Below are 113105 nucleotides of genomic sequence, written 5' to 3' on the forward strand. Positions count from 1 at the left end.
CCCACCGCGCCCTCGCCGACATCCAGGAATCCATCCGAGAACTCCAGTACTACCGCCGCACCGCCTTCGTGGCCCCGCCCGGCCCCTCCACCGCCGAGATCGCCGCCGTGGCAGCCGAACTCGCCACCACCCGCCCAGCAACCGAAAATGACGCCGTAAACCCCGCCTCACCAGCCGATTAGGAACTGACGGCGGTGTCACGCTAACATTTACCGCGCCGGAAGTTACCGGCAAATGGTGGCTGTAGTTCAGCTGGTAGAGCACCAGGTTGTGATCCTGGGTGTCGCGGGTTCGAGTCCCGTCAGCCACCCTCATCGGCCCGGGCCGGAGAATCTTCTCCCGCCCGGGCCGAACTGCGTTTCGGACAGCAGCCACAGACGAGGTAGAGGCCGGTGATGCGGTCGCCGTCGAGGGCCATCGCCAGGACGCTGTGGGGTGCGCCGTCGGCACGGACGGTCAAGGCCGGGGCGCCGTCGACGGGTTCGCAGGTGAGTGATGCCGCGCCGACGCCCAACCCGGCGGCGACGAATCGGGCCACCTTGGCTGCGCCGGTGATCGGGCGCACCGGGGATCCGGCGCCGCCCGCGTCACTGACGAGGACCGCGTCGGGAGCCAGGAGGTCGTGCAGGGCCTGGGTGTCGCCGGAATCCAGTGCGCGCCTCAAGGATTCGGCTGCCGCCCGGGCCCGGTCCGGGGAGACCGGACGGTGCGGGCGGCGGACGGTGATGTGACGGCGGGCGCGGTAGGCGAGGTCGCGGACGACGGGGGTGGTCAGTCCTACCGCTTCGGCGATTTCGTCGTAGCCGAGGTCGAACGAGTCGCGCAGGATGTAGACGGCGCGTTCGGTCGGGGAGAGCGTGTCGAGGGCCAGTTGCAGGGCCATCGACATGGTCTCGGCGAGTTCGGCATGGCTGTCCGGAGCGGTCTGCAGCGACTCGGGCAACCACGGACCGTATTCGCCGGGGTGGTTGGCCGAGCGCAGCCGATGCATGGACTGGCGGGTGAGGATTCGGATGAGGTGGGTGCGCGGGTCGCCGATGTGCTCGGAGTCGATGGTCCGCCAGTGCAGCCAGGTTTCCTGCAGTACCTCCTCGGCGGCGGCCGCGGATCCGAGCATCCCGCGGGCGACGGTGAACAGCAGATTGCGGTGTGCCAGAAAGGTTTCGGTCGACTCGCGCACCATGACGGGGCCTATGCGACCGGCACGGTCGTATTGTCGCGCTGGGCCTGCAGCAGGGTCGGGCGGTACTTGCCGTCCTTGAACCAGTGGTGAGCGCCGGGCTTCTTCGCCTCCTTGGCCATGTGGTCGATGCCGGCATTGCAGGCGAACTCCTTGAGCTTCTTGCCGAGGGCCCCACCGAAATACACGCGCATGGCCGTCTCGTTCTTGTGGCCGAGCTGGTAGATGCCCGCGTCCCGGCCGAAGCTGAGGCACATGGCGGGGAACGCCAGGTCGACGGGCTCGGGCTGCTCGCCCGCGACGCGGTGCAGCAGGGTGTCGGCGGCGTGTGCGCCCAGGCAGTAGGCGACGTAGGCGCTCATCCGGAACGGCAGATCCGACGGAGCGGCGGAGTCACCGGCCGCGACAATGCGGTCGTCGTCGATGCTGGTCAGCGTCTCGTCGGTGAGCAGTCGGCCGGATTTGTCGGTGCTCAGCCCGCTGCGGGCGGCCAGATCGGGGACACCGAAGCCCGCCGTCCAGATGGTGAGGTCGCTCGTCAGCGTCCGGCCGTCGGCGAGCCGCACGGCATCGCGCATCACCTCGGTGACGGCCGCGTCGGAGCCTTCGATGACGGTCACGCCCAGTTTGGCGAGGTACTTGTGGGCCGTGCGGCGCGCCTTCGGGTGCAGGTACGGGACGAGGGAGCTGCCGCAGACCAGAGTGACCTTGCGGCCCTGCTCGGCGAGCTCGGCGGCGGTCTCGACGCCGGTCGGACCGCCACCGATCACGGTGACCGCGGCCGCCATGGGCGTATCGAGCAGCACCGAACGCAGACGCTGCGCGGCCTCCAAAGTCGCTACGGGGTAGGCGAATTCGGCCGCACCCAGCACCTTCGGCGCGGGGACGCCGCTGCCCACCGCATAGAGCAGGTAGTCGTAGCCGATGCTGCCGCCGTCGGCCAGTTCGACGGTGCGGGTGGTCGCGTCGATCCGGGTCACGCTGTCGACCACGAGCTCGATGCCCTCGGCCAGGATGTCGGTGTAATTCACGACCGCCTCGTGGGTTTCGCCGACCAGCTGGTGCAGCCGCAGGCGCGGGACGAAGACCTGGCGGGGGTTGATCACGGTCACCTTGACGTCGTCGCGCTGCGTCAGGCGGTTGGCCGCCATGACACCGGCGTATCCGCCGCCGACGACAACGATTTCGTGCTTGCTCATGGTGACTTCCTTCGTTCGATGAGGGGTTCGGGCACAAGACACCGCATCCCTCGAATCTGTGACAGCCGATTCGGAACTGTGGGGTCCGGCTCTCGAATCAGCGTGTCCACCAGGGCATCTGCCGTGGTGACTCCTCTACCTTCGCGGCAGGCCGACAGTTGATCAACGTAAGCTTCGTGGACTGATCGATAACCCTGGAGTTATTTGTGGAGCTACGCGATATCGAGATCTTCCTGACGCTGGCCGAGGAATTGCACTTCGGCCGCACCGCGGAACGCCTGCACGTGTCCCAGGCGCGGGTCAGCCAGGCCATTCGCACACAGGAACGACGCATCGGCACGGCACTGTTCGAAAGGACCAGCCGCCGTGTGCAACTGACTCCGGTCGGCCGGCGGCTGCGCACCGACCTGCAACAGGTGCACGATCTTCTCCAGGCCGCCCTCGCCCGCGCCGAAGCCGCAGGCTTGAGCGCCGGCCAGACTCTGAAGGTCGGTGTGTTCGGATACGCCGGACACGAACTGCGGCCCCTGGTCGACGAGTTCCGCACCCGCTACCCGGGGAGCGACATCAGCTTCGGCGAGGTCAATGGCGTCGACCCGTTCAACGCACTGCGCAGCGGGGCACACGATGTGAACGTGCTGTGGCTACCGGTCCTCGAACCGGATCTCACCGTCGGTCCCACCGTGCTGGTCGGCCGCCGCGTGCTGGCCGTCGCCAGCGACCATCCACTGGCCGAACGCGGTCACGCCTGCCTGGAAGACCTGGGCGACAACCATGTCGCCGACTTCGGCCCCGACGCCCCCACCTACTGGGTCGAGTCCATGGTTCCCACCCGCACTCCGCAGGGCCGCCGCATCCGGCGCGGGCCGATCGCACGGAACATTCACGAGATCCTGTCGCTGGTCGCTTCCGGCCAATGCGTCCATCCGCTGGGTGAGATCGCCGCCCGCTACAACAAACCCCCGGGCATCGTCTTCCTGCCCATGCCCGATGCACCGATCCTGCAGTGGGCGCTGACCTGGCGCTCCACCGCCGACAGCCCCGCCATCCGCGCCCTGGCCGGAACCGCGGCCGAGTTCGGGCCGATTCAACTGTGACGCAACGGTTTCCGAGACTCCTCAAGGAGTGAGGTGGGCGAGGGCGGCAGCCAGGATGGCGTCGGCGTACTCCTCGGTGAGACCGTCCAGCCCCAGGGACCAGCGGGACTGGATGGGGCCCAGCAGCAGGTCGAGGGCGATCTCGGTGTCGAGGTCGGGGCGCAATTGGCCGGCTTCGACGGCGGCGGCGAGACGGGCGGCCACGGCGGCGCGCTGCGGGAGCAGCAGGCGTTCGCGGTAGTAACGGCCGATATCGGGGTCCTGCTGGATCTCGATGTACATGGCGCGCAGGAAGCCTTCGACGGCCGGGTCGGTGAGTTCGGCGACCGCGCCGCGCAGCAGCAGGGTCAGGTCGGCGCGGATGTCTCCGGAGTCCGGGAGGACCAAACCTTCGGGGCTGGAGTCTCTTTCGAGCATGGCGTCGAGGACGACGGCGCCCTTGGAGGGCCACCAGCGGTAGATGGTCTGCTTGCCGACGCCCGCGCGGGCGGCGATGGCCTCGATGCCCAGTTTGGCGTAGGGCATTTCGCGGATGAGTTCGGTGGTGGCGGCGAGGATCGCCGATCGTGCACGTTCGCTGCGCCGAGCGGCGCTCGGAGTCTCGGACATGCGGCCAGGGTAACAGTTCACGAGACGAAACGTCTCGTCTTGACGGCGGCGAAATTCCTGGGCATACTTCTCCAACGAGACGGAGCGTCTCGCGACGAAGGGAGTCAGCACATGACCCGCACATGGTTCATCACCGGCGCGAATCGGGGCCTGGGCCGGGCGTTCACCCTCGCCGCGCTCGAGCAGGGTGACCGCGTGGTCGCGACCGCTCGCGAGCCGGAGAGCATGAGCGGCATCGCGCAGGAGCGGCTCACCGTGCTGCCGCTGGACGTTCGCGATCGAGAGCGCGCAATCGCCACTGTCGACCGGGCATTCGAGATCAGCGGCTCGATCGATGTAATCGTGAACAATGCCGGATACGGTCTGGTCGGCGCGGTCGAGGAGCTGAGCGAGCAGCAGATCCGCGCCCAGATGGACACCAATTTCTATGGCGCGCTGTGGGTTTCGCAGGCGGCGATTCCGCACCTGCGCAAGCAGGGGTCCGGGCACATCGTGCAGATCTCCACCGTCGGCGCGGTCGGGTCACTGCCGCTGTTCAGCCTCTACAACGCCAGCAAGTGGGCGCTGGAAGGGTTCAGCGCATCCATGGCGGATGAGTTGCGGCCCTTCGGAATCGCCGTCACCCTCGCGCAGATGGGCGGCTTCGACACCGACTGGGCCAAGTCCAGCATGAAGTTCGCCGAAGCCCTGCCCGCCTACGCCGACACCCGCGCGGGCATCCTCGGCATGCCGGACTACCCGGACCCGCTCGCCCCGCCGCCCGCCGCCGATCATCAGCCGGAATGGGTCGAGCCCGGACCGGAAGTGGCTGCCGCCGAACTGATGTCGCTGGTGAACATGCCGAATCCGCCGGTGCGCAGGATCATCGGCCCGGGTGCGCGGGAGATGGTGGCCATGGCCCTGGACCAGCGCCGGCTCGACTACGCGACAGATCCGGAGTTCACCTGGCCCGCGTGCTGACCTTCGTGCGATCCGTCCCCGGTCGATGGTCCGGCACCACGCGCTAGGGCTGGTAGGCCGCCACGAACGGCGTATCCACACCCAGCGCACCCATTCGCGCTCCCCCGCCACCGGGCGACCCGAACGGTGCGTCCCGGCCGGGCAGCGTCTCGGCGAAGAACCGCGCGTTCTCCTTCACGAAAACCTCCTGCCCGTCCGGCATGTCGTCCTCGTAATAGATGGCCTCCACCGGGCAGGCGGGTTCACACGCGCCGCAGTCGGTGCATTCGTCGGGCTGGATATAGGCCATCCGCTCCCCGATGTAGATGCAGTCGACCGGGCATTCCTCGATGCACGCCCGGTCGAGAACATCGACGCAACTCGCTGCGACAACGAAAGTCATGGTGTCTCCTCGGTTTTCACCACCCGCGACGGCGGTCGGCGACTCGAGCCCCGGGCGTGGGTCAACGATCGCCGCCGGCGGGCCGTACCGGTAGCCGGCTGAAATTGCGGTTACTCGACCGCGGACCAACAGGTTCGGTGCTCACCGCCGCGGGCAAGGCGGTGGTCGAGCACGCCGGCCCGATGCTCACCGCCGCACAGACCTTCTCCGACGGCGTCACCGCACTCCGCGCCGAGGATCACCCGCGCCTGCGCCTGGCCGCCTCCAAAACCATTGCCGACCACCGGATGTCGCAATGGCTGGCAGCCCTGCGGGAAGCGCGCCCGGAGGTGACGGTCACCCTGGAGGTCGGCAACTCCCGCCAGGTCGAATCCTGGGTCCGCTCCGCCGCCGCCGACCTCGGCTTCGTCGAAGGCCCCCATCCCCCGGCCGATCTGGCCAGCCGCGTCCTCGGCTCCGACGACCTGGTGATCGTCGTCGGCCCCGATCACCGATGGGCCCGCCGCCGCACCCGGCTCACCGTCCGCGAACTCGCGACCACCGCCCTGCTCTGGCGCGAGTCCGGCTCCGGCACCCGCGACACCGTCGAAGAAATCCTCGGCACGCAGCCCGCCCCACCCGCGGCCGAATTGGGTTCGGCGGCAGCAATTCTGGCCACCGCTCGCACCGGCGTCGCGCCCGCGGTCCTGAGCAGGCTCATCGCCTGCGAAGACCTGCGTACCGGCACACTGATCGAAGTCCCGCTCGCGGACGCCACCTTGACCCGCATGTTCCGCGCCGTCTGGCGCAGGCAGTCGCCGCCCGCCGAGCCCGGCGAGCTCCTCGTCCGCATCGCCGAACGCGGCCAGACCTGATCCTCGCGCACGATCCGGCCGACGATCCCTATCCGGTTGTGCTCGCCGGGATTCCGAATCCCGCCCGCACGCGCCCGGGTTCGGGTAGCGCGGCGTGCCAGAATGCGTCATGCCCATCAAGATCGACGCATTGGATTCGCGGCTGCTGGCGGAGCTGGCGCGGGATCCGCGGACACCGATTCTGGAGTTGGCGCAGCGGCTGGGGATCGCGCGCAACACGGTGCAGGCGCGGATGCGGCGGCTGGAGGAGTCGGGGGCGGTGCGGGGGTACCCGCCGAATGTGGATTTGCAGGCGATCGGATTCGCGGTGAACGCGCTGCTGGGCATCGAGCTGGATCAGAACAAGATGGATGCGATCGTGGAGGCGTTGCGGGAGTTTCCGCATGTGCTGGAAGTTCACGCGACCACCGGGCGGTCGGATCTGCTGGTGCGGATCGCGGCGCAGACGCAGCAGGATCTACTGGGGATCATCCAACGGGTGCATTCCATTCCGGGGGTGAAGCACACCGAGACGATGCTGGCGCTCGCCACGCCCATCGAGTACCGATGCCTGCCACTGGTCGAGCATCTGACCGCGAACCCCGACAACGCATGATGTGACGCCGGTCTCGTCTCGCTCGAGCAGAATGACGCACACACCACAGTGCGCTAGATCACTTTTGATCAAATTGATCAACGTGTCGCCCGTCTGTTGACACAGATCACCCATTTCGGCAGATTTCGCTGCACCGATTGCAAGTTCCATCGTTTGCAGCTCACGATCTGGGTTGTGGAAAGTGTGGTGACTGTTCATGACCAGCGTCGCCTGGCCGCCGGCCCTACAGCAGGCCGAGAACGCCCCGTACGACCTCGCCGACCGGTATCGCTCCGGGGCGGGACCGGTGCTCCTCACCGGGGTGCAGGCCATTGCCAGACTTCTGGTCGAGCAGCATGTGCGCGATATTCGCGCCGGTCGCCGCGTCGCGACATTCGTGTCCGGGTATCAGGGCAGCCCGCTGGGCGGGGTCGACAAGATGCTGCTGGGCATGCCGAATGTGCTGACCGAGCACGACATCACGTTCGTGCCGGGATTCAACGAGGAACTGGCCGCCACCTCGGTGTGGGGCAGCCAGGCCGATCTGCCCGCCGGGCGCGCGACACACGATGGCGTCGTGGGGGTGTGGTACGGCAAGGGTCCGGGCGTGGACCGCGCGACCGATGCGCTGCGGCACGCCAATATGTACGGGGTGAACCCGCGCGGCGGTGTGCTGCTGCTGGTCGGGGATGATCCGGCGTCGAAATCCTCCACCGTGCCGGCGGTGAGCGAGCGGTCGCTGGCGGCCATGGGAATTCCGGTGCTGTTCCCGCGCAATGCCGAAGAGATCATCACCATGGGCATGCAGGGGGTGGCGCTGTCGCGGGCCTCCGGGTGCGTGGTGGCCATGAAGATCGTGGCCGATGTCGCCGACGGGGCCTGGACGGTCGACGCCTCGGTCGCCGATCTCGCGCTGACGGTTCCCGAAGTGCAGTGGGACGGAAAGCCTTTCGTCTACAAGCAGCGTCCGATGGCGGCCCCGACGGACAGTGTGATCGCCGAGGCGGACCTGTACGGGCCGCGCTGGGAGATCGTGCGGTCTTTCGGTGCGATGAACGAACTCGATGTGATCGAGGTGAATCCGGCCGACGCGAAGCTCGGACTCGCCGCCACCGGAACGACTTTCGACTCCATGCGGCAGGCGCTGCTGGATCTCGGCGTGGACGATGCCGCACTGCATCGCGCGGGCATTCGACTACTCCGCATCGGTATGCCCTATCCCCTTGGCGCACAGCAGGTCACCGAGTTCGCGCGCGGGCTCGAGCAGCTGATCGTGGTGGAGGACAAGACCGCGTTCATCGAGACCCAGATTCGCGAGATCCTGTACGGCACAGCGGATGCGCCCCGCATTCTCGGCAAGCAGGACGGTCAGGGCGCGCGGCTCATGCCCTTCGACGGCGAGCTGACCCCCGGCCGACTACTCGGGCCGCTGCGCCGGGTGCTGCGTGATCATGTCGAGCTGAAAAAGGCCGCGCCGCCGCCGCTTTCGCTGGAGGTGCTCTCGGCCAAGCGGACCCCCTACTTCTGTAGCGGCTGCCCGCACAATCGCTCCACCGCCCTGCCCGAGGGCTCCATCGGCGGCGGCGGCATCGGCTGCCACACCCTGGTCACCATGTCCGGCCGCAGCGACAGCGCGGTCACCGGGCTCACCCAGATGGGCGGCGAGGGCAGCCAGTGGATCGGACAGGCCCCGTTCACCGATGTGCCGCACCTGTTCCAGAACATCGGCGACGGCACGTTCTTCCACTCCGGCCAGCTGGCCGTGCAGGCGTGTGTGGCGGCCGGGGTGAACATCACCTACAAGCTGCTGTGGAACGAAGTCGTCGCCATGACCGGCGCGCAGGATGTGGAGGGCGGCCTCAGCGTCGCAGGGCTCACGCACAAGCTGACCACCGAGGGCGTCAAGCAGATCATCATCTGCGCCGATGATCCCAAGCGGCACAAGAAGAGCGCGCTCGCCAAGGGCACCCTGCTGTGGCATCGCGATCGGCTCGACGAAGCACAGCGGCTGCTGCGCGACATCCCCGGCGTGACCGTGCTGATCTACGACCAGCACTGCGCCGCCGACGCCCGCCGTCAGCGCAAGCGCGGCGCGCTGCCGGTGCGCAATACCCGCGTGGTGATCAACGAGGCGGTGTGCGAGGGCTGCGGCGACTGCGGCACCAAGTCGAATTGCCTTTCGGTGCAACCGGTCGAGACCGAATTCGGCCGCAAGACGCGCATCGACCAGACCTCCTGCAATACCGACTACAGCTGCCTCGACGGCGACTGCCCGTCCTTCGTGACGGTGGAGCTGGTGCCGGACAAGAAGGGGCGCAAGCCTGCCCGCCGCAAGACCGCCGAACCGCCGGTGGTGGCCGACCCGAATCTCGGTGCGCCGCTGGGCACGCAGAACGTCTTCCTCGCGGGCATCGGCGGCACCGGCATCGTGACGGTGAACCAGGTGCTGGCCACCGCCGCGCTGCGCGCCGGCTACGAGGTGGAGAGCCTCGATCAGATCGGGTTGAGCCAGAAGGCCGGACCGGTGGTCTCGCACCTGCGGTTCTCGGCGACCGCGCTGGAACCCTCCAACCGGCTCACCCCGGGCAGCGCCGACTGCATCATGGCGATCGACCTGCTCACCGCGACCGATCCCAAGAACCTCCAGTACGGCAATGCCGCGAGCACCATCGCGGTGGCCTCGACCAGCCAGACCCCGACCGGCGACATGGTGTACGACAAGTCCGTCGCCTACCCGCCGACCGCGTCGCTGCTGGATCGTCTTGCCGCCGTGTCGAATTCGCTGACGCACTTCGACATGCTGGCCGCCGCCGAGAAGCTGTTCGGCAATACCGCCGCCGCCAACTTCCTGATGGTCGGCGCGGCCTTCCAAACCGGCGGGCTGCGGCTGCCCGCGGCGGCGATCGAGGAGGCGATCGGCATCAACGGCGTCGCCGTCTCCGCGAATATCGCCGCATTCCGCTGGGGGCGTGTGGCCATCGCCGATCCGGCCGCCTTCGCCGCGGCTGTCGATGAGGGGCAGCCGCGGCGAACCACCCCCGCAGTGCCCGCGGAACTGCTGGCGCGCACCAGCTTCGACGGTGAGGTGCGGCGGGTGGCCGAACTGCGCGCCGCCGAACTGATCGGCTACCAGAACGCGAAGGTCGCCGCCCGCTACCTCGATACCGTCGAATTCGTCTGGGCCGCGGAGCGTACCGTCACCGAGCGCACCGACTTCAGCGAAGCCGTGGCGCGCGGGCTGTACAAGTTCACCGCCTACAAGGACGAGTACGAGGTGGCCCGTCTGCTCACCGACCCGGCCTTCCTCGCCGAGGTGCAGGCGCAGGTGCCCGGCGGCGAAAACCTCACCTACAAGCTGCATCCGCCGATCCTGCGGGCCATGGGCCGGGACAAGAAGGTCGGCTTCGGCCCGAAATCCCATGTGGCGCTGAAGGTTCTCGCCAAGGCCAAGGCGCTGCGCGGCACCAAGCTCGACCCCTTCGGCTACGCCCACGTGCGAAAGGTGGAGCGGGAGCTGCTGTCCCACTACACCGATATGGTCCGCCGCCTGGCCGTCGGCCTCAGCACCGACAGCTACGACACCGCCGTCAAGGCCGCCGCACTGCCGGATGTGGTGCGCGGCTACGAGGACGTGAAGCTCGGCAATGTCGAGCTGTACTGGACCGGCCTGCGCGAACTCGGCATCGAGCACTGACACACCCGTTCACCGGAAACCCGCCGCCACCCGCGGCACCGCCCGGCCGTCACCATGCGGCCAACTCCCTGCCGCCCACCGAGCGGCGAACTCGAAAGGATCGACACAGTGTCCGTAATGCACTCCGAGGCTGGGGTTTTCGCCCGCTCGCACGACCTGAGCGCGCGCAGCCACGAGCAGGTGATGTTCTGCGAGGACGACAAGACCGGGCTCAAGGCCATTATCTCGATTCATTCGACCACGCTCGGTCCCGCGCTCGGCGGCACGCGGTTCTACCCGTACGCGGACGAGTCGGCGGCGCTGCAGGATGTGCTGCGGCTGTCGTGGGGCATGACCTACAAGGCGGCGGCCTCCGGGGTCGATCTGGGCGGCGGCAAGGCTGTCATCATCGGCGATCCGGCGATCCACAAGACCGAGGAGCTGCTCGCCGCGTACGCGCGATTCGTGGAAACCCTTGGCGGCCGGTACATCACGGCCGGAGATGTCGGCACCAACACCGACGATCTGGATGTCATCGGTCGCCACACCCGCTGGGTGATGGGCCGCAGCAAGCAGGCCGGCGGCTCCGGTGACAGCGCCCGCCTGACCGCGCTCGGCGTCTTCCACTCCATGCGCGCCGGTGCCGAATCCGTCTGGGGCGCACCGACTCTGGCGGGTCGCACGGTCGGCATCGAGGGCGTCGGCAAGGTGGGCCGCGAGCTCACCGCGCTGCTGCTCGAGGACGGCGCGGAGGTCTGCGTCACCGATGTGAATCAGGCTGCGCTGCAGAGCATCTCGCAGGAACACCCGTCAGTGCGCCTGCTCAGCTCGGTCGCCACCGCCCCGGTCGACGTGTACGCCCCCTGCGCCCTCGGCGGCACCCTCACCGCGTCCAGCGCCGAGGCCATCGAGGCCAAGCTGATCTGCGGTGCGGCCAACAACCAGCTCGCCACCCCCGGCATCGAGCGGGCGCTGAACGAACGCGGCATCACCTGGGTGCCCGATTTCGTGGCGAATGCGGGCGGGCTCATCCAGGTGGCGGGCGAATTGCGCGCCGCCGCACCAGCGGATGTCGAAGCCGATGTCGCGGGCATCTACGCCCGCTGTCGCGACATCATCACGGCCGCGAAGGCCGAAGGAATCGGAACCGGTGAGGCGGCCAATCGGTTCGCCGAACGGCGTCTGGACGCCATTCCGCGGGCTCTCTGACGCGGCACCGGAGTAAGGAAGGAAAACAGCAGTGGCGATCGCGAGCGGATTATTCCGCACCAAATCGGTTGAACAGTCCATCAGGGATACCGATGAACCGGATTCCAAGCTACGCAAGGATCTGACGGCCAGGGACCTCACCATTTTCGGTGTGGCCGTGGTGATCGGCGCGGGCATCTTCACCCTCACCGCGCGCACGGCGGGCACGGTGGCCGGGCCCTCGGTCTCGCTCGCGTTCGTCTTCGCGGCGATCGCGTGCGGATTGACGGCGCTGTGCTACGCCGAATTCGCTTCGACCGTCCCGGTGGCGGGCAGCGCGTACACCTACGCGTACGCCACCTTCGGCGAGGTCATCGCGTGGATCATCGGCTGGGATCTGATATTGGAATTCGCGCTCGCGGTCTCCGTGGTCGCCAAGGGCTGGTCGCAGTATCTGGGCGAGGTGATGGGTTCGGGCGCACCGGTGCTCAGCCTCGGCTCGATCCAATTCGATTGGGGCGCGGTGCTTATCATCGCCGTGGTCGGCACCCTGCTGGCCACCGGCACCAAGCTGTCGTCGAAGGTGTCGGCCGTCGCGGTCGCCATCAAACTGGGTGTGATCCTGCTGGTGCTGGTGGTCGGCGCGACCTACTTCAAGCCGTCCAACCTGACCCCCTACATCCCGCCGTCCGAGCCGTCCGAGCACGCCGACGGCCTGCGTCAGTCGCTGTTCGCCTGGCTGACCGGTTCCGGCGGCACCAGTTTCGGCTGGTACGGCCTGCTGGCCGCGGCCAGCCTGGTGTTCTTCGCCTTCGTCGGTTTCGACGTGGTGGCCACCACCGCCGAGGAGACCCGCAACCCGCAGCGCGATGTCCCGCGCGGCCTGTTCGGTTCGCTGGCCATCGTGACGGTCCTGTATGTCGCGGTGTCGCTGGTGCTCACCGGCATGGTCTCCTACAAGGAGCTGCAGGGCGGAGACGCCACGCTGGCAACGGCTTTCGCCATCCACGGCGCGACCTGGACCAAGAACATCATCTCCATCGGCGCGCTGGCCGGCCTGTCGACGGTCGTCATGGTCATGTACCTGGGCCAGACCCGTGTGCTGTTCGCCATGGCCCGCGACGGCCTGCTCCCCCGCAGCCTGGCGCACACCGGCGCGAAGGGCACGCCCGTCCGGCTGACCGTCATCGTCGGCGTGATCTGCGCGCTGCTGGCCGGTTTCGTGGACTTCGGCACCCTCGAAGAGATGGTGAACATCGGCACCCTGGTCGCCTTCGTCATGGTGTCGATCGGCGTCCCGATTCTGCGCCGCACCCGACCGGATCTGCCGCGCGGCTTCCGCGTCCCGTTCGTCCCGGTGATTCCCATTCTGGGCGCGCTGGCCTGCCTGTGGCTGATGCTCAACCTGTCCATCGAGACGTGGCTGCGCTTCGTCATCTGGATGGCGCTGGGCGCGATCGTCTACTTCGCGTACGGCCGTAGGCATTCGGTGCTGCGCAAGCAGCAGGAGGCCGAAGCCCCGGAGCCCGCGCGACTCTGACGTCACCGACGAAAAAGTCCCGATCCGTGATGGATCGGGACTTCTTCGCGTTCGGGCCTCAGTTGTGCAAGGCGGCTTCGAGGATCGGCCAGGATTTGTGCAGGTCCTCCTGCCAGTAACCCCAGGAATGTGTTCCGGCGGGCCGGAATTCGACGGTGGCGGGAATGCCCAGCTCGCCCAGCCGGGTGGCCAGGCGCTGCGTGCACAGATTGGTGGCGGCCTCGATCACACCGCCGAGCATGATCTGATTGGCCAGCGTGTAGGTGTTGCCCTTGAGGGCGGGATTGGCCAGAGTGTCGTACTGCCCGGGCAATCCGGTCGCGCTGGAGATGTAGAGGGTTTTGCCGCGCAGGCCCTCGGCGTTCAGCACGACGTCGTGGCGCAGCCATTCGGGGTCGTCGTCCTCGCCCCACATATTGCGCACGTCGGCATCGGCGCGATCCATGACGAGGCGAATGAAGGTGCGGCTCAACTCGTCCGCGGTGGACGCGCAGCCACTGTAGGAGCCGACGGCCCGATAGAGATCGGGTGCGGCGATGGCCAGATCCAATGCCGCGCTGGCTGCCATGGACACACCCGCGATGGCATTCACCCCGGAGGTTTTCAGTTCGGCGTCGATCACCGGCGGCAGCTCTTCGGTCAGGAAGGTGGCCCACTGGTTCCGCCCGAGCTTCGGATCGTCGCGCTGCCAGTCGGTGTAGTACGAGAACTTGCCGCCCACCGGCACCACCACGTTCACGTTCTTCTCGGCGAAGAACTGCACGATGTCGGTCTGCCGGAACCAGGTGGCCGCGTCCTCGCCGCCGCCCGCGCCATTGAGCAGGTACAGCGTCGGCCGCGGTTCGCTGGTGTCGAACGGCGTGAGCACCTGCAGCGTGATGGTGCGCTGCATCGACGGCGAGTAGACGTGGAATATCTGCTGCCGCTGCCCGGCCCGGTCAACGAGAACAAGTTCACCGGGCGGAGCCGCCGCGGCGCCGCCCGGGTCCACGGCAAGGGCCGGCGACATTATGAGACAAGAAATAATCGCCAATTGCGACAGTTTTCTTTTGAACAGCAATTCTTTCCTCATCATTGTCGCCGGCCGCGCAGTGGTCAGCTGCCGATGTACTTCCGGATGGCGTCGGCGATGATGTCGCTGAACGATCCGGTGGAGCTGAGCTGTCCGTCATTGGAGCCGAGGCCATTGTCGCCGAGGCTGCCGATCACGGTCTCGCCCGCATTGGTGCCGCGCGAGGTGAAGCAGGCAGTCAGGTTCGGCATTTCATTGCTCACGCCGACCGTGCCCGCGACGCCGACGCCGCCGCTGGTGATCTGCTTGCCGGTGCCCAGGTTGTCCGGCACCGGGTAGGTGATGGTCATGGTCACCGGGTTACCGGAATTCACGAACCAGCCGGTGCTGGTGACCTTCCAGCCGCCCGCGTTCGGGCTGGCGGTCACATCCTCGGTGCGCTGGCCGCCACCCAGGTGGTAGGCGGTAATGGTGGTCTTGGTGGGCGCGCCGAAACCGGCCGGCGGGAAGTCGGTGATGGTGTTGACGTACGGGTTGCCGATGCCGGTGGTGCCGACCACGATCTTGTAGGTCACCGAGGTGCCGACGCCGACGGAATCGCTCGTGACGATCTTTTCGTAGGTATGCGTGATACCGACCGTGCTGACGTCCTTCTTGGTTTCGAAGCTGCGAACCTCGCAGGTCGAATCAGCGGAAGCCACACCCGCATTCAGACCGACGCTCAAACCGGCGAGAACCAGCGAAGCCGACGCCGCCAGCGCAGTCGTCCGAGGATTCCGGAACATACATTCTCCTTTTGCGTCCCGAGCCATTCCGGGACAGACAATGATTTACCGAGCTCTGCGGATGACTCGGGGGGTGCAGGTGCCACCCGGGCTCCAAGTAAACATCTATAACTGGTCTTCTGTCCAGAAGTTCGGAAAAGTTCGCGGGATGGTCTCGCGGGTGCGATTCGCCTGCTAATGTAGCACGACTGACTAGAACGTGTTTCAGAACGAAAGGGGCAGGTGACAGTGGCTGTTCAGGGCCGATCCGCCTTCACCAGCAGCACATACTGAGCCGCCGCCTTCTCTTGCGCGTCCTGCAGATCCCGGCTGTTGACCACGCCCACATAGCGGTGCACCAGCACCTTGCACGAGTACTTCAGATCCGCGGTGACACCCGGATCGGCGCTCTCGGTGCAGCGCACATCCGGCACCCCAGGCGGCGGAGTCGTGACCCGATAGTCGGATTCCTTCGGAATGGGCGCGAAGTACTTTCGCGCGGCCACCGGATCGGTGAAACGCAGCACCCCCGCCCAGGCCACCTTCGCGAAGGCATCGGCCACCAGCGTGCCCGCATCCGGACGCGCATATTTGAGGAAAACGACGCGCGGGCCGAACACCACCCCGGAGTCCACGATCGGATCATCCCAATTGGCAATGGTGCTCACCGGCACCGAACTCTGCACCGGATACGGCCACTGCCCGCGCTTGGCCGGCAGCGTCCGCCGCAGCATGCCGTCGCGATCCAGGGCCAGCGCGGAAATCCGGTCCACCGGTGTGGCCGCGAAGCGGTCCAGCGCCGGCAGTTGCGCGTCGAACGCCTTCCGCACCACGCCCGTGAGCGCCGCCAGATCCGTGCTCGGCCACTGGGCGTACACGTTCACCACGAAGGAACCGTGCGCGATGGTCGCGGCCAGCGTCGGCACACTCGGCCGCCAATGCCCGCGCGCCGCCCCGTATCCGGGGATACTCACCGCGACATTGTCCTTGCTGACCGCGAAGTCGGCGGCGTCGATGCCGGTGGCGGCGGCCTGCGCGGTCGCGTCGTCGGGAAAGCGCAACAGCACCACCGACACTCGATGCATGCCCACCTGAGCGCTGTCGTCGTCGGTATCGGTGCCGCCGACCCAGAAGCCGGTCAGCATGCGCTGCTGATCCAGCACCGGTTTGACCGCGTCGCCCAGCCGCCGGGTGGCCAGATCCGAGCTGGGCAGCGCGGCAATCCCCACGCCCAGACTGTATTTCGCGTCCGGGTCGGCCTCGGCGGGATCGATGATGGCCTCGCCCATCCGCACCGCCTCGACGATCTTGCCGTATCTCCCGTCCCCCGGGGGCGGCTCATCGAGCAGGTCGGTGCCGTAATCGCCCACCGAGAGCGTGTTCAGGTCCACCGTGGTCTCCTGCGGCGTGCCCGGCACCGTGCAGCCGGTGGCGAGAACGACCAGGGCACACAGCATTCCGAGCCAGGCGAGTCTCCCGATGCGTTCCGTGGACTGGGACATCATGCGACTTCCTCGGGGCGGCAGGGGATCTCGGTCAGAGTGGCGCGGACGGCCACCAACGCTGCAGGAGTTCGTTACCGGTGGATCCGCCGGTGACCATGACCATGCAGAAGTAGCGGGACGGGCTCTCGAAATACACCTGCAGCACCCCGCGCACCCGGCCCGGCGTGATTTCGGCGTGGCCCCAATACAATCGGCCCGAACCCGAGGCGCGAGTCCAGTCCTGATTGCCCTCGCCGGTGTAGCCGGCCTGCTCGGTGAAGGGCATGGGGGTGCGATCGGCCATGCAGGTGAAGGCGGTCGTATCGGCGGGCGGGGCCGCGCCGGTGCAGAAGATCTGAGCCACCGGTTTGGCCTCCTTGTCGACCGGGACGCTGGTGCCGCCGGTATCGGTCGGAAAGCAATTGCCGCTGCCGATTTCGATGGTGTCCGGGCGTTCCGGCAGCAGGCTGGGGAAGGCGGCGACGATATAGGCGTAGGACTTCCACTCCGGGAAGTCGTCGGCGGAGACGGTGGTGGTCGGCGCGCCGATGGTGAGCGCGGCGACCGGCTTGCCGGTGACGACCCGCGCATCCGGACGCACCAGCAGGGCCAGAGCGACGGCCAGCGCGATCACGAGAGTTGTGGCGCCGAGACGTATTCCGAGCCATCTGCCGGATGCGGCACCGGGCGGATCGCCGCGCAGGACCCCGGCGGCCTCCTCCGCCAGCGCGCCGCAGCTGGGATGCCGCCGCCGCGGGTCCTTCGCCATGGCCCGCGCGATCACGGCGTCGAATCCGGCGGGCAATCCCGCGCGGGACGGTTGCGGCGGCGGATCCAGCAGATGGGCGCGCACCACCGAGCGGGGATCGCCGCGTTCGAACGGCAGTGCGCCGGTGAGCATTTGATACAGCGTGCAGCCTAGGGCGTAGACATCGGCGCGGTGATCCACCGGCCCGTTCTCCAACTGCTCCGGGGCGATGTAGCCGAGTGTGCCCACCACCGCGCCGGATCCGGTGATCCGGTCGCCGTCCTCGGTGGTGCGGGCGATGCCGAAGTCGGTGACCAGCACCCGATCCCGGCCGTCGCGGCCCCGGGTGACCATGATGTTGGCGGGCTTCACATCCCGGTGCACCAGGCCCGCCCGGTGGATCTCGTCCAGCCCGCGCGCGGCCTCCCCGAGAATATGGACGGCCCGCTCCGGCGGCAGCGCGCGCGGCCCGTGCCGGATGAGCGTGGCCACATCCGTGCCGTCGATGAACTGCATGGCGATCCACGGCCGGCCCTGGTGAATGCCGCGATCATGCACCGACACCAGATTCGGATGGTCCAGGCGCGCAGCCACTTCCGCCTCACGCAGGAAGCGGAACTGGAAGTCCGGATCCTCGGAATGGTTGGCCAGCAGGATCTTCAGCGCCTCCTTGCGCGGCAGCCGGGGATGCTGGGCGCGATAGACCACGGCCATGCCGCCGGAGCCGAGCCGATGCTCGATGCGATAGCCGGCGAAAACGCGTCCCTCCACCCTGGCTCCCTTTTTCCCAGGGGCTCCGCCCCCGGACCCCTGAGAATCGGGGGTGTTGACCCCGGTTCCAGTCCCTCGATCCGACGGTAGCAAGGACTTTCGGTGCACTGTGCTCGTTCCGGTACGGAATCCGGGCACGGCCGAATGCCTCAGGACGACTCGGCCACCGAGGTCTGGGGCTGTCTTGGCGAAACGGGCCATGGCAGGCGCGTCGGCCGCGGCGGGCCGATCGACTGTCATGAGCCCGCACAGTTTCGCGAAGAAGCTGCGCGGATCCATGGATTCGACCTGCTTGGCCGGTCCAGGCGTCCATGACCTGCATGAGCCAGTAGCGATCCGCCATGGCCGGGATCTGCATGATGCCCGCGGAGTGTAGCCAGACGATTGCCCGCACTCGGATATTTCCGGCATGGTCCTTGCGGTCCCCCGCCGTGACGGCCAGGCTGATGCCGTGCGTCTCATCGACCTGTCCGTACCGCTCCGGACCGGCATGCCCGTATACCCCGGCGACCCGGAGGTGACGTTGAATCCGGCGCTCACCGTCGCCCGCGACGGCGTGAACGTGCTGCACCTGGACCTGGGCTCACAGACCGGGACCCATGTCGACGCGCCCGTGCACATCGACGACCGGCTGCCCGCCCTGGACGAACTGCCGCTCGACCGATTCCTCGGCCCGGCCGTCGTCATCGACGCCCGCGGTCTCGCGCCGCGCACTCCCCTCGGACTCGAATACTTCGAGGGCCGCGTCGCATCCGGCCAGATCGTGCTGATCGCCACCGGCTGGGCTCGGCACTGGGGTACTCCGGACTATCTCGCGCACCCGTATCCGACCCCCGAAGTCGCCGCCTACCTGGTCGAATCCGGTGTGCGCACAATCGGCGTCGATGCCCTCAGCGTGGATCCGACACCGGCGGAGGACATTCCCGTGCATCGCATTCTCTGCGGTGCGCACGCGGTGATCGCGGAGAACCTCACCGACCTGAGCGAGGTGCTGGCGGCACAGGATTCGGGGCATCGCATCGAAGTGTCTCTGCTACCGCTCAGCATCCCCCGCGCCGACGGCTCACCCGTGCGTGCCATCGCCAGAATATGGCAGGACGAGCCACCACTCTGAGAGTTCGCTGTGACCGGTACATCACTGTATTGGAAATTGTGGCGCGGCCCACTCGATCTTCGTAGACTTCATCCGATAACGGGGGGAGTCGGGGCCCCCGACGCCTGCTCGATCAGAAAGACCCTTACGTGAAGCGTTCCGCCGTAACAACTTTGCTAGCCACCGCCGCCATTTTGTCCGCCGCTCCCGCGGTCGCCTCCGCGGACATCGTCCTCACGGATGCGGCCACCACCAACGCCGACGATCCGCTCCAGTCGGAAGTCACGGGTTCGGCGTCCGGCTCGGCGAACACCGGCACCTCGGGCGGCCTGGCCACCACCGGCTCCACCGGCACCGGCTCCTTCGGGCTGCCGAACCTGGACAAGCTGCTGTTCGGCCCCTTCGACACACTGTGCGCGGTGACCGGCAGCGCGTCGACCATCCTGGGCAAGACGTCGTTCGGCTGCGACAACCTCAATGGCAAGGGCAACCTCGGACTGCCCACCACGTAGCGAACCGTCCGGACCGCGGTCGAGCAACAAGGAAGGGGCACCGGCTTCACGGCCGGTGCCCCTTCTGCTGCGTTACTCGCGCGGTCAGCGGTTGTCGTCGGCGTTGCCGGCCTTCCACTGCGCCCACGGCATGTTCCAGTCGCCCAGGCCGTCCACGGCCGAGAGCGTGCCGCCGACCGTGTTCTTCACGATGGCGACGTCACCGCGCTTGGCGTTCTCGAACACCCAGCGGGCATCCGAGGGGCTCAGGTTGAGGCAGCCGTGGCTGGTGTTGTACGAACCCTGCGCGCCCAGCGACCACGGGGCCGAGTGGAAGAAGATGCCGGAGTAGGACATTCGCGTCGCGTAGTCGACCGGCGTCTTGTAACCGTCGGGCGAGTTCACGGCCACGCCGTAGGTGGACGAGTCCATGATGATCTTCTCGTGCCGGTCGGCGATGATGTAGATGCCATTGTCGGTGGGAGTGCTGTTCTTGCCCATCGAGGTCGGCATGGTTCTGATCACCTCACCGTTCTTCTCCACCGTCACCATGTGGGTGTTGTCGTCGGCGGTGAAGACCATGGCGTCGCCGACGGTGAAGGTGGAGGTGAGGTCGGCGTCACCGACCAGGCCGTTGCCCAGGTCCTTGCCGTACACGTTCACCGCGATGTCGACCTTGGTGCCCGGAGCCCAGAAATGCTCGGGCCGCCAGCGCACCTCACGATTGTTGACCCAGTAGAACGCGCCCTCGACCGCGGGCGTGGTCGTGATCTTGATCGCATTCTGCGCGGCCTTGCGGTCGGGAATGTTCTCGTCGAACTGGATGGCCACCGGCTGCGCGATGCCCACGACCTCGTTCTCACCCGGCAGCAGATACGGATGCGTGCGGTTGTTGGGCGAGATGGTGGTGAAGCTCATAGCGGTGCTGGACTTGCCGCCCAGCCCGATGGCCTCCACCGCCAGCGCATAGGTGCGCCCGAATCCCAACTGCTCGACCGGCTTCCACGACAGCCCGTCGGCGGCCAGTTCACCCGGCACCGCACGACCCTCGGGATTGGTGAGCGTCACATTCGTGAGCTTGCCGTCTTCCACCTTGAGCACCAACGGATCTCCGGGCGAGACGCCCTTCTCCCCGTCCTTCACCGGTGAAATCAGTTTGGGCTTCATGAGTTCGGTGATCGGATTGGAATCGATTGCGACCGAAGAGGAGTCGCTCGATCCCCCGCTCGAACAGCCGGTCAGCGCCAACGCCAGCGCCGCCGATACCGCTACGAAACCAAGCCATCTCCGCGACCGGCGCCGGCCCTGACTCTTACTCATTGCAACCCCGCTTCACGTCTCCGGTGCGTGGGCGGCCCCGAGTTCCTCCGACCCCGACCACGCCTGCTCGACCACCACGCCTACGGGTTCGGCCGAGACCACGCCCTGCCCATTCTGCCAGGACCAAGCCCCAACCAACGACAAGACGTCAGCCCCCGCAGGGCTCGAAAGAAACATCGCACCCGCCCCAACTTCGTTAACACCACCGAGCAAGTCCGGCACTCCTGACAAAACCCCAGTTCAAGGGGGCGATTTCACTTTCCACACCAAAGCCTGTTAATGTTCTTTCCGCACCGCAGAGGGGCCGGAACGGAAGCCGAGAGGTTCTCCGGAAAGCCACAACGCAGTACGCGCCATTAGCTCAATTGGCAGAGCAGCTGACTCTTAATCAGCGGGTTCGGGGTTCGAGTCCCTGATGGCGCACCAGAAGACCGTTACTAGAAACACGGCCCGAATGAACGGCGCAAGCCAGGGCTGTGAGCAGATTCACATACTCGCCACCCGACCGGGTGGCGAGTTGCTTTTCTGGCAGATGTCGCCTCAACACGCTCTCGGCCACGCAGGTAGCCGTCGCTTCATCATGACCGTGCTGCAGTGTCGAGTAGCCCGCTTCTACGGCATGCAGCTCCGCAATCATCGGCTGCAGCTCGTGACCGGTGATCTTCTCTTCGAACACGTACAGCCGCTTGAAGATTGCCTGATTGAGTCTGCGCCGGGTCTTGTCGCTCGCCGCCTTATACAACCGGTGCGGATCGCGCAGCAGCTCCAGGCACGTCGTTAGGTACTTCGCGCTTGCGGACAGATCTAGCCGAACGTCGACCAAGTCCGCCTCAAGCTTCTCCCGCTCCCGTTTGATCTCGGTCAGCCGCGACCGGATCTTGGCCTGCGGTAGTTCGCCGTCAGCAGCCAGTTCGATCAGGTTCGTCTCTTTGGTCTCAAGGTCCTTTAGTTGATCCTGTAGCTGCTTTCGGTACAGACGCTGAGCCATCTCGTTCTCGGCCAGCATCTGATCGAGGGCCAACTGCATGGCGCTGATGAACTCCGGGGAGAAGGCGATCGTCTTGTAGTGCTCGACCACCGCCTCTTCCACCCGGTCGGCGTTCAGATGCGGGGAGTGGCATCCTGCGTTCTTCTGGTTGCCAATGCAGAAGAAGTACCAGTAGTCCCCGCCGTGCCGACCCGGCGTGCGCTGGATAATCATGCGGCGCAGAATCGCGTCCGTCCGACACCGACCACAGAACAGGCTGCCCTTGAGATAGTGGTGGTGGACTCGGCGGCGTTCGCCGGCCACCCCATGCTCATCGAGCACCCGCTGCACCCGGTTGAACGTCTCCTCGTCGATGAGTGGTTGGTGGCGGCCGGGGATCTCCTCCCCCTTGTAGGTAACGATGCCGATGTAGTAGTTGCTGCGGAAGAACCGCGCCCACTCCTTTGCCGTTACCGGCTTCGGGACCCGCTTCGGCGTGCGACGGGTACGAAGCCCGCGGTCGCACATGATGCGCTCTATATCGGTCAGGCTGTAATCGCCAGTGGCATAGAGCTTCCAGGCTTGCTCGACCAGTGGACCACGCTGGGCATCGATCTCGACCGTGCGAATCTTTCGGCCGTCGTCGGTCTGCAGTAGCACGTTCAGATACCCGATCTTTGCCTGCCCGAGAGTGCCGCCCTTGCGGGCCTTCTCCCCCATCTTGAACGAGACGTCGGCTCCATCTTTACGCGAGCGGTACTCGTTGAACGCCGCTAGGATGCCGTGCATCAGCTGCCCCACCGGAGTATCGTCGATCGACTCCGTTGCGCTGATCAAGGTGACGCCGCGCTTCCTGAGATCGGCCATGACGATCGCGTCATCGAGCCGGTTACGTGCGAAGCGAGCCAGCTCGTACACGATGATGTAATCTACGTCGCGCTCGCGCCTGATGCGGTCGAGCATACGCTGGAATTCCACCCGTTTGGTTATCTCGGTCGCCGAGCGCCCAGGCTCTATATACTCACCAATAACGTTGAGCCCCAACTGGTCCGCCTTGCGTTGACCGGCCACGCGCTGCGCAGGAATCGAGATGCCTTCCGGATCGAAGTCCGTGTTCAGCTGCCCGGGGGTCGAGACCCGAAGATAGAGAAGCGCTCGGGTGCCGGGCGGCGCCTCGCCGTCGTCGACGAACGCCGTTCCGCTGTCTGTGTCCACCGCATCCGTTGTGACAGCCGGGTAGTGCCAGCCCTCCGCTGCGGGAAGATAGGCGCTGCGGCCGACCTCGCCGCTGGACGGGGAGCCGTTCATGATTCATCTCCTTGCGCGTTGCGACTCTCCGCCGACGTACCCTTCCCATCTGCCTCGAGCAGCGCTCGCCCGACCTTTTCCGCTTCCGCGAACAACTCACTCAACGGCCGGGTTCGCAGGCGTGTTGTTTTTCGAGAGCGAGCTTGAGGAACGGGAGCCACCCAATATTTCACTCCCATCTGCCTGATTTGATATCTGACGTCATTCATCGCGGTGCGCGAGCTATTGTTTGCTGCGGGAATTATGATATCTCGAACCTCGGAATGCGCTTCCAGGTATTGCTTCACCGCCGGGAAGGCCAGCCGATCACAGAACTGTGTGTCCCCTGTACCCAATTCCACTATCTCATGTACAATCCGAATCCCTTTCCAGGACGCCCAGCTTTGCGCGGCTGCACGGTAGTGCTCGACGGTCGCACGTCTGGCCATCGTGGTGAAGGTGAGGAACAGGACAGCAGGCGTCATCGACTCTAACTTGGAGTCGCAATTCTCAGCCATCACTCAACCTCCCCACAGATGATCGCGAGCCCCGACTTACGTTCGAATTGCTTTTCACTAGTGTCGTCAACTTCGTTTTCCCTGCTTCCGATATTCCCACGTTTTATTGGTACAATTCCAGTGGCCGCCTCAAGCCTAGCGCGCTTTGTCGGGTTTTTGACTAGCCCCCTTGTCACCGAATTTAGTCGGCGCGAGAAGTGGCCGGAAATGAGTGGCACTCCACGGCTTCCCGACCGTTCAGTAATGCGATGACATTGCGCCATCGCCTCCTCGGCAAACCGATCAGCCGCGCGTGCCGCATCCGACTGCTCACTGTAGAGCCGGGCACGATATGGCAAGTCGACGATTGTCTTGTACTGGCGCAACAAGGACCGATACATCCGGCCAGATTCGGCCAGCACCGGAATTGTCACGATCTCCGAGCGACATTCCTGGTCACCGACACGCGCTGCGGGCACGAACTTCATCACAACGCCCCCATACCGGCATAGGTATTCAACCAGCGGCAACTTATTGAAATAGGCCAATTCAGCTATCAACTGCCCCTGAGTCAACGCTAGTTCAGTAGCGGTGCGCCGATTCGTTTTCTTCGTCGCCGCAGGCACAAGCGCTCGAAGCCCTGCCAGCGCATCACCACAATTCGTAACGCCATTCATAGTTGCCCCCGCAGGACTACGCCATCTGCATACTCACGCCTCGCCACCAACCGCTCAACCACGCCCCCACACTTGGTTGCATTCGAGTCCGCTTTCGTCGCCCAGCCGCGCCAGACGCCGCGGTGGACTGCAATCCAGGCGGCTCTGATCAGCTCTATTTCGTGGCGATATCCCTCCGACAGCTCCTTCACATTCACATGGACCATGAGACCCTCCTTTCATTTCATGCTGGGGAATTTTTCGTTCCCACCCAAACTGTAACTCTCTTTGCGACATAAATGGATAGGATTTCTGACGCGGAATTTACATCTCCAACACGTCGGCGATTGAATCATTGGGATCCGATTCCAACCGCCTTTCGGTAGATTCGAGGATTCCCGGCAATGGCATCGATTCACCCCCGTTCGTCGCTGTGACGACGAAGCCAATAAACCGGTCATACGTGCATATTTCAAATAGTCTGGGTGATCCCAACTCGATCGTTGCGATAAGTGCACTCAGTACTGCAGCCCGCTTATCGTCGGGCACAACCCACAGCACTGATGGAAATAGACCATGCTCAGCCTGGTAACGACCACTCTTGAAAAAGCGACTATAGGCACCCAACTTTCTCGCCAGATGCGGATCATGCTCAGTACCCCGGTCCGCCTCGATGAACCAGTGGTGCTCGAACTCCCTGCCAGCCGTCACCGCATACAGGTCCGGTTTGAGGACCTCTCTGGCCCCGTGCCGACCGACGAACATCCGTCGGGCCTGGCCCTCGACGCCGATCTCGGACAATTCGATCCGACCCGCTTGTTCGGCTTCTCGCAGCAGCACCCCGAGGTTGGCGACGGTCAGAGTGTGCTTGGTGAATTCGGGCGACGGTTCGCGGTACCGCCGCCGATACGCGCGCCCATGAAGGTGGCGGAGCAAGCGGTCGCCCGTCGCCGTCAGTTGCCAGGTCAGGCTGTCCGAGCCCTGGCGAACACCACCGACACGACGGGTCAGGGTGGAGATGACGCCATGGCCACGCAATCGCTGTAGCACGCGCGTGGTGGCCCGTGTCGCGGCTGCCACGCTCTGATGGCCGGTGGTGAAGTGCAGGCGCTGAATCTGCCGCGTAGTGAGTAGTCGGAAGCGCTCGACATCCTCCACGATGGCAATGTCGCGCTCGCTGAGCTGCTCGCGCAGGAGGTCCACTTGTCTCATGTCCGCGCCTCGCTGCACCCACCACCCGCAGCACCGTCGCCGGGCCTTCTGAGACCGCTGAACCAGCGGTCAGTCCCGTCCCGGAAGGAGCGGACGAGGCGGATCGACCGGGCCGAACGGAAGCTTGTATGCGACGTGGCCGGACGGTCGGAACGACACATCCGCTTGGCTTCCTTCGTCCGCACGCCAGTCATGGCAGTTCTCCCCCGGTCGGTTTCATCCGCCGTTTCCGTCCCACTGGCGCGTCAGCCTGGTCAAGCGGCGCCATTGACGCTGAGGTTGTCGGCTTGGCAGCCGCGCGGCCCTTGCCGCCGTACAGCTCGCGGCTGCGTTGCCGAATCTGGTCGGCCAGCCCAGTCTTCGGTGGCGGCGGCAGTGTGGTGATCGCGGTCCAGCCGCTCGACTCGCCTCCCGTAACCACGCGCACATAGGCGTGATGTTTGGGCAGCATCTGGATGTCGGTGGCATCGAGTTCTGGTGCCAGCCTGGCGATGTCAGCGGCGTCCTTGGCGCTCTCCAACCGGAAGATCACCTTGGTACGCGCGTTCGAGTCGATCGACTCAAGTAGCTCGGCCGGCATCTGCTTCCGAGATTGATGGGCAAGCACCCAGGCCACGCCGTATGAACGGCTCTGGCTAAGCGCATCACCGAATGAGGTAGGTAGGTGAACGAAGTTCTGGCATTCGTCGACCACCACGAAGCCGGGCCGGTCCATAGGCAGGTCCTCGGCGGCGCGTTCCAGGGTAGCCATCCAGGTTTCGGAGACAAACAGGCTGCCGATCAGCTGCGCGGTGATTGGACCGATCAGTCCCTCATTGAGGGCAATCAGCACAACCTTGTTGTCACGGAAGATATCTCGGAACCGATACTGCGGCCGAGCTTGGCCAAGCAGCCGGGCTACTGAGGGCCGCAGCAAGTATCGGCGCAGCTTATTCATGGGTGCGGCGATCATCGCCGCCTGGGCAGCAGGCGAGAGCTCGTTGTAGGCCGCCCAAAACCCTTCCAGTACTTCGTCATCGGATACCTTGCCGATGACCAAGCGGCGGAAGCGTTCGTCGGTCAGCAGTTTCGGGAGATCCAGCAGCGTGAAGGGCTCCTTGCGCCGTTGGCCCACGCGCCCCAGCGTCAGTAACGACGCAAGAAAGACGTCCTCCGTCCGCGGTCCCCACCCATCTGCAAAGACAGCCCTAAAGACCGCGAGCAGCCCATCAACCACGACATCAGGGTCACGGTCGCCGACATCGAGCGGGTTGAAGCCGGGAACCTGCGGATCTTCGGGGTCGACAATTACAACCCGGCCCAGCTCCCCCACCGGAATACAGCGCTCGACAACGTCATTGACGAGCTGCTTCTTCGGATCAATCAGCAGCAAACTGCGGCCCGCCTCAATATCGGCCTTGATCTGGGCCAGTAGTACGGTGCTCTTCCCGGAACCCGTAGGGCCGAGCAGTACTTGATGCATCAAGGAGTCCTGCGCACTGACGCCGATCGGAATATTGGTGCCGGGCAGCGCTGTGTAGCCGATGATTCGCTTTTCCTCAGTCGGCATGCGCCTGGGCAACAGCAGCTTTGGATGCACCGGCGCAACACCGGGCAGGTCCCTCGTTCCGATCGGCCATCCCAGCACACAGGGCAACTCGGCCGCGGTCAGTCGGAGGGGCCACCGCATCGGCGGCCGCCCCTCGTTGATGACCGCAGGACGAATCCGCTTGGCGAGTAACGACGCATCCGGTGGCTTGGCGCTCGCCAGCGCGCCCATCAGGCCGCTTCCCAATCGCTTGGCGCGCTCCGGAGTCGTGGCGGTGATCCCGATGCGAAGGATGGCCCGAAAACCGTTGAGGGATAGCCTCCCTTCGATCTGCTTGGCGATGGCGGGTGGCGCCAGCTGGCGCCCCTGTGACAGGGCACGCCAGAGACTTGAGCCGGGGTCGCTCACCCGGCTACGGAGCGACCGACCCGCCAACGTGGGGCCGAGGAGTACTTGGACTGCCAGCTCCTCGTTGGCCAGTAGTCGAGCGTTGAGAGCCGACAGTAGGGCTGCGGAGGTATCCTCGGCAGCCACTCCGAGTAGGCCGAGCAGCGCCGGCCTGACTGCTATCTCCGCTGCTGTTGTTACGTCGGCCCGCGGTCGCTCAACACCGACGGGCAGAATGGTCAGGCCGGGCAGCAGATCACAAAGGGTCCGGTGGATCCACCGAATGTGTTCTGGTAACACGCCGAGTAGGTGCCGCGTGCCACGTTGGTCAGCCCGGCATTCCAGCACGACGAGAGGTGTGTTCGGATCGGCGGCTAGCCGCCCGAAGGGGCGCACGATGTCCTCGACACAGAGCGGCCGTGGCACGTGCAAGTGCGAGAATATCAACCGCGCGGTCATGGCCGGATTCCCTTTTGTGACTTGCCTTTCGAAGTTTCCTCGACCGGCACAGCCTGTGATTTAGAGGGTTTCGCCGCAGCATCAGCCATCTCCGCGGCCAAGTCGAGCAGGGCGCGAGCGAGGAGGAAGGTGTCCGGCGGGTCATGGCGCTCACTCCGGATGTAGATCCGGCGTTCGCTTGACTTGCGGTACCTGCGCTTGGAACTGCTCATCAACGCCTCCTTCCATGACGCATCGCGGGGGATCGCCTCCATCCCGCCATAGTCATAAAGTCGGCAATGAGTCCCCATCCATCTATGACGAACCGCGAAGCGCGTTGCAATGAAATTTGTATATTCCACAACAGAAAACCAGCCGCATTTAAGAAATAGTTAACGTTTACCACGGCCGCCTCCTTGACTTCCAAATGGCGATGCCGAGCACGACGGCGCCGATGACCAAGCCAGCGACCACCAGCCACACCCAGATCCGGCTCAGCAGGTCGATGGCCACGATTAATGCGACGGCGGCAAAGAGCACGAGCAGGCTGGCGTTGAAAAACCATTGAATGGGATCCTTGCGTGGGTCACGGTCGCTCATTCCCACCCCCTTGGTCTCCGCTTCTCCGATGGCACCGGATAACCAGTGATGGCGATATCGGAACGGACCTCCAGCCCCCAGGCGTCCCACCCAGGTTGGCGTCGCCGTGCAAACAGCTCCAGATACGGGCCCCTGCTGACCCGCTCGATGATGGCGTACTGTTCTTCCGGCTTGTGGCTGTGATCTTGCACCGGCGCGAACGTCCAGGTTGGCTGACCTCGGAAGTTCACTGGCGCGTCGCCACGCGTGCCGAGGATCAGATGCTCGGTCATATTGCGTAGGTAGACACCCAGCCCGAGTCGTGTCTTCACCCAGGTGAGTGGTGAGCGCGGCGTGAAGCCCCACGCCTCCAGGACGTCGTAGCCATACCGAAGGGTGGCGTTAGTGACCCAAACCCAACAATGGCTATCATCTTCGGCCAGTTCGGATACAGGCAGCGCCTTGATTTTGTCCAGCGTCATCAACGGGTAGTGATGAATTGCCCCGCGCCCTCCCTGCTGGTAGATATCCCAAGGTGGGTCCGCCAATATGCAGTGGTAACGCTGCGCTGGCGATGTCTGACTATTTATTTCGGTCACGGGTAGTACTCCTTCTCCCCCGAAATTGACGCGCGAATCCTTCGTAGAAACTCATGTGTTTGCACCGAAGAGGTTGACTGCGCGGCTGTCTCCAGTAAAAGACGGCCAGGTTGTGAGGCTCAATCGTCCGATCGGCCGACGAGTCGCCCCGTGAGACGCTAGCGTCCTGACCATTCCCCCGGTCCACTCCCGCACTATTCCCAGGGTCGGGAGCGTCTTTCATGTTGTGTAATGCTCAACGCCGTCGGGCCAAGCGCAGCGGCGCACTGTCCGGCTGCGGCCAGCAGCGCAGCCACGTCACGGTGGAGGTGGCCACGATGGTGGCGAGATCGGTGACGCGCCGGGCGGATTCGGGTGCCCGCGCCCCATAGGTGTCGAGCAGCTCGGTGATCTCCGTCAGCGCGCGGGTGAGTAGCGCAACTGCGGTCTGCACCAGGTGCTCGCTGGTGCGCGCATCGTCACCCGCCGGCACTTCGAGATGGAACTCGCTCGGCGCCTCGGAATCGTTGTGGTCGTGGGAATTTCGCATCTTAGATAGCTTCCTGTGGATGGGTGGGTGCAGGTGGTTCGCCAACTCGGCTCCAATAGAGGAATGCCGGACAGCTGGGCAGGATCTGCCGGGGTGGTGCACCCGCGCCTGCCCCGGCAGGGCTGACGGCTACTTTGGCCAGTTCCGGACCCAGTTCAGGACTTCCTGGGCAATGACGGCGTCAAAGTCCATGGCGTGCTCGGCACTCGTCGGGGCCGCGTCGTAGCGTTCGTTCAGGAAAGCGTGCAGTCGGTCGCTGAAGCGCAGCATGTTCGTCACCACGTAGTTGGCGATCTCGCTGGCCACATCGACGTAGTCGGTCTCGGGCACCGTGGGCTGTAACTCGTCTGCCAGCTGAATCTTGGTAGTGGACATAGCGTCTCCTAAAGTTGGTGTGGGATAGAGGATTTGGTGGTCCAGGCGGCTTCCGGCCGCCCGGACCGGTGGTGTGGCGAAGAAGATCAGCCGGTGGCCACGCCGACACGGTGTTCGGTCAAACTGGCGAGCAGCGCCCGCGCCACTTCACCCGCCTCGCTTGAGCCGCCAACATTCGTCACAGTGACGCCCGGATCTGAGGTCAGGACGAGCGGCGGATTGGCGGTAAGCACCACCGCATGCACCGCCCCGGGGAACTCCGCGAGCTCGCTCAATACGGCGTCCGGCTGCCTATCGGTCAACAGGAAGTCGCTGAATACCACCAGCTGCACCTGCCCGCCGTCGAACTCCTCGGCCATTGCCTCTGCGGCGGTGAGTGCAGGTGCGAGGTCGCTGGTACCGAAAGCACCGATCGGCTCCGCCAGTCCCCGTACAAGGCGTCGGAGGCCCCGGCCACGAAGTCGCGTAACCGGAACATCCTGCGGTGTGGGGCAGTCGAAGTGCAGGACGGCACCGAACTCCTTGCCGCATGTACAGGCCACCGCCAGATGCCGCAGGGCGAGCTGCGCCTCCCGATAACGCTGGGAGACCGGATCATTGCCGCCGAGGCCGGCGACGCTGCCCGAGTCATCAAAAATCGCGATGGTGAGCGTCTTCTCACCTGAACAGCGCCCCGGATGCGGCAGGCTGAATCCCATTGCTTCCGAGCGCTTTCCGGGGACGAAGGTGACACCGTTGTCACCTTCACCGATGAGCCGCGCGCGCCGAAGCCGAGCGTGAGGCAGCATTAGACCACCGCCCCGTTCGACTCGGGCACTGCCACCTGCCGCGGCTTGCGGCCGATCTCGCCCACACCCGGCCCGTGGCCGACAATGTCCGGGTTCTGCTGCAGCGCCTCGAACTTCAGCGCCGAAATCCGGGCGGCGGCCGCCTCACCATGCAGGCGATGTTCGTCCCGGATAAGAGCGCTCCGGGCCGCGGCTCGCTCAGCACGCCGAACCGTCCACGACCACGTCATCCGGGTGTGGGCCCGAAGCTCACGGCGATATGCCTGCCGAGCCGCATCGATCTTGTCGGCCACCGCGTCGGCGTGTCGGTAACTGTTCCACCAGCTACCGACCGCAACCGCGCACGCGAAGGTGCCGTACACCATGCCCGCGGTCTCCCCCTCAACGCTCGCGCGCAGCGAGTAGATGCCGATCGCAACGGACACCGCGATGAACATCGACACCACGGTGACTATGAGGACCAACCGCCGGGCGGATATCGGGCCGAAGAGCACGGTCCGATAGGGCGCCAGCTCGGGAACCAGCGCCCCGTCTTCGGACTGCCGTTCCTGGGCCGCCTTGAGGTACTTGAATTCCGCACCAGCCAACCCCGCGAGCACCGTAGTCACGCTGACCGAAAGGGCTTGCAGGCCAGCGAGCATCGGTACCTCGCCGTAGGCAACCGCCGCCCCGGTGATCCCCGCGATGTCGCCGCCGAGCAGCAGGATCCAGATCAGGAAGTAGACCCAGCGCGATCCCGCCTTCCGCTTAACGAACGGACTCAGCAGGGTGAGGGCCTTCAGAAAGTTGTCCCGCGCGGCGACGACGAGCGGTGCGTTGATGCCGACCAATTCGTGTCCGACCGCGCGGCCGAGCTCCAACCCGGCGGCCGTCGTCACACTTTGGTGCGCCGCGGCTTCGCCAGCCGCCGCATGCTCCCGCAGCTGCTCGATCGCCAGTTCGTCGAACTCTTGCTCCAGGTAGGTTTGCGGCACCGTATTCGGCCGGGCTACAGCCGAGGCTTCTCGAACCGGAACCATCCGGGTGCGCTGCACCTTTGTGCTCATTGCCGCGCCCAGGTGGTCGGCACTGCGAATGCGCTTCGGGCGGAACGAAATACGCATTGTCATCACCGTCCCGCCGCATCAGTCACCACGGTGCAGCGCGCCGCGCCGGTCGCCATGCACACCTCGGTGAAGAACACCTTCAGGCCGTCCACATAGGCGGTCGGCGGCGCCGGATTGGCCGTCTTGCCGATGCTGGTGAACTGCACCACCGCGCCCGGCAACTCCGGCACGGTGACCTGCCCGGCCAACACCTTCGCCCGTTCCGGCGTCAGCGCCGGGTCGGTGAGATCGAAGCCCTCGGACTGCACACCATCCGTCACAACCAGCATGTCGAGCATGAAGCGCGAGCCGTACGGAGAAAGCTGAGCGAGGTATTCGGCGCTCATCCCGAACTGCGCCGTGATGTCGCTGCCGGTGAGCGGCAACGTGGCCGCCGCGTCCGGGAGGTTCCTGCGGATCTCCGCCATGATGTCCTCGGTCATGGCCGGCTCGCGGCGAAGCCGCGCATTCTCGGTGGCGCCGGGCAGCTTCAGCTCACCGTCGTATACCGCCGCCGTCGACGCAGAAGAGCCGGAGAAGACCTCGACGCGCAGGTGGCCGCCGCAGATCAGGGTGCGGCGCACCTGCTGCCGAACCGGGTCAAGACGGCCGGCATCGGCCGCAATCGGGCGCATATGGGTCGACACGTCGATCGCCGCGCGGCCGGCGACCGAACGGCCGGAGGGACAGGCGTCGGCGATCTGCTTGCCGTCGGACAGGCTGACCGGGCCGGTGCTGGCGCCGCAGCCGACGACCAGCATCACCGCGAGGAAGATGCTGGCCATCACTACGGTTCGCACCAAGCGCGAGCGGGAAAGCGTCCTCGCGGCGAACCGTGCCGCCAGTAGGGTGAGGGGGGCCATCATGCTGAACTCCTTTGCTTCTAATTTCGGAAGGTTGGAAGAGGGGGAGGAAATTGCTGGTGGTGCTTGCCGCCTGGTGCCGGACGGCCATCCGGCACCAGGCGCGTCGTTACTCCGGCCAGCTGAGTGCCCAAACACCCAGCAGCCGCAGATAACTCGTGCTCAGATTCCAGGCATGATCGGCACTGGCCGGTGCGGCGGCGTACTGGCTGTTGGCGAAGATGGTGATCTCTGCACGCAGCTCGCGGACCATCCGGAAGACGAAGGCCGTGATTTCGTACACGGTTTCGGGGTCGTCGCTCTCCGGGATCGCCAGGCCACTGCCCGTGGGCTTGGTGGCGGCCCGCGCCGAGGTGTCGATGGCGTCCTGCTGGGTGGCGTTGAAGTCCGGGTCGATCTCGGCGGCCTCAGTTGGCCACTGCCGAATCCAATCCAGGACACCGGTGTTCATAGCGCCGGACAGCTCCCAGGCGTACGCGGCGATGGTCGGAGCCGCCTCGCAGTGACCGCTGAGGAACCGGCGCAGCTTGGTGTCGAAGACGGTCTGCTGCGCGAGGGCGAAGTTGGCGATCGCCGAGGCGGCAGCCGGATCGTCGCCGGGCGGCACCATCGGCTTCAGGTCGTCGGCCAGGCCGATCTGGACGTACGAGATGGAATCGGAAGACATGCGTGTGCTCCTAGAAGTGGTGGCCGAGTGGCCGAAAAGTCGCAACGAGGTGTTGCCGATCGGGAGCTGTGACGCTCCCTGCTGGACAAGGTCAAGGTTTACCAACCGCAAACTTGCGCGCCAAGAGAGATCGAATTTGCGCACCAAAGTCGTAAAGTCTTGCAGCTCAGAGCGTTTAAGTGTGAGTTGTCCGCACGCTTGCGGACAGCGCGCAAACTGTCCACGGGCTCTCGGATCGACTTTGCGTAGCGCTTTGCGGTGACTTTGCGGCCAAAGGAGAAGCCCGCTCCCCGATATCGGGGTGCGGGCATGCGTGGGCGCGCGGGGTGGATGTGGTGATGGTTAGACCGGATACACCCCCTAACCGGAGGCCGGTCCCCACTTGTCGATGTTGCTGCGGTCCGGAGGCTGGCGGTAGTTGACCACCGGCCAGCTGCCGCCGCATCCGGCGACGAGCCAGACGATTCTGCCGAACTCCTTCTCTTTGGGTGTGGCCTCCGGTGTCTCGTTGTTGTGTTGCCAGAAGCGCGGTAAGACATCGGTGATACGGCGGGGTATGCGCTCAATCTCCTTGCCGGTCTTGGGGTCCCGCTCGACATGGTCGAGTTTGGCCGGGTCCTTCAACAGCGCGTCGATGATGGCCACGTAGATGGTCGGCACCAGTTGGACAAACTCGTGCCAGATGTCCTCGGCGCGTTCCGGGTTGAGCCACGGGAACGGTGTGCCGGAGAACAGATTCGTTCGAAGCGATGCAAGCCAAGAATCGAAATAACTCCACAGATCGGTCGGCGTGTTCTCCGGTCCGTCTTCGGTCCAATCCGAATAGTGCTGCCAATGTTCGAAGAATTGGTCACGTACTGCAGTGATCTGAATGGCAACATTGGTCACGACTCGTGGCTCGTTATTGCCGTACAGGCGGCGAAATAATTGCACCGCCCGCTCCTCGGTGGTAATCCCCGAAAGGGGCAATTGCGGCATCCCTTCTTGCGTCATCGCGAAATTCCTCTCTCGATGCGCGCCCAATTGCTTTAATAACATAGTTGTTAGATTAAGTAAATAGCTAGTTGTTTGTTCAAGGGTGACGTAACGTGACCCAGTAGCGCTCGATACACTTAAAGCCCGGCCAGCGCGATTGTGTAGATAAGGGAACGTATGACTGAGTCGCAGCCCTTCCGGCCGCCCGAACCTGACGCAAGGCTGAAGACCGCTGCCGCTCAAGAGCTGAAGCGTTGCTGGTTGACCAAGATCGGCAGCAGGAGCGACGTCCGAGGGATTGTTGTCGATGATTCAGGTGCGCTAAACAATGAGCTATTGAAGTCGTTGATCAATCTACAAGCACTCATATCGCACTGTCTGCAAGATCCGTCACTGAACCTTCATGAGCCAGCGATCCTCTATATACCGCTTCTGGAGATCCATCCGCAGGCATTGAAGCTGGAGCATGCAGGATGCGAAAATAGGCGAGCGCTGGATTCACTAAGCAGGGAGGAGAAGGTCTGGGCGATCGGCGTACTTATTCGTATTCTGAAAGACTACCCCAAAGGAAGCTACGGAAACCGCACTGAGACTGGCTGGAAAGTCGGCCGGGCGCGTTATGTAGGCTACATGTTGGATATAAATCCGGATCAACTCTACGATTCGGAGCATCCGAAGGATTCCAGCCGAAACCTAAATGGTTTTCTAACTACTTACGTCGGCTATCTGACCGAACAACTTACCGACCCAGATACCCGCGACCGCGTGATCGATGCCGCACAGGCGAAGATGCAGGAATTGGCCGCGCGCAAGCCCACTGATAGGGCGTTGGTGACTCCTCTGCGGCCTGGGGTAGGCGCCGCGGACGAGCTAATCGATCGAGACGCAGAATCGGACGACGGGCCCACGGAGAGCCAGCGAGACCGACCTACTTCGAGTGCCGGCGCTCCAGCATCCGTGCCGTTACCGCCGAGCGGCGGGAAGGGTGTCGGGCAATGGGCGAAGGGATACTGGAAGCCGCTTACAGGCGCGGCAGCGGCTGCCGCACTGGTCATCGGTGTCACCACCATTATGGTGTTCGATGACGGTAACGCCGATGACCACGGGACCTTTGCCGGGGCTACCTCGTCAGTCAGCTCAACCTCCATAAATTCGCTGTTTCCACTATCGCCAAACACGCCGTGCCATTCTCCGGAAGCCACCACTGTCCAGCTGCCCGACGTGGAGATCTGCGTGGCGTATTGGTGTGTGGGACGATTCCATGCACCGGACGGCGTCAACTGGATCGAAGGGCGCGGCCAGATAAAGTTGCGGCCGCGCATCATCAATAACTCCGCACACGCGATCGACATCTCGATCACGGCCATGTCTGCCCTTCGACTGCTGGTAGCGACACCGCTTGATCCAGCTACCTGGTGGATGCCGCCACCGATCACCGCGTCGGCGGGAGACCGGCCGATCAAGCTGTCGTTTGAAGGGCAGACCTACTGGGCTGTACCGCCAAACGCGCCCCGCGATGCCGTCCAGATCGACCTGCCCAACAATATGTACACCTACGACGGCTTTGCTACGAGCTGGTACGACACCGAGCTCGGTCCGGGCCAGACCGCGTTTAAGCCGCTGCGTAAGGACGCAGATGGCAGGCCGATCCAAGAGGGCAACCTCGTCTTTAACGTCCCCGTCGCCACTCAGGACGTTGGATTGAAAGGGCTTGTCCTGGTTGACCGTAACGATCCTACGACCGTCCTGGCATTCATCGACAAGGAAAAGTGGCCGGCGCCGGCTGATTTGAACTCGTTCTGATCCGGGCTCATCAGGATGCCGTGATTCGATTTACTCCTTGACCGTCAACTTGGCGTAGTCATATCGCGAATCGAGGACAAGTACTGCCAATCCCAAAGTTCAGAGCAGGGTAGCGGCGGCAGATCCTTGGTCACATTGTCGTCGACAGTGCCCATCAGTCCGCTCCGGGTAGCTTTCGGCCAGCTCGTCGGTCGCATTCCTGTCCTGCTCCATCTGTACCTGGTAGTCCAGCACTGGTACGCCCGACTCAATGCGGATATGCCGCAGCAGCTACCCCTTACGATTCGGCCAGTACGCAGTTGCTGGTGTCCGCCCGTAGTCGGGCGGTCGAGGGGCTATATCAGTTTGGCTCAGGTTGGCTATACCTCCGACGCATACCGCGGCCCCCTCCGCCGTACTAGGCTCGCCTCGTTTCACCCAGCGTCAAAAGACCAGGTAGAGCGTATAATTGAGGGAGGAATCAACTGCATGAGCGCACCAATCGCCGGCACCACTCCATCACCAAAACCACAGCGCCACAAAGTGACTGGCGATGTCCACCTGCTGCTTCGCCGCGGCAATCAGGTGCTGTTCGGCCAACGCCAGAACACCGGCTTCGAAGACGGCGCCTGGCACCTGCCCAGCGGCCATCTGGAGGCTGATGAATCGGTCATCGACGCCGTGATCCGCGAGGCCGAGGAAGAGATCGGAGTGGCGATCAAGCAGGAATCGGTGCAATTCAGCCACGTCATGCACAACTCGTCCTCGAGCGGCCGCATGGCCTTCTTCTTCACGGTGCGCAGCTGGGAGGGCGAGCCGACGAACAGGGAACCGGACAAGTGCAGCGCGCTGGCGTGGTTCGCGCCGGATGCCCTGCCCGACCACATGATCGACTACTGCCGGGCGGCCATGGGGCACATTGCCAACGGAACACCGTTCTCGGTCTACGGCTGGTAGCTCATGGTCAATCCGTCCGGCCCGGTGGTGTGCGTCAGCTACCTGGCCTACGCGGAACTCTGGACGGTGCCCCAGTTCCCGCGTCCTAACCATGGCGAACGTATAACCAGCATCGAACCGTCCCTTGCCGCCGACGGACCCATGACGGCGGCGGTGCTCGCATCCCTTGGAGTGCCGTCGCTCTTGCTGTCCAACGACATTGGCAACGACGACTGCGGCAGGTTCGTGCAGCAGTGGCTTACCGAGCGCCACGTTGAGGCACGATTCAACGCGCGGCCCGAGACAAATACGCCGCGGATCGTGGTCGCTGCTGACGAGGATCACACCCGCACCTGGTTCGCGCATTTGCCCGGCGTCGTGGATAGCCTCGAGCAGGTCGATCTGGCCCCCATCGTCGAGGCCTCGTTTCTTTACCTCGATTGCTACGAGCTCATCGAGCGGGCAGCCCTGCGCGTGATCGACGTCGGCTGCGCGGCGCAGGTGCCCATGCTCCTCAACCTGGGTGGCTCGGCCCTGTCGGAGCGAATGGCGCCGGTTTTGGCTGGCAACCCGAATCTCCTGCTCCAAACCAACGTGGACGACATCAACCACCGGGAAGCCCCAGGCATCGCACGTACCTTGTTGGAGCAGACAGGCGCACGATGGGTGATCGTGACGGCCGGATCATTCGGTGCTGTAGCGGTCAGCGATGCGGAAGAAGTTGCCGTGCTTGCCTTTCGGGTAGACGTGCGGCATACCCATTGCGCCGGAGCGGCCTTTTCCGGCGGCTTGCTGTACGGACTCCGCGCGGGATGGCCGATGGAGCGCAGTATGGTGCTGGGCTCGGCGAGCGCGGCACTGCGGTGCGTACGACCACACAATGCGCCGCTGCCGACTCGCGTTGAGCTGGAACGTCTCCTCACGCATCACTCATCCGGCGAAGAGGTGGCAACTCTCGGTTAGCCCAGCGAAGATCGTCTTATGAAACAGCGCCCTCCTTCGGCCCGGCGCGGGCGCCAGGGAGTCAATATCGTTGAACAGGCTGTCCTGGACGAACTGAACTGGATCTTTCGCGAGCAGCCTGCCGATGAGGACTATGGCATCGACGCTCAGATCGAGGTTGTTGACGACCAAGCAGCTACGGGAATGCTGCTTGGTGTCCAGATCAAATGCGGTGGCAGCTACTTCACCGAGCCGTCAGACGCCGGGTGGTGGTTCCGCCCGAGCAGCGATGACGTCAGCTACTGGCTCAACCACTCACTTCCGGTTCTGATCGTCCTGGTCGATCCCGAAACGCGTGACTGCTTTTGGCAACTCGTTCGCCAGGACGTCCTCGACCGTTCGTCTCGAGGCGGCTGGAAACTGCAGGTACCCAAGGCGAATCGCCTCGATGCTTCCGCAGACGGAGTGCTCCGTGAAGCCGCCCAGGGTGATCCGTACCTGTTGCGGCTCCGCGAGTTGCAACTGGCGCGACCGTGGATGGACATCCTCAACAGGGGCCAGCGCCTCGTCATTGATATTGAGGAATGGATCAACAAGTCTTCCGGGAGAGGGGAAATCACGCTCGGCATCGATAACGAAGACGGCCGACCCCCACAGGAAATCGCTACATGGGGTGTGATGCTCGGCGGACTGAGCTATACCGAGGTAGTCCCCAAGCTCTTCGCATGGGCGGATGTCACGCTGCACGAGGAGACCTACGACGAGGCCGAGTACGAGGAGTACGAGATCGAATGCGTGCGCTACGACGAAGGCGATCGAATTGTCCTTGAGAGGTACGAGGATTGGCGTGGCCGCTACCAGTGGGATCCACTGAGGCCCTACACGAACGTCATGAACGAGGTGGACAAGTATCGCTGGGAGCTGACCCTCAATGATCTTGGCCGCGGGTTTCTCGCGTTCGATCGTTTCGCGGCCCAGGATGTCCCCCTTCTGACCGCAGACCCACCCGACGAGTGATGGCCTACGGCCACTTCCGCACCGGGTGGATCGAGCCGACCAATCTCTAATACAGCTTCCATTCAGCGAGCTGTCCCATCACCTCCCTCAGCCGTTCCAACCGCATCCGCTTTTGCTCGGCCTCCTCGGCGGACTCCTGTATAGCGCCGTACTGCCACCACGCCTCGCCGGTACGCCGGTCCATTACGAGGAACCGGTCCTTCACCGCCGGGCCGCGGATGACCAGGCTCGCAGTGAACGGCTCGGCCACCACGGCATGAATCATGCTGTGGTGCAGGGCATAGCTACTGCCGACGCCTTCTTCACGGACTTGCAGCACCGGCAGCTTGTTCGGGTCCACCTGCTCGTCCAGCTCGGCATTGCCGTACAGGAAGTGCCGGTACTGCCCGCGCAGGATCTTGCTGGCGTAGCTCCAGCGGTGATTGTGCGGCCGGTCGAAGTACCCCGGCAGGAAGATGTGCAGGCGGATCCGGAAGCCAGTCTCGTCGTCGTGCAGCACGATCTTGTCGAGAATGTCGTAGTGCTCGCAGAGCTTCATCAGCTCCGGCCGGTACGGCAGCTCATCGAGCCGTTCCCGCACGATAGCCGGCGCCGCGGCGAGGTCATCGAGCACCATCTGACAGGCGTATTCGACCTCGTCGATGTCATTCCAGTCGAGCAGTCGCAGATCCTCGACCAGTTCAGTGATTGCGTCCATCAGCTTTCACTCCTCGGGCTTCGCGCTGGATTTCCACAAACGGCAGACAGGCACGATGTCCTCGTAGGCACTGCATGACGACTTGCCCATCACCAACTCCTCGGCCGGGCAACCACCCATGCAGGCGGTGGCTTTGCAACCGCCGCAAGAGCTTTCGGCCAGGACGCTGGTGAACAAGTCGAACTCGTTGGTGCCGTGGTTCAGCTCCACCTGGCCGTCGACCATCTGAGCGAAGTTCAGCTCGGTGTCGAATAGATACGAGCAGACATAGCAGCGCCCATCAGGGAAGATCGAGATTCGATCCAGCGTCCGGCCGATGCACCCCTGGTAGCCCTCGGCGGCGTAGCGGTCCATTTGGTCGCGTCGGGCGTACGTTGGCTGGTACCAGACGCGCGTCTTGTACTCCGTCGCAACCTTGTTCAGCTGATCGCAGAAGTTCACCCATTCAGGCGGCGTCATCGCCATCTCGGGGTTACCGTGCCCGGTGCCGATGGTCGAAAAGACGTGGAACTTCACCAGGCTGACATTCAGCTGGTCGGCCAGGTCCAGCAGGTTGAGCACGTCACCTTCGTTGGCCTTGTTGACCGTGCAGATGATGCGGGTATCGAATCCGCGAGCCGTCAGCTCGGCTGTCGTTTCAAGCGCGGCGTCGAAGGTGTTCGGACCTCGGATAGCGTCGTGGCTCGCAGCGGTGCCGCCGTCCAAACTGACCTGGACATAGGCAAAGTCGTCCGGCTCCAGTTGCCGGAATCGCCGAAGTGCGGGTTTCTGGGCGTTCGTCGTGGTGATGACGTGCTCGTACCCCAGCTTCCGGCTCAGGCGGATGGCATCGCAGTAGTTTGGATGCAGTGTCGGCTCGCCGCCGAGGATGGTGAGCTTGCTGCCGCCCAGCCTGCGCCAGGTGGTGAGCGTGTCCACGATCTTGGGAAGGGGCATCTTCAGCGCCCGGTCCAGTCGTTCGCCCATGTAGCAGTGTTCACAACGCAGCTGGCAGGCTTCGGTGATGTACAGGTAGACATTCCGGAAGCGACCGTAGGCCACCCGGTCAATCCGTTCAGGCTCTGGGACGTGCGCGCCTCGCGGCATCCGGGCGTGGCCGTAGCCGTCGCTGATCGGTCTGAGGGTAGGAATCGGAAGATCGGTACTCGTCATGAGATAGGGCTCCGTGAAATAAGCAGTGGGGCAAGCAGTTCCGCTGCGCCCTCGATGGTGTTGGTGGTGTCGAGCTGTGTCACGGTGATGCCGCAGCGAGTAAAGCCGGCCCGAATGCCCTCGGCGGCTTGGTGATAGCGCTGCAGCCGCGCACGAAATAGCCGAGGCGAATCTCCCCGCCGCGGATGCAGCAGTCCGCCGCACCGCGCGCACTGCCAGGGATCACCCGCGCTCGGCATAGCCGGAAGGCGCGGATCGTGGATGGGGTCGCGCTCGCACTGATGGCAAACCTTGCGGGTCCGCGCCCGCTGTTTGAGCGTCTTTGCGTCGGTCACGACCTCGACGGCCTCAATATGCGGTGTGGGAGTTAGAGCCCACAGGATGGCCAGCAGCTGGTCCACCTGGATACCCGAGCCGGGGAAGTTGTCCAGCATTACCGTGTGCACGGCCGGATCGCTATGCACTGTAGTGAAGTACGCACGAAGCGCATCGGCGACTGTGAAGTCGTCGATCCAGCCCAGCTGCTCACTGCTGGCGGCAGTGGCGGCCAGCGCTTGTTTTGAGACATGCTCGCGTAGCCGGAAAGTCGTTCGGCCATGCGCTTCGCCGAGACGCACTGTGAGCGTGGTTTTTCCGGCCGCAGGCGGGCCGAAAATAGGAATAACAAGGGACAATGCCACGACCAACCCCTTTCTAGGCGGTTTTCTTGGTGACCAGCCAAGGGTTGGCCAAAGGGGCGAAAACGACCACGACCGGGGCGAATACGCGGTATGTATGAAACGCATAACCGTTTGCAGCGTAGGGCTGGTACGGTCCCACGACCAGGGCAAATGGCGGAGAACACCCCCGAAACGCATCCCGGAGCGGAATTATGACGAGGGCGTCCCACACCCAGCGGTACTGCACGCGTTGTGGGAGTCGGCTCAGCAGCTACAACCCCGAATCCCTTTGTTCCCCATGCGAAGTCGCCTCGCGTGACGAACGCCTACAGCCACCCGTCGTGCCGCGCAACTTCTGGTTGACCGACCAAATGCGTGACGCCTTGGCCACCTGGCACATGGGCCGCGTGATCTTCGCCTACCGGCAGCACCCCCATCACGGCCGTCCGCTGCCGCAAGAGCTGGTCGCCAACTGGTTGGACGTTACCCAGGCGCAGCTGTCTCGGATTGAGAAGGGGCCCGCGCCCGAACAGCTGTCCAAGCTGGTTCGGTGGGCCGAAATCCTTTGCATTCCAAGCGAATTACTCTGGTTCAAACTGCCGGACGCTGAGAAAGCGGCAACAGACGGCGATACTGTTTCTCCCGATACGCTCACGCTTGCCCGCTGGCTGGGCTCTGACGGTGCCGCAACCCCGCCACGCCATAGCGCGGAAATCGAGCGCGTTGGCCAAGCCTTGGCGGAGGCGCGACGGTATTTCGACGGTACCGCCGTTGAGTTCTTTCAGGCGCAGCTCGCCCGCTGCAAGCGTGACGACGGCTCGCGCGGCCCGCTAGAGGCACTACCCCTCACCCTCGCCGTGCTCGGGACCATTCGTCGGCACTGCAGGGATGTTCCGCCCACTATTCGTCGCCAGCTGCTGGCTGTTGGTGCAGACGGAGCCGAGTTCGCCGGGTGGCTGTACCGCGATCTGCACGACCCGCTCACCGCGACGTTCCTGTACGACCGGGCTATGGAGTGGGCGCAAGCTGCCGGCCACCTGCCGATGCAGGGATACATCCTGCTCAAGAAGTCGCAGATGGCCTACGAAACCCGTGATGTCCCAACCATTCTGACGCTAGCCCAAGCCGCCAAGGACGGCCCCTGGCAGCTGCCGCCGCGCGTCAAGGCCGAGGTCATCCAGCAGGAAGCCTTGGGGCTCGCAATGAGCGGCGAACCCGTCGCCGTTGTCACCCAGCAGTTGGACGCAGCAGGCCAGTTGCTCGACTCTGCGGCCACCGCCACCGACGAACCGCTGGTCAGCTACTTCAACCAGGGCACACTGTTGGTGCGGTCGGCCTGCTGCCTGGTCGAGGCGGGCAAGCCGCAACGGGCCAGTCAGCTCTTCGGGCAGGTCATCGCCAGCGGCTCGCTGTCGCGTCGCGACGCCGGCTTCTTCCAGGCTCGGCAAGCTAAGGCATTGGCGCTGAGCGGTGAACCGGACGAGGCCGCCCGCGTGGCCCGTGAATCAGTAGTGGTGGCACGCGAAACTTGTTCCGAACGGACCATGAACGTCATTGTCGACGTCGTCCGCGCTCTGGACCCATGGCGGCACCGCGCACAGGTGCGGGAGCTGCGTGACGTGCTACTGCCGTGACGATCCGGCTGTCAGCCACCGGGCGACCGTCTCGATCACAAACGTCTGGTACTCCTGGCTTTTCGGGTTCAAGTACTGGGGATCGTCGTGGACCGCGAAGCCGTGTTGGGAGCCCTCCACCTCGACCAACTCGACCGGAGCCGTGAACTGAGCCAGAGCGGCCCGCGTTCCGTCGATGGGGACCAAGGTGTCCGCATTCCCATGCACGATGAGCGTCGGCGCCTTGATCTCACCAAGGACCTCGTTCGGCTTCACCCAGAACACCTCGTTCAGGAGCGGGCGGCCATGCTTCAGCGTCGGCGTGAACTGAACGGCGCCAGTGTCATTCAGTTCTTTGGCGTGCTCATCATCGATCATCTCGTTTGTCCAGTAGTCCCGGCTGTCGATGGTGCGCTTCTTGTAGTCGAACTGGGGATTGAGCAGCACCAAGCGGCTCAGCTCGCCCGGCCGCTTCGCCGCGTAGTAAGCCGTGATCCCGCCGCCGAAACTTGCCCCTAGAAGCGCCAGTTCACGAGCGCCTGTAGCCTCCTTCAGCGCGGCGAGGCTGACACGAATGTCATTGAGGATGGTCGCGATGGTCAGGTCCTCTTGGCGACCTTCGCTATCACCATGGCCGCGGAGGTCGAACCGGAGCGAAGCGACGCCAGCATCCGCCAGGCTGGCGGCCAGACGAGTGAAGAAGCCGCCCTCCTCTCGAGTGACGCCGCCACCGTGGACCAGGACAACAGCACTGTCTGTCGGTTGGTCTGGGGTAGCAAGGGTGGCAGCCAATTGGAGGCCATCGAGGGTGCGGAGGCTGCTGGCGGTGGTGCTGATGGAGGGCACGAGGGCTAGTCAAGCAGATCACGCCGCCGGAGAAGAAGCGTCAGGTGGTACTCAGTTCATCCTTACCGCTGATAGCTACTCCGGCATCGGAGAGCTGGTTGGAGTCTGTGAACCAGGGTCCCCGCCCTTACCCGAGTCACCTCCAGGAGTTTGGTTCTGGCCCTCTTCTTTGGCGGGTTGATCATCTTTTGCTTCCTTGATTATTCGATCCAGAGCTCTACTTGCCCTCGTTAAGAATCTGCGACGTGAGTCCTCGGTCATCGCTACTCCCATAGTGATGGACGCTTCGCTGCGTCCGCAAAAATCCGCGCTTTCACCGAGCGCTACCGAACCGAGTTGTTGGATCTCCTGATAAATAAGATCTGCATCAAACTCGGCGGGTGTAATTTCTAATTTTCCAGGACCTTTTCGCTCAACCATCTTACCCCCCGTTGGAACACCCGCCAGCGCGGACATAATCAACATTAAACCATTTCGTATCAATATTCACACTCCCTAACTCAATTGTCAATTCTATTTTCTAATCGCCCCGCTGACTCGGCGTTGGTATCGCCTTGCCCGGAGAACAACGAGCATTACAGCCATCGATGCACACGCCGTAACGCTCACTATTAATGCCTCCCACCAGCTCGAAGTTGTAATTATCTTCGCCAGTCCTAAAGCAGCAATAGTCATGGCCACGACTGCATTCACAATGAACCACGAACTAACCGCTAAGGTTGAGATTGACAAACGGCTGACAGCATCAGTGGTAAAGCGCGAAACGAGCCAACCGGAGACGATTGCGGGAACACCGAATAGTATTGTCGGCCAGAACTGAGACGCATTCGGACTAAATATGTCATCGTACCAGTTCCCAACCCCCAGCGTGAGAACCATAAGATATACAGACAGAAGCGCCACGACGAACATCAAACCAGGAGGCTTTTCTCGCAGCTCTATGATTAGATACGGTATTCGAGATGCCGTATTTGCAATATCGAGGTCACGACCGTACGCGTGAACATAGGTTAGCCCACGCGTATCAGCGGCGTCCCATCTAGGATCCATAGGCCGTTTGGATATGGCTATGGCTGCCCGTTCGGTTTGATTGGCTTCCTGAAGGGTAGCGAGGCCAATTTCAATGTAGTATACATACATACCCTCCGGCGCGTCAGTTCGAAAGTGATAGCTCCTTGCCTTCGTCGCTCGCGTGAGCGGAATGATGTGAGATCTCCGAGCTAATCCGAATGCGGCACGAATATGAGAGTAGGTGAGCTCGGATAGTTTCCTGACCCCGCCAATTTTTTTCTCCTCCAGGCGCTCACGTGTCTCAGTGTATTCGATTTCGAGTTTAATGGCGCTACCGGAGGGTGCCAGCGCGATAATGGGGAAGGTGCTCTGAATGCCATATACGAAGTTGTGCAACACATCGCGCCAAACGACATCGTCACCCGTCAGATTTGCAGCTTCGATCTTCTCCTTCAGAAGATCGGCGATAGCTACGCGCTCGCCGGGGTCGGTCGGTTGTTCATTGATAATCTGAAGTCGAAGCTTACCCCACAGGTCATCCGGCACATTTCCGAATACCGTCTCCAGCAACGCTTCTCCAATTACAAGAAGCGCACCATGCGTCTCTTGATAGGAGAGTGTGCGCACCAACTCCTTTTTACAGGTAACCTTAAGCTTGTCGATAAGCTCATTCTTCCGGGGCGAGAGGATGGGTATCAGCTGCCGAGTGACGTTATTGTTTTCAGCTCCAAGAACAGTGCGAGTCACCTTTACTCGGTAGGTTTCGTCCCCGAGCTCAACCCGCTCTGCTATACGACTGACATACGTTGCCGGATTGTTGAAAACCTCAAAGAACCTCAACACGTCGACGGTGGATAGGACATCTGCAAATGCGCTCGTTGCCGCCTTAATCCGAGCTTCTTCACTCGATCTTGCCGGCATGTCCTCCTTTCTGCAATTGACTCGGGTTATGTCCTTCTCGGTAGCACGATCGCGATGGCTGATATACCAGCGGACTGCGACCGCAGCGCCCAGAAGTACGCCTATGGCGAAGCGAGATAATGCCGATACGTCGTTATGAATATCGCCAAACGGAATAACTAGGACAGAGAGTAGCGCGATGCAGATCGCGATTATCAGGGTTAACGAGCGCTTAAAGAGTCGCTTCCACAGCACTCTAAGGCTTTGAGAGGCTAGCCTATCCTCGGCAGCTCCACCGACCTTGGCCAATTCTCACACCAAGCCTTTTGTCAACAATACGGAGTCAACCGGTTGGTTTCTATTCGATCCACCCACCAGCTGCGTGGCTCCCATGATGTCAAGCTGTCCCTTCACCAGATCTGGCCGGCCTTGAGCACCTAACTCTCCGAGAATCTACGATCAATTATCGCGACTCACTGCCCAGCCATTTCAAATGCGGAAAATTTAGCGCGGCCTAACGATGAGAGCAACAAGGATACGGGACACTGGGCGCTATGCGATCATTCGCTGAAGAAAAATCGGTTAGTGTAACTAACATCAAACCGTATCGTTTCGATCAAATAGAAGACGAGATGCTTCCCATTGACCAATCTATTACTTACCCAGAAATAAAGATTGGCTCAGGAGGCAGTGCTCAGAGTGCATTGCCAGACAAGGTGGGGTGCGCAGCAGTCGAGGCCCCCTCGACTGCTCATCCAATCCGTGCCACCACCTCCCCTAACGTCACCCCCAGCGCCTCCGCCACATACCGCAGCTCGATCACATCCAACCGCCGCTCGCCGCTCTCGTACTTACTGACGAAGGACTGCGGCACATCGAGTCGCGCCGCCACCTCCACTTGGGTGAGGCCGGCGTCCTGGCGCAGCTGCCGGAGCACCGCGCAAAGGCGCTGGTACTCGGCCGAATAGATCGACTTTTCCACAAGGCAAACCGCACCTTGCGCCGGGCAATATCCCAATTTAGGATATTGCGCACCGTGCCCATTCCAGCGGCATGGCAACCGAGCCAAGGAGGTGAACCATGGGCGGCGGTGACGGCTTCATCGGCGGTGGCGACGGCTAATTTGCCTCGAACCCACATGAAAGGGCCGTAGCGGTTTTCCCTGAAACCCGTTGTGGCCCTTTCCTTTTCGCTATGAATCATTAGTTAGACTTGCTACAATAATGGCAGTCTATGCAAGACCCGCTACAGCGCATCACCAAACTGCAGACCATCATCGCCGCGATTCTCGTGGCCGGTCTAGGCATCGCGCTCATGGTGCTCGGCGCCCAAACACCGACCAATCCAAATCTCGCGTGGCTCAGGTTCTTCCCGTGGAGCGAGGTCGGCGGCACCCTGCTGGTCGCAGGGTTGCTTGGTCTCGGCATCGATTACTTCACCGGAAGAGACCGCGAAGCCCGTGACACTGCCCGGCTCCAACACGTACTGGCCGAATCTGCCCCAGCCATGCGAGACGCCGTCATACAAGGCTTCGCCTTCGGAAATGACGATCTCGCCCGGGTCGCCAGTCCTGACACCCTCGACGACATCATCCAGAACAGTTTGGCGCTCCGCCTCGGTGATAAGGCCTTTGCCGAGGAGGTCTATCAGGACATCCGCGACCAGGCCATCCAGGCGTCTGAACGCTGGCATGATGCCAAGGTCGAGATCCGCCTCTCGCCGGCCGCTGGCGGCTCGGCGGAGGCTCCCGCTGCCCCGGCACTATTCACCGTCACCGTGCGCTGGGAGTACAGCGTCGTGCCCAGACATCGCTCGCGCCGCTTCGCTGCCGTCTCCGACAAAGCCGAATACGCTGAACTGGCCCGGGAAGACGGCACATTCGCCTGGTATGTCACGCCGAAGGCTGGACTCAACGCCACCGACCGTGAGGCATTCGAACTGGTTCAATTCAGCGTAGACGGGCAAGAGCGGGCGATCCGCCAGGCGTCCCGGAAGACAGGGCAGATCTACACCGTCGACCTCAGCCTCGATGCGAGGCAGGCCGAGGAGCCGGTGACCATCGCTTATACCTACCGCACCGTGACAGAACGCCGCGGCCACCTGCTTTACATCGACATCGAACAGCCCACCCGCGGGATCGAAGTCGAACTCGATTACAGCGACTGCGCTATTGAGCGGGTGAGCGTGCTCGATTTCATCGCCAGCAGCAAGGCCACCCGTATCGAACGCTCACCGGATACCGTTCCCGGCAAGTCCGTTCGGGTTGGATTCGACGGATGGGTATTTCCAAGAAGCGGCGTCGGATTCGTCTGGGTGACCGCCGAAAGCGCAGCTTCCGCCCCCACGACCAACGGCAAGCCGCGGTAGCGGCAGTCGGGCTCGGGGCCACAGTTATGTACCGGACAACCTCACCGTTATATCTCCACCAGATCGCCCCACAATCTGAGCTCCACCGACCTTGGCAAGGAAATCACGGAAGTTGCCGTAGCCGTAGGTGTTTTCGTCGAAGGTCGGGTCGAGGGCGAGCATCTTGCTCTTGATGGCACTCGCCGTCGGTGTATCCGTCGTGATCTGGTTGACGGCCTCAAGGAGCAGCTGCTTGGCCTGCATTGCATCACCATGCGCAGCAGGGGGCTGGCCCAGGCCGGCGACGCTCTTGGTCGGTTCAGCATGACGCAGCACTGTTTCCCAGAACTTGTACTCGCTGCACACCGACACCAACCGCGCGCTGGTCGTGCCCTCGCTCGCGCCAATACCGATGACGTGCTTGCCGAACTCCCGCAGCTTCTGCACGAGCGGTGTGAAATCGCTGTCGCCCGTGACCAGTACGAACACGCCGATCTCGGCGTGGGTGATGAGGGTCTCCATGGCGTCGACCGCCAGGCGAATGTCTGCCGCGTTCTTGTGGGTGCCCGGGGTGAAGCGGCCGAGCTGAACGAGATCAATGCCGTTCTCCGCCAGCAGTTTTTCGTACTGGCCAAACCGCTCGTCGCGCCAGTCCGCGTAGGCACGCCGAACTGATGCATTGCCGAACCCGCGGCACAGCCAGCGCATCGCCGCGACGGGGATGGCCTGTGCGCCAGGCGATCCCCCGCCCACACCGAGGACGAGGTTCTCGAAGTCCAGGAAGACAGCAACAGCATCACTGCTCGCAGGACGCGATTCCCGTCGCATATCCATCACCCCGCTCGTGACTCTCGGAGCGAAGCGTAGGCCCCGTCACTCCTGACGCGGCGGCATTTCGGCTGATCCAGTACGGCCGCGCGCCATCAACTTGAAGTGACATCAGCGGCAACCATTCGAGACCGCAGGGCCGGGCGAGCGCGGCAGCTCTCCGGCGAACGCCTCGTAGATCCTCTCGTGGCGTTCGCAGTCCGGAAGTCGCAGTCGCCTAGCTATTGGCCTTGTTGTACGCCTCCATGATCTCGGCCGACACTCGGCCGCGGCTGGAGACCTCAAATCCGTTCTTGCGGGCCCACTCCCGGATAGCTTGCGTCTGCTCCCGATCGACGGCCGCACGCGCCCGGCCGGATGCCTTGCCCCTCGGCGCGCGCCCCACCTTGCGAGCATGCTGTGTCCACTGCTCGAACTCCCCGCGCATCTTGGCCGCGTTCAGCTTCGACAGGTCGATCTCGTAGGCCACACCATCGATAGCGAACTGCACCGTCTCCTCGGCGGTGGACTTACCGTCGTAATCGTCCACCATTTCGACGATGACCTTGCGTGCCATGAAGTAGCCCTTCCCAGTTGATATCCGTCTGAGCAGAATCGTAATCCTCGGTAAGGAAACCGGCTTACACCGGACGACGCCAATGTCGGAGAAGGCCCGCCAGCAGACCCGGATGCCGGTTGAACCGCGGACACGTTGCGGACACCGCTGTCGCCGCATGGAACCGCCGCGCCGTGCTGCACATCGGATCCTGTATGGATTGCCATCGGCGGCAGGAGCTGCGCGAGATGGGTTACGACCCGGATGATCTGAGTGTTCAACTTGATCTGGCATGGATCAGGTACTTGCTCTGGCAGGCAGTACAGGAGGGTGCCGATCCCCGGATGTTGCCCCGCCGCCGGAGGCGCCCCTAGGTTCCATAGATATAGACGGCCGACGATCGCCGAGCGAGCCCAAATCATCGGCAGAAGGTGTACTCCCTGCTTTGTCCTTTCGAGTGGTCCAACCTTTGAAGGTCTTCCGCTTTAGTTCTTCTCTAGGGCTCCTCGTTAGCCGAAGGCTCGCTCTAATGCAGAGCTGGGTTCAAGACTCTTAGTGTCGAGAGACGATCGCTAACCGAGCGGTCCTAAACGGCCAGGATGGCCCGATATCTATTCCTACCTGTGTGTTTGGATAAGAGAAGCCATAGTGCTCATCCCTCGGTAAGAAGGATGGGTATCGCGCACATATGGCCTAGAGGAGGTAGAGTCTCCTTAGCCCATAGGGGCGCTAGCGCCCCTATGGGCACTGGCTTCACCGTTAACAGAAGAAGTCGGGCCACTCTGCTAGAGCGACCCGACTCCTCATATGGAACTGCCGCTCGCGGTCTAGCCTCCCAAGCTTCGGATCACGTGCAGCAGCTTCTCCGCCAGCTCGGCAAGAGTCGATCTCGCCGAGCTGGCGGGGTCTTCCCCTAGCTTCGGCAAGGCCCTTACCACTAGATCAGCAATGATCACTGCGGTTCGCACCCACTGGATCGATTCCAGCCAACCTCTGGCGCCTCCCCGAACGCGCCGGGGAGGGTCCGACTTGTCTGACATTGCCATCCTTTCCGACTCGGACTGTAAGCCGCCGCCCGAAAGGCGGCGGATGCCGCCTCGCGTTGCGAAGCGACGCATGCGGGCGCTCCATCGAGTGGGCGCGCACAGCGCGAGTCAGAGGATTGGCGCAGCCAACCTAGTCAGACGGCAAGAGTCTACGCAGGTTTCGCTATCCCCCATGCCCGAACCGCACTCGCGCGGCACGAAATCCGCAATCTTGGTGGGCAATTGATCGAACCACTCTCCCTGCGACAAGCAGCCTGGAAGCGCCTCCCCGGTAGAGGGGTGTCCAAATCAGAAGAGCTCATACGAATCTCGTTCTATCCGGAATCCTCGCCCGGTGGCAATGTCACGACATGTGATGCCCGCGTATGTATCGCTCTCGCACGCGAAGGGGCCGATCGTCATTGAAGTGCCGTACTCGAATGCCGCGATCGTCGGATCGACGATGGAGTCGGACGGACAAATGAAAACCGCCTCCTGGCCCGCAGTAAGCAGGATCGACCGACCGAAGGCAATTGGGTCACACCCCGGCGGGGGTGGAGGCGGCTGGTACTGAACGTTGTTGGCATCACAGCGGATTGATGCGGGTACTCCAAGCGTCGCGATGCAGGACAGGTTCGAACTCGGTGACCGGAACCGTACGGTTTCGGGCGACGGCGGCGGCTGGTTTGACTTGCGTTGCCCCCAGGACGTCAGCAGGACGAGCAGTATCAGTACGGCAATTAGCGCCAGAATGGCAATTATCGAGCCGCACCCTCGTCGGCGACCCTGCGGCTGTGCGGGTCGCGCAGGATAGTGTGCCGTAGTGGGTGGGTTGTATGGCGTCACAGGTGGTGGGTACGGCGATCTTGTCGATTGCTGCCAGGTGGGCTGCGCCGTTTCCCGTTGTGTGGCAGCCGGTCTCGGCCTCAGCGTCGGTGAACTTGGCGACTGCGGCGATGGCTCGTTCCGCTTCGGGAGTGAGGGTGCCTTGGCGGATGCCGGAAAGCGGCTCTGCATCATATTTAGTAGATCGCCGGCAGCCGCGGGGCTGCCGGGCGCAGAGGCGTGTTGCGTCGAGCGGGGTGCTCCAGAGGTGGTAGCGGTTGCCGTTGCTGTGCTCGACGGGCGCGGTGGCGGAGTCGTAGGTTGGGTTCCGGTCCGTGGCGACGCCGTCCGGCCGGCTACCGCGATCAAAGCGGCGTAGGCGTCGGAATCAAGAATGCGCAGTTGGTTAGCACGTGACAGGACCATCTGCGGCGTGAGATTGCTTGTCCGGTAGTTGTTTTCGTACAACGTGACAAGCTCGGTCAGAGCGACGCGTGCGCCCTGCAGGGCACCTAGATCTCGGCCACCGAATCGCCGCTGCAACTCTGAGGCGACTGGACCGAACGCCACAATCGTGAAGTCGCCCTTGGTGAAATCACCGAAGTTGAGGAAGGCCATCGGATTGCCGCGCCAGTCTTTACGGATGCGCGCGGCTGTGATTGTGCCGACGACGGTGATCTGGTCACCCTGACGCTTTCGGATAGCGGCTGCATGAGACGCCAGTAACACATCGAAGGCCGAACGAGCTGTGACCGTGGCGATTCGCGGTGGCGTCGGTTTGCCACGCAGCGCCTGTGGGACATGTTCGTACCCGGTCAGACTGGCGTTCTTCAGCGACTGAGCCTGCGCCGCGAGTGGGCCCTTAAGCAGCTCGTTAAAGACCTCGGATTTGTCCGGATCCGCGAAGTCCTTAGCAGTGAAGATAAGGTTCTGGCCGGTGCCGCCGAAGCGGTCCCACAAGTCATCGTTGTGGGCAATCGCCTGCAGCGACAAGTCGATCACGGCGGCGGAGAACGCATCAAGTTCAGCGTCGAACGTGTTGTCGTCCCGAGCCGGATGCTGGTAGTTCGGATGACCACGCTCGGCGGCGCCGAACGGTGCGAGATCAGCAAGATACATGCCGTCGTAATCGATCAGCGTGATCCTATGGTCGGCACTGACCATGATGTTGCCGTGCTGCAGGTCTCCGTGCGCTGCACCAGCAGCACGAAGCCGTCTAACGGCGCTCTGGATATTGCGGCGGACTTCATCGATGGCGTCGGGCTCATCGAAGTGGTCGTCGACCCAGTCTCCAAGCGGATCTCCAACAACCCATGGCATGCGGACGGTCGGATAGGTGCCCCCTCCGACCACAATGCCGGTCGGGTCGTAGCGCACGTCGATGAGGAATTCAAGCTCTCGATGTCCGGCTACAAACCGCGCGATGTGCTCGTACCGCACGGCAAGGTTGTCGTCGGCTCCGAGCTTATGGAAGCACCTGACTGCGTAGCTCCGACCCCCTGCGGCACTGTCGATTTGGAACGTCGCAGCAAAACCGCCGGAGGCAACCGCGGCGATCTTCAGCGGGGTGAGGACGGCTGTTCCCACGCGAAGATCGGGGTCCCTGGGGAAGGCGTAGTTCGGATGAAGGACTGCTTGCTGGTAGTCGAGAAGACTGGGGAGACTCATAAGCGCACCACGCAGATAGTCGTGTCGTCTGAGGACATACCATCAGCTCGGGCATACGCCACCCAGTCGGCGAACTCATCCGCGTCGTCGAGGACACGGGTCTGGATGAGTTCCTGGTGCATGTCGGCGCTGGCACCGAGCAGAAAGGCTGCCGCAGCGTCGGTGGCCAGAATGAGCGCGTCCCCTCGCTCAAAAGCCTGCTCGCGCTCCCAAATTTGCTCAAGATAATCGTTTGCCGCCGGCAGAGTCGAGATCAGGTGCGGGCGCTGACCGAAGGAGTCGGGTTGCTCAATAGGTCCTGCCACCACTATCTCCCCGTCTCGCACGTGCAGCAGGCAGGTGTCACCAACAGCCCGAGCGCGATACCGCGCGACCCGTGTGTCTACTTCCACTCCCAAAAACGTGGCTGCGCCGCCCTCTGCAATCTTGGATACCGCGTGCCAAGGGAGATTGGCGGTGGATACCAATTGCTGCCATCGATCCCGGAGCCGAACGATCTGGTCAAGCGCCAACGGGTCGTCACCCGCTCGCGCGAACGAGTCCACCAGAAGTTCTGCCCAGACTTCCGGGCGCGCCGATCGAGATGCTCCATCCGACAAGGCAATCCGGCATCCTGCGAACGCGATGCGATCCGCGTTGTCGTCGGCATCTTCATCAGACTTCGGCACGCTCGCCGCGCTGATGCGCAAGCGACGCTCGCTCACTGGTACCTAGCTTTCGATGGCCAAGGCCCCGCTCGTCAGTTCCTTCAACCCTGTCGGCGTGACGGCGCGCGTACCGAGGTTGAGGAACTCGAAGACGCTCCGCGAATCAGCGTTGTAGAGGAAGCCGCGGGCGCCGGGCGCCAGGGGCTTACCTTGCTGCCTGGCTGCCTCATACATCGTCGGTGGGAGCTGGCTGGACATTCCAAATAGCATGTCGGCGTTGTGGTCAGGAAGGCCAACACGCGAGCTGGGGTAGGTGAAGGGCTGCTCTGCACGGCCAGAAAGATGGACGTTGAAGATCAGTGACGCGCCGTCGTCAGTCCCCACTGCCCCAACCGCTTGAGCGGCAATTGTTGGATCGCCATCGGTGCTTTCACCATCGGTGATGTTGACGACGAGCGGCGGGAAGCTGGAGGGGTGCTCCGCGCACCAGCGCCGCACGATCGGCTCAGCGGTCCGGAATGCCATGGTCATGGGTGTCATCCCGCCCGCAGCTGGATCGACCCACACCGGAAACGGCTTCTCCAGGTCGACCCTTTGGCCGCTGTGGTTCACTGCCGGCACGACCCGTGTTTCAATCCGCTTCGGTGCGCGTTCGAGATCCCCGATGGTGATCGCAGGCCGACTGGAATCGCTACCTGGAAGCTGGAAACTGACGTCGGCGCCGTACCCCAACACGCAGAGTTCGAAGTAGTTTCTGATCTTGGGTGATCCCGTACTGCACAGACCGATGGCGTTGTTGAGTGTCATGTTCACCGCCTCCGCCAATGCTTGAGCTTTGGAAGCGCCGGTACCCGCCCACGGTTCTTCCATCGAGTTCGACTGGTCGATCAGGAGCACGAGCAGAGCCGGTTGTTTCCGACTGATTTCGGCTGAGTACGCCATGACACCCTCCCTTGTTCACATGCGCCTTGCTTGGCGATGCTGTCACGTATCCCCCAGCCATATCACCTGGACCGGGGACTCGTACACGATACAGCGCACTACTGACAGCGATCCCTCAGCACAGCCGAACTGCGTTGCAGCACTGCATATTTCGTCAACCGTCGAAGCGATCGACGCCCACTCGGCAGTTCAGGGACATGCGTGATGGGTCACGTTGGCCGGCGGGTCGGAGTGTACGACTGGCCCGGTCGCGGTGGGGCGGCGTCCGGAGGATTTGGCACAACATGGCATAAGCGGGCGGTTTGCGCGGCGCTATCCTGTTGGGAGGTCAGCGGTTCGGTGAGTTCTGATGAAGGCAGGAGTCTGGCAGGGTGGGCCGTACGGAGCGCGAAATCGTGGGGTCGGCTGCCCGAGGGAGGGAATAGCGTGCAGCTGTCGTCGCACCATAAGCGGATCTCGGCACAGGCGTATCAGGCGCTTCGCAACGCTCTCCCGGTCGTCTTCTGGTACAAGGAACGCACGCTGCAGCCGTTTTTGAAGGCTGCGTTCCGCGAAGATCCGAGCGTCCTTCGCGGTCTCGATTTCAAGGGCGAGACCAAGTGGGTCATCGTCGGCAAGCTGGTCGATCGACTACTGGAGCAGGAGGCGTCCTACCAGAAGGCGACGATCCACCTGATGCTTGAGGTCGCCAACATGACGCGCTTCGTTGACCTGGAGCAGCTTGAAGACGCCGACGTGAAGATCGCCAAGGCGCGTGCGGCGGTCGCCGAGCTGAAGCGGCATACCGAGGTCTTCGAACTGCTACTGACCGAGAAACAGCGGGTCGCTGCCCAGCAGGCAGTACTCAAACAGCAGATCGAGTCGCAGCAAAAGTTCGAGCAGACGCTCCGTACGATGCATAGCCACTTCATCCACATGCACGGCGACCCGAACCCCCAGGCGCGTGGTAAGGCGTTCGAGGGCTTCCTGAACCACCTCTTCGGGCTGTTTGACCTCAACCCGCGGACCGAGTACATACTCGACCGCGAGCAGATCGACGGCGCCTTCACGTTGGAGGGCAACGACTACATCGTTGAGGCGAAGTGGCGGAAGGACAAGCTCACTCGGGAGCAGGCGGACGCGTTCGCGGCCAAGGTCCACCGCAAAGCGACGAGTTCATTCGGCTTGATTATTAGTGTCATGGGATTCACCAAGGACGCAGTTGACGAGTATCGCTCACGAACGCCGTTCATCACGATGGACGGCGCGGACCTCACCTGCGTTCTGGAGGGTCGCATCCGCCTCGACGAGCTGCTGATTCGCAAGAAGCGTCACGCGAATGACACTGGCCAGTGCTATTTTCCGGTTAGCGAGATGTTTTGATCAGTCCGATTAAGCGCGCCAATCGGTTTGATGCTCGACCTACAGTGATTGAACATCCGATCCGGCGCCCTACTTCCTACTTGGGAACACCAATGTGGACTCGGCTTGCTTCCAGTGGCGTGATCGTCGGCTCAAAGCGATGGTTGGCAGTTGGCAGTTCCGATGCATACTCCCGTGACGCAGTGTTGTAGAAGCTGCGCAGAATAAATTCCACGAATGCTCCTGGAGTTATTGCCGAGGTTGCAGCGATTCGGCAGTTCGAATATTGCCCTAGCGTCAGATGAGATTTCGGATGATGTAGGTCCTGAACCACCGCATCGTCGGAGTCAAAATCGAACCGCATTGGTACCGTAACCACTCGGCGGTCAACAACCTCTGCGAACATGAGATCGAGACTATACAGCTCCGGGTCATTCTGATACTCGGACAGGTCTGGCGATGGAAGGAATGCCAAGCGGCTGGATAGCAGTCGCCTAGACCTGAACTGGTAGACCATCTGAACGATAGCGCCATCAAGCATCAAGAAGTTGTATGACCTTGCCGCCAACTGCGTAGTGTACATATCCCGGTAGGGAACATCTCTTAGTAGAGATGCGCCAGGCAATATCGTTGGATAGTCAACTTTTTCCACCTGATCTGGGAGTGAGCAGATTCTGGGGAAGTTTTGGTCATTCACCAGGCCTTTTGTAGTGAGATGACGGGTTATAGACATGATCTCCTTGTGGATATCATGAATTTTAGGATTCGCCACTACTGATCGCGCTCTCCAATGAATTTGCGCAGCCGCTCGAGTAGTTCCGGGCTGAGGTCATCAGGAAATAGCGTCTGGTCCTCGAAGTCGCGGAGTAGCCCCTCAATGGACTGCTCGCGCATACCGCGATTAAACTCAGCTTGCGCTGTCATATCGCGGTGCACAATTTGCATTTTCTGCAGGTCAGCCTGCGAGGGATATCTGAAGTTCAACTCAAATCCGGCGCTCTTGATTGCCTCAAACTCCTCGATAAGCGCATCCATCTGCGGCCCGACTCCCAGCACCCGAACCCACGCCTTACTCCTGGTCATAGCCGTGAATAGCCTGTTACGAACGCGAGCGAGATTATAGTGGCTTGCTTGACACTCCTCAGCGTTGACAATGTAGACCATGCCAGCCTCGTTGCCTTTTGCTCGATAGATGCCAGTAAACGTTACTGATTCTGAACCAGGATTAAAAAATACGTCCGCGCTTACGTCTACCCCAGCCAGATGGCTCATAATCTTCCGGTCGAGGAGGCTAGTGCGAATCGGACCGAGATTTCCCCGCGTAGTCAGAGGGTTTGTGTTGATTACGATAATATCGCTATGACGGAGCTCTTCTTCCTGGATGTTGCGTTCGATCTCATCCGCAACCCATTCGTCTTGCTCGTTCTTACTGGCAAACCTCTTAAACTCGACTAGATCTTCAAGCGTAGAGTGCTCTTCCAGGAAACGAGGGCTCGACTCCTCGGTGCGGACGAGAGAGACTTCACGTCCCGGCTCAAGAGCTCCGCGTTTGACTGAGTAGCCGATTTCTGTCCACAGGCTCGGTTGATCGAACATCTGCACAAGGCCGGTCCGGGCTTGGTTTGCAGGCTTGCGATAGATGCCAAATCCGAGACCATGGGCACTTACCAACACCGGCCGGGAATTGCGGTAGCACTTCTCCAGCACTATATCGCGTCGAGCGCCATTCTCGCGGGGCGTCGACTCGAAAGACACGTTCGGTCGACCCTGGTTGTCCGAGCCGAAAATCGATTCAGCCGGAGGCAGCCCATCTCCATTAAGCGTTTGAAGCTCATCATAGGCGTACACGAGCCGATGACGGTCATCCAACATCGAATAACAAAGGCGCAGGAACTCGGGAGGCAGATCTTGCGCTTCGTCGATTAGGATAGCGTCGTAAATAATCTCTGGCGACTTCACTTCCGCTAGCGCGCTTGCACAAGCTCCATTAAACGCACTTTCGCGACCAAACTTGCTCTGTGCATTTCTGAAATCATAGTACTCGACCTGATTCTTCATGCAATATTCAAAGTAGAGACCGTCCCGATCCGCACCTCCAGGCGCCCCCCAAGAATTGACGATACGGACATTGTCCCAGTCGGGCTCTTCGCCCAGCGTCTCGATAGAGAAGCTGGTAATTAGTCGTTTGTACTGTTCCTTCAGGGACCTGGTATTGAAAGTAACCGCGATCCGCCATTCCGGATGCTGAGCATGAAGGTAAGCTGCTTTAAGCGCAAGTACAATTGTTTTACCCGAACCGGCAAGGCCGCGAATTCTCTGGACGCCATCTACGGTTTCGATAACTGCCTTGCTCTGTAGCATATCCAGAGTCGCGATTGACCTCTCAAGCTTCTGCAGGCGCGCTCCACGTGAATCTGGACTATTAATCTTTCTCGGACTCCGCGATCTGCGGATCGTTGATATGCTCTGGATTGCCGAGATTGTTCTCTCGAAGAGGTCGCGCTCGGAGTCAGCCCACTGGAACATGTCCAGCTCGGCACCGATATTCTGCATATTTGCAATCGAGTACTCGTCATCTTCCGGGAGCTTCATGACGGCTGGCGCAAAAGTGATGCTGGATATTTCAACCTTGAGCTTCCGCTTCCTCACAAGGTCTCGATATCCGAGCAGGCGTTGCTGAAGCGCTGTTGCAGATTCGTCCTGGCGAGCCCCGTAATCTCCAAGCTCCGCCCCGTCCACCAAGTCGAATACTATGACACCCTTACTTGGGGATACCAGCACCGCGTCGATCGGATGGCTGCCTTCCGCGGTATTGATGATCGGGTACCCGATGAAGAGCTGTCCATCGAGTGCTGATACTTTGGTAAGCGCGTTAACGAGGGCGTCGCTAGCTGCCGGCTTATCGTTCGTGCCACGAACTACCGTTATCGTATTCATCGGCGGGTCCCCTGTATCCGGTGCTGTTTGGGCACTCCGGCACCCACAGCTGACTCACTCATCTCGATTAACATACTGCCACCATGCCAGATGGCTTCGACACTTCCTCGGAGCATATCGACTTTGCTGCTTGTAGGTCGTGACACTCAGATGCCTGATGTCGCGGTATTCCACCCGATTGATAGTGACAGCGCGGTGTATCCATTCGGGATCCATGTCTGCCGACAGTGCCTACGCAGCGAAGGTGTTCATTCGCCCCCAAACGAAGCCTCCTCAAGGAGAGACACAGACGGACTCTCGGAGGAGCGAGAGTCTCCGGCTACTGTTGTGGTCTGAGGTGTTCGAGATGTGATCGTTCGAAACAGTCCGGCCGGTATTCGGCACTGATCGACGAGCGCCGCCTCACCAACTCCTGCTTTCGTTAGCAACTCAACTGCGCGCGGCAGAAGGGACGGCTGCTCGATCGCGGTGACCAGTCCCGGCTCACCTCGTCGCCAGCCGCGGGTCGATATCGTGGCCATCGCGTTCCGATACGATACGTCGCTCAAGACGCCCAGCGACCGTGCGCGATAGAGCAGCGCCTGAATGCTCACTCCCCATTGCTCTTTCAGCTGAGCCAGGGTACGCCAGGTGTTGCCGCCCATGCTTGTAGGTAGAAGCTGACGGATCTGGTCCGCCGGCATCAGGAACTCCGCAGCAAAGCGATTCGCCTGGTCCTCAACGATTCTTCCGCCAGGCTCGGCATCGCAGTGCATCACCAGATGTCCCAGCTCGTGTGCGACGTCAAATCGTTGACGGTAGTAGTCACGCTTGATCGGGTTCAGGACGACGACCGGTCGAAGATGGCTCTCGAAAGAGTACGCATCGACAGAAGCGGCTTGCTCAGGACTAAAGACAACGAGCACACCCCGGTTCTCCAGCAGTCGAACGAGGTGTTTGACCGGGCCGCTCTCGATACCCCAGCTCTTTCGGACCAGATGCGCAGCGCGCTCAGGACCGTCATCGAGTTGGATGTCGCCATCCACAGGCGCATACGGGAGATCAGGCTCGGGGAACTCGACATGACGTTCAAGACTGCTTGCAATGTCGAGAGCCACTCGCCCATACGCGAACGCTTGATCCCGAGCAAGCTGGCTTGTGGACCGCAGCGAGCGGAAGTGGGGCGTGACACCAGCGGCCACTGCGTCGTCGGGTCGTACGGCAAAGAACCCCGGCTCGACGCCGAGAGCCAGTGCCAGTTGCGCGACGGTTGCAGCCGAGGGGCGCTTCGCCCCAGCCTCCCAGGCGCTAACTGCCGCTGCGCTCTTGCCGATCTTCCCCGCTAGCTCGATCTTTCGAAGAAAAGCAAGCTGACGAGCGAGCGTGAGGCGACCGCCATCGAAGAACGTGGCAACCTCGGCAGTCCGTTTTGTGGTCGATGAGCGAGAGCTCACCGTTCCCCGCCGGAGTTCCTCGACGGTCGAGATTCGGCGCTGGGGCGCAGACGAACCGGGGCATCCGGCGTTCCGTCAGGCCCAATCGGACGTGGCCGGTCGTCTGTCTGGAACCCTCCGCCGATCGGTGGGATATTCAGCAGATCTTCGCGCCAGCGCCAAGCTTTGCCGCCGCCCACATTCAGCATCGGGCGCCCGAAGACCAGTTCGGACCTTCCGTTCAGCGCATCTAAGCTGTGGGCCACAACAAAGGTTGTCATATCAAGATCAGATTCGGCAGCCATAGCCGCTTCCAGCACGCTGAGCTCCTCGTCTGCGGCACCCTCAAACAATGAGGGCTGGTCCGGGTCAGGATCGCGCTGCGATGCTACACGCTGCTTTGTTGGGCTCTTCTGCGGCCATGGCAGTTCATCAAGCTTGCCGAACGCCGACGACGCAAGCAGGAATCGGTTGCCGCCATGCACCCAACCCGGGCTGCCGTTCAGATTCTTGCGCTCGACCACAGTGGGGTCGAGGCGCGGCATGGTTCGGATGTCCTTGTCGGACAACTGAGCAAACAGGAGGTCAAGATCATCTTGGTTATCCCCAGAGACCGATACGTACCTCCCGCAGGCAAAGACACGATCGAGGCGGTCCTTGAAAAGGGTGTACCTGGTGGTACCAAGCCATCCCGCATCGTCGAATGCGCCGTCTTCAGCGTAGATCTCCAGAGATCGCGCAGCCGCGGAAAGGTAGGCCCAGCGGATGCCGCCTAGCACGCCGGCCGAGCCAAGCTCTGCGATGATCTCCTGCTGTTCGCTCACGATCGAAAAGATACACCAAAACCAGTAAGTAGTGCGGAAAAATTAACCTCAAGCGGATGTCAAGGTAACAGCCCGTCTGTAATATTTGTTGCAATTATTGTACCAAGCTACTCGTCTGCCCACGCGGGGTTAGCGCCAATAGGGACGGTCATGTAGCCCCCTATTTGGCCGTGTCGCGCCGCTTCAGCCCGGATGCCGGGGCCGACCCCACCCGGTGTGTATTTCACAACGTGAAAACCGTTGCCGCACACAGTGACCAGTCTCAGGGATTTGCCGATAAGTAGCGTGTCCGATCGCCCATCTCAGCGCCCGACGAGCCGCCCGGTCGGCCGATTGAGCCCATGTGCAGGACTGTCATTAACTGAAGGCGGCTCCACCCGAGCCAACGTCGCCGCAGAGCGGACCAGCTCGACTCCCCCAATCGGCTGGCCGCCGCGGTCGGCGGTCGTCGGTGTCCTGCGGCCGCAAACCGTAAGCGCACGAGGCGTTTACCGGCCGCTCGCACCGAGGAGAAGGACGATGTCCGAACCATCGAACCGGGAAGTCACACTGGCGATCCGGATCGACACCGCCCGGCACACCCAGCTCACCTGGATTGCCGATCTGCGGGGCACCAGCCTCAAGGCCGAGTGCTTCCGCGCCGTCGACGCCTGGATCGAAGCTGCCAAGCAGGATCCCGACCTCATGGCCAGGGCGAACGCCGCCCGAGCAGCCATTGAAGAGGAGGCACGGGCCCGGCAGGCAGCCATCGACAACCTGTTCACTGAAACCCCGCCACCGCCGCCGGATGAGGAGGACGAGACCGAGGGGCCCGTCACCGAGGGAGTGGAAGCCAACCCGACTGAGGCTGACGCGACGGTCGACGAGCCATCACAAGCCGGGCGCCGCAGTCGTGGACGCCGCGGAGGGCAGCAGGCAGGGGGTGAACAGTCAGGTAGCTGAGCAAGTCTCAGCACCTCGGCGACAAGGCCGGCGGATAGCAGCTCGAGCTTCGGCTCCCTGTTACCGGCCGGCCAGTACCCAACGAAACATTAAGGAGGTGATCATGAACGAGAAAAATCCATACCCACAACACAATTCAGGCGAGCAGCCATCTGACAGCCAGGGCGACGCGGTGTGGTTCGCTGAAGCGCCCGACCACCGCGAGCAGCAACTCATCTGGGCAGTGGGCGATGCATTGTTGCAGGCCGTCTACGCCGCCGCTGAGAATCCGGGCGACGAAACACATGCCAAGGTGGCCGACACTGCACTGGAAGTGGTCTGGGCGACGCACATCGTCAACCCGGCCAGCGCCACCGACCAGCAGGTACTGACTGCGCAGGCCAACTACATCTGCGACCGGATCGTCGAGCTGGCTCATACCTGCGACGACCTCACCACCAGCGACCTTCAGGGCGTCATCGACGCGCTTGCCCTCCGACTGGTCCGAAACCGGCTGCCGCTGGACGCAACTGAGCGGGCGAAAGGAGGTGATCATGAATGAACGGTTCCCAGATCCCAACGCACACACCGAGCACCCGCCCGCCTATGGTCAGCCAGAACTTCAACCTGGTCAGGCCGAGTCGGAGGACATACGAGAAGTTGAGCATCGGACAAACCCGCAGATCTACGTCACAAAGGGAATGCCACTTCGGGCCGAACTCACCACGGGGACGTGGTTGGACATGGCCCGACCACCCCAAGACATCTACGCCGAGCTGTATGCCGTTCTCGGCACCGAAGAGGACGCCGGCGTTGATCGCTTCTACATTTGGGACTACCGAGGCTTCGGTAGCTTCCAGGTGACGACTGGCGCGATCGGGCTGGAGGGGGTTGACTCCGTAGAGATTCTGGCGCAGATTGCTCACGGTATTGCTGAGCATGGACAGGCCTTCGCGGCGTGGACCAGTGCGCATGAAGATGACCCGGCATCGCTCGATCGCTTCGAAAGCGCCTACAAGGGGTGGTATGCCAGCCTGGCTGCGTATGCCAGGCACCTACTCGAGCCGTTACACCTCGAGGAACACCCGCGAAGAGCAGTGCCTGACGTCCTCAAGGGCTACATAACCGTCGACTACGCCGCCCTCGGCGACGCCATGATCAGCGAGGGTGACATCATCGCGGTTCCAGCTGATCAGGGCGGTGTGTGGGTATTCGACGAGGGCACGTAAATGCAATCGGACGCATATTGAATCAAATGCATAACGGAGTTATTCTAAGAACACATATGAATGAAGAGCAATTCAATGAACAATTCGCTAAGCTCTACGCTTACATGGATAGACGATTCGACGGACTAGAAAAAGAATTGAAGTCCGACATCGCAAACCTGCGTGACACTATGGACGAGCGGTTCGATCATGTCGTTGCGAAACTTGACGATCTCGATACCGAAGTTACCGCCATGCAATCCCAACTCGACCGCCACGAGCGCTGGCACCACCAGGTTGCCGATCACGTCAGACTCACGCTACGGGCAGATGCCTAGCGGGCATCCACAAGTAGCCCATATCCGGAACTATTCCTGATTAGCAGCCAACTCTAGCAATTGACCAATTGCCACGGCATACTGATTGCAGCACCGCATCTCCTCGCCAATGCCCTCGTAGTTGAGCAGACATAGTACTGTCGCCCTTCGGGCACGGTCTATGTATGGATCGCACTGATTCTATGACAACGCGAAAGCAGCCGAGTGACGTAAATACTACATCCCCTCATTCAAGAAGGGGGTATTTACTGACTTTGCGTAACGAGTTACTGTGAAACTATGAAAACGAAGAAATATTACACTCTCGGCAAGGAGATATCACGCATGATCGGAGGCCTACGAAGCACGGGCCGAAACTTTGAGAATAGGCTATCGGGAGGATTTGGAGTATGAATACTGTACAAACCACAGCCTGGAGATTCTACGACAAGCAAACGAGAACAATAGTGTACGGATTGGGTCTCTCGCCGGACACATTTGCCCGTAGGCGCTACCTAGCAATGAACCGCATTCTAGAGTCAGGTGATCGGGGCGGAGAACTGTTTGCAGGTGACGTGATTTGCTTGCCGGGTGATCGAACACGCTACGTGGTCCACTTCGACGGCAGATTATCAAGCCAAGACGGCGTCTCTGCACATGTGAAGGATATCAAGACCTATTACGTTGTCGGTCAACTACCCGACGGGTGGCCTGAGAGTGGCACGTCCCTCGATAACAACGAGGGATCTATTGACAGTCGTTAGACCATGACGAGTTACAACTGCAACGCCAATCGGAAATTGTACGGCGAGAGACTGCAGCACGCTTAGCGCTGGACGTCAATTCTGCCACAATAGACGTGAGTATTGCTAACGGCGACTCCATGCCAATATGAAAGTTCGATTGCCCTTTTTCTTGCATTCGTTTTCGAACACCCATAGGCAGCGAGGCAACGATCTGAGGGATGAGAACTACGTCCGCTTCGGGCACACGGATCATGTATTCATCCGGGGGAAAGGTTCGACGAAAGGGAGGCTCCCATCCATCGGCGATAACAACAGGGATACTACCGAAATTTAGCGCCTCGGCAAACCGGAAACTGTAGAGTTCGTCGCCACGCGGACAGACAGTGAACCAACTTCTAGACAACAAATGCACGTAACGACGTTGCATGACGGACGGCACATCGGCGAGATGAAGTTCCGAGAAGCTCTCAATAGATTCAACATGCCCGCCTTGCAGCTCGGTAATAACTTCTCGAATGGGATGGCTTATAGAACCCATGAATGACCATTCGATGTCTCGGACTAATGGTTCACATCTCTGATGCGGTAGCCCGAACATTGGAATGGAGACATCCCAGTCCTGCTGGAACGTGTGGGCATGCGATGCCGCTGATACCACTCGTACATTGAACAGGCCCATTTCAGTGCGAAGACGTGAAAAATTGCAGACCGGTGCAGCTTCTAGTACTACTACTTGTTGATTCTTGAATCTATTTGAAACTTCCGCGACAGCAGCGGGGGCGTTGGCAATTGCATTAGTTAGTTCCTGCCGAGATATTCGCCCCTTATCTGCGTCGTTAGTGCCTGGCCACCATGATTCGAACCCGGTTTCAAAGTCGCAGAATATGATATCGGCTCGCTGCGGATCGGGATCAAAGCTTGGTAACATGCGGACTGCATCGAGCATCGCCGCAGTCCAGAAGGTCTTTTTGCTAGGAGGAACTGAGCTAGGAGCACAGACCGATATCTTGCTTAGCTCCGGACTCACTCGACCGGCACCAATCCGACAGGCGCCCAGCACGACATTCCCTACTCCTTTGCAAAGTTTACAATCCAAAGCGAAGACACACCCCGGCCGCCCTCACGCAGGGTAAAATGCCGCTCCTTGTGACCGACAATTCTCCCGCCCATTTCAATCAAGGCATCAGAAAATTCACCGATACACTGGTCTGCGACGCCGGATCCGGCCGCCCAAATACCATCTACTACAGACAGTCCGTCGTCCAAAGTCAACCGCTTCATCGCACGGATCAGGTCTCGATTGCCATTTGGATAGAGGCCACGTACAGCCAAGAATGTCGTTAGCTCACTACGCCTGCTTGGCGGATCACGAGCAACGTCCCGAGCAATGAACTCGCATCTGTGCTCTAGCCCCTTGGATCGAACCAGTTCTTTGGCGAAATCCAGAACTATTTGGTCGGCGTCGTATCCCACAGCTGCCAGGCATGGGAACTTACGCGCAAGTTCCATAACCAATCGCCCCGGTCCGCATCCTATGTCCATCAGAGTCCGAGGCTGGAAGCCAATGGAATCGAGACAAGAAAGTACATCCTCGATATCATGTCCAACATGCGGCGCAGAGAGGTACCAGGATGGTGTTCGTTGGCGCACATCAGATGACCATGTATTCATTTCCGTACTGAAATGCTTAGATGCATGCTCGGCTCGCTGGTCGTAGTCATGTGCGTCGAATTCATGTGGAAGAGTAGCGCATCGCAGGGGTTGAGCCTCACTGACCTCTGCCGCTCCTGTCCTGGCCTATCGCCGGAATTCGACAAAAAGTGGAAGATCTTAACACCCTCCATTTGCATGACTACAGAATCCCACTCGTCTGTGTGCCAACCGAATGCATCCGAGTGTGGTGAGGATATATAGGCCGAAACACTAGTCGGCCTTTTTAGCTGACCGCTCACGGCACTGGCGATATCGCCGATGGTGCCGTGAGAAAGTTCCAGACTTTGAAGCACTGCCGTCCTGGAGTGAATCAGTTCCCGCAATTGATGCTCATTCTTCGGGTACGTCAACGAATCTGATTCAGCGAAGGCTAAACGTCTCGACTCAACGTGCTCTCCAAGCGGGTGTTGCATTACCCTGCGTACATCGTCGATAAGGTTCGCACGCTGTGAAGCAGTGAGCACTTCCGGAATATGAAGGAAGTCCTGGCCACTCTCTAGAAAGGCTTCCAGGAGACGGGCAAGAACTTCCCCCAACTGTCTTTGCACTGATCTACATCGCCGTCGCGAGGTGCTTATGCTTCTTGTCCTGCGGGTCTTTGTTGTAATAGTACGTAGTCCCTGCCATGGGCAGTGTTTCCTTATCCACACCAAGCTCCATGTCGGCCTCGGTGGTGGAGAGATTGTGTTCGCTGCGCAATGCAGATGCGAGACTGGACATCATCTATCTCCTTGCGGTGAAGTTGCCATCGTAGGGTAAACCCAACTGGATCGACTTGCCCGCGGTTTCGTTCAGAGGCCGGCAATAGGCCTGATTCCGGACCATCCGGCCGAGATGACTGCCACAGAGCTCCGTATGCTCCATCCAGCCGTTTTGACATCAAGGCCTTAAACTGCAGCGTTGCTCGACAGGGTAGGTAGAGGCTGCCTCGATTCCGTCTACTAGTGTTAACAACCAAGCGCTCGCTTTTTAATACCAACCAGTTTCGATAATAATGATGCACCGCGCGAGTGGGATCAAGCCCACTCTGTCGGGAATACTGCCGGGATGGGTGCCACCTTCACCTGCCTGCACGAGCTCAGCTACCGGCCTGATCCGATGATGGCACGGACGTCGTCTATAATTTGACGTTGCATTTCCGGCTCAACATAGTAATGCAGATTGCGCGCCTGCAATACTGTTTCCGGATCTCCACCCAGAGCCCTGATCTTTTCGGCTTGTTCCAGAAGTTTATTATCGTATGTAGCCCGAAGGGCGGGAATGCTGCGCATTTTTCCGTTACTTATCGCCTGAGCAACCGCCCCGATAGTCACTAATAAAGTGTGCTCCGCGGATTCCAACTGCTTCTTTTTCTTTGCGCTTCCAAACATGGCTTGTGCTCACCCATTTTCAGTCGCTGTCTCGTACTGCTATCGATATGTTTAACAAGACTCCTACCAAGCTAATCTTTTCATACAAGGCACCGGAAACAAGTCCCAGTCAAGTCCCGGTTACAGGATTGCCGAACTGATACGAGGTCACCCATTCCCGCCCTCACTCCTGCCGTGCCACCGGCTCCCGCATCCGTACCCCTCGCCGCAACAGTGCCAACCGCACCGTCCCAGCATCCGCCCCGAGCTTGGCTCCAACCTGCTTGAGCGTGAGCCGCTCCCCCAGGTACAGCTCCACGGCTCGATCCACCTGCTGTTCGCTGAGCCCCTGCTGCCGCATGGGTACACCCATCCGGTGCAGATGCTCACTCACGGTCTGCCGCCGAATCGAGTACTTCTCCGCCAGCTCATACACCGTCAGCCCGCGCAGGTAGTCCCGCGCCAACTCAGCCTTCTCCAAATCCGACAGCTTCCGGTACCGAGCGGGTAATGGCACCACCGGGCGATCGCCACCGCGCATAGCCTCGGTCTCCGCCTCATCCAACAGGGCCGAAAGCGCCTGACCAGCGCCGACAAGATTGGAGCTGTGCCTCAGGAAGCGCACAACAAGAAGGGCGAGACCACACCGGTCTCGCCCTTCTGCTGTGACCGGGGAGGGTCTCATGCTCGATCGCACCGCCGTATACCGTTCCACGGCAGCACTTCTCATACCGATCGCACTGTCGATCGCAGCCGCCCCGGCCCACGCCGACATCCCGGACTTCCTGTGCAGCGGCTCCGCCACCCTGTGCAACCCCTCCCCCATCCGCCCCGCCCCCACAGCTCCGGACACCGAACCGCCCTACCCGGCCCCGGAGGGCGTTCGCCGGCCCGCCTAGGGTGGCGTGATGCGTTTCAGCCGGTGGCGCAGGACAGCGCAGCTGTATACGGCGGTGCTCGCACAGGATCAGCCGCGCGTGCGGAAGCTGATCGCCGCGGGCGCAGCCGTCGACCGGTGTGACGCGGCCCTTCGCACACCGTTGTATCTGGCCGCCTGCCGCCCCGACACCGAGATCATCCGAATGCTCGTCATCGCCGGGGCCGATCCCAATGCTCGCTCCAGCTTCGGTGACACTCCCTTCTACAAGGCGCTGACCTCGGAGGCCGGAACGGCCGAGACTGTCGCATTGATGCGTGAACACGGCGCCGACGCACGTCTCATGATCGACATTCGTCACACCGACGACTACGACCGCACCCCACTGCATTACGCGGCCTTCGACGGACACCTCCCGCTGCAGGCCGATCTGCTCGATACCTTGCTCGCCCTCGGGTCGGATATTCACGCCCGCGACCATGCGGGCTGGACCCCTCTCCACGCTGCGGCCGGAAGCGCGAATCCCCATGCCGCGCTGACACTCCTGGAGGCCGGCGCGGAGGTCGAGGCCACCAATTTCGGAAGAACAAGCACGGATCGAGCGCGCTGAGTCTCGCTGACAGATCGGTGCAGGGCGGAAACAGCGATCAGGTGCGCGCCGCACTGGCGGACCTGATCGATGCGTACCGGGAGGAGATCGGGCGTGGCTACTTGTAGCGGGGGTTGGTGTTGTGCCATTCGAAGGAGCCGCCCATCCAGTTGCGGAGGCCGTGCAGGTAGAGGTGTAACTCCGGGGATGGGATGGCTTGCAGGGCATGGTGATCGGCTTCGAACTCGTGGACCATGCGGTTGTGGAGGGCGACGGTGATCTCGGTGGCTTGGGCTATGGAGCAGCCTCGGTCGGCGGCTATTTGGAGGACGATATTGCAGACGGGGGTTTCGTCGGCGGAGTCCTTTTTCACCGAGAGGAGGTCGTTGATGAGGACGGAGGCGGTGCCGGCGCGGAAGGCGGCGCGGCGGACTCGTTCGTCGTAGAAGAGGTTGGCGGGGACCTCGTAGCCGGCTACCGGGTCTATGAGGGTCATGGAGGTGTAGAAGGTGTCGTGCTGGCGGGCGGCGAGATACTCCCAGGCGGGCGGGGTTTCGCCGCCGTGGCGCCAGGCGGCGTAGGCGGTCCAGGAGACGAACATGGTGAAGGTGGAGTAGCAGGCGCGCTGCACCTGGGCGGGGGTGGCGTGGCGGCGCAGGTGGGATACGGCTGAGCCGAAGGCGCGCAGGACCTTGTCCTCGTGCAGGAGATCGTCGAGGGGTTCGCTGAATTCGCCGGCGTCGGGGAGGGGGTCGAGGGCGGCCATGGCCATGGTGAGGCGCTGCGGGAGGCGGGTGGGGTCGGCGCCGAGGGCGGAGTCGTCGGCGTAATAGTCGTCGGCCATCCACCAGGCGGTGTTCATTTGGGCGGCTACCAGGAGGCGGTCCGGGTCGTCGGAATCGGTGTGGGTCAGCATGACCAGGCGGCCGTAGCCGGTGTTGCGCAGCTTCGCGAGCTCGTCGGGGGTGAAACCGATCGACTCCGCCCAGGCGGCCAGGCGGTTGTCGACCTCCTCGGCGAGGCGGTCGTCGACGCGGGCGGCGGGCGGACAGTAGACGGGGGAGGCGGAGCCGTCACCCCATTCGAATTCCTGGTAGGGCTCGAGGTCGGCGGTCAGGCGGCGGATCGGGATGCGGAATGTGCTGCCGCCCAGCGCCTTTCCCGGTGCAAGCTCGTTGACCTTGACGGCGGCGGGTTCCGCCGCGGCGGCGAGTTCGGTCACCGAGGCGAGCTCACTGGCGAACGCGAGCCCTTGGCCTGACGCGAGCATGTTCAATGCCTCGGCGGACGGCTGGCCTGCATCCGGTTCAGGTACGGACTCCCGCGCCGGCGCGGTCTCCCTTTCCGGTGCCGCAGACTTCGGCTCGGGTGCCACCTCCGCGACGAACTTCCTGGCCAGTTCGGTTCCCAGTCCTCGCGGACCCTTGAGCAGTCCGGAGTGTGTGTCGTCGAGGAGGTCGGGGATGTCGCCCACTGCGACGGCGAGTTCATTGGTTTGAGGATTGCCGAGGGAGGTCATCGTGCTTCTTCCGCCGGAGGGTCGTCGGGTGGAGGCAACGCATGGTGGTGACACATCTACTGTCGGGGTTGCGACGCTGCGGCGCAGGCGATTGCGGGATTCCGTCGCTGCGAGTGCGCTGGCCGAAACCGACCGGCGCGCATGTCAGGCGGTGAAGACGTCGGCCTCGCGCAGGCGGTGGACGCGCAGGGCCAGTTGGATTTCGAGGGCGCGGTCGGGCGACTGCCAGCCCTCGCCGAGCAGGCCGGTGACGCGTTCCAGGCGCTGGGTGACCGTATTGACGTGGATGTGCAGGCGTTTGGCGCTGTTGCTGAGGCTGCAGCCGGTGTCGAAGTAGGTGTGCAGGGTGTGCAGGAGCGGGGTGCCGCGGCGCTCGTCGTAGTCGATGACCGGTCCGAGGGTGGTTCGCAGGAAGGCCAGGACGTCGGCGTGCCGGTCGAGGAGCAGGCCCGCGAAGCCGAGGGTGTCGGCTCCGGCGGCGGTGCCGGATTTGCCGAGGGCGTGCAGCGCCTGCACGCAACGGGTGGCCTGACTGTGGGCAGAGGCCGCCCGCGCCGGCAGATCGGCCGGTCCGGAACCGGCGACGGTGGCCGAGATGGACAGGGCCACACCGATTTCCCGCCACGCGTGCCGCGCCGCTGCGGCCGGGTCGGTGCCGGGCAGCAGCAGGACAGCGTGGTCGCCGCGATTGGCGGCCAGGCCGTGCCGGGCCAGGGCGTAGCTGGTGGCCCAGGCCGCCGCGCGGGGATGCTTGCCGTGGTCGACGACCACCAGCACGTGCGGGTTCGCGAGATCCACGCCGAGCAGTTCGGTGCGGCCGAGCAGCGCCTCGCGGTCGGGAACCCGGCCGTTCAGCAGATCGTCGAGCAGTTCGCCGCGCACCCGGCCCTCGGCCTCGGCGATGCTGCGGCGGAACAACAGCAGTAGCGCGGTCACCAGGGCCGCGCGTTCCAGAATCCGCTGATCCGAATCCGAGAGCTCCTCGGGATGATGCAGCACCAGCGTGCACAGTGGTTCGCTGCCCGCTCCCCCGCGCGCCGCCCACAATGATTTCAGATGCGCGGTGCGTCCGAGTTGCGCTGCCGCAACCGCGATTTCGCCGACGATGCGCTCGTCGTCGAGTAGTTCCCCGACGTCGCTCCCGAACTGTCCGTTGCCGGTTGTCGTTCCGGGCTTGTCGCGGCCGGTGGTTCCGGGCGAATCGACGCGGGCTATGCGACGACCGTCGGCGTCCAGCACGAGCAGTGCGCCGCCCAGGATGTCGGCTGCCACCGCTGCCACGTCTTCGACGCCGCCGCCGCGCACGACGAGGTCTGTCATGCGGTCGTGGGCCTGCGCGGCGCGCTCGACGGTGGTGTAGTGCGCGTGCATGGCCTCGTTGGCGGCGCTCAATTCCGCCAGGGCGGTGCGGGTTTCGGACAGGAGCCGGGCGGAGTCCAGGGCGACCGTGGCGTGGGCGGCCAAGGAGACGAGCAGGGCGATTTCTTCGGGGGCGTAGGGGCGGGCGCTGCGGTGGGAGGCGAACAGGACGCCGATCACGCGGCCGCCCAGTTTCAGCGGCACGCCGCAGATGGCGACTATGCCCTCCTCTCGCACCGCGTGGTCGATGCCGGAGGTGTGGTGGAAGCGGCTGTCGGCGAAGTAGTCACGGGTGGCGTAGGGCATGCCGGTTTGGGCGACGAGGCCGCCCAAACCGTCGCCCATGGAGAGGCGGCATTCCCGGAACGCCTGCGAGCCGCAGCCGTCGGTGACGCGCATGTAGGTGTCGCCGTGTTCGGGGTCGGGCAAGGTGATGTAGGCGGTGTCGGAGTGCAGCAGGCGGCGGGCGCGGTGCACGATGGCCCGCAGGACCGCGTCCACGTCGCGCAGGCCGGCGAGATCGCTGGCGGTGTCGACCAGCGCCGCGAGCTCGGCTTCCCGGCGGGACCGGCGTTCGAGCAGGGCGCGCACGCGCAGGGCGGACAACTTCGCGCGCTCGAGGTCGGCGAGGGTCGCCGCGGACGCACCGGCCGCGCGGGCCTCCAGGATCGGCCCTTCGAATTCGACCGGCGCGGCTTCCCGCTCGAGCAATTCCAGGAAGATCTCGCTGGTCATGGTGTTTCTACTGCCTTCCACGCTTCGAGATGTGATCTGGAACGCTATAGGTCCGGTCTGTGAGGGAGCGATGGAGATCACCCACATATTCGCTCGCTCGAACATGGGCGGAACCCACATGGCCGTCGTCGCCCGGCCGAGACCGGCAACCGCGACGCTCGCCGCCACTGTGGTGACCGCCGACACATCCCACTCTCGAAAAGTGGGCAGCGGCCACCTGGGCACGGCGCCCGGCGGTGAACAGAATTTCCGGCATTTCCCGTTCCCCGAGGAGCTCGAATGCCGTTGTTCCGCCGCCTGGCCGCACACACTTCCACCGCGACGGCCGCTATCGTCCTGGCGGGATCCGTTGCCGCCGTGGGTCTTTACGCGGTCCCGGAGGCCGGACCGTCCCCGGCCGGGTGTGCGGCCCCGCTGGTGCCGGGCGCACAGCATCAGATCGCCGCCTGCCTCGGCGACCTGACCACGGCGGGCACGGTCGCCTCCGGGCACACCGTGCCGGCCGACTGGGCGGGCCTGCACCCGGCGGGCGCGCAGAACCCCGCGACCGTGCCCGGCACGCAGATCGACGGCTACTTCCCCGACGACTCCACCACCAATGCCAACCATGGCTGGAATCACGACTCCCAGTTCGTGATTCGCTTGCCGGAACACTGGAACGGCGGCCTCGTGGTGGCGGGCACGCCCGGCAATCGCCGCCAGTACGCCAATGACTTCACCATCTCGGACTGGGTGCTGGCGCAGGGCTACGCCTATGCCGCCACCGACAAGGGCAATACCGGCGTGAACTTCTTCCGCGACGGCGCGGCTCCGGGCGATGCGATGCTCGAATGGCATCACCGGGTCACGCAGCTGACCGTCGCCGCCCAGGCCGTGGTGGCTCAGCGCTACGGGCGGCTCGCGGCGCACACGTATATGGCGGGCGTCTCCAATGGCGGGTATCTGGTGCGCTGGCAGTTGGAGAACGCGCCCTGGCTGTACGACGGCGGCGTCGACTGGGAGGGCACGCTGTGGTCCGACGCCGCGAACCCACTGTCGTCACTGCCGACCGTGCTCGCGAATTACCCTGACCAGCAATCGAATCCGGATGCACACGCCGCCGTGGTGGCTGCCGGATTCCCGGCCGAGTCCGAACCGCTGTGGGCCTACCACGCCAAGACCTACTGGGGTCTCACCCAGGGCATGTACCGTCAGGAACTCGATCCCGACTACACCGGCGACGAGGCCGTTTACGACTACGCGGCCCGCCCGGCGGCGGTGCGCGACGCGGTGGCGCGGATCGGGCTCACCGGGCGAATTCAGCGGCCGCTCATCACGATTCACGGCACCCTCGACGCGCTGCTACCCATCGGCGACTCCGATCGCTACGACGGCATGATCCGCGATCAGGGCCGCGCGGACCTGCACCGCTACTACCGCTTCGAGGGCGGCAATCACGTGGACGGCCTCTACGACCAGCATCCGGCGCTGCTGCGCCCGCTGCTGCCGTGCTTCCGCAGCGCCTTCACCGCACTCGAATCCTGGCTCACCGCAGGGCAATTGCCGCCCGCGAATGCCACTCTCCCGCGCCCCGCCTCGGGTGATCCGGCCAACGCCTGCGCCCTGAGCAACTGACCCCATCCCCGGAAACAGAAAGAAAGAAATCCCTGATGAAGCGAATCACCGCCGCCTCCGCGCTGCTCACCGCCTCGGTCTGCCTGGCCGCCGCGCCCGCCCACGCCGCACCCGAACCGGGCGAAGCGATCAACTACACCGCCACCAATACCGAGACGCAGACGATCATCCGCACCGACGCGGGTTCCATGGTCGTCGAGGACGGGGTGTTCAAGGTCAAGGCGGCCAACGGGACGACCGTGGCGGGCAGCGAATTGTCCTTCCGCGTAGACGATTTCGTCTTCCCGATCGCCGCGCAGATCACCGACCGCACGGCCACGCTGACTCCGCAGTTCGATCTGGCGCACGCGGTCTATCAACCGGTCGCCCTGCCGTACGAGAATCAGGCGCCGTGGAAGAGCGAGTACGAGCGTGAGCTGGCGGCCTGGAATCGCCTGACCAGCACCATCAGCATGGGCGCGACCGTCGGCACGCTGGTCGGCGGCATGGCGGGCGCGGCGGTCGGCTGCGTGCTGGGCGGGGTGGCACTGGGCGCGGTGACCGGGGTGCTCTCGCTCATGTTCGGCGCGCTGGGCGGGGCGGTCGTCGGCTGCCTCACCGGCATGTCCGTGGTCGGCTTCCTGGGCACACTGGCCGGCCAGCTGTTCGTGACCGCACCGGTCGCGATTCTGGCTGCGGCGCAGTACTTCACGACGATCAACCAACCCTTCAACACGGCCAAGTAAGCGACCGGGAGCCCGTCATGAAGTTACGAGAAGCACTGGCCGCCTTGACTGTTGCCGCCGGTGCGGTGGCCGTCGCTGTGGGTTCCGGGGCCGCCGCTGTCCCCGGGCCCACCCCGGAAGCCCTGCGGGGTTACAATATCAGCGACACCTATGTCTCGGGGGTTTCCTCGGGCGGATACATGGCCAATCAACTGCACGTCGCCTATTCGAGTGTCTTCGCGGGCGCGGGCATCTTCACCGCCGGTCCCTTCCGCTGCGCGGGGGACTTCGATTACGCCCAGCGCGCACAGCAGTCCTGTATGCAGAACCAGGCATACCCCGGGCGCAAGACTCCGGACCAATTGGCGACGGAGACACGGGATCTGGCGAATCAGGGCAAGGTCGACGCGGTCTCCAACCTGTCGGGCTCCCCCGTCTACCTCTATCACGGCACCAAGGACAACACGGTCGTGCAGGCCGTGAACGACGATCTCGCCCAGTACTATTCGGCGTTCGGCGCTGATGTCACCTACGACAAGAACACTGCCGCCGGGCACGCCTGGGTCAGCCCGCTCGGACCGGTCGCCTGCTCCGACACCCGGACGCCGTTCATCAACGACTGCGGCAATGATCCGGAACGGGACATGCTGCAGAAGCTGTTCGGCAGCGTCAGCGCACCGGTCGCCGCGCTCGACGGCAAGCTCGTGCAGTTCGATCAGAACGCCTACGCGCCCGGCGGCAATGCCAATGCGATCAGCATGGACGCCAAGGGTTTCGCCTATGTGCCGCAGTCCTGCGCCGATGGTGCGGCATGCCGGCTCATGGTCGCGCTGCACGGCTGCAAGCAGGGATACAGCTACACCGAGGCCGGTTCCCCCCTGGGCGATGCCTTCATGAAGCACGCGTACCTGAACGAGTACGCCGACAGCAACAGCATGATCGTGCTGTATCCGCAGGCGATTCCGCTCAGCAATGCCTCGACCACCAATCCGAACGGCTGCTGGAACTGGTGGGGCTACGGCGGCGACAGCGCCTACGCCGTGCATGGGGGCAAGCAGATCGAGGCGATCATGGCCATGGTGGAGAAGGTGAGCAGCGGCGGATCCACCACCCCGCCCACGACCACCCCGCCGACCACGACGCCTCCGACAACCACCACCCCTCCGACGACCCCACCCACCACGACCCCCGCACCCACCTGCGTGACAGATACCAACTACAACCACACCCAGGCCGGCCGCGCCCACCAGCAGCTCGGCACCGCCTACGCCAATGGTTCGAATCAGAACCTCGGCCTGTGGAACACCTTCACCAAGAGCACGATCAAGGAGACCCAGCCCGGCTACTGGGAGAAGTGCTGACGCACAACCGGCCACAACAGCAGGTGCCCCCGGCTTCGAAAGCCGGGGGCACCGCTCGTTCACCGACCCGCGTCAGTTCACCCACGGCGGGTTCACCACGGTGCCGTCCGCGAGCTCACCGGTGAAACCCACAGGGACGGTGACCAATACGACGGCGGGCTGTTCGCCGAGATTGCTCAACCGGATGGTCGAGCCCGCGGGCGCGAGCGCGGCGTCGCCGACCGCGAGGTCGGTGGTGACGCCCTCGACGGTCAGCGTCGGCCCGCCCGAGAGCACGACGAATGCCTCCTCCCGCAGGACGCGGTGGGCCACCCCCTCGGTACCGGGCGCGACCTCGACCCGCCACACGCACAGTTCGGTACTGCCCGTGCTGGGCCGGATGAGCGAGGTGAAGCGGGCATTGTGCATTTCGAAGACCTGGGCGGTAGCGGCTGTGGTCACGGGCATGGCGGGCTCCTCACTTGGTCAAGCAGATTGACTATATAGTCAAGCTTGTTGACCAAACTGTCAAGTGCCAAGATCGGAGGCATGCCCGCACCCGCCCAGGATCTGCCGTTTCTGCTGTTGGCCGCAGCCGCCGAAGTGACCGACGCGATCCACGAGGGCGTGGTGGCGGCCGGATTCGGCGACATCCGGCCGACCCACGGATTCGCCTTCGTGCGCATGGCGCCGAACGGGGCCACCGTCGTCGAGATCGCCGAGCACCTCGGGGTCACCAAGCAGGCGGCCAGCCAGCTCGTCGACGAACTCGTGAAAAAGGGCTACGCGGAACGCAATTCACACCCGCACGACGCCCGCGCCCGGTTGATCACGCTGACCGAGCGCGGCTGGGCCTGCACCCGCGCCGCCGACGCCGCAGCGGCGCGATTCGCCGAGCGCTGGGCGAGCACGCTGGGCGGCGGTGGTGTCGCCGAACTGCGAAACTTGCTCGCTCAGGTGGTGACGCCCGGCCGGGTGCGCCCGTCCATCCGCTGAGCGCCGGGCCGCACGGGCGCATGCCCCATTCCGCAGGACACGGGCGGTGCGCGGCGGCAATCGGCGGTGGCCCGATCGTGATCTTGTCGTGCGGCGTGCCGTGCTGCCGGGCAAACCGGGCTGAGCTGGGAACTTGTTAGTTTCGCGGGATGGATCCGAATCAGGCGCCGCCGCCGGAACCTGCTGTCACGCCGCAGGTGCGGCGGTGGGTGATCGTGGTCTGTGTACTCGCGCTGGTGGGGGCGCTGGCGGGAATCGGGTGGCTGGCGTTCCGGGAGGTGCGGCAGGACACCGAGGACAAGGGGCGGATATCGAGTGCGGCCGCAGGGATGAGTTTCGTGCCGCCGGAGGGGTGGACGGAACTGCCGGAGGAGGGGGACGGCGATCTGGTATTCGGGCAGGTGGCGCTGCAGCGGGCGGGGGCGGGCGGGATGATTCTGCTGGGGAAGTTGGATGGGTCGATGTTCGCGTCGGATCAGGCGGACGACGGGGCGGCGGCGTGTTCGCTGGGGTCGGGGATGGGCGAGTTCTTCTTTCCGGAATCCGGGATGCGGGTGGACAAGGAGAACCTGGATGTGAAAGGCCGTGCGGTGACCGGGAAGTCGTGTTTCTACCGGGTGCAGTTCGATCGGTCCACCAGCGCGCAGGCCGAGGTGTACGCGGCCGTGGTGCAGGCGCCCGACGAGCGGCGGTGGTGGGTCAGCTGGCTGGGTGACACGGAATCTCCGGTGGATCGGGCTGCCGCACAGAAGCTGGCGGAATCGATTCGGCCGCTGTAGCTCTCAGCCCAGTTCCAGTGAGGTGACGCCGAAGACCTTGTCCTGGTGGTGGTTCCGGACCCGGCCGGTGTACATGCGGGCCGTCTCGAAGCTGGGGGTGAGACCGGCCTCTGTCATGAGTTTCACGGCGGGTTCGTTGCGCAGGGGCACGTCCACCGCCAGCGGCGTGCCGGAGGCGAATTCGGCCAGGGCGGAAAGCAATTGGCGGGCGTCGGCGGCGGTGTCGGCGAACAGCGGGCCCACGCGCAGGCCATCGCGGGAGGGACGCGCCTGCGCGAAGCCGGTGAGTTCGCCGTCGACCACGCGCACGACCGTTCGGCGACCGGGTCCGCCCAGCCACTCCGCGAGGAACTCGGGGCGGTCCGCGGGCAGGCACGCCGAGTCGTAGCGGTAGACGGCGACGGCATCGTCCGGCGACATCGGCCGCACCGTCCCGTCGGTGGGCGGCAGGTCCGGCACACCCGCGAATCTCGCACTGCGATAAGCGAGTTCGAAGCCACTGCGACGATAGTTGTCCTGCTGATCAGGCACCCCGTCGAGGCCGACCACCCGGCCGCCCGCGTGCGCCAGGCCCGTCCGCCAGGTGGCCAGACCGAGCCCGTGGCCGCGCAGATCGGGCCGCACGAGGTAGAAGCCGAGGAAGGCGTAGTCGCTGCCGTAGTTGACGACCGAGATCGCCGACACCGGCTCACCGCCGAGCCGCCCGAGGAAGAACCCGTTCGGGTCCTGGGCGAAGAAGGCGGCCGCGTCGCCCGCACCCGGATTCCATCCCTCCCCGGCGGCCCATTCGGTGACGATCGCCCAGTCCTCGGGCGTGGCACGGTCGATGACGAGATCCTCGAGTCCGCTCACTGCGTCCGGCATAGGTCCACGGTAGCCGCCGCCGGGCCGCGACTCGCGGATCCGCTCGCGATCACCGGCATCCGAAGTGCCCGGAACCGTGTCGGCGTACAGGGGTAGGGTCGAGCCCGAACATCGACCCCTACCTGCGGAGTTTGCGATATGACCGACTACGCGCACTCCGATCACGCTGACCGCAGCCGTGAGGAGAAGGCGAAGCGACTGGCCGCCTACATCTGGCCGCGCGCGATCACCGGCGCCGAACTGCTGGACATGCCGATGCCGCAGCGCCGCAAGCTCGCCCGCGCCGCCGACGCCAACCCGCCGAGCACGGATGAGACCTGGCAGGTGGTGGCGCGGCTGCTGGACGAGAAGGACGCCTGGGCGGCCCGGCACCCCGAACACCCGGCCGCCCGGCGCGACCACGCCGACGAGAAGATCCTCTGGGTGAAACCACCGGTCAAACCCTGGGGCTGAGAACGCGAATGCCCGCCCGGACTCTTGACAGCAAGAAATGAACCGGGGTTCACTGCTTGAGTGGCACCCGATCACGAGAGCAAACCCGCCGAGAACCATGCCGGAACTCGGCCCGCGCCGTGGCGCGACGATCTGACCGGCGGCGATGATTCGCTGTTCGACGGCCGACCCGAGCCGGAGAGTGAATTCACCGGCCGCACACTGACTTACGAGGTGGACGGGCGGATCGCTCGGATCACCTTCAATCGGCCCGAGCAGGGCAATGCGGTCACCTCCGACACTCCGATCGAGCTGGCCGCCGCCGTCGAGCGCGCCGATCTCGATCCGCGGGTGCATGTGATCGTCGTCAGCGGGCGCGGCAAGGGATTCTGCGGCGGGTACGACCTGTCGATCTTCGCGGAGAACAGCTTCGCGCCCGCCGAGGGCGCGCAGCCCACCGAGGGCACCGTGCTCGATCCGGTGGTGCAGGCGCGCAACCACAATCCCTGGGGCACTTGGGATCCCATGGTGGACTACGCCATGATGTCGCGGTTCAACCGGGGTTTCAGCAGTCTGCTGCACGCCAACAAGCCGACCGTGGCCAAGGTGCACGGGTTCGCCATTGCCGGTGGCACCGATATCGCGTTGTTCGCCGATCAGATCATCTGCGCCGAGGATGCCCGGTTCGGGTACCCGCCCACCCGGACCTGGGGTATCCCGGCGGCGGGCATGTGGGCGCATCGGGTCGGTGATCAGCGCGCCAAGCGGCTGCTGTTCACCGGGGACAGCCTCAGCGGCAAGCAGGCCGAGGAGTGGGGGCTGGCCATCGAGGCGCCGCCGGCCGATCAGCTCGACGAGCGCACCGAAGAACTGCTGCAACGGATTTCGCGCGTGCCGATCAATCAGCTGGTGATGGCGAAGCTGGCGCTCAACAGTGCATTGCTCAGCCAGGGCGTGGCGACCTCGGGCATGATCAGCACCGTCTTCGACGGCATCTCCCGGCATACCCGCGAGGGCTACGGCTTCCAATTGCGTGCCGCCACAGCCGGTTTCCGCGAGGCTGTGCGCGAGCGCGACGAACCGTTCGGCGACTGGAAGCGAGCCCAGTTCGACCGGCCGGAAAGCTAGATGCCGCCGGGCAGATCGGTGCGCTCGACCTCGGCGACCACCTTCGCCGACAGTGAGCGCAGCGCCGCCGCCTCGCTGTCGTTCATCTCGTCGATGAACAGCCGCCGCACCAGGTCCACGTGATTGGGCGCGGCGGTCTCCAGTGCCCGCCGCCCTTCGTCGGTCAGCCGCACCTCGCGCCCGCGCGCGTCCTCGGCAGCCTGGCATCGATCGACCAGACCCCGCGCCGCCATGCGCGACAGATGCTTGGACAGCCGGCTCTTGTCCCAGCAGATCTCGCTGCCGAGCTCCTTGGCCCGCATGGTCCCGCCGGCGGCCGAAAGCGCGACCAGCACCTCGTAGTCCGAAGGGGACATGCCGTCCTGGGCCAGCCCGGCCGCGATGGCGGCATCGAGCCGCTGCCGCATCCTGATGAAGGCCTGCCAGGTCGTCTGTTCCTCGTCGGTCAGCCAGCGCACCATGGAATACATCTTAGCCCCGCTTGGTTGACATGGACACCAAGACCCCGCCGGAGTGCCCGGCACCCAGCTAGGAGGCGTCATGCCCGCCATCACCGTCGACGACATCCTGGTTCTGCCGCGGTTGCCGCGGCCCGATGTCACCAGCGTGCAGCGGCCCGTGCGGACCGTGGTCACCGCGGAGACCCAGCACGAGGGCGCGGGTTTCCAGGTGCGCCGGCCGTTCCCGAGTCTCGGGCTGCGCACGGCCGACCCGTTCATCCTGCTCGATGAGATGGGTCCGGTGACGTATGAACCGCACGAGGCCAAGGGCGCGCCGTGGCATCCGCATCGCGGGTTCGAGACGGTCACCTACGTGCTCGACGGGACGATGGTGCACCACGACTCGCACGGCGGCGGCGGGGTGATCTCCGAGGGCGACACCCAGTGGATGACCGCCGGGTCCGGCATCCTGCACGACGAGCTGCCGAGCGAGCAGATCGTCATGGCGGGCGGGCGCATGCACGGCTTCCAGCTGTGGGTGAACCTGCCGCGCGCGCAGAAGATGGCAGCCCCGCGCTACCAGGATCTGCGGGCGCAGGAGCTGATGCTGGTCAGCTCGCACGACGGTGGCGCACTGATGCGCATCATCGCCGGGAATATCGGCGGATTCGAGGGGCCGGGTTCCACGCATACGCCGATCGCTTATGCGCATGCCTCTATCTCACCGGGTGGTCAGCTGGAAACCCTTTGGCCGCAACAGTTCACGGCCATGGTGTACGTGATCTCCGGTAGCGGAACGGTCGGGGCGGAGCGGCGGCCGGTGCGCGCGGGGCAGCTGGTGGTGCTCGGCAAGGGTGATTCCCTGGTGATTTCTTCGGATACGAAACAAGATTCGCTCACCGGCGATATGGAAGTGCTGCTGCTGGGCGGGCAACCCCTGCGGGAACCCGTCGTGCAGTACGGACCGTTCGTCATGAATACACGTCAGGAGATCATCGATGCCGTCGAGGATTTCCAAGCCGGACGAATGGGACGTATTCCGGCGGAACATCTTTCCGGAAAGCGCCTCGGCGCATAGGCTCCCACCTCGATGGATAGCTCATCCGGTTGACAATGCAACGTTCCGCCAGAACAGTAGACGCCGAACCCGGACCGGTCACCGTGCCGCACCCCCGCAGCAGCGGTGGCAATCCGCGCCGAGCCGGGTCGCAACCCCCACCTACTGCGCCGACATTGAGGAATAAATGAACGTTCGCCGGCTTCTCGTCACCGCCAGCGTCGCGGGACTGACGACCCTCGCAGCCCCCTCCATGATTGCCCTTGCCGATGTGCCCACCGGATCGTCGGGCACCGGCTCCTCCACCATCGACACCGGCTCCGGCGCGACCGGTTCGCAGAACCTGACCCAGACCGGTTCCGCGGGCGGCTCGTACCGCAACTGCGACGATGTGCGCGCGGCCGGCAAGGCCCCGATCTTCCGCGGCGAGCCCGGTTACGGCCCGCACCTGGATCCCGACGGCGACGGATTCGCCTGCCCCACCGTCTGATTCGCAGACAAACAAAAACACCCGGCGCCCTGCGGCACCGGGTGTTTTGCTGTTCACGCCTACCGGCGGAAGAGCTTGACCAGCACCAGCACGCCGACCAGCGCGCCCGCGCCGATGAGGCTGTACTTGATCTTCGGCTCGTTCACCTTCGCCACGAACGCCTGCTTGGTGTTGTCGGCCAGCCGCTGCGGATCGGCCCGCACCGCGAGTTCGTCGAGGGTGTTCGCGAGCCGGTTACGCGCGGCCTCGATCTCGCGCTCGATCGCCTCGGTATCTCTCGCCACGTCACACTCCTGTCTAAGGGGGCATCTGCCTGCCTGGAGTGTATCGCTCACAGGCTGTCCGGCCCGTCCACTACGGTGCAGGCATGACCGAGAACCACCGACTCAGTCCCGGCGACACCGCCCCCGCCTTCACGCTGCTCGATGCCGACGGCAAGGAGGTGTCACTGTCCGACTACCGCGGGCGCAAGGTGATCGTCTACTTCTACCCCGCCGCGAGCACCCCCGGCTGCACCAAGCAGGCGTGCGACTTCCGCGACAGCCTGAGCGAACTCAACGAGGCCGGCATCGACGTGCTCGGCATCTCCCCCGACAAGCCCGCCAAGCTCGCCAAATTCCGCGACAACGAAGGACTCACCTTCCCGCTGCTGTCCGACCCCGACAAGCAGGTGCTGTCGGCCTACGGCGCCTTCGGCGAGAAGACCATGTACGGCAAGACCGTCGTCGGCGTCATCCGCTCCACCTTCCTCGTCGACGAAAACGGGAAGATCGAAGTGGCGCAATACAACGTCCGCGCGACGGGCCACGTGGCCAAACTGCGCCGCGACATCTCTGTATAGACCTCCGCACAGACCCCCGCGAGAAACAACCGCGCCGGATGACTCGCAGGAGAGTCATCCGGCGGCGGCTCGATCCCGGAGCGGCCCGGGATCGCCGGGATAAGGCCGGGTTCGGCTTGTGCGGGTGCGGCTAAACCTTCGGCAGCATCTGCGCGGCCCACTGGAGCATCATGTGCCAGTGGTTGTCCCACCACTTGGCGAACTCCGGGGTGCCGAGCGGGGGCGGGGCCATTTCGCCGGGGAACAGGCCGCCTTCGGTGGGTGCGCCCGCCGGGTGGGTGGGCGCGGGGATGATGCCCGCAGGGCTGGTGCTGCTCTCCGAATCGGATTCCGGCTGGCTCTTGATGAGCGGCTTGGTGGGACGCCAATCCGCGGGCTGCGCCTCGGAATTCCCGCCCCAGTTGTTGAGGGTGGCCGGATCGACGGTCACCACATCGGGTTCCGGCGCGACCTCGGGGGCGAGCTGCTCCTCGGGCAGTTGCAGGCCCGCGTCGGTGGGAGTGGGGACGCCCTCGGGCACCACGGCCTCGGGGACCGGGAACCCCTCGGGCAGGCCCTCGACGACCTCACCGGCGGAACCGGTGCCGGGCAGGCCGGGTGCGGCGGGTTCGCCGATCTTCTGCTCGGGATTGGTGTGCCCGTCGGCGGAGATGCGCGAGTCGATGAGCCGCGGCTCCTGCACGGTCTTGGTATTGCTGCTGGTGGCGTACACGCCGCCGGCGACCAGACCGCCCGCGAGCACGCTGGCCGCGGCGAACAGGGCGGCCGTGCCGCGCGCCCGGCGAATGCGCTCGGCCGCCTCGCCCGCGAATTCGGTCTCCGGCAGCGCGGCCAGGGCCGCACCGATGGCCGGAGCGGCGGTGGCCACCCGGCACGGGATGACCGGTGCGCCGAAGCCCGCCTCCAGCGCCGCCACCACGGCGGATTCTCTTGCGGCGGAACCGATCAGCACCACGGCGTCGGGCTTGACCCCGGCCGCGTCGAACTGGTCCCAGGCGGCGGTGACGGCCGCGCGCATGGACTCCTCGGTCTCGGCGGCGCCGGCCAGGCTGACGGCGGCGAGCACGCGGGAACGATCGGAATCGATGAGGGAGAACGCCTGGAAGCCGGGCACCACCTCGCAGACGGCGAGGTCCTCGAATTCGTCCACCCAGGTCATGGCGCGGGAGACGGCCAGATGCGCGGCCTTCGACGACACCAGCGACGCCTCGTGCCACGGGCCCGCCGCCAGCTTGGTGACGATGGCACGGCGCTCGGCCGCATCGCGGTAGGCCACCGCCGCGCCCACGACCTCACGGTCGGGCCCGAGTTTGGCGGCCATCTCCTCCAGCACCAGTTCGACCGCCGCGGCCAGATCGGCCTTGGTATCGCCGGTGACCTTCTCCGTCCGCTCCATGACCACGCGCTCGGCCAGCTTCTCGCCATGGTCGGCGAGGGCCACGGCGCGCACGGTGCCGCGTTCGGTGGCCACCCCGATGGTCACCGCGGAACGAACAACAGCAGAAGCAACCACAGATCAGCCTTCCAACGTCGTCGCAAGCGAGAGGCGTGCAGCTGAGAAGCAGCTGCGATGAAGGTTCGGAGCCGTTCCCGGTGCGGATGGGTCGCAACCTACGGCGAGATAGGGACACACGAAGCACCGCAGCGTGTCATCGGAGTGTCGCTACCTATAGGCTTTCGAACGTGGAAGCGCGCACGGGAACCAGGTCGGCACGACGACCGGACCCTGCGTTGGAGCTGCAAGACGACCCGCAGGAACTGATGCCCCGTCGCCGGCCCACGCAGGAACGGAGCAAGAGGAAGTTCGACGCGCTCTTGCAGTCCTCGCGAGAGTTGCTGGTGGAGGTCGGATTCGAATCCTTCACCTGCGAAGAGGTCGCGGCCCGTGCGGAAGTGCCGATCGGCACGCTCTACCAGTTTTCTTCGCCAACAAATACGTGATCGTGTGCGAGCTCAATCGCCAAGACCTGGTGGCGGTTTCACAGGAGCTCTCGGACTTCCACGGCGAGATCCCGTCCATGGACTGGCTGCGGCATATGAACGCGCTGGTCGATCACCTGGCCGACCTGTGGATGACCGACCCGTCGCGGCGCGAGGTGTGGCTGGCCATGCAGTCCACGCCGTCCACGCGCGCGACCGGGGCCATTCACGAGAAGGAATTCGCCGAGGCCGTCGCGCAGATGCTGCGGCCGCTGATGCCGCGCACCCCGCGCGGGCGGCGGTCCATGATGGCGCAGGTGCTGGTGCACGTCGTGTACTCGATGCTGAATTTCTCGGTGCAGGACGGGCTCTCGCACGAGGACGCGGTGGCCGAGCTGAAGCGGCTCATGGTGGCGTATCTGCTCATCGCGGAGAAGGAATCCCGGACCGGCGGCCAGCGTCTGATCGCCGATCCCGAAATGGGCTGAGCCGGGATGGATTGAGCTAGTTACCGATTAGATCCGCTAGTTCGCCCGGATCTTCCAGCACCACCATGGCGGCCGCCGTATCGCCGTCGTGGGTCAGCGACAGGTGCACCCGCACCCGGGGCAGGAATTCGGCTGCGAGACCGTGCAATTTGATGCTGGGGCGGCCCCAGGCGTCGTTCACGACCTCGATCAAGGGATACGGGTTGTCGCCGATCTGCGGACTGCGTGCGAAGCGAGAAGACGCCCACGCCTTGATGACCGCCTCTTTGGCGGCCCAGCGGGTGGCGTAACTGCGGGCCGGGTCGGTGCCCTTGCTCTGGCAGTAGCGCCGCTCCCCTGCGGTGAAACTCTCCCGGAGCATGGTGGTTCCGGTGCGTTCCAGTTGTTCGGCGAACTCGGAGATGGTGACCAAGTCCAGGCCGATACCAAGGATCGTCACAGTGCGGGACTCCTCGATTGCTGTGTCGTGCTGTCGTTGGGCGCAACTTACCAGCGGAGGCTACGGTTCCGTAGCCTCCACCAACTCTCGGAGGCTCTCAGGGGCTTCGCCCCCGAACCCCACAACGAACAGCGCCCGCCGCGCACCAGCGCGGCGGGCGCTTTCCACCCGGTGAGCAGGGGGCTCAGCTGCAGGCCGGACCCTTCGGAACCGCCACGTACGCTTCGCCGTTCAGCCGCGCGGCCGGCGAGAGCAGCATGTCGGCCTCGAGCTGGCGGACCTTCTTGGCGGGCGTGCCGTCGCCGCCGAGGCGGCGGTCGGCCGGGCGCTCGTAGAGCGGGGCGCCGCCGCACATGGCCTCGGTCATGCGCTGCCGACCGGCGAGCTGACGCTCTTCGGCGCGGCGCTGGTACGCCTCCCGCTTGTCGGCGTCCGTGATGGCCTCCACGAAAGCCTGCGGGTGCACGACGGCGAGCAGGCCCGACACGTGGCCGAAGCCGAGCGAGGTGACCAGACCGGCCTTGAGCGGGAAGCGATCTCCCAGTTCCAGCTTCTCGCGCAGCCACACCAGGTGCGGGTAGGCGAGCATCTTCTCGTCCACGCAGTCGAGGCTGCGGTTGGGCGGGATGACACCCGACTCGAGCACCTGGCACAGGCCGATGAGCTGGAAGGCCGCCGCACCGCCCTTGGCGTGACCGGTGAGGGTCTTCTGCGAGATGACGAACAGCGGAGCGCCTGCCGAGCGGCCGATGGCCGTGGCGAGCCGCTCGTGCAGCTCGGACTCGTTGGGATCGTTTGCCGCCGTGGAGGTGTCGTGCTTGGACACCACCGCGATCTCGTCGGGCGCGACGCCCAGCTTGCGAAGTTCCTTGGCCAGCAGGGACTCCGGGCCACCGCGGCCCGCGCCGAGAGCGCCCAGGCCGGGGGCCGGGATGGAGGTGTGCACGCCGTCGGCGAAGGACTGCGCGTACGCCACCACGCCCAGCACCGGCAGACCCATCTCCAGCGCGACCGAACCGCGGGCGAGCAGAACCGTTCCGCCGCCCTGCGATTCGACGAAGCCGCCGCGGCGACGGTCGTTGGCGCGGGAGAAGTAGCGGTCGCTGATGCCCTTGGCGGCCATGGTGGCCGAGTCGGCGGTGGCGGACATGTCGCCGAAGCCGACGATGCCCTCGATGCCCAGATCGTCGTAACCACCGGCGACCACGAGATCGGCCTTGCCGAGCCGGATCTTGTCCACGCCCTCCTCGACGGAGACCGCCGCGGTGGCGCAGGCCGCCACCGGGTGGATCATGCCGCCGTAGGAGCCGACGTAGCTCTGCACCACATGCGCCAGAGCGACATTCGGCAGCGCCTCCTGCAGGATGTCGTTCGCCCGCGGCTCACCGAGCAGGTTGTCGATGTACAGCGAGCGCATGGACGACATGCCGCCCATGCCGGTGCCCTGGGTGTTGGCCACCATGGCCGGGTGCACCCAGCTCATGAGTTCGGCGGGGCTGAAGCCGGAGGACAGGAACGCGTCCACGGTGCAGACGATGTTCCACAGCGCCACCCGGTCGATGGAGCCGGCCATATCGGCGGAGATGCCCCACTTGGTGGGATCCCAGCCGGTGGGGATCTGGCCGCCCACGAACCGCGACAGCTTGGCCTTGCGCGGAATGCGAATCTCGGTGCCCGCCTTGCGCGTCACCTGCCAGTCGCTGCCGCCGTCGACCGGGGTGATGACGGTCTGCTCCGGGTTGGCGGCGTGGAAGGCGCGGGCCTCGGCCTCGCTGTTCACCACGAAGGTCAGATCCTTGTCGAGGAAGACCGAGGTGAGCAGCGGGGCGGTGTTGTCGATCATGGCGCCGTCGTCGCCGTAGCGGCGCACGCCGCAGCGCTCGACCACGGTGTCGTGGTAGCGGTCCGCGACCTCGGATTCGTCGACGTACTCACCGGATTCGGCGTCGTACCAGCCGGGCTTGGGGTCGTTCTCCCAGGTGATCAGGCCGGTGGTCCAGGCCAGTTCCACCACACCCGCGGCGGAGAGCTGGTCTTCGACCTCCATCTCGAAGCGGGTGCGCGCGGAACCGTAGGGGCCGAGCTCGCCCGCGCCGACGATGACGACCATGTCGTCGAGATCGGCTGTGACCGAACCCCATTCGGGGGTGGGCAGCTTGGAGGACAGGGTCGGCGGGGCGGGCAGGGCGGCAATCATATTGCCGTCCTCGGCCTTCGCCTCGGCGGCCTCGGCCGCTTCGGCTTCGGCATGCGCGTCCTTGGCCAGCGCCGCGAGATCCAGCTTGGCTCCGGCCAATCCGCCGGTCAGGTCGATCTGCTGCGGCCCCTGCGCGGTGACGGTGCGGGCGCGCTCGGTGCACCACTTGAGCAGTTCGTCGGCCATCTGGTGGGTGGACCAGGTCTGCACCCCGGCCTTCTCGACGGCGTCGACGATCGGATCGTTGTGGCCCATGAGCCCGGTGCCGCGCACCCAGCCGATGAGCGCGTGCACCAGGGTGACCCGTTGTGCCCACGACTTCTCGGCCCGCCACTTGGCGACCACGGCGTCGAGGGCGGCCTTGGACTCGCCGTAGGCGCCGTCACCGCCGAACATGCCGCGGTTGGGCGAACCCGGCAGCACCACATGCAGTTTCGCGTCGACATCGTGGTCGGCGCCCAGCTTGGACAGGCCGCCGATGAGGCGCTCCACCGACCACAGCAGGACCCGCATCTCCATTTCGGCGCGGGCGCCGGCGTCGGCGAGGTCACCGGCCACGCGGGGCGCGGCGAACGGCAGCAGCAGCGTCGGGGTCATCGCCTCCTTGACGAGAACCTTTGCGCCACCGGCATTGTCGACCTGCTCGTTGCCGACCCAGTCGATGACGGCGTCGATATCGGTGTAGGAGGCCATGTTCGCGGGGATCACCCACAGGGCCGCGCCGTGGCGGGCGTTCTCGCGGTACAGCTGCTTGTAGAAGCCCAGGCGGGTGTCGTCCAGCTTGGAGGTGGTGACGACCACGGTCGCACCGCCCGCGAGCAGGCGTCCGGCGGCGGCCGCCGCGATGGAACCCTTGCTGGCGCCGGTGATCACGGCGATCTCCGAGGACCAGGTGCCGGGCTCTTCGTTCGACAGCGCGGCCTCGGCGATGCGGCCGTAGTATCCGGCCAGCACCGAGCGGGCCTCGTGCTTGGCGCGCTCACGCCACCAGTTGGCCTGCTGCGCAACGGCTTCACCCGCGCCGAGGTAGCCCTCGACGGACGGTTCGACCGGCAGCGAGCCGTCGTTGCCCAGCCACAGCCGCGCGAGATCCTCACGGGCGGAGGCCCACCGGTCGTCGATGAGGACGGCCTTGCGGGCGTCGAAGACGGGCGCGACGAGTCGCGGCCAGTCCGTGCCCAATTCGGCGGAGACCAGATCGATGAGGGTGTCGTCGGTGGCCTCCGGCGCGGAGACCTCGTCCACGTGGCCGAGCGATTCCAGGATCACCCGGGCGGCCTGCGCGAGCACGCCGTCGCGGCCGGTGATCTGCTCGGTGAACTCGCCCAGCGCGGCGGCGTCGACGGTGGCCCCGCCACCGCCACCGGCGGACGGCATGGAGACCGCGATGCCCCGGCGCGCGGCGACCGCCTGCACGGCGGTGTCGATGGCATTGTCCACGGCCGCACCGTCGTTCAGGCCGCCGGAGACGAGCCCGCCCAGATCCCCGCCGCGCACGGAGGCGCCTTCGCGGGTGCCGAGCGAGACCTCGGCGGTGACGTGGCTGGCCCAGCCGTCGCCCAGGCCCCAGACCTTCTTGACGCGTTCGGCGATGGCGGCGGGCCGCTTGCCGGACGGGCCGAACACCTTGCGCAGGTGGTCGCCGATGGCGTCGGAGAGCACCGAGCCGAACGGCTTGTAGGTGCGGGCGAGACGGTCGACAGTGCCTGCGAGAGCGCCCATGTCGGCGTCGGCGGCGCCGTCGATGGCGCCCAGCGAGAGTTCCGCGCCGAGGTCCACCAGCAGCTGGTTGCGGCGCGAGGAGACGCCGTCACACAGGCCCTCGATGGTGTCCACCGGGCCGATCTGGTCCAGGCGCAGCTTGGTCCACAGCGCGATGAGCACGCGGGTGGCGTCGGCGGCCACGAACGCGATGTCGTCGGGGCGCGGGCCGCCGGCGGGCGCGGCCGGAGCGGCGGCGGGCGCGGCGGCAGCGGCCGGAGCCGTTGCGGCGGAAGCGGTCTCGGCCGGGGTCTCCTCGGGCTCCTCCACCGGCGCGGGGTCGGTGTCGGTGGAGTAGACGATGCCGGCTTCGCGCTCGATGTTCAGGACCTCCACCGTGGTGGTGGCGAACAGCGGCAGCTTCAGCGTGTTGGAGGCCAGGTTGGCGACGGTCGGCGTTGCGGCCAAACCGATTTCGACGAACCGCTCCACGCCCAGGCCGCCGTGCTCGACGTCGGTGAACAGCAGGTCCTGGGTTTCGATCCAGCGCACCGGGCTGGCGAACTGCCAGGCCAGCAGCTCGACCAGCACCACGCGGCACAGTTCGACCTGGTCGGCGGCGCGCTCGTCCCAGTTCGCGAGCACCTCGGCCAGCGGCTCGGACGGCACGAGATCGGCGATCTCCTGGACGAATTCGCGTTCCAGATTGAACGGCCGGGGCACCAGGTTCGGGATGTAGCGGCCGATGAGCAGGCTCGGGTCCAGATCCTCGGGCAGGAGTTCGAGCAGCTTGTTGCGGAATTCCGGCACGCCGGCGCGCAGCACCGTCGAGTGGAAGGGCACGTCGATGCCCGGGATGAGCACGAAGGCGCGCTTGCCGCCGGTTTCGGCGCGGCGGCGCTCGATTTCGGCTTCCAGGACCTCGAGGCCCTTGACCGTGCCCGCGATGGCGTACTGCGAGCCGCGCAGGTTCAGGTTCACGACCTCGAGGAACTCGCCGGCCTTGGCGCCGACGGTGGCGACGAAGTCCACCACCGCGGAGTCGGGCACGCCGATCTGCGAGGGGCGGATGGCGGCCATCCGATAGTTGCTGCGGCCCTGGGCATCCCGGGGCACCAGCTCGTGCATGGCCGAGCCGCGCTGGAACACCACCTCGAGCACGGCGGGCAGCGGCAGCACCCCGGCGACGGCCGACAGCGCGTTGTACTCACCGACGGAATGCCCCGCGAGCATGGCTCCTTCGATGAAGGCGCCCGCCTCGCGCAGCTCCGCGACCTGGGCCACGCCGAGGGTCGCCATGGCGACCTGGGTGAACTGGGTCAGGTGCAGCACGCCCATCGGGTGGCGGTATTCCACGCCGCGGGCCTTGAGGTAGGTCGGGTTGTCGCGCACCACAGCGAGAATCGAGAAGCCGAGGACTTCGCGGGTGTGCTTGTCGGCGGCGTCCCAGGCTTCCTTGGCGGCCTTGGACCGGGTGCGGGCGTCCAGGCCCATCCCCTTGGCCTGAATGCCCTGTCCCGGGAAGGCGTAGACGGTCTTGGGCGGGGCGACGCGGCCGGTGCCGGTCATCACCAGGTCGCCGTCGATGCGGCAGGAGACCTCGACGATCTCCTTGCCCTGATCCACGGCCACCCGCTCGACGCGCACATCGATCTGCGCGCCGGGGCGGACCATGCCGAGGAAGCGGGTGGTCCACGCGGTCAGGGTGCGCGGCGGCACCTTGTCGTCGGCGTCGATGGCGGACACGGCGTGCTGTGCGGCGGCCGACAGCCACATGCCGTGCACGATCGGGTTGCCGAGTCCGGCCAGCTTGGCGGCATTGTCGGAGGTGTGGATGGGATTGTGGTCGCCCGACACCTGCGCGAAGGCGGCCATGGCGCGCGGCGCGGTGAGGGTGACATCGCGGCGGCGGCGACGCGGGGTGTCCTTGGCATTCTCGGACAGCGTGCCGCCGGCGCGCGGCGGATCGGTCAGCTCGTGCTCGCCGGTGCGGCCGCGAATGGCGAAACGCTCGGTGAGGGTGGCGATGACGGGCATGGACATGCCGGTTTCCGGCTTGTCGAGCATGCCGGAGACCTTGACGCGGACCTCGACGACGCGGCCCAGATCGGTGTCGAGGGTCTCGCCCGCTTCGGCGCGGACGGCGAGCACGCTCGCGCCGTCGGGCAGTTCGCCGACCAGCTCGATCCGATGATCGAGGTGGACCAGATCCAGCATGCCCTCGATGACGCTCGCGCCCGAGTCGGTGCGGGCCGCGCCCAGGACCGCGAAAACGGCGGGCCAGCAAGCACCCACGAGCACGTCGGGCACGGTGCGGCCCATGGTGGACAGCGTGGCGGGCAGACCGGAACCGGTGACGCCGGCGTGATCGGCGATGAGGTCCGGGCTCCACGCGACATTGAAGTGCGCGACCTTCGCGCCGTCGACGACCTTCACCTCGGGCAGCTGCTGCCCGGCGGCGACGGCCAGCAGCGCCGACATGGCGGTCTCGGCGTCGGCCTCGGTGATGACGGGCGCGCCGCCGTTGTAGACCGAGACGGGGACGGTGATGCGAATCCGCACAGCGTCTTTGCCGAGCAGCGGGACCGTCAATTCCACGTAGGCGTGGTCGGTTTCGGGGCCCTCGGTGGCGCTGAGGGTCGCGCCGGTGCGCGGGTGCTGGGCGCCCTTGCCGTTCATGACCCACTCGTCCACATTGCCGAGGCGGTGGATCGGGTTGACGGTGGTGCGGCCGGCCCACTCGACATCCGGTGCGGCGAGCACGATGTCGAGGGCGCCACCGGCGACCTCGGCGCGGCGGCGGCCGTCCACGGCGGCCGGGACGACGCCCGCACGCACCAGCGAGTAGGCGGCGTCCTGCTCGAAGCGGTCGAGGAGTTCACCGACCGGCTCGTCCACGCGGGTGATGCCGGCGACGGCCACGGTGCCCGGGATGATGCACACCTGGTCGGCCGAGTAGCGCGGATCGTGCGCCTGCCACAGCGAATCCGAACGCCACCAGCGGCGCACGTCCTGATCCACCACGGGCACGAAGTTGACCGGCTTGCCGGGGGTCTTGCACAGCGACACGAAGAACGGGACGTCGGCCGGGTGCAGCACGGTGGTGGCGGCGACCGGGTAGCGCTCCTTCAGCGTGCACAGGGCGCGCACCGGCTCCTCGAACGCGGCGTCGTCGGCGAAGAGGGTGGCGATCTCGCCGCGGTCGGCCTCGTTGAGGCGGGATTCGGTGCGGCGCACCATTTCCGCGAAGCGATCGCGCCAGGTGATGTCGAGCCACACCGAGCGGGTGGCGTCGGCGATGGCGTCGGAGAAGTCGCCGCCGCAGTCGAAGTCCTTGGCGCGGTCCAGGCCGACGGCCAGCTCGACGTAGCGTTCCAGCCACTCGACGTAGGTCATGGTGGCGACATCGCCGAAGTAGGGCTTGGCGGTGCCGTTGAGCGCCTTGATGATCTCGGCGCGGCGCTCGGCCACGGCGTCGGCGTCACCGGCGACCTCGTCCAGCAGGCGGCCGGTGCGCGAGGCGGCATTGTCGATCTCGTGGATGTCGGCGCCCAGCTGCGAACGGCCGGAAGCCATTCCGCCGGAGGCGGTGCCCGCGCCGACCCAGTCCGGGGTGCCGGGGGTGTCGACGAGCAGCTGCTTCACCTCGGGGGCGGTGGTGGCCTCCAGGGTGGCCATGGCGGCCGTGCCGACGAGCACGCCGTCCAGCGGCATGGCCGGGTAGCCGTGCTGCTGCGCCCAAGCGCCGGTGAGGTATTCGGTGGCGCGCTCGGGCGTGCCGATGCCGCCGCCGACGCAGACGATCACATTGTCGCGGTTGCGCAGTTCGGCATAGGTGTCGAGCAGCAGGTCGTCGAGGTCTTCCCAGGAGTGGTGACCGCCGGCCTTGCCGCCCTCGATGTGCATGATGACCGGGTAGCCCGGCACCGCGTCGGCGATGCGGAGCACGGCGCGGATCTGCGCCACGGTGCCCGGCTTGAACGCCACATGGGTGATGCCGACCTCGGACAGTTCCTCGATGAGGGCCACGGCCTCGTCGAGCTCCGGAATGCCGGCGGTGACGATGACGCCGTCGAACGGCGCGCCCGCGGTCCGGGCCTTCTGCACCAGGCGCTTTCCGCCCAGCTGCAGCTTCCACAGGTACGGGTCCAGGAACAGCGAGTTGAACTGCACCGCGCGACCCGGGTGCAGCAGCTTCTTCAGCTCCTCCACGCGGTCGGCGAAGATCTGCTCGGTGACCTGGCCGCCACCGGCCAGCTCGGCCCAGTGGCCCGCGTTGGCCGCGGCGGCAACGATTTTCGCGTCCACGGTGGTGGGGGTCATGCCCGCCAGCAGGATCGGGGACCGGCCGGTGAGGCGCGTGAACGCGGTCTCGACCACGATGCGGCCATTGGGCAGGCGGACCGGCTTGGGCGCGAATTCGGCCCAGGCGGGGGCGACTTCGGGCGCCGCGCCCGGGGTGAACAGGCTGCGCTGGCCCGGGCGGGTGGAGGCGGCCAGCACGCCCACCCCGGTGCCCTTCAGCGAGCCCGCGGTGAGACGGGTGAGCAGATCGCCGGGGCCGAGGTCCAGAATCCACTGCGCGCCACCGGCAACCGTCTCGTCGACGATGGTGACCCAGTCGATCGGATCGACCAGCACCTCCTGCGTGAGGGACGCCGCCAGTTCGGCATCCAGCCCGCACTGCTGCGCCCAGCCGCGCACCAGCTCGACCGTCTCGCCCAGCGCGGGGTGATGGAAGGCGACCTCGACCGGAATGTCCTCGAACACCGGCGCGAAGACCGAACCGCCGCGCTTCTTGGCGTCGCGGTCCTTGGCCTGCTCCTCGTGGATCTCGGTGCAGCGCTGGCGGACTCGATCCAGCTGGCTCACCGGGCCGGACAGCACCGCGCGGCGACGGCCGTTGCGGATGGAGACCACCGCGGCCTTCTCCGGCTCGACGCCCTGGGAGACCTGCTCCACCACGGCGCGCAACTGCTCGGGGTCGATATTGGAGACCGCGACCATGGGCGCGCGGTCACCGATCGGCATGAGGCCGCGACGGCGCGCCACCAGTCCGGCGGCCGCGCCGATCAACTGCGCGACGGCCAGCAGCTCGGCGTCACGCTGTCCGTGTGCCTGCGCGGCGGTGGCGGCGATGCGCCCCTGCGAGTGCCCGATGACGGCGGCCGGCGCCTGCGCGACGATGTCGAGCCCCTGTAGCCGCAGCGCCCGCAGCGCGGCGATCTGAGTCAGGAACACGCCCGGCATGGAGACCGCGGCCGAACGCAACACCTGCGCAGACGGCGCGGCCGACACCTCCCCCTGCTCGGTATCGGTGATCTCGTCCTCGAGCATCCAGGCGATGGGGTCGAAGCCGACCGGCCGCACCACCAGCAGCTGCGCGGCAACGGGTTCCAGCTTCTCGGCGGCCTCGTTGACGATGGCCGTCAGCTCCGGTTCGAGCGCGGAATCGCGCCCGATCTCCTCGAGCTCGGTGAGCCACGCGGCCCCCTGCCCGCCGAAGGCGAGGGCGTACGGCGCGCCCGCCAGCAACCGATCCAGCAGCGATGCCCGGACCCCTCCGTCTTGCTTCTTCCCCGCCAGCTTGCCCTTCGCTCCGGTCCCGGTGCTCTCGTTGATCGTCAAGACGTTCGACTTCCTTCTCCTGGCGACCCGCCCCCACAGGACTGGGCCGCGCTCACGGTGCGCAGGTGTTCCTCCGGCCAACTGGCCCTGGTGAAGGCCGAGTATTGCGGAAAATCATGAGGATCTCCTCATGTTTGGTAACCATCCCGTGCGCTACCGCCGAGTATTTCTGCACGCTAGTACCAGAACCTTCAGAAACATGAGCCTCTCTCATGTTCGAACCCACTGGTGAGCCCGGTTACACCGGTGTAGGAAATATGAGGCCCCCTCACATCTCGCTTTATCAAATCGTTATAATCCCAGGTAGGGTTACCGACCAGTACGCCACACCCGCCCGGTGCTTCGCGATCGTCATTTCACCCGGTAAAGTTTGGACGGTCGTACCATCAGCGCGAGTGGCGAAATTGGCAGACGCGCCAGATTTAGGTTCTGGTGTCCACGGACGTGGGGGTTCAAGTCCCCCCTCGCGCACAACCGGGATCACCCCCGATCCCTCCCCCGCCACCTCGGCGAATCCCCCACCGGCCCCACCCGTTTCAGATCACCAGCAATCGCCCGGCGATCAGAGTTCGGCGTGACCGCTCCATCCCCCGTGCTACACCCGGATATCGGTGAGGCAGTAGCCCTCCGAGGCGACCGCCAAGAGGAAGGTCACGGGCTGGGTGACGTTCGAGGAATTGGTCACCGGGACGGTTACCTCGGCGGTGCCGAGATCGGTTCGGGTAGCGGTCGGGGCGGCGAATGCGGTTGTGCCGGTGAGTCTTCCCGGGTTGTTCGCCAGCACGGAACCAGGGCAGACGAGCGGGTAGGCGCCTTCGGTGTCGGCGGGGTTCACCGGCTTGCCGATGAAGCGGGACAGGTAGCGGTGGACGGCGTAGGCGGCGTCGGCTTCGTTGTAGTTCATGGCCGAGCCGGTGGGGGCCACGCGGGGACAGGCGTAGCCGGAGGCGATTTCGGTGCGTTTCACGCTCACCGTCACGGCCGGGCCTTTCCAGAGGACCGCGAATTGGCCGTCGATGCCGGGTTCGGCGACGGCCGCCAGGATGGCGTCCTCGTCGGCGTACATGGCGCGGGCGTTGCCGGGCTCGATGGTCCAGCATTTGCGCACCAGGGTGTCGAGGTCGCCGGCGAGGAGGTCGGCCACCCAGGGGCGCAGGGCTGCCGCAGCGGCGGGGTTGCCGGGGACCTCGCCCACCGGGGCGGTCGCGGCCGGGGTGGTGGTGCGGTCGATCGTCGAACTCGGCTGGGGTGCGGTGGATGTCAGCGCCCGGGATGGGTTCGGCGTCACGGTGGTGTGACCGGCGTGCTGGTCGCTGCCGCCGCATGCCGTCAGCACCGAACACACGACGATCGCGGCCGCGCCCCACACCACGCCTGCTCCGCTCTTGGCCATGGGACCGACCCTAGCCCGTTCGGCGAGCCGTCGGGCTGAGGTCGAGGGCGGCGATGGCGGGGCCGACGGTCACGAGTGGACGGTCGGCGAACATTTCGATCGGCAGACCGTAGCGGGCCCGGAGCAGATGCGCGGATTCGTGCGGGGAGCAGCAGGATTCGAACATCTGGACCTCCGGGGCGCGCGAGGATGCGGGTACCCGGCGCCGAGGGGTCGCCCGGACACGACAGACTCGAGGACGGAGGGGTCTGCCCATACCTGGTCGGGGCGGCCCTGTGGGGGGCGGCGTCACGATTGGCGCCGGGTACGGAAAGTAGTGTGCGCCAGCGAGTTTGCCGACACGGTGACGTCTGGATGGCGTTCGGATGACCGGGCGTAAAGCTGTCTTGCCTATGCGCGTGGGGATGGCGGTGAGATGCCTCTCCGAGCTCGACTGCCCGGGGGGAGACCGCGGGCCGGTCGGATCGGTCTCACACGGCGTCACCGGATTCCGGGGCCTCGGGCGCGGGGTAGAGGCGGTGGACGGTCAGGGCCGCGGCGAGCAGGCGGGATTCATTGGGGTCGCTCGGGTCGAGGCCGGTGAGTTCGGCGATGCGGCGCAGGCGGTAGCTGAAGGTGTTGGGGTGCACGTGAATTGCGACGGCGGCGGATCTGCGGTCGGAGCCGTGGCGGATGTGCGCGTCCAGGGTTTCGATCAGATAGGGGAACTGCAGCAGCGGGGTGATGCGCTCGGAGAGGCGGTCGCGGGCGGAGCCGGGGCGGGTGAGCTGGTATTCCAGGAGTAGGTCGTCGAGGCGGTAGACGCCGGAGGGGCGACCGAGCAGGCGGGCCAGTTCGGCCAGGTCGGTGGTCTCCTGCGCGATCTGCGGGAGCCGCTGCCGGTCGATGCCGTGGCATTCGGCGACGCAGACGTCCACGCCGAACAGTTCGGAGAGGGCGGACACCAGACGTTCGAGGGCGCTGTCGCGGCCCGGGTCCTCTGGGTGGGAACGGTTGGGCAGCAACGCTGTTCCGGTCGAGCCGTCGAAGGTGTTGAGGGTGGTCGTCCCGGCGATCATGTCCACGGCGTGCTGGAACTGCCGGATACGGCGGCGGGCGACGATGGTGCCGGCCGGCCCGTCCAGGGATTCGGTCCGCAACTGGAAGGCCAGCACGTCGTACCGCTCCTCGAGCGCGATATCCGCGCGGGCGGCCAGCTCCTCGGCGGGCGCTCCGCGCAGCAGCGCGGTGCACAGTGCGCGCCTCGCCTCCCGTTCGATGGTGTAGATGGACTGCTCGACGTCGGAGTGCACCTCGGAGGTGGTGATCGTGATGTGTCCCAGCACCTCCAGCAGCCGGTCGCCGAATTCCACGATCTGCGGCAGTTCGTGGGGCTCCGCCGTCGCGGTGACCTGAGCCCAGAGATAGCGCACGGAGCTGAACAGCGCGGCAATGAGCGCAGTCATCGGAATGCGGTCTTCGGCATGCGATTCCACCACCGGGGTGATGAACTCCGCGACCTCGTCAGTGGAGAACGCGCGTCGCTCGGTGATAGCTCCGAGAATGGCCAGGGCGCCGCCCAGCAGGGCGGGCACGACGTCGGCGAAGTGATCCTCGGGCAGCTCCTCGCCGCCGGGAACCGCGCGGATCGCCGCCGCCATCACCTCGTCGGCGAGGTCCGGCAGCCGGTCCACGAAGCGGGCGAGCACCGTCGAATCCGGACCCAGCGAAGTTACGGGATCGAGCATTCGCCGATTGTGGCCAACCACAGTTCTGTGTGCCCAGCGTTTGGTGTCGACTATGAGACATCCCACCTCATCGCGTCCGCGGCGGGGCGCGCAGTGGTCACCCCATATCTTTAGCTTTGTTAAAAGAATGTCTCCCGCAACCAAAGCGGGCGCTGTTCTTCTCCTCTGCGTGCAGTGACACAGGCGTCGCGCCACCCCTAGATTCGGACAGCGGTCCTCTTCGTATGGCGGGGGTCACAGGGGCGGCAATGGAGGGACAGCAGGGTTGGCCGACATCGACGGCAGTGTGCGGGAATTGGCGGCCCCCACCACTCTCCGAAGCGAACCGAGCCACTTGCGCATCGTTCGCGACAACGTTGCCGATACGGCGCTGTCGGCGCTGCGGACCTTCGGACGGGCCGTCGATCTGGGGGTGGAAGCGGGGACGGGCGCGGTCACCGATCTCGTGCGCCGCGAATTCCAGTGGCGCGAAACCCTTTTGCAGGCGTGGCGGCTGATCACGGTCACCGCGGTGCCCGCAATTCTGATGGCCATCCCGTTCGGTGTGATCGTGTCGGTGCAGGTCGGCAATCTCATCCACACGCTCGGCGCGGATTCGCTGCTGGGCGCGGCGGGCGGGCTGGGCGTGATCAAGCAGGGTGCGCCCATGGCCACCGGCTTCCTGCTGGGCGGCGCGGGGGCCTCGGCCATCGCGGCCGATCTCGGGGCGCGCACCATTCGCGAGGAAATCGACGCGCTGCACACCATGGGCATCAATCCCGTTCACCGTCTGGTGATTCCGCGAGTGGTGGCGATGATCGCGGTCGCCCCGCTGCTGAATCTGCTCATCATCTTCGTGGGTGTGCTGGCGGGCTACATCTCCTCGATCACCGGACAGCATGTGACCCCGGGCAGCTACTGGTCCACCTTCGGATCCTTCGTGACCGTGGCCGACGTGTGGGTGTCGCTGGGCAAGGCGGTGGTCTTCGGACTGCTGGTGGTGGTGATCGCCTGTCAGCGCGGGCTGGAGGCGCGCGGCGGGCCGCGCGGGGTGGCCGACGGCGTGAACGCGGCGGTGGTGCTGTCGGTGGTGTCGATCGTGCTGGTGAATCTGGTGATCACGCAGATCGTGGCCATGTTCCTGCCGACGAGGCTGGCCTGATGACCGCGACTCCTTACTCCCCCAAGCATTTCGGCCGTCTGCTGGTGAAGCTGCGGACCGAGGGCGGGCCGCTGCGCCCGGTCGAGTCGTTCGGGTTCGTGCTGCGGTTCCTGTGGCAGGCCCTGAGCTCGATTCCGCTGACGCTCACCAGGTATCGCGCCGAAACCATGCGCGCCATCACGAATATGACGTGGGGCCGCGGCTCGGTCATCGTGGGCGGCGGCACCGTGCCCATGATGATCGTGCTCGGCCTGGCCATGGGCGCGTCGGTCGCGGTGGAATCCTTTGCGACACTGGACATGCTGGGCATGGGACCGGTCACCGGCATCGTGTCCGCGTATGCCACGACGCGTGAGCTCGCACCCATCGCGGCCGCCGTAGGCTTCGCCGCGCAGGCGGGTTGCCGCATGACCGCCGAGATCGGGTCCATGCGCATCTCCGAGGAGATCGACGCTCTCGAATCCCTTGGGCTGCGGTCGGTTCCGTTCGTGGTCACCACTCGCGTGCTGGCGGGCGTGGTGGCCATCGTGCCGACCTTCCTGATCGCGCTGATCCTGTCCTACGCGGCCTGCCGGGGTGTGATCACCCTGGTGCACGGCCAGTCCGGCGGGGTCTACGACCACTATTTCTTCCAGTTCGTCTCCGGCTTCGACGTGATCGCCGCGGTGATCAAGGTGACCATCTTCTCCGCCGCGGTGATCCTGATCCATTGCTACTACGGGTTTTTCGCCGCGGGCGGACCGGAGGGCGTCGGCATCGCCTCGGGTCGCGCGGTGCGCGCGAGTTTCGTGGCGGTGATCGTGCTGGATATGGTGATCAGCATCGCGGCCTGGGGATTCAACTCGGCGATCAGTTTCACGGGGTAGGCGGATGTCGAAGTATGTGATGCCGGGGGTGCCCACCGGCCCGAAGCGATCCATCACCGTGGGAGCGGCGGCGCTGGCGCTGACCGTCCTGGTGCTGCTGGGGTGGACGGTGCGCGCGCAGACCCGCACCGAGACCGGATTGCCCATCACCCTGCACACCGAGCGCATCGGTGACGGCGTGCTGACGGGAACGCAGGTGCGGCTCAATGGAGTTCAGGTCGGCGAGGTCACCGCGATCACGCCCGCGGACAATGGCACACAGCTGATCGAGCTGCGCCTGGATCAGGATCAGCTGGCCGGGTTGGACGACAGCCTGCGCATCGACTACGCCCCGGCGAATCTGTTCGGCATCAGCGAGATCGTGCTGCGCCGCGGGGCGGGCGGGTCACCGCTGCGCGCGGGCAGCGAGGTCGACCTGACCGGGCTTCGAGCGAACGGCGTGTACGACGCCACGCTGTCGGGGCTGCTGCGTTCGCTGGCCGGGGTGAGCAATGATGTTCTCACCCCGCAGCTTTCGACGGTGCTGGGCCAGCTGGCGGCCGACTTCCACGCCTTCACCCCTTTCCTGCAAACGGTGGTCATGCTGGCGCGCACGGTCGCCGAGCGGCAGCAGGTCGCGCCGTCGGAACTGCTGGGGCAGTACGGGTCCGCGCTCGAGGGCGGCGCGCAGTTCGTCGACTCGACGCTGCGGGTGATCGATCAGGTCAGCGGCATCGAGGTGCTGCGCACCGATCGCGAGCAGTTCGACGCCACCGTGGCGGTGATCGTCGACAAATTGTTCCCGACCCTGTCGGCCACGCTCTTCCATGCGGGCGACAACTTCTCCGGCTACACCGACATGCTCGCGCCCCTGCTGCGTGTGCTGGCCCAAATGGTTCCCGCCCCACAGCAATCCAGCGCCGAACTGCGCGCGCTGCTCGACCGCGTCCGCACCGCCATGCCGGACACTCCCGCAGGCCCGGTGCTGAATCTGGATATCGATCTGCGGGGCGTGCCGGCCGTCGCGGTGCCCTTGCTGGGTGCGGCGGGAGGTGCGCGATGACCTCGGTGAGCAAGGCGGCCTGGCGGCTGGGCCTGTTCGCGGCCGCCATGGTGGGGGTGCTGCTGCTGGTGGTGATGGCCATCAAGCGGCCGGTGGCGGGTGCCACCGAGGCGCATTACGCGCTGTTCACCGATGCCAACGGTCTCAAGACCGGGGACGACGTGCGCATGTACGGCGTTCAGGTGGGCAAGGTCGAGGAGATCGAGCTGGACGGCACGGTCGCGAAGGTGCGGTTCACCGTGCGCACGGATTCGCCGGTGTACGAGAACAGCACCCTGGCCATCCGCTACCAGAACCTGACCGGCCAGCGGTATGTGGACGTCCAGCAGCAGCCGAACCCGACCGCGCGGGTGGCGGCGGAGTCGACCATCGGTCTCGCCCACACGATTCCGTCGTTCGATGTGACCACGCTCTACAACGGATTGAAGCCGGTGCTGGCGACGCTGTCCCCGGAAGCCCTGAACCGCTTCTCGCAGAACATGATCGCGGTGATCGAGGGCAATGGCACCGGCATCGGCCCGGCGCTGGACTCGATCGGTGAGCTGAGCACCTATGTCACCGACCGGCAGCAGGTCATCACCACGCTGGTGCGCAATATGTCGGAGATCGCCGATCGCATCGGCGGCAAGTCGCCGCAGCTGGTCACCCTGCTCACCAAGATCGCGGACGTGTTCGCGGCGCTGCAGATCAAGGTGAACGGCCTGATCGACTTCGCCCTCACCGCGCCCCCGGTGCTGGAGCCGGTCGACAGCCTGCTCGCCACCCTGGGCCTCACCACCCCGGACAACCCGGACGCCGACGCGCTCATTCGCGCGGTGTTCCCGAACCCGCAGGACGCGGTGGACGCGCTGAGCCGGCTGCCCGGCCTGCTGTCCGCCCTCGCCGCCGCCCTGCCCGCGACCGGCGCTTCGCCGATCGCGGTGTGCAGCAAGGGAGCCGCCGAGGTGCCGGGTCCCCTGGGCGTGCTCATCGCCGGACAGAAGGTCTCGATATGCAACGGATAGCCGCACAGGCGCGGCCGGGCGCACCCCGCGGGCGCTCGTACATGGCGGACGAGAAGACCCGGCGGCGCCGGGAACTGCGGATCGGCGTGATCGGCGCGGCGGTCGTGGTGGCGGCGCTGGCCGCCGCGGCGGTGCTGTACGCGGTGCCGTTCGGAAAGACCACCTACACAGCGGAATTGGCCGAGGCGCAGTCGGTGAAGACCGGCGACGACGTGCGCATCGCGGGGATCTCGGTCGGCGCGGTGCAATCGCTGGAGCTGAAGTCCGATCGCGTGGTCATGAAGTTCACCGTCGACTCGGACGTATTCCTGGGCAGCGAAACAACTTTGGACGTGCGCATGCTCACCGTGGTGGGCGGGCACTATGTCGCCATCCAGCCCGCGGGCACGACTCCCTTGGGCCACAGCGTGATTCCCGCCGATCGGGTCCGCCTGCCCTACAGCCTCGTGCAGGCGTTCCAGGACGCCGCCGCCCCGCTTGCGGCCGTGGACGGCGACACCCTGCGCGGCAGTCTCGACAGCCTGGCGACCTCGATCGAGTCCAGCCCGGACGGCATGCGCGAAATCCTGGATGGCGTAGAGCATTTCATCGACGTCATGAACAAGCAGCGCTCCGACGTCTCGGCCGCCATCGCCATCGCCGATGAGTACCTCAATGGCGTGGAGGCGGCCAAGGGCGAACTGCGCCGCCTGATCGACCGCATCAACCTGCTCGAAACCGTGCTGTCCGGCAAGCGCACCGAGGTGCGGGAGGCGGTACGGGTGCTGCGGCTGGTGGTGTCACGGCTGGCAGCCCTGCAACCCTCGTGGGAGAGCACCTTGAAGCCGCTCGCCGAGCAGTTGGCCGCGGCCGCGCCGGAGCTGGAGAACCTCGGCGAGAAGCTCGGTCCCGTCATCGATTCCGTACAGGGGCTCACCCGGCAGCTGACAGACGCGGCGCTGCCCGACGGCGGGGTCACGATCGATCAGTCGGGGGAAACCGTCACCGCCGCACCGGGTTTGCAACCCGCCGCGCTGACGCTGTGCGTGCCCCTGCCCGGAAAGGCGTGCTGATGTTGCGACGCCTGCTCGGATCGCGCGGGTTCGTCTCGATCGCGGGGGCGGTGCTGGTCGGCGTGCTGGCCGTGGCAGCCTATGTGGTCGCGGCCGATCCGCTGCGCCGGACCGAAACCTATTGCGCCCTCATGCCCGACAGCATCGGCCTGTACACCGGCAATGACGTGACCATGCGCGGCATCACCGTCGGGCACGTGACTTCGGTTCGGCCGCAGGGCAAGACGGTGCGGGTGGAGTTCGAGGTGGAGGCCGCGCATCCGGTGCTCGCCGACGCCTCGGCCACCACGGTCTCCGATTCGGTGGTGGCCGATCGGGAGCTCGCGGTGCTCACCGGCGGCAAGACGACGGCCACCTGGGATCGGTCGCAATGCATTACGAAGACGCTGACCCCGAAGAGCCTGAGCCAGACCCTCACCGCGCTGGCCAAGCTCAGCCGGGAGGTTCTCGGCCCCGACCAGGCGCGCACGGATTCGCTCGGCCGCGCGCTCACCGCGCTGAACTCCGCGACCGACGGCACCGGGCCACAGATCAATGCCATTATCAACAAGCTCGGCAGCGCGCTGAACTCGCCGGATGCCGCCATCGGGCATCTGGCGGGCGTGGTGGACGCGCTGTCGTCGCTGTCGGTGAGCGTGTCCGAGCACTGGGGTGACATCAAGTCCATGCTGGTGCGGTTCGCGCCGGCGCTGGATCAGGTGAACAACGAGCTGTTCAGCCAGACGGTCGAGATCATCGACGGCTTCCAGCGGGTGCTGCCGATGCTCAATGACATCACCACGCTGTTCGGTGATCCGATCTTCGCGGTGCTGGACGCCACCGTGCCGCTGGTGCGGTTCATTCAGGCGAATGTGGGTTCGCTGCAGGACATTATCGCCAGGATGCCGCTGCTGGCCTCGGCGTTCACCACCGTGGTGAATCCGGCCACCGGGGTGGCCGGGGTGACGTACGCGCCGCCGCGGGTGGCCGTGCCCGCGGAGCAGGCCACGCAGTTGTGCGCGGCCGTGAACGCCGTCGCCCCCGGCCGGTGCGCGGGCGCCGGCGACGGCATGGCCGATCTCCAACTCGTTCAGCTGGTGCTGGGAATCGCGGGGGCGCAATGACACAGAATACTGTGCGGACTCCACAGATCCCGTCTGCCCGAAACCCGTTGTGGTGCCGTCTGTCTCGGCGTACGCGCGCGGCGGCCGGGGTGGCGCTCACGGCCTTGCTGCTGACCGCGGGCTGCGCGTTCGACCCGGCCACTGTGCCGGTCCCCGGCGCCGGGGTGGACGGCCCGACCTATCGCATCCACATCGAGTTCGCCAATGCGCTGAACCTGCCCGCCAAGGCCCGCGTGGTCGCCAATGGCGCCGAAGTGGGCAGTGTGGCAAAGGTTTCCGTGGTCGATGCCAAGCGGACGGGCGGCTCCGGCGGCTATGTGAGCGTCGACGCCGATATCCAGCAGGGCGTGCGGCTGCCGGTGTCCACGGTGGCGGAACTGCGCCAGGACACCGTGCTCGGCGATATCCACATCGCGCTCATGACCCCGCCGGGCGGGTTCGGCAGCACGCTGACCGCTGATTCCACCATTCCGCTGCAGCAGACCAAGGCTCCCCTGCAGATCGAGGACGCCATGGCGGGCATGGCCACCTTCGTGCAGGGTGGGGCGATCGGGCAGTTCCAGGACATCATCAATCAGCTGAATGCCGTGCTGCCCGCCGATCCCGCTGAGACGGCGCGCATTTCGGCGGTGCTGGGTGCGAATGCGGTGGATCTGGCGCAGCACATGCAGCAGGTCGACGTATTCCTGAACAGCCTGGTGGCGACCTCCAGCGCCCTGCACGAGCAGCCGAATCTGAGCGACATGCTCACCGCCGACGCGGTCGCGCACACCTCGGCGGCGGTGGCCTCGATCGTCGATGTGGTCGGCGTGCTGGGTGGGCTCGGCGGGGTGGCGCATTCGCTGGTCTGGCTTGCGCCGCTGGCGAATTCGGGTGATGCGGCGGCCAAGGCGTTCGTGCCGCTGGCCTTCACGGCCCGCCCGCTGGACCTGAACGCACCGTCGAATCTGAAGGCGCTGGTGGAACTGATCCGCGACAAGATCATCCCGTTCGTCGAGCGCGGGCCGAAGGTGAATCTCACCCGAGTCACGCTGTCCGGCAACGACACCGACGTGGTCTCCACCGACGATCAGGTGGACAGCATCGTCGCGACCCTGCGCATGATCGGAGCGGTCCGATGAAACTCGGTTCACTGCTGTCCCTCGGCTCCATTGCCGCCATCTCGATTCTGGGCTCGGCCTACCTGACCGTCGGCGTGGTCCGCACGGACGGGTTCACCGAGTACACGAATGCGACCATGCTGCTCACCGATTCGGCCGGCCTGGGCGCGGGATCGCGGGTGCTGCTCACCGGCGTCGAGGTCGGCGAGATCACCTCGGTCCGCAATACCGCCGGCGGCGTGGAGGTGGCGCTGCGCTTCGACAGCGAATTCGAGGTTCCCGCAGACAGTCTCGTCACCATCGAGAACCTGTCCGCGCTCGGGGAACCGTATGTGGAATTCACGCCGAACACCGACGGCGGCCCGTATCTGCGTGACGGCCAGCGCATCGACACCGCCGCCGTCACACCGCCCATGTCCATCTCGGAGGTCTCGCGCTTGGTGAATCAGGTGCTGACACAACTGGATCCGGAGGCCATCAGCGGATTCGTCGACACCTTCGGCACCGCGCTGCACGGCACCGACGCGGTGATTCCGGGCCTGGCGCGTTCCACCGATCTGCTGGCGGCCACCCTGGCAAGCCGGGATCCGAAGATCGGCGCGATGCTCACCGACCTGCAATCCATTGTCCCGGACATGAATTGGTCCGGCCCGGCCATGGCCGCGGGGGCTCCCGCCTTCATCGAGTTCGGACAGCGCGTGGACGAGATCGCGCAGGCCATCGGCCGCTTGGTCGCCACCGGTGATACGCCCGCCATGTACATGGAGGGCAATGGCCTGATCCCGTTCCTGGCCAAGCTCACCGCCTGGATCGACACCGCCGGTCCCGGATTGCAGGAGCTCGCGCCCGTGCTCCAGCCGCTCGTGGAATCCGCGACGGCGTCCGCGCCGCGCATCGACCTCAGTGCGCTGATCTCCCAGGCCCTCAATGGAATCGGCGACGACGGAGCGGTCCGCTTGCGGATCACCGTGAAGTAAGGAGTGCTCTCATGCCAAGTTCCGACCTGCTCGAGAAAGTCACGGAGGCGACTCCGGAAGGCGCCGGAGCGCCGTCGAAGGACAGCGCCGAAGTGAAAGACAGTGCCGAGGTGAAAGACAGCGCCGACGTGAAAGACAGCGCCGAGGTGAAAGACAGAGCGGCACAGCTGAAGTCGGCGACCGTCTCGATCCGGGTATCGACCATCGCCGCCGTGGCCGCCGTCGTGGTGCTGGTGGTTGTGGCCGGTGCCGCCCTCACCGCGTGGCTGTCGGCGCGTGGCGATCTTCGCGACTACCAGGCGCGGGCCGCCGACGAGCAGCACGCCGAACAGGTCGCCAGCGACTACGCCGTGGGCGCGTCGAATATCGACTACCGCGATGCCGATGCCTGGCTGGCGCGCCTCAAGGCGGGCACGTCCACCCAGCTGGCCGCCAAATTCGAGGCCACCGCACCGAAATTGCAGGAACTGCTGCTGCCCTTGCAGTGGACCTCTACCGCTGCCCCCATCGCCGCCACCGTGACCCAGGAGTCCGGCGGCGTCTACACCGTCAATGTCTTCGTGAACGTGTCCTCGACGAACGCGCAGACCAGCACCGGCGGCCAGACCACCGTCACCTACACCGTGACCGTGGACCGGAATTCGGACTGGAAGATCACCGATGTCGGCGGCTTCGCGCTGCCGGTCAAATGAACACCGCCGCCGGGGTCGTCGACTGGGAGGAGCTGACCGGCCAGTCGAAATTCGTGGTCGAGCTGATCAGCTTCCCGATCTTCAGCGCCATCGCCGGACTGCTCACCAACTGGACCGGCGTACTGATGTTGTTCGCGCCGGTGCACTTTCGCGGTTATCGCATTCCCGGGCTGAGCATCCTGTACCCGTATCTGCCGCGCCGCGTGCAGATTCTGCCCATCTATTCCGGCGACGGGAAGCGGCTCGGCTTCCAGGGTTTCATTCCGGCGCGCGCGGAGAAGATGGCCAGCCTGTGCGTGGATATGACGATCATGCGAATCGGCAGCCCACGCGATTTCATTCACGAACTGGACCTGGACGGCGTCGCCGACTACCTCACTGAACTCGCCCGCGACCGGATCGAGCCGATGGTCGACGAGGTCATGCTGGCCGAGCATCCGGACCTGTGGCGCAATCTGCCGCGGCCGATGCGTCAGCTCGTCTATGACAATGTGGCGCAGGGGCTTCCGGCCGCCACCCGGCGCGCCTTCGACACCCTGGGCGACGCCGTCGACCAGCTCATCGACGTCAAAGGTTTCGTCATCCGCTATCTCGACAGTGATCCGAGCATTCTGCGGCGGGTCATCGAGGACGTGGCGGCGCCGGAGTTGCGGTTCATGACCCGGGTCGGCCTGCTCGGCGCGCCGTTCGGACTGCTGCTGGCGCTGTATATGCATGTGCACCACAGCATTCCGCTCCTCGGAGCCGTGCCCGCCTGGCTGGTCATCCTGCTGGCGGCGGCGCTGATCGGCGTGGTCGTGAACGTGATCGCCGTGAAGATGGTCTTCGAACCCGGTGAGCCGCAACCGCGTTACCGCTACCTGTGGGGGCAGGCGCTGCTGGCGCGGCGGCAGGCGGAGGCCGCCACCGACTTCGCGAACGTGCTCGCCTACGAGGTGCTGACGCTGCCGAACCTGGCCCACGAGATCCTGGAGGGACCGCACGGCGACCGGACCCGCGCGCTGCTCGAGCGCATTATCTCCGACGAGATCCACCGCCAGCTCGGCCCGGCCACCGGTATCGTGCGCGCCGCCTTCGGCCGCGAGCGTTTCGACAATCTGAAATCGGGCGCGGTCACCGCCGCGGTGAGCCTCACCCCGAGCCTGGTCGAGGACGAGGAGTTCGCGAAGGCGCAGGCCAAGAAGATCGGCGAATTCGCGGGCCGCAAACTGCGCTCGCTGAGCCCCGGCGAATTCATGGAGATGTTCTACGCATCGATCGAACAGGATGCCTGGCTCATCTACCTGCACGGGGCGGTGCTGGGGCTGGCCGTCGGCGCGGCCCATCTGCTGCTGTTCGGCGCATGACCGGGCGCGCGCCGCGCGCACAACGCGAAAGGAAGACAATGAGCGTCAACGCCGACGTCTACGAATTCGGACCGTTTCGCGAAGCGCGGGAATTCGTGAGCACCCCGGTTCCGCTGCGACCCGAAGCCGACCCGTTCTATCGCGCGCCCGCCGATATCGTGCGCTTCCCAGCCGGGGCGATCATCCGGTTCCGCAAGGTCGAGGCGGCGCTGTTCGGCCGGCTCCGGCTGCGGGCCCAGGCGTGGCAGTTGCTCTACCGCACCGTGGATCTGCACGGTGCGGCCGAGGCGTCGGTGACCACGGTGCTGCTGCCGCGCGGGGCCACCCCCGCACAGTCGCGGCCGCTGCTGTCGTTCCAGTGCGCGATCGACGCGGTGAGCGCGAAATGCCTTCCGTCCTATGCGCTGCGGCACGGCGCGCGGGCGGGCGGCTCGGTGCCCTCGTGCGAAATGCTGCTGATCATGGGCGCGCTCGCGCACGGCTGGGCGGTGTCGGTGCCCGATCACGTCGGCCTGGACGGCCGCTTCGTGGCGGCGCGCGAGCCCGCGTACCGCATTCTGGACGCGTTGCGCGCCGCGCGGAGTTTCGAGCCTGTGGGGCAGGTCGAGCAGATCGGCCTGTGGGGTTACTCCGGCGGCGGGGTCGCCACCTCCTGGGCCGCGGAACTCGCGCACGAGTACGCTCCGGAGCTGCCCCTCGTGGGCGCGGTGGCGGGCTCGCCGGTCGGCGATCCGGAACTGGTGTTCGCCCGGGTGAACGGTTCCTTCTTCAGCGGCCTCACCGCGCTCGCGCTGTCCGGCCTGCGGCGCGCGTATCCGGAGGTCGACGCGATCGTCCGGGCCAATGTCGACGCCGAGGGCCTGGCATTCCTCGCCAAAGCCGAAGCGAGCTCGACCATTCCGTTCGTCGCCCGCGCACGGGGCAGGAATCTGGATCGCCACTGTCGGGGCAGCAGCCTCGCGGAGCTCATCGCGATGCCGGATGTCCGTGCGGTCTTCGATGACATCCGGCCCGGTACCCGCGCCCCCGCCATGCCGCTGCTGATCATGCAGAGCGTGCGCGATCAGATCATCCCGGTCGAGGGTGTGGACGGCCAGGTGGACCGCTATCTCGCGGACGGGGCGCGGGTGCGGTACCTGCGCGACCGCCTCAGCGAGCATCTGTCGCTGGCGGTCTTCAGCGCCCCGGTCGCACTGGACTGGCTGTCGGATCGATTCGCCGGGCTACCCGCCCCCGAAGGCACGGAAACACTTTGGTCCGTGGCCTTTTCGCGGCAGGCGGGCCGGGGTCTGCGGCGCTGGGCCGGCCGGATCCGGCGCTGATCATCGGCTCGGTCGACGGAAACAGCCCCCGATCATGCGATGGCCTGCGCGTGAAATCAGGTGTGCGCGCAGGTCCCGGACTCGAGGCGGGGCAGTTCCTGGGTGGGGGCGTCGATTTCCCGGTGCAGCTGCTCGAGAAAGGCGTCGAGACTGCCGTAGCGGGCCGAGATCTCGGCCCACAACCGCAGAGCGCCGCCGGGCGCGGTGGTTGCCGTGGTCATGGTGAGTTGCAGCCTAGGGCCTGCGCGGGGCGCGTCCGGCGCAGTCCGGGGCCATGTTTCTGCGGATTTCGGCCACGGGGCCATCCGCCGCCGCGCGAGCCGACACACCGGCGCGACTCGCGTGTTAGCTATTAAGTTGCCAACTTGCCCACCGGGACCGAATCCGATGCGCGATCATATGCAGCATGTCCGCCGATTCATGGTGTGTGCGTTCGATTCACAGCGCCGCATCGCTCGTGGAGTTCGCCGGTAGCCGGGCTGTGACCAGACGCGCGACCCTCGCGGGAACCGGGCTCAGCGAGGCGGATATCGAGGATCCGGAGAAGGAGATCGATCTCGCGCAGGAGTTCCGGATCATCGGCAATATTCTCGCCGCGGTCGGGGACGAACCGGGTTTGGGTTTGCTGGCGGGTTTTTCGGTGCGACTGCCCATGCTCGGCACCCTCGGCATCGCCATGAGCAGCTGCTCGACGGTCCGTGAGATGAGCGAACTGTGGGCCCGCTATGTCGATCTGTCCTACGCCTACAACCGATTCACCCTCACCGACGCCGACCACCGGGTCCTGGTGACCCTCGACACCGAGGCGGTGCCCGCACCCCTGCGCCGCTTCGCTCTCGAACGGGATCTGGCGGCACTGCGCACCATTCAGCGGGATCTGCTGAATTGGGATGTGCCGGTGCGGCGTCTGGAGCTGACACTGCCCTACGCGCCGGTCTACGAGGCCGTCGGCGTGCTGCTCGGCGTCTCACATATCGAGTACGGCAGGCCCGCCAACACCCTCGTGCTGGATGCCGCCGAACTGGAACGCCCCATGCCGCAGGCGAACTCGATCCTGCGCAAGCAGTACGAGCAACTGTGCGCGGACATCGTCGAACGCCGCCGCGCCCGCGCCGGCCTGTCCGGCCAGGTCCGCACCCTGCTGCTGCGGCACGGCGGTTCGGCCGATCAACCGGCCATCGCCGCCGACCTGCACATGAGCGTGCGCACACTGCGCCGCCGCCTGCAGGAGGAGGGCACCACCTTCCGCGAACTGGCCTGTGAGACAACGGGAATCCTGGCCGAGGAACTGCTGGCCGCGGGCTTCACCGTCGACACGGTGGCCACCCGGCTCGGATACACCAGCGTGTCGGCGTTCGCGACGGCGTTCCGGGACTGGAAGGGCCAGACCCCCGGCCAGTTCGCGCGCGCGAATCAGGCGCCGCACCGCAGCCCGCCGACCCGCAGGCCGGGCGGCGCTACCGCCGCCGCAGCAGCGGCGCCGGATCCGGACGGCCGTAGCGTTCGGTGATCGTGGCGGGCAGCAGGGTGAAGGCGGTCAGCATGCCGAGGGCGATCGCGACGATCAGGATGAACATGCCGCCGACATCCTCCACACCCTGCACCGTGCCGCCGGCGAGCACCTCCAGCCCGCGCAGTCCGTGCGCGCCGGGCGTGAGCACGAAGAACGGGGCCAGGTAGAGCACGTACGCGGGCGGCAGGCTGGGACGGTGCCCGAGCATCAGGCAGGCCGCCGCCATCAGAGCCGCCGCGACGAAAGTGCCCGCCACATCCGAGAACAACCGCACCGCCACCAGCTGCACCGCGTAGGTCCCCAGCACCATTCCCAGCACCCACGGGAAGTCCGAGCGCTTCATACCGAAGACCAGCAGGACGCCGACGGTGAAGATCGACCACCCGATCCAGCCGGACCACGGCCCCAGTGTCGGCGCGACCACGCTGTCGTAGATCTCGCCGCGATCCACCCGCAGCAGGGCGGCGGCCAGCAGCGGCCCGAACGCCAGCGCGCCCAGCGTGGCCATCGCCTGCACCAGGCGGGCGGCGCCGGCGGTGAGCCGTCCCACCGCGATCTCGATGACCGACATGGTGATCGAGTCGCCGGGGATGAACACGAACAGCACCGGAATCATCAATTCGACGGTGCCGCCGTGCACCCAGCCGCGCTCGGCGGCCGCCAGCACGACGACCGCGACCAGCGTGGACGATGCCAGCGGGGCGAGCCAGGCAGCGCGATCATTGCGCTCGGTCCCGACCTTGATCAATCCGACCAGGATGCCCAGCAGCCCGGTCACCCAGATCTCCTGCCAGGTCGGCTGAATCGAGATCCCGAACCCCACCGAGAACAGCACCACCCCGGCCACCCGCGCCCACGGTTTGTACGGCTGCGGCATGGCGGCGATGTCCTCCAGCCGGTGCCGCGCCCGCGTGAACGACAGCTCCCCCGCCAGCACCTCGGTCAGCCACGGTTTGAACGCGCTCACCTGATCGAGCTGCGGAATATCCGGCGTATTCGTGACAACCCTTGTTGCCCCGTCGATTTCGATGAACGCCGATTCCGCGATCACCGACACGTCGGCCCGGTACCCGTACGCGGCCGCCACCCCGCACAGGCACCGATCCAGCCCGAGCGTGCCCTCGAACCCACCGGCCAGCAGCAACTGCGCCAGCCGGGTGGTCAGATCGAGCACCTCGTT

Annotated in this window: 107 protein-coding genes, 3 tRNA genes and 2 pseudogenes (2 of these 112 running past the window's edge); 51 read left to right on the top strand and 61 right to left on the bottom strand. The window is 64.9% G+C overall.

All coding sequences use genetic code 11. The features are described from left to right. Nucleotides 1-182: the 3' end of an oligoribonuclease gene (orn, locus tag H0264_RS35460; RefSeq protein WP_181581567.1), read on the top strand. Its footprint begins 469 nt before the window's first position; 182 of the gene's 651 nt are visible here — the last part of the coding sequence; the start codon falls outside the window, past its left edge; the stop codon is at nucleotides 180-182. A 55-nt stretch (nucleotides 183-237) separates the two neighbouring features. Then, a tRNA-His gene (locus tag H0264_RS35465) sits at nucleotides 238-310 on the top strand. Here the strand turns inward: H0264_RS35465 and H0264_RS35470 are convergent. Together H0264_RS35470 and H0264_RS35475 are read right to left on the bottom strand one after the other, a co-directional pair. After that, nucleotides 302-1183: a sigma-70 family RNA polymerase sigma factor gene (locus tag H0264_RS35470; protein WP_181581568.1), complete on the bottom strand. Its 882-nt coding sequence runs from the start codon at nucleotides 1181-1183 to the stop codon at nucleotides 302-304. The genes H0264_RS35465 and H0264_RS35470 overlap by 9 nt on opposite strands. A gap of 8 nt (nucleotides 1184-1191) precedes the next feature. Then, the gene (locus tag H0264_RS35475; RefSeq protein WP_181581569.1) at nucleotides 1192-2379 is read right to left on the bottom strand and encodes an NAD(P)/FAD-dependent oxidoreductase; all 1188 of its coding nucleotides are present in this window, start codon (nucleotides 2377-2379) and stop codon (nucleotides 1192-1194) included. Nucleotides 2380-2585: 206 nt separating this feature from the next. Here H0264_RS35475 and H0264_RS35480 point away from each other — a divergent pair, with 206 nt between their 5' ends. Beyond that, on the top strand, nucleotides 2586-3476 hold the full coding sequence (locus H0264_RS35480; protein WP_181581570.1) for a LysR family transcriptional regulator: 891 nt from the start codon (nucleotides 2586-2588) through the stop codon (nucleotides 3474-3476). Between the two features lie 21 nt (nucleotides 3477-3497). On the opposite strand, the gene H0264_RS35485 is transcribed toward H0264_RS35480, so the two are convergent. Beyond that, entirely contained in the window at nucleotides 3498-4085 is a 588-nt protein-coding gene (locus tag H0264_RS35485) for a TetR/AcrR family transcriptional regulator (RefSeq protein WP_181581571.1), read from the bottom strand. Between the two features lie 111 nt (nucleotides 4086-4196). Between H0264_RS35485 and H0264_RS35490 the strand changes: the two genes are divergently transcribed. Further along, nucleotides 4197-5045 (top strand): SDR family NAD(P)-dependent oxidoreductase, encoded by an 849-nt coding sequence (locus tag H0264_RS35490; protein ID WP_181581572.1) that lies wholly within the window; start codon nucleotides 4197-4199, stop codon nucleotides 5043-5045. Between the two features lie 43 nt (nucleotides 5046-5088). Here the strand turns inward: H0264_RS35490 and fdxA are convergent, their stop codons facing one another. After that, a complete protein-coding gene (fdxA, locus tag H0264_RS35495) occupies nucleotides 5089-5427 on the bottom strand; it encodes a ferredoxin (RefSeq protein ID WP_181581573.1) in 339 nt (112 codons plus the stop codon). On the opposite strand from fdxA, the gene H0264_RS35500 reads away from it, so the two are divergent. From H0264_RS35500 to H0264_RS35520, 5 genes are all read left to right on the top strand, one after another. Continuing rightward, nucleotides 5409-6281 (top strand): LysR substrate-binding domain-containing protein, encoded by an 873-nt coding sequence (locus H0264_RS35500; protein WP_420832129.1) that lies wholly within the window; start codon nucleotides 5409-5411, stop codon nucleotides 6279-6281. The genes fdxA and H0264_RS35500 overlap by 19 nt on opposite strands. 109 nt (nucleotides 6282-6390) lie before the next feature. After that, nucleotides 6391-6876: an Lrp/AsnC family transcriptional regulator gene (locus tag H0264_RS35505; protein ID WP_181581574.1), complete on the top strand. Its 486-nt coding sequence runs from the start codon at nucleotides 6391-6393 to the stop codon at nucleotides 6874-6876. Between the two features lie 196 nt (nucleotides 6877-7072). Beyond that, nucleotides 7073-10549, top strand: a complete 3477-nt coding sequence (locus tag H0264_RS35510) for an indolepyruvate ferredoxin oxidoreductase family protein (protein WP_181581575.1) — start codon at nucleotides 7073-7075, stop codon at nucleotides 10547-10549. 117 nt (nucleotides 10550-10666) lie between these two features. Continuing rightward, on the top strand, nucleotides 10667-11737 hold the full coding sequence (locus tag H0264_RS35515) for a Glu/Leu/Phe/Val family dehydrogenase (protein WP_181581576.1): 1071 nt from the start codon (nucleotides 10667-10669) through the stop codon (nucleotides 11735-11737). 31 nt (nucleotides 11738-11768) lie between these two features. Next, complete coding sequence (locus tag H0264_RS35520; protein ID WP_181581577.1) at nucleotides 11769-13256, top strand: amino acid permease; 1488 nt, start codon at nucleotides 11769-11771, stop codon at nucleotides 13254-13256. 58 nt (nucleotides 13257-13314) lie between these two features. Here H0264_RS35520 and H0264_RS35525 read toward each other — a convergent pair whose 3' ends face one another. The 4 genes from H0264_RS35525 to H0264_RS35540 form a co-directional block, all read right to left on the bottom strand. Continuing rightward, on the bottom strand, nucleotides 13315-14265 hold the full coding sequence (locus H0264_RS35525; protein ID WP_231084346.1) for an alpha/beta hydrolase: 951 nt from the start codon (nucleotides 14263-14265) through the stop codon (nucleotides 13315-13317). An 86-nt stretch (nucleotides 14266-14351) separates the two neighbouring features. Continuing rightward, nucleotides 14352-15053, bottom strand: a complete 702-nt coding sequence (locus H0264_RS35530) for a hypothetical protein (RefSeq protein ID WP_181581579.1) — start codon at nucleotides 15051-15053, stop codon at nucleotides 14352-14354. A gap of 236 nt (nucleotides 15054-15289) precedes the next feature. Next, nucleotides 15290-16537 carry a DUF7373 family lipoprotein gene (locus H0264_RS35535; protein WP_181581580.1) on the bottom strand — a complete coding sequence of 416 codons (1248 nt, stop codon included), beginning with the start codon at nucleotides 16535-16537 and terminating at the stop codon, nucleotides 15290-15292. A gap of 31 nt (nucleotides 16538-16568) precedes the next feature. Beyond that, a complete protein-coding gene (locus H0264_RS35540) occupies nucleotides 16569-18035 on the bottom strand; it encodes a serine/threonine-protein kinase (RefSeq protein ID WP_244976048.1) in 1467 nt (488 codons plus the stop codon). Between the two features lie 409 nt (nucleotides 18036-18444). Here H0264_RS35540 and H0264_RS35545 point away from each other — a divergent pair, with 409 nt between their 5' ends. Together H0264_RS35545 and H0264_RS35550 are read left to right on the top strand one after the other, a co-directional pair. Continuing rightward, nucleotides 18445-19149: a cyclase family protein gene (locus H0264_RS35545; RefSeq protein WP_181581581.1), complete on the top strand. Its 705-nt coding sequence runs from the start codon at nucleotides 18445-18447 to the stop codon at nucleotides 19147-19149. A gap of 128 nt (nucleotides 19150-19277) precedes the next feature. Beyond that, nucleotides 19278-19640: a hypothetical protein gene (locus H0264_RS35550; protein ID WP_181581582.1), complete on the top strand. Its 363-nt coding sequence runs from the start codon at nucleotides 19278-19280 to the stop codon at nucleotides 19638-19640. Between the two features lie 84 nt (nucleotides 19641-19724). Here the strand turns inward: H0264_RS35550 and H0264_RS35555 are convergent, their stop codons facing one another. Further along, nucleotides 19725-20786, bottom strand: a complete 1062-nt coding sequence (locus tag H0264_RS35555; protein WP_420832016.1) for a L,D-transpeptidase — start codon at nucleotides 20784-20786, stop codon at nucleotides 19725-19727. Between H0264_RS35555 and H0264_RS39415 the strand changes: the two genes are divergently transcribed. After that, a complete protein-coding gene (locus tag H0264_RS39415; protein ID WP_420832017.1) occupies nucleotides 20785-20928 on the top strand; it encodes a hypothetical protein in 144 nt (47 codons plus the stop codon). The two genes, H0264_RS35555 and H0264_RS39415, sit on opposite strands and share 2 nt — an antisense overlap. 23 nt (nucleotides 20929-20951) lie before the next feature. On the opposite strand, the gene H0264_RS39120 is transcribed toward H0264_RS39415, so the two are convergent. After that, nucleotides 20952-21083, bottom strand: a complete 132-nt coding sequence (locus H0264_RS39120; RefSeq protein WP_276514522.1) for a hypothetical protein — start codon at nucleotides 21081-21083, stop codon at nucleotides 20952-20954. A gap of 206 nt (nucleotides 21084-21289) precedes the next feature. On the opposite strand from H0264_RS39120, the gene H0264_RS35560 reads away from it, so the two are divergent. Then, a tRNA-Lys gene (locus H0264_RS35560) sits at nucleotides 21290-21365 on the top strand. After that, nucleotides 21355-21720: a hypothetical protein gene (locus H0264_RS38885; protein ID WP_244976049.1), complete on the top strand. Its 366-nt coding sequence runs from the start codon at nucleotides 21355-21357 to the stop codon at nucleotides 21718-21720. The genes H0264_RS35560 and H0264_RS38885 overlap by 11 nt, the downstream gene beginning before the upstream one ends. Before the next feature lie 342 nt (nucleotides 21721-22062). Here H0264_RS38885 and H0264_RS39420 read toward each other — a convergent pair. The 15 genes and pseudogenes from H0264_RS39420 to H0264_RS35640 form a co-directional block, all read right to left on the bottom strand. Next, a pseudogene (locus H0264_RS39420) lies at nucleotides 22063-23214 on the bottom strand (recombinase family protein); the annotation flags it as partial. Continuing rightward, nucleotides 23211-23714 (bottom strand): hypothetical protein, encoded by a 504-nt coding sequence (locus tag H0264_RS35575; protein WP_181581584.1) that lies wholly within the window; start codon nucleotides 23712-23714, stop codon nucleotides 23211-23213. The pseudogene H0264_RS39420 and the gene H0264_RS35575, both read right to left, overlap by 4 nt. Then, entirely contained in the window at nucleotides 23711-24367 is a 657-nt protein-coding gene (locus tag H0264_RS35580) for a hypothetical protein (protein WP_181581585.1), read from the bottom strand. Before H0264_RS35580 ends, H0264_RS35575 begins: the two co-directional genes overlap by 4 nt. Before the next feature lie 303 nt (nucleotides 24368-24670). Then, nucleotides 24671-25558 (bottom strand): replication-relaxation family protein, encoded by an 888-nt coding sequence (locus tag H0264_RS35585; RefSeq protein WP_181581586.1) that lies wholly within the window; start codon nucleotides 25556-25558, stop codon nucleotides 24671-24673. A 190-nt stretch (nucleotides 25559-25748) separates the two neighbouring features. Next, nucleotides 25749-27932: a type IV secretory system conjugative DNA transfer family protein gene (locus H0264_RS35590; RefSeq protein ID WP_181581587.1), complete on the bottom strand. Its 2184-nt coding sequence runs from the start codon at nucleotides 27930-27932 to the stop codon at nucleotides 25749-25751. Further along, entirely contained in the window at nucleotides 27929-28144 is a 216-nt protein-coding gene (locus tag H0264_RS35595; protein ID WP_181581588.1) for a hypothetical protein, read from the bottom strand. Before H0264_RS35595 ends, H0264_RS35590 begins: the two co-directional genes overlap by 4 nt. 166 nt (nucleotides 28145-28310) lie before the next feature. Beyond that, nucleotides 28311-28511 (bottom strand): hypothetical protein, encoded by a 201-nt coding sequence (locus H0264_RS35600; protein ID WP_181581589.1) that lies wholly within the window; start codon nucleotides 28509-28511, stop codon nucleotides 28311-28313. Further along, complete coding sequence (locus H0264_RS35605) at nucleotides 28508-29089, bottom strand: MT-A70 family methyltransferase (RefSeq protein ID WP_181581590.1); 582 nt, start codon at nucleotides 29087-29089, stop codon at nucleotides 28508-28510. Before H0264_RS35605 ends, H0264_RS35600 begins: the two co-directional genes overlap by 4 nt. A 235-nt stretch (nucleotides 29090-29324) precedes the next feature. Next, on the bottom strand, nucleotides 29325-29618 hold the full coding sequence (locus H0264_RS35610) for a hypothetical protein (RefSeq protein ID WP_181581591.1): 294 nt from the start codon (nucleotides 29616-29618) through the stop codon (nucleotides 29325-29327). 129 nt (nucleotides 29619-29747) lie between these two features. Further along, entirely contained in the window at nucleotides 29748-29993 is a 246-nt protein-coding gene (locus tag H0264_RS35615; protein ID WP_181581592.1) for a hypothetical protein, read from the bottom strand. Nucleotides 29994-30079: 86 nt separating this feature from the next. Further along, nucleotides 30080-30781 carry a hypothetical protein gene (locus H0264_RS35620; protein ID WP_181581593.1) on the bottom strand — a complete coding sequence of 234 codons (702 nt, stop codon included), beginning with the start codon at nucleotides 30779-30781 and terminating at the stop codon, nucleotides 30080-30082. Further along, nucleotides 30781-31884 carry a hypothetical protein gene (locus H0264_RS35625; protein WP_181581594.1) on the bottom strand — a complete coding sequence of 368 codons (1104 nt, stop codon included), beginning with the start codon at nucleotides 31882-31884 and terminating at the stop codon, nucleotides 30781-30783. Before H0264_RS35625 ends, H0264_RS35620 begins: the two co-directional genes overlap by 1 nt. A 5-nt stretch (nucleotides 31885-31889) precedes the next feature. Beyond that, nucleotides 31890-32732 (bottom strand): hypothetical protein, encoded by an 843-nt coding sequence (locus H0264_RS35630; protein WP_181581595.1) that lies wholly within the window; start codon nucleotides 32730-32732, stop codon nucleotides 31890-31892. 106 nt (nucleotides 32733-32838) lie between these two features. Continuing rightward, nucleotides 32839-33396 (bottom strand): hypothetical protein, encoded by a 558-nt coding sequence (locus H0264_RS35635; RefSeq protein WP_181581596.1) that lies wholly within the window; start codon nucleotides 33394-33396, stop codon nucleotides 32839-32841. 360 nt (nucleotides 33397-33756) lie between these two features. Then, the gene (locus tag H0264_RS35640) at nucleotides 33757-34389 is read right to left on the bottom strand and encodes a hypothetical protein (RefSeq protein WP_181581597.1); all 633 of its coding nucleotides are present in this window, start codon (nucleotides 34387-34389) and stop codon (nucleotides 33757-33759) included. A 159-nt stretch (nucleotides 34390-34548) separates the two neighbouring features. On the opposite strand from H0264_RS35640, the gene H0264_RS35645 reads away from it, so the two are divergent. From H0264_RS35645 to H0264_RS35660, 4 genes are all read left to right on the top strand, one after another. After that, on the top strand, nucleotides 34549-36174 hold the full coding sequence (locus H0264_RS35645) for a hypothetical protein (protein ID WP_181581598.1): 1626 nt from the start codon (nucleotides 34549-34551) through the stop codon (nucleotides 36172-36174). A 468-nt stretch (nucleotides 36175-36642) separates the two neighbouring features. Then, nucleotides 36643-37110 carry an NUDIX hydrolase gene (locus H0264_RS35650; RefSeq protein WP_181581599.1) on the top strand — a complete coding sequence of 156 codons (468 nt, stop codon included), beginning with the start codon at nucleotides 36643-36645 and terminating at the stop codon, nucleotides 37108-37110. Nucleotides 37111-37113: 3 nt separating this feature from the next. After that, on the top strand, nucleotides 37114-38052 hold the full coding sequence (locus tag H0264_RS35655; RefSeq protein WP_181581600.1) for a carbohydrate kinase family protein: 939 nt from the start codon (nucleotides 37114-37116) through the stop codon (nucleotides 38050-38052). Nucleotides 38053-38070: 18 nt separating this feature from the next. Continuing rightward, nucleotides 38071-39048: a DUF4365 domain-containing protein gene (locus tag H0264_RS35660; RefSeq protein ID WP_181581601.1), complete on the top strand. Its 978-nt coding sequence runs from the start codon at nucleotides 38071-38073 to the stop codon at nucleotides 39046-39048. Between the two features lie 46 nt (nucleotides 39049-39094). Here the strand turns inward: H0264_RS35660 and H0264_RS35665 are convergent, their stop codons facing one another. Genes H0264_RS35665 through H0264_RS35675 form a run of 3 tightly spaced genes read right to left on the bottom strand, consistent with a single transcriptional unit; the run spans nucleotide 39095 to nucleotide 41577 of the window. Continuing rightward, complete coding sequence (locus H0264_RS35665) at nucleotides 39095-39745, bottom strand: hypothetical protein (protein ID WP_181581602.1); 651 nt, start codon at nucleotides 39743-39745, stop codon at nucleotides 39095-39097. A 6-nt stretch (nucleotides 39746-39751) separates the two neighbouring features. Further along, nucleotides 39752-40897: a radical SAM protein gene (locus H0264_RS35670; protein WP_181581603.1), complete on the bottom strand. Its 1146-nt coding sequence runs from the start codon at nucleotides 40895-40897 to the stop codon at nucleotides 39752-39754. Next, nucleotides 40894-41577 carry an adenylate kinase family protein gene (locus H0264_RS35675; RefSeq protein ID WP_181581604.1) on the bottom strand — a complete coding sequence of 228 codons (684 nt, stop codon included), beginning with the start codon at nucleotides 41575-41577 and terminating at the stop codon, nucleotides 40894-40896. The genes H0264_RS35670 and H0264_RS35675 overlap by 4 nt, the downstream gene beginning before the upstream one ends. Before the next feature lie 320 nt (nucleotides 41578-41897). Between H0264_RS35675 and H0264_RS35680 the strand changes: the two genes are divergently transcribed. After that, the gene (locus H0264_RS35680) at nucleotides 41898-43190 is read left to right on the top strand and encodes an NsdA family TPR-like regulatory protein (RefSeq protein WP_220139906.1); all 1293 of its coding nucleotides are present in this window, start codon (nucleotides 41898-41900) and stop codon (nucleotides 43188-43190) included. Here H0264_RS35680 and H0264_RS35685 read toward each other — a convergent pair. From H0264_RS35685 to H0264_RS35700, 4 genes are all read right to left on the bottom strand, one after another. Further along, nucleotides 43179-44015 carry an alpha/beta hydrolase gene (locus tag H0264_RS35685; protein ID WP_220139907.1) on the bottom strand — a complete coding sequence of 279 codons (837 nt, stop codon included), beginning with the start codon at nucleotides 44013-44015 and terminating at the stop codon, nucleotides 43179-43181. The two genes, H0264_RS35680 and H0264_RS35685, sit on opposite strands and share 12 nt — an antisense overlap. Before the next feature lie 75 nt (nucleotides 44016-44090). Then, entirely contained in the window at nucleotides 44091-44480 is a 390-nt protein-coding gene (locus H0264_RS35690; RefSeq protein ID WP_181581605.1) for a hypothetical protein, read from the bottom strand. Nucleotides 44481-44528: 48 nt separating this feature from the next. Continuing rightward, nucleotides 44529-46235, bottom strand: coding sequence for a hypothetical protein (locus H0264_RS35695; protein WP_181581606.1), 1707 nt, complete (start codon nucleotides 46233-46235; stop codon nucleotides 44529-44531). A 442-nt stretch (nucleotides 46236-46677) separates the two neighbouring features. Next, complete coding sequence (locus tag H0264_RS35700) at nucleotides 46678-46908, bottom strand: helix-turn-helix domain-containing protein (protein ID WP_181581607.1); 231 nt, start codon at nucleotides 46906-46908, stop codon at nucleotides 46678-46680. 251 nt (nucleotides 46909-47159) lie between these two features. Here H0264_RS35700 and H0264_RS35705 point away from each other — a divergent pair, with 251 nt between their 5' ends. Next, nucleotides 47160-48293 (top strand): hypothetical protein, encoded by a 1134-nt coding sequence (locus tag H0264_RS35705; protein ID WP_181581608.1) that lies wholly within the window; start codon nucleotides 47160-47162, stop codon nucleotides 48291-48293. Nucleotides 48294-48317: 24 nt separating this feature from the next. Here H0264_RS35705 and H0264_RS35710 read toward each other — a convergent pair whose 3' ends face one another. The 5 genes from H0264_RS35710 to H0264_RS35730 form a co-directional block, all read right to left on the bottom strand. Further along, the gene (locus H0264_RS35710) at nucleotides 48318-49100 is read right to left on the bottom strand and encodes an NYN domain-containing protein (RefSeq protein WP_220139908.1); all 783 of its coding nucleotides are present in this window, start codon (nucleotides 49098-49100) and stop codon (nucleotides 48318-48320) included. Nucleotides 49101-49317: 217 nt separating this feature from the next. Further along, on the bottom strand, nucleotides 49318-49656 hold the full coding sequence (locus tag H0264_RS35715; protein WP_181581610.1) for a histone-like nucleoid-structuring protein Lsr2: 339 nt from the start codon (nucleotides 49654-49656) through the stop codon (nucleotides 49318-49320). 1313 nt (nucleotides 49657-50969) lie between these two features. Further along, nucleotides 50970-53153 carry a hypothetical protein gene (locus tag H0264_RS35720; RefSeq protein ID WP_181581611.1) on the bottom strand — a complete coding sequence of 728 codons (2184 nt, stop codon included), beginning with the start codon at nucleotides 53151-53153 and terminating at the stop codon, nucleotides 50970-50972. Beyond that, entirely contained in the window at nucleotides 53150-53857 is a 708-nt protein-coding gene (locus H0264_RS35725) for a hypothetical protein (protein ID WP_181581612.1), read from the bottom strand. Before H0264_RS35725 ends, H0264_RS35720 begins: the two co-directional genes overlap by 4 nt. Nucleotides 53858-53863: 6 nt before the next feature. Then, nucleotides 53864-54742, bottom strand: coding sequence for a vWA domain-containing protein (locus tag H0264_RS35730; RefSeq protein WP_181581613.1), 879 nt, complete (start codon nucleotides 54740-54742; stop codon nucleotides 53864-53866). A gap of 426 nt (nucleotides 54743-55168) precedes the next feature. Here H0264_RS35730 and H0264_RS35735 point away from each other — a divergent pair, with 426 nt between their 5' ends. Beyond that, nucleotides 55169-56104: a restriction endonuclease gene (locus tag H0264_RS35735; protein WP_181581614.1), complete on the top strand. Its 936-nt coding sequence runs from the start codon at nucleotides 55169-55171 to the stop codon at nucleotides 56102-56104. A gap of 76 nt (nucleotides 56105-56180) precedes the next feature. Here H0264_RS35735 and H0264_RS35740 read toward each other — a convergent pair whose 3' ends face one another. The 4 genes from H0264_RS35740 to H0264_RS35755 all read right to left on the bottom strand — a co-directional run bounded on the left by H0264_RS35740 (nucleotide 56181) and on the right by H0264_RS35755 (nucleotide 61256). Next, nucleotides 56181-56816 carry a DUF2290 domain-containing protein gene (locus H0264_RS35740; RefSeq protein ID WP_181581615.1) on the bottom strand — a complete coding sequence of 212 codons (636 nt, stop codon included), beginning with the start codon at nucleotides 56814-56816 and terminating at the stop codon, nucleotides 56181-56183. 38 nt (nucleotides 56817-56854) lie between these two features. Beyond that, nucleotides 56855-59020, bottom strand: a complete 2166-nt coding sequence (locus H0264_RS35745) for a DEAD/DEAH box helicase (RefSeq protein WP_181581616.1) — start codon at nucleotides 59018-59020, stop codon at nucleotides 56855-56857. 248 nt (nucleotides 59021-59268) lie between these two features. Beyond that, nucleotides 59269-60453: a helix-turn-helix domain-containing protein gene (locus H0264_RS35750; protein ID WP_181581617.1), complete on the bottom strand. Its 1185-nt coding sequence runs from the start codon at nucleotides 60451-60453 to the stop codon at nucleotides 59269-59271. Further along, nucleotides 60450-61256 (bottom strand): hypothetical protein, encoded by an 807-nt coding sequence (locus H0264_RS35755; protein WP_181581618.1) that lies wholly within the window; start codon nucleotides 61254-61256, stop codon nucleotides 60450-60452. The genes H0264_RS35750 and H0264_RS35755 overlap by 4 nt, the downstream gene beginning before the upstream one ends. Before the next feature lie 519 nt (nucleotides 61257-61775). Here H0264_RS35755 and H0264_RS35760 point away from each other — a divergent pair. From H0264_RS35760 to H0264_RS35775, 4 genes are all read left to right on the top strand, one after another. Beyond that, nucleotides 61776-62198, top strand: coding sequence for a hypothetical protein (locus H0264_RS35760; RefSeq protein WP_181581619.1), 423 nt, complete (start codon nucleotides 61776-61778; stop codon nucleotides 62196-62198). A gap of 103 nt (nucleotides 62199-62301) precedes the next feature. Further along, a complete protein-coding gene (locus H0264_RS35765) occupies nucleotides 62302-62739 on the top strand; it encodes a hypothetical protein (RefSeq protein WP_181581620.1) in 438 nt (145 codons plus the stop codon). After that, nucleotides 62732-63406 carry an antirestriction protein ArdA gene (locus H0264_RS35770; protein ID WP_181581621.1) on the top strand — a complete coding sequence of 225 codons (675 nt, stop codon included), beginning with the start codon at nucleotides 62732-62734 and terminating at the stop codon, nucleotides 63404-63406. Before H0264_RS35765 ends, H0264_RS35770 begins: the two co-directional genes overlap by 8 nt. 56 nt (nucleotides 63407-63462) lie before the next feature. Continuing rightward, entirely contained in the window at nucleotides 63463-63723 is a 261-nt protein-coding gene (locus H0264_RS35775; protein ID WP_181581622.1) for a hypothetical protein, read from the top strand. 726 nt (nucleotides 63724-64449) lie between these two features. On the opposite strand, the gene H0264_RS35780 is transcribed toward H0264_RS35775, so the two are convergent. The 6 genes from H0264_RS35780 to H0264_RS35800 all read right to left on the bottom strand — a co-directional run bounded on the left by H0264_RS35780 (nucleotide 64450) and on the right by H0264_RS35800 (nucleotide 67991). Continuing rightward, on the bottom strand, nucleotides 64450-65394 hold the full coding sequence (locus H0264_RS35780) for an exostosin domain-containing protein (RefSeq protein ID WP_181581623.1): 945 nt from the start codon (nucleotides 65392-65394) through the stop codon (nucleotides 64450-64452). Nucleotides 65395-65516: 122 nt separating this feature from the next. Then, a complete protein-coding gene (locus tag H0264_RS35785) occupies nucleotides 65517-66119 on the bottom strand; it encodes an SAM-dependent methyltransferase (RefSeq protein WP_276514523.1) in 603 nt (200 codons plus the stop codon). Continuing rightward, nucleotides 66116-66574 carry a JmjC domain-containing protein gene (locus tag H0264_RS39425; protein ID WP_420832130.1) on the bottom strand — a complete coding sequence of 153 codons (459 nt, stop codon included), beginning with the start codon at nucleotides 66572-66574 and terminating at the stop codon, nucleotides 66116-66118. Before H0264_RS39425 ends, H0264_RS35785 begins: the two co-directional genes overlap by 4 nt. Nucleotides 66575-66713: 139 nt before the next feature. Then, nucleotides 66714-66884, bottom strand: coding sequence for a hypothetical protein (locus H0264_RS35790; protein WP_220139909.1), 171 nt, complete (start codon nucleotides 66882-66884; stop codon nucleotides 66714-66716). Between the two features lie 359 nt (nucleotides 66885-67243). Then, nucleotides 67244-67531, bottom strand: a complete 288-nt coding sequence (locus tag H0264_RS35795; RefSeq protein ID WP_181581626.1) for a hypothetical protein — start codon at nucleotides 67529-67531, stop codon at nucleotides 67244-67246. A gap of 163 nt (nucleotides 67532-67694) precedes the next feature. After that, complete coding sequence (locus tag H0264_RS35800) at nucleotides 67695-67991, bottom strand: hypothetical protein (protein ID WP_220139910.1); 297 nt, start codon at nucleotides 67989-67991, stop codon at nucleotides 67695-67697. A 202-nt stretch (nucleotides 67992-68193) separates the two neighbouring features. On the opposite strand from H0264_RS35800, the gene H0264_RS35805 reads away from it, so the two are divergent. Next, entirely contained in the window at nucleotides 68194-68409 is a 216-nt protein-coding gene (locus tag H0264_RS35805) for a hypothetical protein (protein WP_181581627.1), read from the top strand. A gap of 9 nt (nucleotides 68410-68418) precedes the next feature. After that, nucleotides 68419-68997, top strand: a complete 579-nt coding sequence (locus tag H0264_RS35810) for an ankyrin repeat domain-containing protein (RefSeq protein ID WP_181581628.1) — start codon at nucleotides 68419-68421, stop codon at nucleotides 68995-68997. Nucleotides 68998-69094: 97 nt separating this feature from the next. Here H0264_RS35810 and H0264_RS35815 read toward each other — a convergent pair whose 3' ends face one another. Both H0264_RS35815 and H0264_RS35820 read right to left on the bottom strand, forming a co-directional pair. Beyond that, the gene (locus tag H0264_RS35815) at nucleotides 69095-70495 is read right to left on the bottom strand and encodes a family 2 encapsulin nanocompartment cargo protein terpene cyclase (RefSeq protein WP_244976051.1); all 1401 of its coding nucleotides are present in this window, start codon (nucleotides 70493-70495) and stop codon (nucleotides 69095-69097) included. Nucleotides 70496-70639: 144 nt separating this feature from the next. Then, the gene (locus H0264_RS35820; protein ID WP_181581629.1) at nucleotides 70640-72589 is read right to left on the bottom strand and encodes a helix-turn-helix domain-containing protein; all 1950 of its coding nucleotides are present in this window, start codon (nucleotides 72587-72589) and stop codon (nucleotides 70640-70642) included. A 279-nt stretch (nucleotides 72590-72868) separates the two neighbouring features. On the opposite strand from H0264_RS35820, the gene H0264_RS35825 reads away from it, so the two are divergent. Genes H0264_RS35825 through H0264_RS35835 form a run of 3 tightly spaced genes read left to right on the top strand, consistent with a single transcriptional unit; the run spans nucleotide 72869 to nucleotide 76268 of the window. Next, nucleotides 72869-74203: a tannase/feruloyl esterase family alpha/beta hydrolase gene (locus H0264_RS35825; protein WP_181581630.1), complete on the top strand. Its 1335-nt coding sequence runs from the start codon at nucleotides 72869-72871 to the stop codon at nucleotides 74201-74203. Between the two features lie 35 nt (nucleotides 74204-74238). Further along, nucleotides 74239-74928 carry a DUF8020 domain-containing protein gene (locus tag H0264_RS35830; protein ID WP_181581631.1) on the top strand — a complete coding sequence of 230 codons (690 nt, stop codon included), beginning with the start codon at nucleotides 74239-74241 and terminating at the stop codon, nucleotides 74926-74928. 17 nt (nucleotides 74929-74945) lie between these two features. Then, nucleotides 74946-76268, top strand: coding sequence for an extracellular catalytic domain type 2 short-chain-length polyhydroxyalkanoate depolymerase (locus tag H0264_RS35835; RefSeq protein WP_220139911.1), 1323 nt, complete (start codon nucleotides 74946-74948; stop codon nucleotides 76266-76268). Nucleotides 76269-76340: 72 nt separating this feature from the next. On the opposite strand, the gene H0264_RS35840 is transcribed toward H0264_RS35835, so the two are convergent. Then, complete coding sequence (locus tag H0264_RS35840) at nucleotides 76341-76715, bottom strand: cupin domain-containing protein (protein ID WP_181581632.1); 375 nt, start codon at nucleotides 76713-76715, stop codon at nucleotides 76341-76343. Between the two features lie 48 nt (nucleotides 76716-76763). Here H0264_RS35840 and H0264_RS35845 point away from each other — a divergent pair, with 48 nt between their 5' ends. Together H0264_RS35845 and H0264_RS35850 are read left to right on the top strand one after the other, a co-directional pair. Continuing rightward, nucleotides 76764-77243, top strand: coding sequence for a MarR family winged helix-turn-helix transcriptional regulator (locus H0264_RS35845; RefSeq protein ID WP_231084342.1), 480 nt, complete (start codon nucleotides 76764-76766; stop codon nucleotides 77241-77243). A 149-nt stretch (nucleotides 77244-77392) separates the two neighbouring features. Further along, the gene (locus H0264_RS35850; protein WP_181581633.1) at nucleotides 77393-78022 is read left to right on the top strand and encodes an APA family fibronectin-binding glycoprotein; all 630 of its coding nucleotides are present in this window, start codon (nucleotides 77393-77395) and stop codon (nucleotides 78020-78022) included. Between the two features lie 3 nt (nucleotides 78023-78025). Here H0264_RS35850 and H0264_RS35855 read toward each other — a convergent pair whose 3' ends face one another. Next, the gene (locus H0264_RS35855) at nucleotides 78026-78886 is read right to left on the bottom strand and encodes a GNAT family N-acetyltransferase (protein ID WP_181581634.1); all 861 of its coding nucleotides are present in this window, start codon (nucleotides 78884-78886) and stop codon (nucleotides 78026-78028) included. Between the two features lie 138 nt (nucleotides 78887-79024). Between H0264_RS35855 and H0264_RS35860 the strand changes: the two genes are divergently transcribed. Both H0264_RS35860 and H0264_RS35865 read left to right on the top strand, forming a co-directional pair. Further along, on the top strand, nucleotides 79025-79339 hold the full coding sequence (locus H0264_RS35860; RefSeq protein ID WP_181581635.1) for a hypothetical protein: 315 nt from the start codon (nucleotides 79025-79027) through the stop codon (nucleotides 79337-79339). A 60-nt stretch (nucleotides 79340-79399) separates the two neighbouring features. Beyond that, the gene (locus H0264_RS35865; RefSeq protein ID WP_181581636.1) at nucleotides 79400-80446 is read left to right on the top strand and encodes a crotonase/enoyl-CoA hydratase family protein; all 1047 of its coding nucleotides are present in this window, start codon (nucleotides 79400-79402) and stop codon (nucleotides 80444-80446) included. Here H0264_RS35865 and H0264_RS35870 read toward each other — a convergent pair. Next, nucleotides 80443-80907: a MarR family winged helix-turn-helix transcriptional regulator gene (locus tag H0264_RS35870; RefSeq protein WP_181581637.1), complete on the bottom strand. Its 465-nt coding sequence runs from the start codon at nucleotides 80905-80907 to the stop codon at nucleotides 80443-80445. The two genes, H0264_RS35865 and H0264_RS35870, sit on opposite strands and share 4 nt — an antisense overlap. Before the next feature lie 79 nt (nucleotides 80908-80986). Between H0264_RS35870 and H0264_RS35875 the strand changes: the two genes are divergently transcribed. Next, on the top strand, nucleotides 80987-81964 hold the full coding sequence (locus H0264_RS35875) for a pirin family protein (protein ID WP_181581638.1): 978 nt from the start codon (nucleotides 80987-80989) through the stop codon (nucleotides 81962-81964). A 166-nt stretch (nucleotides 81965-82130) separates the two neighbouring features. Continuing rightward, nucleotides 82131-82433, top strand: coding sequence for an excalibur calcium-binding domain-containing protein (locus H0264_RS35880; protein WP_181581639.1), 303 nt, complete (start codon nucleotides 82131-82133; stop codon nucleotides 82431-82433). Between the two features lie 59 nt (nucleotides 82434-82492). Here H0264_RS35880 and H0264_RS35885 read toward each other — a convergent pair whose 3' ends face one another. Continuing rightward, nucleotides 82493-82717: a DUF3618 domain-containing protein gene (locus H0264_RS35885; RefSeq protein ID WP_181581640.1), complete on the bottom strand. Its 225-nt coding sequence runs from the start codon at nucleotides 82715-82717 to the stop codon at nucleotides 82493-82495. An 83-nt stretch (nucleotides 82718-82800) separates the two neighbouring features. On the opposite strand from H0264_RS35885, the gene bcp reads away from it, so the two are divergent. Further along, on the top strand, nucleotides 82801-83274 hold the full coding sequence (bcp, locus tag H0264_RS35890; RefSeq protein ID WP_181581641.1) for a thioredoxin-dependent thiol peroxidase: 474 nt from the start codon (nucleotides 82801-82803) through the stop codon (nucleotides 83272-83274). 130 nt (nucleotides 83275-83404) lie between these two features. Here the strand turns inward: bcp and H0264_RS35895 are convergent, their stop codons facing one another. Then, complete coding sequence (locus H0264_RS35895; RefSeq protein ID WP_181581642.1) at nucleotides 83405-84757, bottom strand: DUF7159 family protein; 1353 nt, start codon at nucleotides 84755-84757, stop codon at nucleotides 83405-83407. Nucleotides 84758-85035: 278 nt separating this feature from the next. Here H0264_RS35895 and H0264_RS35900 point away from each other — a divergent pair. Beyond that, a pseudogene (locus H0264_RS35900) lies at nucleotides 85036-85682 on the top strand (TetR/AcrR family transcriptional regulator). A 16-nt stretch (nucleotides 85683-85698) separates the two neighbouring features. Here the strand turns inward: H0264_RS35900 and acpS are convergent. Beyond that, a complete protein-coding gene (acpS, locus tag H0264_RS35905) occupies nucleotides 85699-86121 on the bottom strand; it encodes a holo-ACP synthase AcpS (protein ID WP_181581643.1) in 423 nt (140 codons plus the stop codon). Nucleotides 86122-86305: 184 nt separating this feature from the next. After that, nucleotides 86306-95647 carry a type I polyketide synthase gene (locus H0264_RS35910; RefSeq protein WP_181581644.1) on the bottom strand — a complete coding sequence of 3114 codons (9342 nt, stop codon included), beginning with the start codon at nucleotides 95645-95647 and terminating at the stop codon, nucleotides 86306-86308. Nucleotides 95648-96036: 389 nt separating this feature from the next. Between H0264_RS35910 and H0264_RS35915 the strand changes: the two genes are divergently transcribed. Beyond that, a tRNA-Leu gene (locus tag H0264_RS35915) sits at nucleotides 96037-96118 on the top strand. A gap of 124 nt (nucleotides 96119-96242) precedes the next feature. On the opposite strand, the gene H0264_RS35920 is transcribed toward H0264_RS35915, so the two are convergent. From H0264_RS35920 to H0264_RS35930, 3 genes are all read right to left on the bottom strand, one after another. Further along, nucleotides 96243-97040: a hypothetical protein gene (locus tag H0264_RS35920; protein WP_181581645.1), complete on the bottom strand. Its 798-nt coding sequence runs from the start codon at nucleotides 97038-97040 to the stop codon at nucleotides 96243-96245. A gap of 10 nt (nucleotides 97041-97050) precedes the next feature. Further along, complete coding sequence (locus tag H0264_RS35925) at nucleotides 97051-97206, bottom strand: hypothetical protein (RefSeq protein WP_181581646.1); 156 nt, start codon at nucleotides 97204-97206, stop codon at nucleotides 97051-97053. 304 nt (nucleotides 97207-97510) lie between these two features. Then, nucleotides 97511-98767 (bottom strand): PucR family transcriptional regulator, encoded by a 1257-nt coding sequence (locus H0264_RS35930; RefSeq protein WP_181581647.1) that lies wholly within the window; start codon nucleotides 98765-98767, stop codon nucleotides 97511-97513. 334 nt (nucleotides 98768-99101) lie between these two features. Between H0264_RS35930 and H0264_RS35935 the strand changes: the two genes are divergently transcribed. The 11 genes from H0264_RS35935 to H0264_RS35985 all read left to right on the top strand — a co-directional run bounded on the left by H0264_RS35935 (nucleotide 99102) and on the right by H0264_RS35985 (nucleotide 110412). Continuing rightward, nucleotides 99102-99908: an MlaE family ABC transporter permease gene (locus tag H0264_RS35935; protein ID WP_231087266.1), complete on the top strand. Its 807-nt coding sequence runs from the start codon at nucleotides 99102-99104 to the stop codon at nucleotides 99906-99908. Further along, nucleotides 99908-100774, top strand: coding sequence for an ABC transporter permease (locus tag H0264_RS35940; RefSeq protein WP_181581648.1), 867 nt, complete (start codon nucleotides 99908-99910; stop codon nucleotides 100772-100774). The genes H0264_RS35935 and H0264_RS35940 overlap by 1 nt, the downstream gene beginning before the upstream one ends. Nucleotides 100775-100778: 4 nt before the next feature. Beyond that, a complete protein-coding gene (locus H0264_RS35945; protein ID WP_181581649.1) occupies nucleotides 100779-101816 on the top strand; it encodes an MlaD family protein in 1038 nt (345 codons plus the stop codon). Then, nucleotides 101813-102820, top strand: coding sequence for an MCE family protein (locus H0264_RS35950; RefSeq protein WP_181581650.1), 1008 nt, complete (start codon nucleotides 101813-101815; stop codon nucleotides 102818-102820). Before H0264_RS35945 ends, H0264_RS35950 begins: the two co-directional genes overlap by 4 nt. Then, on the top strand, nucleotides 102808-103872 hold the full coding sequence (locus H0264_RS35955; RefSeq protein WP_181581651.1) for an MlaD family protein: 1065 nt from the start codon (nucleotides 102808-102810) through the stop codon (nucleotides 103870-103872). Before H0264_RS35950 ends, H0264_RS35955 begins: the two co-directional genes overlap by 13 nt. Beyond that, nucleotides 103872-104975 carry an MlaD family protein gene (locus H0264_RS35960; RefSeq protein ID WP_181581652.1) on the top strand — a complete coding sequence of 368 codons (1104 nt, stop codon included), beginning with the start codon at nucleotides 103872-103874 and terminating at the stop codon, nucleotides 104973-104975. Before H0264_RS35955 ends, H0264_RS35960 begins: the two co-directional genes overlap by 1 nt. Nucleotides 104976-105064: 89 nt before the next feature. After that, complete coding sequence (locus H0264_RS35965) at nucleotides 105065-106096, top strand: MlaD family protein (RefSeq protein WP_231084336.1); 1032 nt, start codon at nucleotides 105065-105067, stop codon at nucleotides 106094-106096. Next, the gene (locus H0264_RS35970) at nucleotides 106093-107052 is read left to right on the top strand and encodes an MlaD family protein (protein WP_181581654.1); all 960 of its coding nucleotides are present in this window, start codon (nucleotides 106093-106095) and stop codon (nucleotides 107050-107052) included. Before H0264_RS35965 ends, H0264_RS35970 begins: the two co-directional genes overlap by 4 nt. Nucleotides 107053-107063: 11 nt before the next feature. After that, on the top strand, nucleotides 107064-107744 hold the full coding sequence (locus tag H0264_RS35975) for a hypothetical protein (RefSeq protein ID WP_231084335.1): 681 nt from the start codon (nucleotides 107064-107066) through the stop codon (nucleotides 107742-107744). After that, nucleotides 107741-109090 carry a DUF445 domain-containing protein gene (locus tag H0264_RS35980; RefSeq protein WP_181581655.1) on the top strand — a complete coding sequence of 450 codons (1350 nt, stop codon included), beginning with the start codon at nucleotides 107741-107743 and terminating at the stop codon, nucleotides 109088-109090. Before H0264_RS35975 ends, H0264_RS35980 begins: the two co-directional genes overlap by 4 nt. A 38-nt stretch (nucleotides 109091-109128) precedes the next feature. After that, nucleotides 109129-110412, top strand: a complete 1284-nt coding sequence (locus H0264_RS35985) for a lipase family protein (protein ID WP_181581656.1) — start codon at nucleotides 109129-109131, stop codon at nucleotides 110410-110412. Between the two features lie 56 nt (nucleotides 110413-110468). Here H0264_RS35985 and H0264_RS35990 read toward each other — a convergent pair whose 3' ends face one another. Then, a complete protein-coding gene (locus H0264_RS35990; RefSeq protein WP_181581657.1) occupies nucleotides 110469-110633 on the bottom strand; it encodes a hypothetical protein in 165 nt (54 codons plus the stop codon). A 260-nt stretch (nucleotides 110634-110893) separates the two neighbouring features. Between H0264_RS35990 and H0264_RS35995 the strand changes: the two genes are divergently transcribed. After that, nucleotides 110894-111922 (top strand): AraC family transcriptional regulator, encoded by a 1029-nt coding sequence (locus H0264_RS35995; protein ID WP_181581658.1) that lies wholly within the window; start codon nucleotides 110894-110896, stop codon nucleotides 111920-111922. Here the strand turns inward: H0264_RS35995 and H0264_RS36000 are convergent. Beyond that, on the bottom strand, nucleotides 111870-113105 hold the 3' portion of the coding sequence (locus tag H0264_RS36000; protein ID WP_181581659.1) for a threonine/serine exporter family protein. Its footprint extends 24 nt past the window's final position; only the last 1236 of its 1260 coding nucleotides appear in the window; its start codon lies off the right edge, out of view; it ends in the stop codon at nucleotides 111870-111872. The genes H0264_RS35995 and H0264_RS36000 overlap by 53 nt on opposite strands.

It is taken from the genome of Nocardia huaxiensis, assembly GCF_013744875.1.
GTDB classification, from domain to species: Bacteria; Actinomycetota; Actinomycetes; order Mycobacteriales; family Mycobacteriaceae; genus Nocardia; species Nocardia huaxiensis.

Excerpts from the sequence above, each read along its gene's own strand:
- H0264_RS35470 (WP_181581568.1), bottom strand. The coding sequence starts at position 1,183 with ATGGTGCGCGAGTCGACCGAAACCTTTCTGGCACACCGCAATCTGCTG.
- H0264_RS35475 (WP_181581569.1), bottom strand. The coding sequence starts at position 2,379 with ATGAGCAAGCACGAAATCGTTGTCGTCGGCGGCGGATACGCCGGTGTC.
- H0264_RS35485 (WP_181581571.1), bottom strand. The coding sequence starts at position 4,085 with ATGTCCGAGACTCCGAGCGCCGCTCGGCGCAGCGAACGTGCACGATCG.
- H0264_RS35490 (WP_181581572.1), top strand. The coding sequence starts at position 4,197 with ATGACCCGCACATGGTTCATCACCGGCGCGAATCGGGGCCTGGGCCGG.
- fdxA (WP_181581573.1), bottom strand. The coding sequence starts at position 5,427 with ATGACTTTCGTTGTCGCAGCGAGTTGCGTCGATGTTCTCGACCGGGCG.
- H0264_RS35505 (WP_181581574.1), top strand. The coding sequence starts at position 6,391 with ATGCCCATCAAGATCGACGCATTGGATTCGCGGCTGCTGGCGGAGCTG.
- H0264_RS35510 (WP_181581575.1), top strand. The coding sequence starts at position 7,073 with ATGACCAGCGTCGCCTGGCCGCCGGCCCTACAGCAGGCCGAGAACGCC.
- H0264_RS35515 (WP_181581576.1), top strand. The coding sequence starts at position 10,667 with ATGCACTCCGAGGCTGGGGTTTTCGCCCGCTCGCACGACCTGAGCGCG.
- H0264_RS35525 (WP_231084346.1), bottom strand. The coding sequence starts at position 14,265 with ATGTCGCCGGCCCTTGCCGTGGACCCGGGCGGCGCCGCGGCGGCTCCG.
- H0264_RS35530 (WP_181581579.1), bottom strand. The coding sequence starts at position 15,053 with ATGTTCCGGAATCCTCGGACGACTGCGCTGGCGGCGTCGGCTTCGCTG.
- H0264_RS35535 (WP_181581580.1), bottom strand. The coding sequence starts at position 16,537 with ATGATGTCCCAGTCCACGGAACGCATCGGGAGACTCGCCTGGCTCGGA.
- H0264_RS35545 (WP_181581581.1), top strand. The coding sequence starts at position 18,445 with ATGGTCCTTGCGGTCCCCCGCCGTGACGGCCAGGCTGATGCCGTGCGT.
- H0264_RS39415 (WP_420832017.1), top strand. The coding sequence starts at position 20,785 with ATGAGTTCGGTGATCGGATTGGAATCGATTGCGACCGAAGAGGAGTCG.
- H0264_RS35555 (WP_420832016.1), bottom strand. The coding sequence starts at position 20,786 with ATGAAGCCCAAACTGATTTCACCGGTGAAGGACGGGGAGAAGGGCGTC.
- H0264_RS38885 (WP_244976049.1), top strand. The coding sequence starts at position 21,355 with ATGGCGCACCAGAAGACCGTTACTAGAAACACGGCCCGAATGAACGGC.
- H0264_RS35580 (WP_181581585.1), bottom strand. The coding sequence starts at position 24,367 with ATGAATGGCGTTACGAATTGTGGTGATGCGCTGGCAGGGCTTCGAGCG.
- H0264_RS35585 (WP_181581586.1), bottom strand. The coding sequence starts at position 25,558 with ATGAGACAAGTGGACCTCCTGCGCGAGCAGCTCAGCGAGCGCGACATT.
- H0264_RS35590 (WP_181581587.1), bottom strand. The coding sequence starts at position 27,932 with ATGACCGCGCGGTTGATATTCTCGCACTTGCACGTGCCACGGCCGCTC.
- H0264_RS35595 (WP_181581588.1), bottom strand. The coding sequence starts at position 28,144 with ATGAGCAGTTCCAAGCGCAGGTACCGCAAGTCAAGCGAACGCCGGATC.
- H0264_RS35600 (WP_181581589.1), bottom strand. The coding sequence starts at position 28,511 with ATGAGCGACCGTGACCCACGCAAGGATCCCATTCAATGGTTTTTCAAC.
- H0264_RS35610 (WP_181581591.1), bottom strand. The coding sequence starts at position 29,618 with ATGCGAAATTCCCACGACCACAACGATTCCGAGGCGCCGAGCGAGTTC.
- H0264_RS35615 (WP_181581592.1), bottom strand. The coding sequence starts at position 29,993 with ATGTCCACTACCAAGATTCAGCTGGCAGACGAGTTACAGCCCACGGTG.
- H0264_RS35620 (WP_181581593.1), bottom strand. The coding sequence starts at position 30,781 with ATGCTGCCTCACGCTCGGCTTCGGCGCGCGCGGCTCATCGGTGAAGGT.
- H0264_RS35625 (WP_181581594.1), bottom strand. The coding sequence starts at position 31,884 with ATGCGTATTTCGTTCCGCCCGAAGCGCATTCGCAGTGCCGACCACCTG.
- H0264_RS35630 (WP_181581595.1), bottom strand. The coding sequence starts at position 32,732 with ATGATGGCCCCCCTCACCCTACTGGCGGCACGGTTCGCCGCGAGGACG.
- H0264_RS35635 (WP_181581596.1), bottom strand. The coding sequence starts at position 33,396 with ATGTCTTCCGATTCCATCTCGTACGTCCAGATCGGCCTGGCCGACGAC.
- H0264_RS35640 (WP_181581597.1), bottom strand. The coding sequence starts at position 34,389 with ATGACGCAAGAAGGGATGCCGCAATTGCCCCTTTCGGGGATTACCACC.
- H0264_RS35645 (WP_181581598.1), top strand. The coding sequence starts at position 34,549 with ATGACTGAGTCGCAGCCCTTCCGGCCGCCCGAACCTGACGCAAGGCTG.
- H0264_RS35650 (WP_181581599.1), top strand. The coding sequence starts at position 36,643 with ATGAGCGCACCAATCGCCGGCACCACTCCATCACCAAAACCACAGCGC.
- H0264_RS35655 (WP_181581600.1), top strand. The coding sequence starts at position 37,114 with ATGGTCAATCCGTCCGGCCCGGTGGTGTGCGTCAGCTACCTGGCCTAC.
- H0264_RS35660 (WP_181581601.1), top strand. The coding sequence starts at position 38,071 with ATGAAACAGCGCCCTCCTTCGGCCCGGCGCGGGCGCCAGGGAGTCAAT.
- H0264_RS35665 (WP_181581602.1), bottom strand. The coding sequence starts at position 39,745 with ATGGACGCAATCACTGAACTGGTCGAGGATCTGCGACTGCTCGACTGG.
- H0264_RS35670 (WP_181581603.1), bottom strand. The coding sequence starts at position 40,897 with ATGACGAGTACCGATCTTCCGATTCCTACCCTCAGACCGATCAGCGAC.
- H0264_RS35690 (WP_181581605.1), bottom strand. The coding sequence starts at position 44,480 with ATGTTGATTATGTCCGCGCTGGCGGGTGTTCCAACGGGGGGTAAGATG.
- H0264_RS35705 (WP_181581608.1), top strand. The coding sequence starts at position 47,160 with ATGCAAGACCCGCTACAGCGCATCACCAAACTGCAGACCATCATCGCC.
- H0264_RS35710 (WP_220139908.1), bottom strand. The coding sequence starts at position 49,100 with ATGCGACGGGAATCGCGTCCTGCGAGCAGTGATGCTGTTGCTGTCTTC.
- H0264_RS35715 (WP_181581610.1), bottom strand. The coding sequence starts at position 49,656 with ATGGCACGCAAGGTCATCGTCGAAATGGTGGACGATTACGACGGTAAG.
- H0264_RS35720 (WP_181581611.1), bottom strand. The coding sequence starts at position 53,153 with ATGAGTCTCCCCAGTCTTCTCGACTACCAGCAAGCAGTCCTTCATCCG.
- H0264_RS35730 (WP_181581613.1), bottom strand. The coding sequence starts at position 54,742 with ATGGCGTACTCAGCCGAAATCAGTCGGAAACAACCGGCTCTGCTCGTG.
- H0264_RS35740 (WP_181581615.1), bottom strand. The coding sequence starts at position 56,816 with ATGTCTATAACCCGTCATCTCACTACAAAAGGCCTGGTGAATGACCAA.
- H0264_RS35745 (WP_181581616.1), bottom strand. The coding sequence starts at position 59,020 with ATGAATACGATAACGGTAGTTCGTGGCACGAACGATAAGCCGGCAGCT.
- H0264_RS35760 (WP_181581619.1), top strand. The coding sequence starts at position 61,776 with ATGTCCGAACCATCGAACCGGGAAGTCACACTGGCGATCCGGATCGAC.
- H0264_RS35765 (WP_181581620.1), top strand. The coding sequence starts at position 62,302 with ATGAACGAGAAAAATCCATACCCACAACACAATTCAGGCGAGCAGCCA.
- H0264_RS35770 (WP_181581621.1), top strand. The coding sequence starts at position 62,732 with ATGAATGAACGGTTCCCAGATCCCAACGCACACACCGAGCACCCGCCC.
- H0264_RS35775 (WP_181581622.1), top strand. The coding sequence starts at position 63,463 with ATGAATGAAGAGCAATTCAATGAACAATTCGCTAAGCTCTACGCTTAC.
- H0264_RS35780 (WP_181581623.1), bottom strand. The coding sequence starts at position 65,394 with ATGCTCGATGCAGTCCGCATGTTACCAAGCTTTGATCCCGATCCGCAG.
- H0264_RS35785 (WP_276514523.1), bottom strand. The coding sequence starts at position 66,119 with ATGAATACATGGTCATCTGATGTGCGCCAACGAACACCATCCTGGTAC.
- H0264_RS39425 (WP_420832130.1), bottom strand. The coding sequence starts at position 66,574 with ATGCAACACCCGCTTGGAGAGCACGTTGAGTCGAGACGTTTAGCCTTC.
- H0264_RS35790 (WP_220139909.1), bottom strand. The coding sequence starts at position 66,884 with ATGATGTCCAGTCTCGCATCTGCATTGCGCAGCGAACACAATCTCTCC.
- H0264_RS35795 (WP_181581626.1), bottom strand. The coding sequence starts at position 67,531 with ATGTTTGGAAGCGCAAAGAAAAAGAAGCAGTTGGAATCCGCGGAGCAC.
- H0264_RS35805 (WP_181581627.1), top strand. The coding sequence starts at position 68,194 with ATGCTCGATCGCACCGCCGTATACCGTTCCACGGCAGCACTTCTCATA.
- H0264_RS35810 (WP_181581628.1), top strand. The coding sequence starts at position 68,419 with ATGCGTTTCAGCCGGTGGCGCAGGACAGCGCAGCTGTATACGGCGGTG.
- H0264_RS35815 (WP_244976051.1), bottom strand. The coding sequence starts at position 70,495 with ATGACCTCCCTCGGCAATCCTCAAACCAATGAACTCGCCGTCGCAGTG.
- H0264_RS35820 (WP_181581629.1), bottom strand. The coding sequence starts at position 72,589 with ATGACCAGCGAGATCTTCCTGGAATTGCTCGAGCGGGAAGCCGCGCCG.
- H0264_RS35825 (WP_181581630.1), top strand. The coding sequence starts at position 72,869 with ATGCCGTTGTTCCGCCGCCTGGCCGCACACACTTCCACCGCGACGGCC.
- H0264_RS35830 (WP_181581631.1), top strand. The coding sequence starts at position 74,239 with ATGAAGCGAATCACCGCCGCCTCCGCGCTGCTCACCGCCTCGGTCTGC.
- H0264_RS35835 (WP_220139911.1), top strand. The coding sequence starts at position 74,946 with ATGAAGTTACGAGAAGCACTGGCCGCCTTGACTGTTGCCGCCGGTGCG.
- H0264_RS35840 (WP_181581632.1), bottom strand. The coding sequence starts at position 76,715 with ATGCCCGTGACCACAGCCGCTACCGCCCAGGTCTTCGAAATGCACAAT.
- H0264_RS35850 (WP_181581633.1), top strand. The coding sequence starts at position 77,393 with ATGGATCCGAATCAGGCGCCGCCGCCGGAACCTGCTGTCACGCCGCAG.
- H0264_RS35855 (WP_181581634.1), bottom strand. The coding sequence starts at position 78,886 with ATGCCGGACGCAGTGAGCGGACTCGAGGATCTCGTCATCGACCGTGCC.
- H0264_RS35860 (WP_181581635.1), top strand. The coding sequence starts at position 79,025 with ATGACCGACTACGCGCACTCCGATCACGCTGACCGCAGCCGTGAGGAG.
- H0264_RS35870 (WP_181581637.1), bottom strand. The coding sequence starts at position 80,907 with ATGGTGCGCTGGCTGACCGACGAGGAACAGACGACCTGGCAGGCCTTC.
- H0264_RS35875 (WP_181581638.1), top strand. The coding sequence starts at position 80,987 with ATGCCCGCCATCACCGTCGACGACATCCTGGTTCTGCCGCGGTTGCCG.
- H0264_RS35880 (WP_181581639.1), top strand. The coding sequence starts at position 82,131 with ATGAACGTTCGCCGGCTTCTCGTCACCGCCAGCGTCGCGGGACTGACG.
- bcp (WP_181581641.1), top strand. The coding sequence starts at position 82,801 with ATGACCGAGAACCACCGACTCAGTCCCGGCGACACCGCCCCCGCCTTC.
- H0264_RS35920 (WP_181581645.1), bottom strand. The coding sequence starts at position 97,040 with ATGGCCAAGAGCGGAGCAGGCGTGGTGTGGGGCGCGGCCGCGATCGTC.
- H0264_RS35925 (WP_181581646.1), bottom strand. The coding sequence starts at position 97,206 with ATGTTCGAATCCTGCTGCTCCCCGCACGAATCCGCGCATCTGCTCCGG.
- H0264_RS35930 (WP_181581647.1), bottom strand. The coding sequence starts at position 98,767 with ATGCTCGATCCCGTAACTTCGCTGGGTCCGGATTCGACGGTGCTCGCC.
- H0264_RS35940 (WP_181581648.1), top strand. The coding sequence starts at position 99,908 with ATGACCGCGACTCCTTACTCCCCCAAGCATTTCGGCCGTCTGCTGGTG.
- H0264_RS35945 (WP_181581649.1), top strand. The coding sequence starts at position 100,779 with ATGTCGAAGTATGTGATGCCGGGGGTGCCCACCGGCCCGAAGCGATCC.
- H0264_RS35950 (WP_181581650.1), top strand. The coding sequence starts at position 101,813 with ATGACCTCGGTGAGCAAGGCGGCCTGGCGGCTGGGCCTGTTCGCGGCC.
- H0264_RS35955 (WP_181581651.1), top strand. The coding sequence starts at position 102,808 with ATGCAACGGATAGCCGCACAGGCGCGGCCGGGCGCACCCCGCGGGCGC.
- H0264_RS35960 (WP_181581652.1), top strand. The coding sequence starts at position 103,872 with ATGTTGCGACGCCTGCTCGGATCGCGCGGGTTCGTCTCGATCGCGGGG.
- H0264_RS35970 (WP_181581654.1), top strand. The coding sequence starts at position 106,093 with ATGAAACTCGGTTCACTGCTGTCCCTCGGCTCCATTGCCGCCATCTCG.
- H0264_RS35975 (WP_231084335.1), top strand. The coding sequence starts at position 107,064 with ATGCCAAGTTCCGACCTGCTCGAGAAAGTCACGGAGGCGACTCCGGAA.
- H0264_RS35980 (WP_181581655.1), top strand. The coding sequence starts at position 107,741 with ATGAACACCGCCGCCGGGGTCGTCGACTGGGAGGAGCTGACCGGCCAG.
- H0264_RS35985 (WP_181581656.1), top strand. The coding sequence starts at position 109,129 with ATGAGCGTCAACGCCGACGTCTACGAATTCGGACCGTTTCGCGAAGCG.
- H0264_RS35990 (WP_181581657.1), bottom strand. The coding sequence starts at position 110,633 with ATGACCACGGCAACCACCGCGCCCGGCGGCGCTCTGCGGTTGTGGGCC.